Annotated in this window: 71 protein-coding genes, 7 tRNA genes, 6 rRNA genes and 1 riboswitch (1 of these 85 cut by a window edge); of the genes, 60 read left to right on the forward strand and 24 right to left on the reverse strand. The window is 55.0% G+C overall.

Annotated features, from left to right (window positions below; genetic code table 11):
- The 5 genes from ubiB to tatD form a co-directional block, all read left to right on the forward strand.
- Positions 1-107, forward strand: the 3' end of a protein-coding gene (gene ubiB / locus QRD42_RS06010) for a ubiquinone biosynthesis regulatory protein kinase UbiB (protein ID WP_321988408.1). The gene continues 1,540 nt to the left of window position 1, outside the view; 107 of the gene's 1,647 nt are visible here — the last part of the coding sequence; the start codon falls outside the window, past its left edge; it ends in the stop codon at positions 105-107.
- A gap of 70 nt (positions 108-177) precedes the next feature.
- Positions 178-429 carry a Sec-independent protein translocase subunit TatA gene (gene tatA, locus QRD42_RS06015; RefSeq protein WP_072571500.1) on the forward strand — a complete coding sequence of 84 codons (252 nt, stop codon included), beginning with the start codon at positions 178-180 and terminating at the stop codon, positions 427-429.
- 3 nt (positions 430-432) lie between these two features.
- On the forward strand, positions 433-972 hold the full coding sequence (gene tatB / locus QRD42_RS06020; protein ID WP_072571501.1) for a Sec-independent protein translocase protein TatB: 540 nt from the start codon (positions 433-435) through the stop codon (positions 970-972).
- Positions 973-974: 2 nt separating this feature from the next.
- The gene (tatC, locus tag QRD42_RS06025; protein ID WP_321988409.1) at positions 975-1,748 is read left to right on the forward strand and encodes a Sec-independent protein translocase subunit TatC; all 774 of its coding nucleotides are present in this window, start codon (positions 975-977) and stop codon (positions 1,746-1,748) included.
- 42 nt (positions 1,749-1,790) lie between these two features.
- Positions 1,791-2,573 (forward strand): 3'-5' ssDNA/RNA exonuclease TatD, encoded by a 783-nt coding sequence (gene tatD / locus QRD42_RS06030; protein WP_321988737.1) that lies wholly within the window; start codon positions 1,791-1,793, stop codon positions 2,571-2,573.
- Here tatD and rfaH read toward each other — a convergent pair.
- Positions 2,570-3,067, reverse strand: coding sequence for a transcription/translation regulatory transformer protein RfaH (gene rfaH / locus QRD42_RS06035; protein ID WP_072571516.1), 498 nt, complete (start codon positions 3,065-3,067; stop codon positions 2,570-2,572). The genes tatD and rfaH overlap by 4 nt on opposite strands.
- Before the next feature lie 171 nt (positions 3,068-3,238).
- Here rfaH and ubiD point away from each other — a divergent pair, with 171 nt between their 5' ends.
- Positions 3,239-4,738: a 4-hydroxy-3-polyprenylbenzoate decarboxylase gene (ubiD, locus tag QRD42_RS06040; RefSeq protein WP_199775949.1), complete on the forward strand. Its 1,500-nt coding sequence runs from the start codon at positions 3,239-3,241 to the stop codon at positions 4,736-4,738.
- On the forward strand, positions 4,735-5,436 hold the full coding sequence (gene fre, locus QRD42_RS06045; RefSeq protein ID WP_072571505.1) for an NAD(P)H-flavin reductase: 702 nt from the start codon (positions 4,735-4,737) through the stop codon (positions 5,434-5,436). The genes ubiD and fre overlap by 4 nt, the downstream gene beginning before the upstream one ends.
- Before the next feature lie 119 nt (positions 5,437-5,555).
- Here fre and fadA read toward each other — a convergent pair whose 3' ends face one another.
- On the reverse strand, positions 5,556-6,719 hold the full coding sequence (gene fadA, locus QRD42_RS06050; RefSeq protein ID WP_072571506.1) for an acetyl-CoA C-acyltransferase FadA: 1,164 nt from the start codon (positions 6,717-6,719) through the stop codon (positions 5,556-5,558).
- Between the two features lie 9 nt (positions 6,720-6,728).
- A complete protein-coding gene (gene fadB / locus QRD42_RS06055; RefSeq protein ID WP_321988410.1) occupies positions 6,729-8,918 on the reverse strand; it encodes a fatty acid oxidation complex subunit alpha FadB in 2,190 nt (729 codons plus the stop codon).
- A gap of 189 nt (positions 8,919-9,107) precedes the next feature.
- On the opposite strand from fadB, the gene pepQ reads away from it, so the two are divergent.
- The 10 genes from pepQ to birA all read left to right on the forward strand — a co-directional run bounded on the left by pepQ (position 9,108) and on the right by birA (position 20,635).
- On the forward strand, positions 9,108-10,439 hold the full coding sequence (gene pepQ / locus QRD42_RS06060) for a Xaa-Pro dipeptidase (RefSeq protein WP_321988411.1): 1,332 nt from the start codon (positions 9,108-9,110) through the stop codon (positions 10,437-10,439).
- Positions 10,439-11,053, forward strand: coding sequence for an IMPACT family protein (locus tag QRD42_RS06065; RefSeq protein ID WP_321988413.1), 615 nt, complete (start codon positions 10,439-10,441; stop codon positions 11,051-11,053). Before pepQ ends, QRD42_RS06065 begins: the two co-directional genes overlap by 1 nt.
- 39 nt (positions 11,054-11,092) lie before the next feature.
- Positions 11,093-12,544, forward strand: a complete 1,452-nt coding sequence (gene trkH, locus QRD42_RS06070; RefSeq protein ID WP_072571510.1) for a Trk system potassium transporter TrkH — start codon at positions 11,093-11,095, stop codon at positions 12,542-12,544.
- A gap of 10 nt (positions 12,545-12,554) precedes the next feature.
- A complete protein-coding gene (gene hemG / locus QRD42_RS06075; RefSeq protein ID WP_321988414.1) occupies positions 12,555-13,106 on the forward strand; it encodes a menaquinone-dependent protoporphyrinogen IX dehydrogenase in 552 nt (183 codons plus the stop codon).
- A 374-nt stretch (positions 13,107-13,480) separates the two neighbouring features.
- A 16S ribosomal RNA gene (locus tag QRD42_RS06080) occupies positions 13,481-15,020 on the forward strand.
- Positions 15,021-15,105: 85 nt separating this feature from the next.
- Positions 15,106-15,180, forward strand: a tRNA-Glu gene (locus QRD42_RS06085).
- Between the two features lie 209 nt (positions 15,181-15,389).
- Positions 15,390-18,295 (forward strand): 23S ribosomal RNA (locus QRD42_RS06090).
- A 92-nt stretch (positions 18,296-18,387) separates the two neighbouring features.
- A 5S ribosomal RNA gene (gene rrf / locus QRD42_RS06095) occupies positions 18,388-18,503 on the forward strand.
- Together the 16S, 23S and 5S rRNA genes with 1 tRNA gene alongside form the textbook arrangement of a ribosomal RNA operon.
- A 144-nt stretch (positions 18,504-18,647) precedes the next feature.
- On the forward strand, positions 18,648-19,676 hold the full coding sequence (gene murB / locus QRD42_RS06100; RefSeq protein WP_321988415.1) for a UDP-N-acetylmuramate dehydrogenase: 1,029 nt from the start codon (positions 18,648-18,650) through the stop codon (positions 19,674-19,676).
- Positions 19,673-20,635 (forward strand): bifunctional biotin--[acetyl-CoA-carboxylase] ligase/biotin operon repressor BirA, encoded by a 963-nt coding sequence (gene birA / locus QRD42_RS06105; protein ID WP_072571616.1) that lies wholly within the window; start codon positions 19,673-19,675, stop codon positions 20,633-20,635. The genes murB and birA overlap by 4 nt, the downstream gene beginning before the upstream one ends.
- Before the next feature lie 31 nt (positions 20,636-20,666).
- Here birA and coaA read toward each other — a convergent pair whose 3' ends face one another.
- Positions 20,667-21,617, reverse strand: a complete 951-nt coding sequence (gene coaA, locus QRD42_RS06110) for a type I pantothenate kinase (protein ID WP_099458838.1) — start codon at positions 21,615-21,617, stop codon at positions 20,667-20,669.
- A gap of 480 nt (positions 21,618-22,097) precedes the next feature.
- Here coaA and QRD42_RS06115 point away from each other — a divergent pair.
- The 13 genes from QRD42_RS06115 to rpoC all read left to right on the forward strand — a co-directional run bounded on the left by QRD42_RS06115 (position 22,098) and on the right by rpoC (position 36,144).
- A tRNA-Thr gene (locus QRD42_RS06115) sits at positions 22,098-22,173 on the forward strand.
- Between the two features lie 8 nt (positions 22,174-22,181).
- A tRNA-Tyr gene (locus QRD42_RS06120) sits at positions 22,182-22,266 on the forward strand.
- Positions 22,267-22,381: 115 nt separating this feature from the next.
- A tRNA-Gly gene (locus tag QRD42_RS06125) sits at positions 22,382-22,456 on the forward strand.
- 5 nt (positions 22,457-22,461) lie between these two features.
- Positions 22,462-22,537, forward strand: a tRNA-Thr gene (locus tag QRD42_RS06130).
- Between the two features lie 116 nt (positions 22,538-22,653).
- Positions 22,654-23,838 carry an elongation factor Tu gene (gene tuf, locus QRD42_RS06135; protein ID WP_105310573.1) on the forward strand — a complete coding sequence of 395 codons (1,185 nt, stop codon included), beginning with the start codon at positions 22,654-22,656 and terminating at the stop codon, positions 23,836-23,838.
- A gap of 229 nt (positions 23,839-24,067) precedes the next feature.
- A complete protein-coding gene (gene secE / locus QRD42_RS06140; RefSeq protein WP_072571613.1) occupies positions 24,068-24,451 on the forward strand; it encodes a preprotein translocase subunit SecE in 384 nt (127 codons plus the stop codon).
- 1 nt (position 24,452) lies between these two features.
- Positions 24,453-24,998, forward strand: coding sequence for a transcription termination/antitermination protein NusG (gene nusG, locus QRD42_RS06145; RefSeq protein WP_002438628.1), 546 nt, complete (start codon positions 24,453-24,455; stop codon positions 24,996-24,998).
- A gap of 157 nt (positions 24,999-25,155) precedes the next feature.
- Positions 25,156-25,584, forward strand: a complete 429-nt coding sequence (gene rplK / locus QRD42_RS06150; protein WP_031522773.1) for a 50S ribosomal protein L11 — start codon at positions 25,156-25,158, stop codon at positions 25,582-25,584.
- Positions 25,585-25,587: 3 nt separating this feature from the next.
- Positions 25,588-26,292 carry a 50S ribosomal protein L1 gene (gene rplA / locus QRD42_RS06155; RefSeq protein WP_072571612.1) on the forward strand — a complete coding sequence of 235 codons (705 nt, stop codon included), beginning with the start codon at positions 25,588-25,590 and terminating at the stop codon, positions 26,290-26,292.
- A gap of 271 nt (positions 26,293-26,563) precedes the next feature.
- Positions 26,564-27,061 (forward strand): 50S ribosomal protein L10, encoded by a 498-nt coding sequence (gene rplJ, locus QRD42_RS06160; protein ID WP_002438625.1) that lies wholly within the window; start codon positions 26,564-26,566, stop codon positions 27,059-27,061.
- 66 nt (positions 27,062-27,127) lie between these two features.
- Complete coding sequence (rplL, locus tag QRD42_RS06165) at positions 27,128-27,493, forward strand: 50S ribosomal protein L7/L12 (protein WP_072571611.1); 366 nt, start codon at positions 27,128-27,130, stop codon at positions 27,491-27,493.
- A gap of 322 nt (positions 27,494-27,815) precedes the next feature.
- Positions 27,816-31,844, forward strand: coding sequence for a DNA-directed RNA polymerase subunit beta (gene rpoB, locus QRD42_RS06170; protein ID WP_072571610.1), 4,029 nt, complete (start codon positions 27,816-27,818; stop codon positions 31,842-31,844).
- Positions 31,845-31,920: 76 nt separating this feature from the next.
- Positions 31,921-36,144, forward strand: coding sequence for a DNA-directed RNA polymerase subunit beta' (gene rpoC / locus QRD42_RS06175; RefSeq protein WP_072571609.1), 4,224 nt, complete (start codon positions 31,921-31,923; stop codon positions 36,142-36,144).
- A gap of 64 nt (positions 36,145-36,208) precedes the next feature.
- Here the strand turns inward: rpoC and QRD42_RS06180 are convergent, their stop codons facing one another.
- The 9 genes from QRD42_RS06180 to QRD42_RS06220 form a co-directional block, all read right to left on the reverse strand.
- Positions 36,209-36,526 (reverse strand): PTS lactose/cellobiose transporter subunit IIA, encoded by a 318-nt coding sequence (locus QRD42_RS06180; protein ID WP_072571608.1) that lies wholly within the window; start codon positions 36,524-36,526, stop codon positions 36,209-36,211.
- 4 nt (positions 36,527-36,530) lie between these two features.
- Positions 36,531-36,836: a PTS sugar transporter subunit IIB gene (locus tag QRD42_RS06185; RefSeq protein ID WP_072571607.1), complete on the reverse strand. Its 306-nt coding sequence runs from the start codon at positions 36,834-36,836 to the stop codon at positions 36,531-36,533.
- A gap of 117 nt (positions 36,837-36,953) precedes the next feature.
- Complete coding sequence (gene thiH / locus QRD42_RS06190; RefSeq protein ID WP_321988416.1) at positions 36,954-38,078, reverse strand: 2-iminoacetate synthase ThiH; 1,125 nt, start codon at positions 38,076-38,078, stop codon at positions 36,954-36,956.
- Positions 38,075-38,845 carry a thiazole synthase gene (gene thiG, locus QRD42_RS06195; protein ID WP_321988417.1) on the reverse strand — a complete coding sequence of 257 codons (771 nt, stop codon included), beginning with the start codon at positions 38,843-38,845 and terminating at the stop codon, positions 38,075-38,077. Before thiG ends, thiH begins: the two co-directional genes overlap by 4 nt.
- Before the next feature lies 1 nt (position 38,846).
- Positions 38,847-39,047: a sulfur carrier protein ThiS gene (gene thiS / locus QRD42_RS06200; protein WP_072571604.1), complete on the reverse strand. Its 201-nt coding sequence runs from the start codon at positions 39,045-39,047 to the stop codon at positions 38,847-38,849.
- Complete coding sequence (thiF, locus tag QRD42_RS06205) at positions 39,031-39,786, reverse strand: thiazole biosynthesis adenylyltransferase ThiF (RefSeq protein WP_321988418.1); 756 nt, start codon at positions 39,784-39,786, stop codon at positions 39,031-39,033. Before thiF ends, thiS begins: the two co-directional genes overlap by 17 nt.
- Positions 39,779-40,414 (reverse strand): thiamine phosphate synthase, encoded by a 636-nt coding sequence (gene thiE / locus QRD42_RS06210; protein WP_321988419.1) that lies wholly within the window; start codon positions 40,412-40,414, stop codon positions 39,779-39,781. The genes thiF and thiE overlap by 8 nt, the downstream gene beginning before the upstream one ends.
- Entirely contained in the window at positions 40,414-42,204 is a 1,791-nt protein-coding gene (gene thiC, locus QRD42_RS06215; RefSeq protein WP_321988420.1) for a phosphomethylpyrimidine synthase ThiC, read from the reverse strand. Before thiC ends, thiE begins: the two co-directional genes overlap by 1 nt.
- Before the next feature lie 82 nt (positions 42,205-42,286).
- Positions 42,287-42,396, reverse strand: a riboswitch (TPP riboswitch).
- A gap of 53 nt (positions 42,397-42,449) precedes the next feature.
- Entirely contained in the window at positions 42,450-42,971 is a 522-nt protein-coding gene (locus tag QRD42_RS06220) for an Rsd/AlgQ family anti-sigma factor (protein WP_072571600.1), read from the reverse strand.
- 98 nt (positions 42,972-43,069) lie between these two features.
- Between QRD42_RS06220 and nudC the strand changes: the two genes are divergently transcribed.
- The 6 genes from nudC (at position 43,070) to QRD42_RS06250 (ending at position 47,426) form a co-directional block, all read left to right on the forward strand.
- Complete coding sequence (nudC, locus tag QRD42_RS06225) at positions 43,070-43,843, forward strand: NAD(+) diphosphatase (RefSeq protein WP_321988421.1); 774 nt, start codon at positions 43,070-43,072, stop codon at positions 43,841-43,843.
- A gap of 40 nt (positions 43,844-43,883) precedes the next feature.
- Positions 43,884-44,948 carry a uroporphyrinogen decarboxylase gene (gene hemE / locus QRD42_RS06230; protein ID WP_321988422.1) on the forward strand — a complete coding sequence of 355 codons (1,065 nt, stop codon included), beginning with the start codon at positions 43,884-43,886 and terminating at the stop codon, positions 44,946-44,948.
- A gap of 9 nt (positions 44,949-44,957) precedes the next feature.
- Complete coding sequence (gene nfi / locus QRD42_RS06235) at positions 44,958-45,629, forward strand: deoxyribonuclease V (RefSeq protein ID WP_318364901.1); 672 nt, start codon at positions 44,958-44,960, stop codon at positions 45,627-45,629.
- Between the two features lie 42 nt (positions 45,630-45,671).
- Entirely contained in the window at positions 45,672-46,262 is a 591-nt protein-coding gene (locus tag QRD42_RS06240; RefSeq protein WP_072571596.1) for a YjaG family protein, read from the forward strand.
- Between the two features lie 186 nt (positions 46,263-46,448).
- Complete coding sequence (gene hupA / locus QRD42_RS06245; protein WP_002445246.1) at positions 46,449-46,721, forward strand: nucleoid-associated protein HU-alpha; 273 nt, start codon at positions 46,449-46,451, stop codon at positions 46,719-46,721.
- Between the two features lie 6 nt (positions 46,722-46,727).
- Complete coding sequence (locus tag QRD42_RS06250) at positions 46,728-47,426, forward strand: DUF1481 domain-containing protein (RefSeq protein ID WP_072571595.1); 699 nt, start codon at positions 46,728-46,730, stop codon at positions 47,424-47,426.
- Between the two features lie 72 nt (positions 47,427-47,498).
- Here the strand turns inward: QRD42_RS06250 and purD are convergent, their stop codons facing one another.
- Both purD and purH read right to left on the reverse strand, forming a co-directional pair.
- A complete protein-coding gene (purD, locus tag QRD42_RS06255; RefSeq protein ID WP_321988424.1) occupies positions 47,499-48,788 on the reverse strand; it encodes a phosphoribosylamine--glycine ligase in 1,290 nt (429 codons plus the stop codon).
- 14 nt (positions 48,789-48,802) lie between these two features.
- The gene (purH, locus tag QRD42_RS06260; protein ID WP_321988425.1) at positions 48,803-50,392 is read right to left on the reverse strand and encodes a bifunctional phosphoribosylaminoimidazolecarboxamide formyltransferase/IMP cyclohydrolase; all 1,590 of its coding nucleotides are present in this window, start codon (positions 50,390-50,392) and stop codon (positions 48,803-48,805) included.
- 576 nt (positions 50,393-50,968) lie between these two features.
- Between purH and QRD42_RS06265 the strand changes: the two genes are divergently transcribed.
- The 10 genes from QRD42_RS06265 to aceK all read left to right on the forward strand — a co-directional run bounded on the left by QRD42_RS06265 (position 50,969) and on the right by aceK (position 62,790).
- Positions 50,969-52,508, forward strand: a 16S ribosomal RNA gene (locus QRD42_RS06265).
- 71 nt (positions 52,509-52,579) lie between these two features.
- Positions 52,580-52,656 (forward strand) — tRNA-Ile (locus tag QRD42_RS06270).
- Positions 52,657-52,728: 72 nt separating this feature from the next.
- A tRNA-Ala gene (locus tag QRD42_RS06275) sits at positions 52,729-52,804 on the forward strand.
- A gap of 198 nt (positions 52,805-53,002) precedes the next feature.
- A 23S ribosomal RNA gene (locus QRD42_RS06280) occupies positions 53,003-55,909 on the forward strand.
- 93 nt (positions 55,910-56,002) lie between these two features.
- A 5S ribosomal RNA gene (gene rrf, locus QRD42_RS06285) occupies positions 56,003-56,118 on the forward strand.
- Between the two features lie 126 nt (positions 56,119-56,244).
- Positions 56,245-56,700, forward strand: a complete 456-nt coding sequence (locus QRD42_RS06290) for a DUF4385 domain-containing protein (protein ID WP_072570154.1) — start codon at positions 56,245-56,247, stop codon at positions 56,698-56,700.
- Between the two features lie 138 nt (positions 56,701-56,838).
- The gene (metA, locus tag QRD42_RS06295) at positions 56,839-57,768 is read left to right on the forward strand and encodes a homoserine O-acetyltransferase MetA (RefSeq protein WP_318364181.1); all 930 of its coding nucleotides are present in this window, start codon (positions 56,839-56,841) and stop codon (positions 57,766-57,768) included.
- Positions 57,769-58,011: 243 nt separating this feature from the next.
- Positions 58,012-59,613: a malate synthase A gene (gene aceB / locus QRD42_RS06300; RefSeq protein ID WP_321988426.1), complete on the forward strand. Its 1,602-nt coding sequence runs from the start codon at positions 58,012-58,014 to the stop codon at positions 59,611-59,613.
- 30 nt (positions 59,614-59,643) lie between these two features.
- Positions 59,644-60,948, forward strand: a complete 1,305-nt coding sequence (gene aceA, locus QRD42_RS06305; RefSeq protein WP_321988427.1) for an isocitrate lyase — start codon at positions 59,644-59,646, stop codon at positions 60,946-60,948.
- A 111-nt stretch (positions 60,949-61,059) separates the two neighbouring features.
- Positions 61,060-62,790, forward strand: coding sequence for a bifunctional isocitrate dehydrogenase kinase/phosphatase (gene aceK, locus QRD42_RS06310; protein ID WP_321988428.1), 1,731 nt, complete (start codon positions 61,060-61,062; stop codon positions 62,788-62,790).
- A gap of 84 nt (positions 62,791-62,874) precedes the next feature.
- Here aceK and iclR read toward each other — a convergent pair whose 3' ends face one another.
- Complete coding sequence (iclR, locus tag QRD42_RS06315) at positions 62,875-63,702, reverse strand: glyoxylate bypass operon transcriptional repressor IclR (RefSeq protein WP_318372952.1); 828 nt, start codon at positions 63,700-63,702, stop codon at positions 62,875-62,877.
- 193 nt (positions 63,703-63,895) lie between these two features.
- Between iclR and metH the strand changes: the two genes are divergently transcribed.
- Both metH and QRD42_RS06325 read left to right on the forward strand, forming a co-directional pair.
- Positions 63,896-67,579, forward strand: a complete 3,684-nt coding sequence (metH, locus tag QRD42_RS06320; protein WP_321988429.1) for a methionine synthase — start codon at positions 63,896-63,898, stop codon at positions 67,577-67,579.
- Between the two features lie 157 nt (positions 67,580-67,736).
- A complete protein-coding gene (locus QRD42_RS06325) occupies positions 67,737-69,368 on the forward strand; it encodes a Na/Pi cotransporter family protein (protein ID WP_072570161.1) in 1,632 nt (543 codons plus the stop codon).
- 35 nt (positions 69,369-69,403) lie between these two features.
- Here the strand turns inward: QRD42_RS06325 and QRD42_RS06330 are convergent, their stop codons facing one another.
- Together QRD42_RS06330 and QRD42_RS06335 are read right to left on the reverse strand one after the other, a co-directional pair.
- Positions 69,404-69,709, reverse strand: a complete 306-nt coding sequence (locus QRD42_RS06330) for a type II toxin-antitoxin system YafQ family toxin (RefSeq protein ID WP_318377081.1) — start codon at positions 69,707-69,709, stop codon at positions 69,404-69,406.
- Positions 69,690-69,968: a type II toxin-antitoxin system RelB/DinJ family antitoxin gene (locus QRD42_RS06335; protein ID WP_072570163.1), complete on the reverse strand. Its 279-nt coding sequence runs from the start codon at positions 69,966-69,968 to the stop codon at positions 69,690-69,692. Before QRD42_RS06335 ends, QRD42_RS06330 begins: the two co-directional genes overlap by 20 nt.
- Before the next feature lie 150 nt (positions 69,969-70,118).
- Between QRD42_RS06335 and rluF the strand changes: the two genes are divergently transcribed.
- Positions 70,119-70,988, forward strand: a complete 870-nt coding sequence (gene rluF / locus QRD42_RS06340) for a 23S rRNA pseudouridine(2604) synthase RluF (RefSeq protein ID WP_321988431.1) — start codon at positions 70,119-70,121, stop codon at positions 70,986-70,988.
- A gap of 3 nt (positions 70,989-70,991) precedes the next feature.
- Here the strand turns inward: rluF and QRD42_RS06345 are convergent, their stop codons facing one another.
- A complete protein-coding gene (locus QRD42_RS06345; RefSeq protein WP_072570165.1) occupies positions 70,992-71,264 on the reverse strand; it encodes a DUF3811 domain-containing protein in 273 nt (90 codons plus the stop codon).
- A gap of 129 nt (positions 71,265-71,393) precedes the next feature.
- A complete protein-coding gene (gene lysC / locus QRD42_RS06350) occupies positions 71,394-72,755 on the reverse strand; it encodes a lysine-sensitive aspartokinase 3 (protein WP_072570166.1) in 1,362 nt (453 codons plus the stop codon).
- Positions 72,756-73,051: 296 nt separating this feature from the next.
- Here lysC and pgi point away from each other — a divergent pair, with 296 nt between their 5' ends.
- The 8 genes from pgi (at position 73,052) to QRD42_RS06390 (ending at position 82,350) form a co-directional block, all read left to right on the forward strand.
- A complete protein-coding gene (gene pgi, locus QRD42_RS06355) occupies positions 73,052-74,701 on the forward strand; it encodes a glucose-6-phosphate isomerase (RefSeq protein WP_321988432.1) in 1,650 nt (549 codons plus the stop codon).
- A gap of 412 nt (positions 74,702-75,113) precedes the next feature.
- On the forward strand, positions 75,114-75,356 hold the full coding sequence (yjbE, locus tag QRD42_RS06360) for an exopolysaccharide production protein YjbE (protein WP_072570168.1): 243 nt from the start codon (positions 75,114-75,116) through the stop codon (positions 75,354-75,356).
- Positions 75,357-75,417: 61 nt separating this feature from the next.
- A complete protein-coding gene (locus QRD42_RS06365; RefSeq protein ID WP_072570169.1) occupies positions 75,418-76,059 on the forward strand; it encodes a YjbF family lipoprotein in 642 nt (213 codons plus the stop codon).
- Positions 76,056-76,790: a capsule biosynthesis GfcC D2 domain-containing protein gene (locus QRD42_RS06370; protein WP_318372943.1), complete on the forward strand. Its 735-nt coding sequence runs from the start codon at positions 76,056-76,058 to the stop codon at positions 76,788-76,790. The genes QRD42_RS06365 and QRD42_RS06370 overlap by 4 nt, the downstream gene beginning before the upstream one ends.
- Positions 76,790-78,886 (forward strand): YjbH domain-containing protein, encoded by a 2,097-nt coding sequence (locus QRD42_RS06375; RefSeq protein WP_321988434.1) that lies wholly within the window; start codon positions 76,790-76,792, stop codon positions 78,884-78,886. The genes QRD42_RS06370 and QRD42_RS06375 overlap by 1 nt, the downstream gene beginning before the upstream one ends.
- A gap of 203 nt (positions 78,887-79,089) precedes the next feature.
- Complete coding sequence (locus QRD42_RS06380; protein ID WP_321988435.1) at positions 79,090-80,664, forward strand: PTS transporter subunit EIIC; 1,575 nt, start codon at positions 79,090-79,092, stop codon at positions 80,662-80,664.
- 10 nt (positions 80,665-80,674) lie between these two features.
- A complete protein-coding gene (locus QRD42_RS06385; RefSeq protein WP_072570172.1) occupies positions 80,675-81,427 on the forward strand; it encodes a glucosamine-6-phosphate deaminase in 753 nt (250 codons plus the stop codon).
- A complete protein-coding gene (locus QRD42_RS06390) occupies positions 81,412-82,350 on the forward strand; it encodes an isoaspartyl peptidase/L-asparaginase (RefSeq protein ID WP_072570173.1) in 939 nt (312 codons plus the stop codon). Before QRD42_RS06385 ends, QRD42_RS06390 begins: the two co-directional genes overlap by 16 nt.
- On the opposite strand, the gene QRD42_RS06395 is transcribed toward QRD42_RS06390, so the two are convergent.
- Positions 82,347-83,363 carry a LacI family DNA-binding transcriptional regulator gene (locus QRD42_RS06395; RefSeq protein ID WP_321988436.1) on the reverse strand — a complete coding sequence of 339 codons (1,017 nt, stop codon included), beginning with the start codon at positions 83,361-83,363 and terminating at the stop codon, positions 82,347-82,349. The two genes, QRD42_RS06390 and QRD42_RS06395, sit on opposite strands and share 4 nt — an antisense overlap.
- Positions 83,364-83,534: 171 nt before the next feature.
- Between QRD42_RS06395 and psiE the strand changes: the two genes are divergently transcribed.
- Positions 83,535-83,945, forward strand: coding sequence for a phosphate-starvation-inducible protein PsiE (psiE, locus tag QRD42_RS06400; RefSeq protein WP_072570175.1), 411 nt, complete (start codon positions 83,535-83,537; stop codon positions 83,943-83,945).
- Between the two features lie 85 nt (positions 83,946-84,030).
- On the opposite strand, the gene malG is transcribed toward psiE, so the two are convergent.
- From malG to malE, 3 genes are all read right to left on the reverse strand, one after another.
- Complete coding sequence (malG, locus tag QRD42_RS06405) at positions 84,031-84,921, reverse strand: maltose ABC transporter permease MalG (RefSeq protein ID WP_318364167.1); 891 nt, start codon at positions 84,919-84,921, stop codon at positions 84,031-84,033.
- Positions 84,922-84,935: 14 nt separating this feature from the next.
- Positions 84,936-86,480 carry a maltose ABC transporter permease MalF gene (malF, locus tag QRD42_RS06410; RefSeq protein WP_321988439.1) on the reverse strand — a complete coding sequence of 515 codons (1,545 nt, stop codon included), beginning with the start codon at positions 86,478-86,480 and terminating at the stop codon, positions 84,936-84,938.
- Between the two features lie 112 nt (positions 86,481-86,592).
- On the reverse strand, positions 86,593-87,783 hold the full coding sequence (gene malE / locus QRD42_RS06415; RefSeq protein WP_072570178.1) for a maltose/maltodextrin ABC transporter substrate-binding protein MalE: 1,191 nt from the start codon (positions 87,781-87,783) through the stop codon (positions 86,593-86,595).
- A gap of 375 nt (positions 87,784-88,158) precedes the next feature.
- Between malE and malK the strand changes: the two genes are divergently transcribed.
- Both malK and QRD42_RS06425 read left to right on the forward strand, forming a co-directional pair.
- Positions 88,159-89,268 carry a maltose/maltodextrin ABC transporter ATP-binding protein MalK gene (gene malK / locus QRD42_RS06420; RefSeq protein ID WP_072570180.1) on the forward strand — a complete coding sequence of 370 codons (1,110 nt, stop codon included), beginning with the start codon at positions 88,159-88,161 and terminating at the stop codon, positions 89,266-89,268.
- A 149-nt stretch (positions 89,269-89,417) separates the two neighbouring features.
- On the forward strand, positions 89,418-89,985 hold a 568-nt coding region (locus QRD42_RS06425), incomplete at its 3' end, for a carbohydrate porin (RefSeq protein WP_321988440.1).

The following is an 89,985-nucleotide window of genomic DNA, read 5'->3' on the forward strand; positions in this document are numbered from 1 at the left end:
CATTATTGCTGATTAACCGCCCTGAGTGGCAGTCGGCCCCGGCCTGGCTGATGGCGGGCGGGCTGGTCATCTGGCTGATTGGCTGGCGTAAGACGCGCGCAATTTGATCGTTCACAACGGGCCGCTTAACGTATACTGTGGCCCGGTTTATTCATCATTTATCACTGGGGATAAGGTATGGGTGGTATCAGTATTTGGCAGTTACTTATCATCGCCGTCATCGTTGTGCTGCTGTTCGGCACTAAAAAACTCGGTTCGATTGGTTCAGATTTAGGCGCATCGATCAAAGGCTTCAAAAAAGCCATGAGCGATGATGACAAACATGCAAAACCGGCAGAAGACGCGGATTTTACGGCGAAATCCATTGCTGAAAAGCCGGATGATGTGAAGAAAGAAGACGCGAAGCGTCACGATAAAGAGCAGGTGTAATTCGTGTTCGATATTGGCTTTGGTGAATTAGTTCTGGTTTTCGTTATCGGCCTCATTGTTCTGGGGCCGCAACGTCTGCCAGTGGCGGTTAAAACGGTGGCAGGCTGGGTACGCGCGCTGCGCTCCCTTGCCTCTACCGTACAAAATGAACTTGCCCAGGAGCTTAAGCTTCAGGAATTTCAGGACAGCCTGAAGAAAGTTGAAAAAGCCAGTCTGGATAATCTGACGCCGGAACTGAAAGCCTCCATGGATGAACTGCGTGAAGCGGCGGAATCGATGAAGCGCTCCTACAGCGCTAACGATCCGGAGAAAGAGAGCGATGTCGCGCATACCATCCATAATCCGCTGGTAAAAGATAACGAAGCGCAGCATGAAGGCATTACGCCAGCCACGGCAGAAAATCAGGCCAGCGCGCCGGAACAGAAGCCGTCGACGGAGCCTGAAGACAACGCTGTCCGGCCGAACGATGCCGCTGTCGTGAAAAGTCCCGTACAGGCAGCGCCTGCTTCCGATTCAACCCCTTCGACGAGTGGTAAATCTTAAACATGGCTGTAGAAGATACCCAACCGCTGATCTCGCATCTGATTGAACTGCGTAAGCGTCTGCTGAACAGCATTATCGCCGTGCTGCTGATTTTTCTGGCGCTGGTCTATTTTGCCAATGACATTTATCAACTGGTGTCGGCCCCGCTGATCAAGCAGATGCCGGAAGGCGCCACCATGATCGCCACCGATGTGGCATCGCCGTTCTTCACGCCGATCAAGCTGACCTTTATGGTGTCGCTGATCCTCTCTGCGCCGGTTATTCTCTACCAGGTGTGGGCATTTGTGGCGCCGGCGCTGTACCGGCATGAACGCCGTCTGGTGATCCCGCTGCTGGTTTCCAGTTCGCTGCTGTTTTACATCGGGATGGCGTTCGCCTATTTCGTGGTCTTCCCGCTGGCGTTTGGCTTCCTGACGCATACCGCGCCCGTTGGCGTGCAGGTTTCAACAGATATTGCCAGCTACCTTGATTTCGTCATGGCGTTGTTTATGGCCTTTGGCGTGTCCTTTGAAGTGCCGGTGGCTATTGTGCTTATCTGCTGGATGGGCGTGACCACGCCGGAAGAACTGCGCAAGAAACGCCCTTATGTATTAGTGGGGGCGTTTGTGGTCGGGATGCTACTGACGCCGCCGGATGTTTTCTCGCAGACGCTGCTGGCGATCCCGATGTATTGCCTGTTTGAAATCGGCGTATTCTTCTCGCGGTTCTACGTCGGCAAGCGGCGTTTCCGCAGCGACGAAAGCGAAGAAGACGACAGCGAAAGTACAAAAGAGTAATCAATGACCGCCCGCAAGGGCGGTTTTCATATGGAGGACGGCATGTTTGATATTGGGGTCAATCTGACCAGTTCGCAGTTTGCTAAAGACAGCGACGAGGTTGTGGCGCGGGCTTTCGCCGCGGGCGTCAACGGCATGCTGCTGACCGGGACGAATCTGCATGAAAGCGAGCAGGCACAGCAACTGGCACAGCGTCATGCGCATTGCTGGTCCACGGCGGGTGTACATCCTCACGACAGCAGCCAGTGGGAGGCAAACACCGCAGAGGCGATTTTCGCGCTGGCCCGTCAGCCGGAAGTGGTGGCGATTGGCGAATGCGGGCTGGATTTTAACCGCAATTTCTCACCGGCAGCCGATCAGGAAGCGGCTTTTTCCGCACAGCTGGCGATTGCCGCAGAGCTGTCGATGCCGGTGTTTTTACACTGTCGCGATGCCCATGAACGTTTTCTGGCGCTGCTGACGCCGTGGCTGGATAAGCTGCCGGGCGCGGTGCTGCACTGTTTTACCGGATCGCAGGCCGAGGCGGAGGCGTGTCTGGCGAAAGGGTTATATCTGGGTATCACTGGCTGGGTATGTGATGAGCGTCGTGGCGCGGAGCTGTGCGCCGTGGTGCCGCGCATCCCGGCTGACCGGCTGCTGGTGGAAACGGACGCGCCTTACCTGCTGCCGCGCGATCTCAAACCCAAACCCGCCTCGCGACGCAATGAGCCTGCGTATCTGGGACATATAGTTGAGCGCATTGCGGCCCTGCGCGGTGAAACGGCAGAGGCGGTGAGCAACGCCACGGATGCGAACGTAAAGCAGCTGTTTGGCGTGACGTTTTAAGCCGGATCGGCTTTGCGGAACTCAGTGTTCTTCACGCTTTGCAGCACTTGCTTGTTGAGGAAGTTGAGCAGCAGCATGGAGCGTGCTTCGCCATCCGGCTCGGTAAAGATGGCCTGCAGGCCGGTAAAAGCGCCTTCGGTGATCACCACATTGTCACCCGCGTATGGCGTATCGGGATCGGTGATCCCTTCCGGCTGACAGGTGGAGAGTTGTTCAATGACCGTGGGCGGCACCGTCGCCGGGCTGGCGCCAAAACGCACAAAATGGCTGACGCCGCGCGTGGCGCTGATGGTCGTGGTATGAATGATTTCCGGATCAAACTGGACGAACAGATAATTAGGGAAAAGCGGTTCATTGACGCGGGTACGTTTACCGCGCACCATTTTTTCCAGCTCGATCATCGGCGTCAGACAGTTGACGGCCTGGCGTTCAAGGTGTTCCTGAGCGCGCTGAAGCTGTCCCCGTTTGCAATACAATAAATACCAGGCTTGCATCATCATCCTTCCCTTGTGTTCGGGCGCAAGGATACCACAATCGCGTTGTTGATTATATCGGGTGCGGGCGACGCGTTTGCAGTGAGTTTTACGCTTATTTAACAAAATTACAGCATCACGCGGGCGTTCGCCGTATAATAATCCGCTTACAGAGAGGCCATGATTAACTGCATGAAATACCACGACCTACGCGACTTTATGGCGCTGCTCGAACAGCAGGGCGAACTCAAACGCATCACGTTTCCGGTTGACCCCCATCTGGAGATTACCGAGATAGCCGACCGCACCCTGCGTGCCGGTGGCCCGGCGCTGTTATTCGAAAATCCCAAAGGTTACTCCATGCCCGTGCTGTGCAATTTATTTGGCACACCGCGCCGCGTGGCGTTAGGTATGGGGCAGGAAGATGTCACGGCGCTGCGTGAAGTTGGCAAGCTGCTGGCCTTTTTAAAGGAGCCGGAGCCGCCGAAAGGGTTTCGCGATCTGTTCGATAAGCTGCCGCAGTTTAAGCAGGTGCTCAACATGCCGACGAAACGTCTGCGTGGCGCGCCCTGCCAGCAAAAAGTGGTGCAGGGCGATGCCGTCGATCTGACGAAAATCCCTATCATGCAGTGCTGGCCGGATGACGCCGCGCCGCTGATCACCTGGGGGCTGACGGTCACCCGTGGTCCGCACAAAGAGCGGCAGAACCTCGGCATCTATCGCCAGCAGTTAATCGGCAAGAATAAACTCATCATGCGCTGGCTGTCGCATCGCGGCGGCGCGCTGGATTACCAGGAGTGGTGCAACGCCCGTCCCGGCGAGCGCTTCCCGGTGGCAGTGGCGTTGGGCGCTGACCCGGCGACGATTTTGGGTGCCGTAACCCCGGTGCCGGACACGCTGTCTGAATATGCCTTTGCGGGTCTGCTGCGCGGGACGAAAACGGAAGTGGTGAAGTGTATTTCCAGCGATCTGGAAGTGCCCGCCAGCGCGGAAATCGTCCTTGAAGGCTATATTGAAGCGGGCGAAATGGCGCCGGAAGGGCCGTATGGCGACCATACGGGCTATTATAACGAAGTGGATAATTTCCCGGTCTTCACGGTGACGCACATTACGCAGCGTGACGATGCGATTTATCATTCCACTTATACCGGCCGTCCGCCGGATGAACCGGCGGTGCTGGGCGTGGCGCTGAACGAAGTGTTCGTACCGATCCTGCAAAAGCAGTTCCCGGAGATCGTCGATTTTTATCTGCCGCCGGAAGGCTGTTCCTATCGCCTGGCGGTAGTAACGATTAAAAAGCAGTATGCCGGACATGCCAAGCGCGTGATGATGGGCGTGTGGTCATTCCTGCGCCAGTTTATGTACACCAAGTTTGTGATCGTGTGCGATGACGACGTCAATGCCCGCGACTGGAACGATGTGATTTGGGCGATCACCACCCGTATGGACCCGGCCAGGGATACGGTGCTGGTAGAGAACACGCCGATAGATTATCTGGACTTTGCCTCACCGGTTTCCGGTCTTGGTTCAAAAATGGGCCTGGATGCCACCAACAAATGGCCCGGCGAAACCCAGCGTGAATGGGGACGACCGATTGTTAAGGATCCTGCGGTGACGGCGCGTGTCGACGCCATCTGGGATGAACTGGCCATCTTTAATGACGAGAACAGACCCGACAGAGGGAGCGCATGACAACCTTAAGCTGTAAAGTGACCTCGGTAGATGCTATTACCGATACGGTATATCGCGTCCGTTTAGTGCCGGAAGCAGACTTTTCCTTCCGCGCGGGACAGTATCTGATGGTCGTGATGGACGAGCGCGACAAACGCCCCTTTTCGATGGCCTCCACGCCTGATGAGCGTGAGTTTATTGAACTGCACATCGGCGCATCTGAACTCAACCTCTATGCCATGGCGGTAATGGATCGGATCCTCAAAGAAAATGAGATCCTGATTGATATGCCTCACGGCGACGCCTGGCTGCGCGATGACGAAGAGCGCCCGCTGATTTTGATCGCCGGCGGCACCGGCTTCTCCTACGTGCGTTCCATTCTGCTGACGTCGCTTTCGCGCAACGCCAACCGCGATATCACCCTGTACTGGGGCGGGCGCGAAGAGAAGCACCTTTACGATCTGGCCGAGCTGGAAGCGTTATCGGTGAATCACCCGAATCTGCGTATTGAGGCGGTGGTTGAGCAGCCGGAAGAGAACTGGCGCGGGCGCAGCGGCACGGTGTTAACGGCGGTGTTGCAGGATCACGGTACGCTGGCGGGACACGATATTTATATCGCCGGACGCTTCGAGATGGCGAAAATCGCCCGCGACCTGTTCTGTAACGAACGCGGCGCGCGTGAAGACCGTCTGTTTGGCGATGCGTTCGCGTTTATTTGATTTTTTTCCCTCACTCCGACCCTCTCCCCAGGGAGAGGGTGAAAGTAACGGGAAATTACCAATAAAAAACCCGCCCCTGACAGGCGGGAAAAACGGCAACTAAAACGTTTTTACTTTACTCAGACTCGCTCAAATACCGTCGCGATGCCCTGACCTAAACCGATACACATGGTGGCCAGGCCAAACTGCGCGTCTTTGCGTTCCATCAGATTCAGCAGCGTAGTGCTGATTCGCGCCCCAGAACAGCCCAGCGGATGCCCCAGCGCGATCGCGCCGCCGTTGAGGTTGATCTTCTCGTCGATCTGCTCCATCAGCCCCAGATCTTTAATGCACGGCAGGATCTGTGCGGCAAAGGCTTCGTTCATTTCAAACAGATCGATATCGCTGGCAGTCAGCCCGGCTTTTTTCAGCGCCAGTTTTGAGGCCGGAACCGGGCCGTAACCCATAATCGACGGATCGCAGCCAACCACCGCCATGGAACGAATACGGGCGCGGGGTTTCAGACCCAGCTCGCGGGCGCGGCTTTCGCTCATCAGCAGCATGGCGGCAGCGCCGTCGGACAGGGCGGAAGAGGTGCCCGCCGTAACCGTACCGTTCGCCGGATCAAAAGCCGGTCGGAGAGTGGAAAGCGCCTCCACCGTGGTTTCCGGGCGGATCACTTCGTCGTAATTAAACTGTTTCAGCACGCCGTCCGCATCGTGGCCGCCGGTCGGGATGATTTCATTTTTAAATGCGCCGGACTGCGTGGCCGCCCAGGCACGGGCGTGAGAGCGGGCGGCAAACTGATCCTGCATTTCACGGCTGATGCCATGCATACGGGCCAGCATTTCAGCGGTTAAGCCCATCATGCCCGCTGCTTTCGCCACGTTACGGCTGAGGCCTGGGTGGAAATCGACGCCGTGATTCATCGGCACATGGCCCATGTGTTCCACGCCGCCAATCAGACAGGCCTGCGCATCGCCGGTCATGATCATACGCGCAGCGTCGTGCAGCGCCTGCATTGACGAACCGCACAGGCGGTTGACGGTGTTCGCCGGTACCGAATGCGGGATCTCCGCCAGCAGCGCGGCGTTACGGGCGATGTTAAAACCCTGCTCCAGCGTCTGCTGAACGCAGCCCCAGTAAATATCGTCAAGCGCGGCGGCTTCCAGCTGCGCATTACGCGACAGCAGGCTGCGCATCAAATGGGCGGAGAGATCTTCCGCCCGCACATGGCGGAATGCGCCCCCTTTTGAACGGCCCATCGGGGTACGGATCGCATCAACAATGACTACCTGTTCCATCGTCACTCCTTAAGCCGTCTGTGTTTCAATCACCGGGCGAGCAGGCTCAGCCAGGGGATAATAGGGTTCGTTATGGCGCGCTTTTTCATGCAGTCCTTCCGGCACCTGATAGAGCGGGCCGAGATGCTGATACTGCTGGGCCATATCGAGATATTTTGCGCTACCCTGGGTGTCCAGCCAGCGGAATGCGCCGCCATGGAACGGCGGGAAGCCAAGGCCGTACACCAGCGCCATATCCGCTTCGGCGGGGCTGGCGATAATGCCTTCTTCCAGACAACGCACCACTTCGTTAACCATCGGTATCATCATGCGGGCGATAATTTCTTCATCGGAGAAATCACGCTTCGGCTGACTGACGCCTGCCAGCAGTTCATCCACTGCGCTGTCTTCTTCTTTCTTCGGCTTGCCTTTGCTGTCTTCTTTATAACGCCAGAAGCCCTGACCGTTTTTCTGCCCGAAACGACCGGCGTCAAACAGCGCTTCGATAGCATCACGGTAATCTTTCTGCATACGCTGCGGGAAGCCTTCTGCCATCACTGCCTGGGCGTGGTGGGCGGTATCAATACCTACGACATCCAGCAGGTACGCCGGGCCCATCGGCCAGCCGAACTGTTTTTCCATCACTTTGTCGATTTTGCGGAAGTCCGCGCCGTCGCGCAGTAACTGGCTGAAACCGGCAAAGTAGGGGAACAGCACGCGGTTGACGAAAAAGCCCGGGCAGTCGTTAACCACAATCGGGGTTTTGCCCATTTTGCTCGCCCATGCCACCACTTTGGCGATGGTGCTGTCGGCGGTTTTCTCGCCGCGAATGATCTCCACCAGCGGCATACGGTGCACCGGGTTAAAGAAGTGCATCCCGCAGAAGTTTTCCGGGCGTTGCAGCACGCTGGCCAGTTCGCTAATCGGAATGGTGGAAGTGTTGGACGCCAGTACCGTATCCGGACGCACGCGGCTTTCCGTTTCGGTGAGCACCGCTTTTTTCACCTTCGGGTTTTCCACCACCGCTTCGACAACCACATCAACGCGCTCAAAGCCGGCGTAATCCAGCGTCGGGTGGATAGTCCCGATCACCCCGGCCAGCTTCAGGCCGTCAATTTTTCCGCGCTCAAGCTGTTTATTCAGCAGCTTCGCGGCTTCGTTCATGCCGAGGGTGAGGGATTTGTCGTTGATATCTTTCATGATCACCGGCACGCCTTTCCAGGCGGACTGGTAAGCGATGCCGCCGCCCATGATGCCTGCGCCCAGTACAGCGGCCTGTTGCGGGGCGTCCGTGTCTTTGGTGAGTTTTTTGGCCTGGCCTTTGACGTACTGGTCGTTAAGGAAGATGCCGACCAGCGCGCGGGCTTCGTTAGTGTGGGCCAGCGGTACGAAGCTCTGGTTTTCCAGCTTCAGCGCTTCTTCGCGGCCATATTTCGCCGCGGCCTCGATGGTTTTTACTGCCGTGAGGGGGGCCGGATAATGTTTTCCGGCGGTCTGCATCACCATGGCTTTGGCGATGGAGAAACTCATGGCGGCTTCAATTTTGCTTAATTTAAGCGGTTCGAGCTTCGGCTGGCGTTTGGCTTTCCAGTCCAGATCGCCATTAATGGCCTGACGCAGGATCGCCACCGCGCCGTCGCGGAGTTTTTCCGGCTTCACGATGCCATCCACCAGGCCAATTTTCAGTGCCTGTGCGGCATCCACGTCTTTACCGGCGGCAATAATTTCCAGCGCGCTGTCTGCGCCCAGCAGGCGCGGCATACGCACTGAACCGCCAAAGCCCGGCATGATGCCCAGTTTGGTTTCGGGCAGGCCAATGCGCAGCTCCGGGGTGGCGAGACGGTAATCGGTCGCCAGCACGCATTCACAGCCGCCGCCGAGGGCGTAACCGTTCACGGCCGAAATGGTCGGCACCGGCAAATCTTCCAGACGGTTAAATACGCTGTTGGCGAAATGCAGCCACTGGCTGAGCTGTTCCTGCGGCACCTGGAACAGGGAAAGGAATTCGGTGATGTCGGCACCGACAATAAAGGCCGCTTTGTCTGAACGCAGCAGCAGCCCTTTTAAATCCGCTTGTTTTTCCACCACGCCGAGCGCCTCGCCGAGGCTGGCTACGGTTGCCGTGTCGAGCTTGTTGACTGAGCCTGGCGCGCTGAACACCAGTTCGGCAATGCCGTCTTCCAGCCAGTCGAGGTACAGGGTATCGCCTTTGTAGAGCATGTCAGTCTCCTGAATCCAGCATCATTACTGGTCTTACCAGATGAGACGGAGTGTGGTTTTTATGTTAATAAATTGCAAATGACTCTTTAAAAAGTTGCAGCACCGATCACGCTTAGCGGAAATCACGCAGCCTTTCGCTCCTGTGCTAAGATGCGAACAATTCAGGCTAAAACTAGCGAAGGGAATATCATGGAATCACTGGCCGCACTCTATAAAAATCATATTGTTACGTTACAGGAACGCACCCGCGATGTTCTGGCCCGCTTTAAGCTGGATGCGCTGCTCATCCACTCCGGCGAGCTGATGAATGTCTTCCTTGACGACCATGCTTATCCGTTTAAGGTCAACCCGCAGTTCAAGGCGTGGGTGCCGGTTACGCAGGTGCCTAACTGCTGGCTGCTGATGGATGGGGTGAACAAACCGAAACTGTGGTTCTATCTGCCGGTGGATTACTGGCACAACGTGGAACCGCTGCCGGTGTCATTCTGGACCGAAGAAATCGACATTATCGCGCTGCCGAAAGCCGACGATATCGGCAGCCAGCTGCCTGCGGCGCGCGGCAATATCGCCTATATCGGGCCGGTCACGGAACGTGCTGCCGCGCTTGAGATCAAAGCGGAACATATCAACCCGAAAGGGGTGATCGACTACCTGCATTATTATCGCGCTTATAAAACCGACTATGAGCTGGCCTGTATGCGTGAAGCGCAGAAGACCGCCGTGATGGGCCATCGCGCCGCCCATGAAGCCTTCCAGTCCGGGATGAGTGAGTTCGATATTAACCTCGCCTATCTGACCGCCACCGGGCATCGTGATATCGATGTGCCCTATGGCAATATTGTGGCGCTGAATGAACACGCGTCTGTGCTGCACTATACGAAGCTGGATCACCGTGCGCCGTCTGAAATGCGCAGTTTCCTGTTGGATGCTGGCGCAGAATACAACGGTTATGCCGCGGATCTTACCCGTACCTGGGCTGCGAACAGCGATACCGATTTTGCCCAGCTCATCAAAGACGTTAATGAAGAACAGCTGGCGCTGATCGGCACCATGAAAGCGGGCGTCAATTATGTGGAGTACCACATCCAGTTCCATCAGCGCATCGCGAAACTGCTGCGCCGTCATCAGATCGTCACCGATATGAGCGAAGAGGCGATGGTGGAAAACGATCTGACCGGGCCGTTTATGCCGCACGGTATTGGTCACCCGCTGGGACTTCAGGTGCACGATGTCGCCGGATTTATGCAGGATGACACGGGTACGCACATGGCTGCGCCGTCAAAATATCCTTATCTGCGCTGCACGCGTGTGATGCAGCCGCGCATGGTGGTGACCATTGAGCCAGGGATTTACTTTATTGAGTCTCTGCTGGCGCCGTGGCGTGAAGGGGCGTTCAGCAAGCACTTCAACTGGCAGAAGATTGACGCGCTTAAACCGTTCGGCGGCATCCGCATTGAAGACAACGTGGTGATCCATGAAAACGGCGTGGAAAACATGACGCGGGATCTGAAGCTGGCGTAATGGAAAGCTGGCCGATACCGGCAGAGCCGGTTACCGTTACGGAAGAGATCAAAAAGAGCCGCTTTATCACGCTGCTGGCGCATACCGATGGCGTGGAGGCGGCAAAAGCTTTTGTTGAGTCGGTACGGGCGGCCCACCCGGATGCGCGGCACCATTGTGTCGCCTGGGTGGCTGGCGCGCCGGACGATTCGCAGCAACTGGGTTTCTCGGATGACGGTGAACCGTCGGGCACGGCCGGCAAACCGATGCTGGCGCAGCTGATGGGCAGCGGCGTCGGCGAAATCACCGCCGTGGTGGTGCGCTACTATGGCGGTGTTTTATTAGGGACGGGCGGGCTGGTAAAAGCCTATGGCGGCGGAGTGCAGCGTGCGCTGAATCAGCTCACCACCATCCGCAAAATGCCATTAACCGCATATACTTTGAGCTGTGATTACGCCCAGCTGGCGGGTATTGAGTCGCTGCTTTTACAGTTCGAAGGAAAGATCGTCGACAGTCAGTATCAGGATCTGGTGCACCTGCGGGTAGCGCTTCCGCACAGCAGACTGGATGAATTTTCGGCAAAGCTGGCGGATTTTAGCCGTGGTTCATTGCAATTACTGGCGATTGAAGAATAATCCCCACCTCATTTCTTACTACCTAAGGACGCGGCAGAGATGCATTTCCGTGCCATAACCCGAATTGTTGGACTGCTGGTCATTTTATTTTCCGGGACCATGATCCTGCCCGGACTGGTCGCTCTCCTTTACCGTGACGGTGCGGGGCGCGCATTTACACAAACCTTTTTTGTGGCGCTGGCGATTGGTTCGCTGCTGTGGTGGCCCAACCGCCGCCAGAAGGGCGAACTGAAATCCCGGGAAGGCTTTCTGATCGTCGTGCTGTTCTGGACGGTGCTGGGCAGCGTGGGGGCATTGCCCTTTATTTTCTCTGAACGCCCAAACCTGACGGTCACCGATGCGTTTTTTGAATCTTTCTCCGGTTTAACCACCACCGGGGCGACGACGCTGGTGGGGCTGGACACGCTACCGCATGCCATCCTGTTCTACCGGCAGATGCTGCAATGGTTCGGCGGTATGGGGATCATCGTGCTGGCGGTGGCCATTCTGCCTATCCTCGGGGTCGGGGGGATGCAGCTCTATCGCGCGGAAATGCCCGGCCCGCTGAAAGATAACAAAATGCGCCCGCGTATTGCCGAAACGGCGAAAACCCTGTGGCTTATCTATGTCCTGCTGACGGTGGCCTGTGCGCTGGCGTTATGGTTTGCCGGGATGCCCGCTTTTGATGCTATCAGCCATAGTTTCGCCACCATCGCCATTGGCGGTTTCTCCACCCATGACGCCAGCGTGGGTTACTTCGACAGTCCGACCATTAACACCATTATCGCTATTTTCCTGCTGATCTCCGGCTGTAACTATGGCCTGCACTTCTCTTTATTAAGCGGTCGCAACCTGAAAGTGTACTCGCGCGATCCGGAATTCAGGATGTTTATCGGCGTGCAACTGACGCTGGTGTTCATCTGTACGCTGGTGCTGTGGTTCCACGATGTGTACGACTCGGCGGTCACCACCCTTAACCAGGCTTTTTTCCAGGTGGTGTCGATGGCGACGACCGCCGGATTTACTACCGACAGCATCGCGCGCTGGCCGCTGTTCCTGCCGGTACTGTTACTCTGTTCGGCTTTTATTGGCGGCTGCGCCGGGTCAACGGGGGGCGGGCTGAAAGTGATCCGTATCCTGTTACTGTTTAAGCAGGGCAACCGTGAACTGAAGCGTCTGGTCCACCCGAATGCGGTTTACAGCATCAAGCTGGGGAACCGTGCGTTACCGGAACGTATTCTGGAAGCGGTATGGGGGTTCTTCTCCGCGTATGCGCTGGTGTTTATCGTCAGTATGCTGGCCATCATTGCTACCGGCGTGGACGATTTCTCCGCATTTGCCTCCGTGGTGGCAACGCTGAATAACCTCGGCCCGGGGCTGGGCGTGGTGGCTGATAACTTTGCCAGTATGAATCCCATCGCCAAGTGGGTGCTCATCGCCAACATGCTGTTTGGTCGTCTTGAAGTCTTTACGTTGTTGGTGCTCTTCACCCCAACGTTCTGGCGTGAATAAGGAAGCTTTTGTGAAAACGTTAATATTGTTCTCCACCCGGGACGGGCAAACGCGTGAAATTGCCTCTTTTATAGCATCCCAGCTTAATGAGCTTGGCGTGCATGCGGATGTGGTGAATCTGAATCGCGCCGATGCGATCAACTGGGCTGAATATCATCGTGTCGTGATTGGGGCATCAATTCGCTACGGACATTTTCATCCGGCAGTGGACCGCTTCGTTAAAAAGCACCTGCAGGAGCTGAACGCGCGACCGGGTGCTTTCTTCTCGGTGAACCTGGTGGCGCGTAAGCCGGAGAAGCGTACGCCGCAGACCAACAGCTATACCCGCAAGTTCCTGCTTAACTCGCCATGGCAGCCAGACCAGTGTGCCGTGTTTGCGGGGGCGCTTCGTTATCCGCGTTATGGCTGGCTTGATCGCGTCATGATCCGTCTGATTATGAAAATGACGGGCGGTGAAACGGATACCAGTAAAGAAGTGGTGTATACCGACTGGGATAATGTCGCCGCTTTCGCCCGTGATATCGCTCATTTAACCCAAAAATCGCCGTTAAATCAGGCGTAACGCCTGGAAATTGAGCGGTTAAAAAGTTTTTTGCATTTTAGACTTGTCAGCCCGGAATAACTCCCTATAATGCGCCACCACTGACACGGAACAACGGCTTACAGGCCACCGGGTCAGAAGGTCTTCCTCCGGGAATGGCCGGCAGAGAAAAGCAAAATAATCGCTTGACTCTGAATGAGGAAAACGTATTATACGGGACCTCGCGACAGAGCGCCAAAGCGCGTCGCAACTGCTCTTTAACAATTTATCAGACAATCTGTGTGGGCACTCAAGGACATGGATTCTTAAACGTCGAAAGACGCTAAATGAATACCAAGTCTCTGGAGTGAACATACGTAATTCATTACGAAGTTTAATTCACGAGCATCAAACTTAAATTGAAGAGTTTGATCATGGCTCAGATTGAACGCTGGCGGCAGGCCTAACACATGCAAGTCGAGCGGTAGCACAGAGAGCTTGCTCTCGGGTGACGAGCGGCGGACGGGTGAGTAATGTCTGGGAAACTGCCTGATGGAGGGGGATAACTACTGGAAACGGTAGCTAATACCGCATAATGTCGCAAGACCAAAGAGGGGGACCTTCGGGCCTCTTGCCATCAGATGTGCCCAGATGGGATTAGCTAGTAGGTGGGGTAACGGCTCACCTAGGCGACGATCCCTAGCTGGTCTGAGAGGATGACCAGCCACACTGGAACTGAGACACGGTCCAGACTCCTACGGGAGGCAGCAGTGGGGAATATTGCACAATGGGCGCAAGCCTGATGCAGCCATGCCGCGTGTATGAAGAAGGCCTTCGGGTTGTAAAGTACTTTCAGCGGGGAGGAAGGTGTTGTGGTTAATAACCACAGCAATTGACGTTACCCGCAGAAGAAGCACCGGCTAACTCCGTGCCAGCAGCCGCGGTAATACGGAGGGTGCAAGCGTTAATCGGAATTACTGGGCGTAAAGCGCACGCAGGCGGTCTGTCAAGTCGGATGTGAAATCCCCGGGCTCAACCTGGGAACTGCATCCGAAACTGGCAGGCTTGAGTCTTGTAGAGGGGGGTAGAATTCCAGGTGTAGCGGTGAAATGCGTAGAGATCTGGAGGAATACCGGTGGCGAAGGCGGCCCCCTGGACAAAGACTGACGCTCAGGTGCGAAAGCGTGGGGAGCAAACAGGATTAGATACCCTGGTAGTCCACGCTGTAAACGATGTCGACTTGGAGGTTGTGCCCTTGAGGCGTGGCTTCCGGAGCTAACGCGTTAAGTCGACCGCCTGGGGAGTACGGCCGCAAGGTTAAAACTCAAATGAATTGACGGGGGCCCGCACAAGCGGTGGAGCATGTGGTTTAATTCGATGCAACGCGAAGAACCTTACCTACTCTTGACATCCAGAGAACTTAGCAGAGATGCTTTGGTGCCTTCGGGAACTCTGAGACAGGTGCTGCATGGCTGTCGTCAGCTCGTGTTGTGAAATGTTGGGTTAAGTCCCGCAACGAGCGCAACCCTTATCCTTTGTTGCCAGCGGTCCGGCCGGGAACTCAAAGGAGACTGCCAGTGATAAACTGGAGGAAGGTGGGGATGACGTCAAGTCATCATGGCCCTTACGAGTAGGGCTACACACGTGCTACAATGGCATATACAAAGAGAAGCGACCTCGCGAGAGCAAGCGGACCTCATAAAGTATGTCGTAGTCCGGATCGGAGTCTGCAACTCGACTCCGTGAAGTCGGAATCGCTAGTAATCGTGGATCAGAATGCCACGGTGAATACGTTCCCGGGCCTTGTACACACCGCCCGTCACACCATGGGAGTGGGTTGCAAAAGAAGTAGGTAGCTTAACCTTCGGGAGGGCGCTTACCACTTTGTGATTCATGACTGGGGTGAAGTCGTAACAAGGTAACCGTAGGGGAACCTGCGGTTGGATCACCTCCTTACCTGAAAGAACCTGCCTTGCAGTGCTCACACAGATTGTCTGATGAAAGTAATGAGCAAGACGGCTGCGAAGTCGTGACACCTCGTGTCCCCTTCGTCTAGCGGTTAGGACTCCGCCCTTTCACGGCGGCAACAGGGGTTCGAATCCCCTAGGGGACGCCACTTGCTGGGTGTGAGTGAAAGGCACAACCAATCAGTATCTCAAAACAGACTTCAGAGTCTCGTTTGAGATATTTGCTCTTTAAAAATCTGGATCAAGCTGAAAATTGAAACGACACGCTGTTTCTTTTCTCCGTAATAAGAAAAGAAAAATGGCGTGTTCGAGTCTCTCAAATTTTTGCAATCAGAAGTGAAACATCTTCGGGTTGTGAGGTTAAGCGACTAAGCGTACACGGTGGATGCCCTGGCAGTCAGAGGCGATGAAGGGCGTGCTAATCTGCGATAAGCGCCGGTAAGGTGATATGAACCGTTATAACCGGCGATACCCGAATGGGGAAACCCAGTGCAATCCGTTGCACTATCATGTCATGAATACATAGTGGCATGAGGCGAACCGGGGGAACTGAAACATCTAAGTACCCCGAGGAAAAGAAATCAACCGAGATTCCCCCAGTAGCGGCGAGCGAACGGGGAGGAGCCCAGAACCTGAATCAGCATGTGTGTTAGTGGAAGCGTCTGGAAAGTCGCAGGGTACAGGGTGATACTCCCGTACACAAAAATGCATATGTTGTGAGTTCGAAGAGTAGGGCGGGACACGTGGTATCCTGTCTGAATATGGGGGGACCATCCTCCAAGGCTAAATACTCCTGACTGACCGATAGTGAACCAGTACCGTGAGGGAAAGGCGAAAAGAACCCCGGCGAGGGGAGTGAAACAGAACCTGAAACCGTGTACGTACAAGCAGTGGGAGCCTCTTTATGGGGTGACTGCGTACCTTTTGTATAATGGGTCAGCGACTTATATTCTGTAGCAAGGTTAACCGTATAGGGGAGCCGAAGGGAAACCGAGTCTTAACTGGGCGTTAAGTTGCAGGGTATAGACCCGAAACCCGGTGATCTAGCCATGGGCAGGTTGAAGGTTGGGTAACACTAACTGGAGGACCGAACCGACTAATGTTGAAAAATTAGCGGATGACTTGTGGCTGGGGGTGAAAGGCCAATCAAACCGGGAGATAGCTGGTTCTCCCCGAAAGCTATTTAGGTAGCGCCTCGTGAATTCATCTTCGGGGGTAGAGCACTGTTTCGGCTAGGGGGTCATCCCGACTTACCAACCCGATGCAAACTGCGAATACCGAAGAATGTTATCACGGGAGACACACGGCGGGTGCTAACGTCCGTCGTGAAGAGGGAAACAACCCAGACCGCCAGCTAAGGTCCCAAAGTCATGGTTAAGTGGGAAACGATGTGGGAAGGCACAGACAGCCAGGATGTTGGCTTAGAAGCAGCCATCATTTAAAGAAAGCGTAATAGCTCACTGGTCGAGTCGGCCTGCGCGGAAGATGTAACGGGGCTAAACCATGCACCGAAGCTGCGGCAGCGACACTATGTGTTGTTGGGTAGGGGAGCGTTCTGTAAGCCGTTGAAGGTGGACTGTGAGGTCTGCTGGAGGTATCAGAAGTGCGAATGCTGACATAAGTAACGATAAAGCGGGTGAAAAACCCGCTCGCCGGAAGACCAAGGGTTCCTGTCCAACGTTAATCGGGGCAGGGTGAGTCGACCCCTAAGGCGAGGCCGAAAGGCGTAGTCGATGGGAAACAGGTTAATATTCCTGTACTCGGTGTTACTGCGAAGGGGGGACGGAGAAGGCTATGTTGGCCGGGCGACGGTTGTCCCGGTTTAAGCGTGTAGGTGTGTGTTCCAGGTAAATCCGGTTCACTCTAACACTGAGGCGTGATGACGAGGCACTACGGTGCTGAAGTGACAAATGCCCTGCTTCCAGGAAAAGCCTCTAAGCATCAGGTAACACAGAATCGTACCCCAAACCGACACAGGTGGTCAGGTAGAGAATACCAAGGCGCTTGAGAGAACTCGGGTGAAGGAACTAGGCAAAATGGTGCCGTAACTTCGGGAGAAGGCACGCTGGTGCGTAGGTGAAGTGACTTGCTCACGGAGCTGAAACCAGTCGAAGATACCAGCTGGCTGCAACTGTTTATTAAAAACACAGCACTGTGCAAACACGAAAGTGGACGTATACGGTGTGACGCCTGCCCGGTGCCGGAAGGTTAATTGATGGGGTTAGCGGCAACGCGAAGCTCTTGATCGAAGCCCCGGTAAACGGCGGCCGTAACTATAACGGTCCTAAGGTAGCGAAATTCCTTGTCGGGTAAGTTCCGACCTGCACGAATGGCGTAATGATGGCCAGGCTGTCTCCACCCGAGACTCAGTGAAATTGAAATCGCTGTGAAGATGCAGTGTACCCGCGGCAAGACGGAAAGACCCCGTGAACCTTTACTATAGCTTGACACTGAACACTGGTCCTTGATGTGTAGGATAGGTGGGAGGCTTTGAAGCGTGGACGCCAGTCTGCGTGGAGCCATCCTTGAAATACCACCCTTTAATGGCTGGTGTTCTAACGTGGGCCCGTAATCCGGGTTGCGGACAGTGTCTGGTGGGTAGTTTGACTGGGGCGGTCTCCTCCTAAAGCGTAACGGAGGAGCACGAAGGTTAGCTAATCCTGGTCGGACATCAGGAGGTTAGTGCAATGGCATAAGCTAGCTTGACTGCGAGCGTGACGGCGCGAGCAGGTGCGAAAGCAGGTCATAGTGATCCGGTGGTTCTGAATGGAAGGGCCATCGCTCAACGGATAAAAGGTACTCCGGGGATAACAGGCTGATACCGCCCAAGAGTTCATATCGACGGCGGTGTTTGGCACCTCGATGTCGGCTCATCACATCCTGGGGCTGAAGTAGGTCCCAAGGGTATGGCTGTTCGCCATTTAAAGTGGTACGCGAGCTGGGTTTAGAACGTCGTGAGACAGTTCGGTCCCTATCTGCCGTGGGCGCTGGAGAATTGAGGGGGGCTGCTCCTAGTACGAGAGGACCGGAGTGGACGCATCACTGGTGTTCGGGTTGTCATGCCAATGGCATTGCCCGGTAGCTAAATGCGGAAGAGATAAGTGCTGAAAGCATCTAAGCACGAAACTTGCCCCGAGATGAGTTCTCCCTGACTCCTTGAGAGTCCTGAAGGAACGTTGAAGACGACGACGTTGATAGGCCGGGTGTGTAAGCGCAGCGATGCGTTGAGCTAACCGGTACTAATGAACCGTGAGGCTTAACCTTACAACGCCGAAGATGTTTTGGCGGATTTGAGAGATTTTCAGCTGATACAGATTASTGTTTAATGCCTTAAGGCRTTAGACAGACAGAATTTGCCTGGCGGCACTAGCGCGGCGGTCCCACCTGACCCCATGCCGAACTCAGAAGTGAAACGCCGTAGCGCCGATGGTAGTGTGGGGTCTCCCCATGCGAGAGTAGGGAACTGCCAGGCATCAAAYAAAGCAGAAGGCCATCCTCACGGATGGCCTTTTTGCGTTTGGCGATCTCCCTGACGGCACCCTCCACACGACTAACCACAAGCGATCCCGCCATATATACGGTAAACTAGCCGTGTTTTTGTCTCTGGATAGCGTCTATGAATCACTCCCTTAAGCCCTGGAATACATTTGGTATAGCGCATCAGGCCGCGCGCATTGTTCGTGCAGAGAATGAGCAACAGTTACTCTCTGCCTGGCAGGAAGCGGTAAAAAATCAGCGTCCGGTTCTGCTACTGGGAGAAGGTAGTAATGTTCTTTTCCTGGAAGACTTTGCCGGCACCGTCATTGTGAACCGCATTATGGGCATCGAGGCGGTGGAACGATCAGATGCATGGCATCTGCACGTCGGGGCAGGGGAAAACTGGCATAAGTTTGTCCAGTACACGCTGGATAACGGTATGCCCGGGCTTGAAAACCTTGCGCTGATCCCCGGCTGTGTCGGTTCATCTCCTATTCAGAACATTGGCGCATACGGAATTGAACTCCAGCGGGTTTGTGAGTATGTCGACTGTCTTGAGCTCGAATCTGGTAAAAGGCTGCGTCTGAGCGCTGAAGAGTGTCAATTCGGCTATCGCGACAGCGCTTTCAAACACCAGTATCAGGATCGTTATGCCATCGTTGCCGTTGGTTTCCGCCTGTCAAAAACATGGCAGCCTGTACTGACCTATGGCGATTTAACGCGCCTTGATCCGCACAGGGTCACGCCTCTGGATGTATTTAATGCGGTGTGCCACATGCGCATGACAAAGCTTCCGGATCCAAAAGTGAATGGTAACGCAGGCAGTTTTTTCAAGAACCCGGTTATCACCGCTGAGCAAGCCCAGGCATTGCTGGCGCAGTTTCCTGCCGCCCCGCACTATCCTCAGGCTGATGGCAGCGTGAAGCTGGCCGCTGGCTGGCTTATCGATCAGTGTGATTTAAAAGGAACGACGCTGGGCGGCGCGGCTGTGCACCGTCAGCAAGCTCTGGTGCTGATTAATACTGGCGACGCCACCAGTGACGATGTGGTAAAGCTCGCCCACCATGTTCGCCAGCAGGTTGGTAATAAATTTAGTGTCTGGCTGGAGCCGGAAGTGCGATTTATCGGCCAGACGGGTGAAGTAAATGCAGTGGAGATTATCGCGTGAAGGACAATACCATTCCATTAACTCTGATCTCCATTCTGGCAGATGGCGAATTTCATTCTGGCGAACAGCTGGGTGAACATCTTGGCATGAGCAGGGCGGCGATTAATAAGCATGTCCAGACTTTGCGTGACTGGGGCGTGGATGTCTTTACCGTGCCTGGTAAAGGTTACAGTCTGCCAGAGCCAATCCAGTTGCTGGATGACGCATTTATCAGCGGGCAGTTTAATGAGGGGAATATTGCTGTTCTGCCGGTAATAGACTCAACGAACCAGTATCTGATGGATCGCATGGATCAATTACATTCTGGTGATGCCTGTGTGGCGGAATATCAGCAGGCCGGACGCGGCAGACGCGGACGGAAGTGGTTTTCACCTTTCGGCGCCAATCTGTATCTTTCCATGTACTGGCGTCTGGAACAGGGCCCGGCTGCCGCTATGGGGCTGAGTCTGGTTATCGGTATTGTCATGGCAGAGGTTTTACAGGCGCTGGGTGCTGAAGAGGTGCGTGTAAAATGGCCCAACGATTTATACCTTCAGGACAGAAAGCTCGCAGGCATTCTGGTGGAACTGACCGGAAAAACGGGGGATGCCGCGCAGATAGTTATCGGGGCGGGTATTAATCTCGCCATGCGCAACGTTGAAGCTGACATTGTGAATCAGGGGTGGATCAACCTCCAGGAGGCCGGGATCGCCGTGGATCGCAACCAGCTGGCAGTACGCCTCATTAGCGAACTACGTGCCGCATTACACCTGTTTGAACAGGAAGGTTTAAGCCCGTACCTGATGCGCTGGAAAAAGCTGGATAACTTTATTAACCGGCCGGTGAAGTTAATTATCGGCGATAAAGAGATTTACGGTATTTCCCGTGGTATCGATGCTCAGGGGGCATTATTACTTGAGCAGGATGGTATTACCAAGCCATGGGTCGGCGGCGAAATATCATTAAGAAGTGCCGGATAAAAAAAGGAGAGCATAATGCTCTCCTTTTTGTTTATTTGCGTAAACGGACCTGCTCTACGGCGTGATTGGCGCTCTTGGTCATAATCAGACTGGCGCGCTCACGGGTGGGTAGTATGTTTTCTTTTAAATTCAATCCGTTAATCTCTTTCCACAGGGAGGTGGCAATATTCACCGCTTCTTCCGTCGATAGTTTGGCATAGTTATGGAAATAAGAATCCGGGTTACTGAAAGCCCCCTCTCGGAATTTCAGGAAGCGGTTGATATACCAGGTCTGTAATAAATCTTCCGGCGCATCAACATAAATAGAGAAGTCGACGAAGTCAGATACAAATACATGATGTGGATCGTGCGGATAATCCATACCGCTTTGCAGCACATTCAAACCTTCGAGAATAAGAATATCCGGCTGGGTTACCGTCTTATCCCCGTCCGGGATCACGTCATAGATGAGGTGTGAATATACGGGGGCGGTGACGTTGGGTACGCCTGATTTGAGATCCGAGACAAATTTCACCAGCCGGTGCATATCATAAGAAAGAGGGAAGCCTTTCTTCTTCATCAACCCGCGTTCTTTCAACACTTCATTAGGGTGGAGGAAGCCATCGGTGGTAATCAGCTCAACGCGGCGATGTTCAGGCCAGCGGCTTAACAACGCCTGAAGCACACGTGCAGTGGTGCTTTTACCCACGGCTACGCTGCCGGCAATACTAATGATGTAGGGTATGCGTTCCCCGTTAGTGCCCAGAAACTGCTCCAGTACGGCCTGACGACGCAGATTCGAACTGATGTAGAAATTGAGTAAACGTGACAACGGCAGATAAATCTCTGCAACTTCTTCCAGAGAAAGGTCTTCGTTGATGCCTTTTAACCGCGCGATTTCACCTTCTGTCAGGGTCATCGGCACTGAATCACGAAGGGCAGCCCACTGGCTGCGGTTAAACTCAAGGTAAGGCGTCATTAACGATTGCTCTTTTTTACTCATAAGCATATGTCTGCCTGCCATGCTCATTTCCCGCTCAATCACTGCTGTTCAGTGAGACACCGAATATTCAGACCGCGACAATGGCACGCTGCATGTAAGTTAAATTTGGACAATACGCAGGAGGGTAACACCAGATGAAAAGGAATAATAAGAAAAAATCACCTCGACGGGCGGATTCAAAGGCGAGCATAACGAAAGCAGGAATCAGGTGAGACCGCGCTATAAAAGAGAAGCACAACCTTCGCACAGGTAAAAAGATAGCGCGCGGCGCACATAGCCTTCTTCAGGCTGGCGAGGATGATCGGTTTATGCGCGGCTTTTTCACCTCACCTGCCCCTAACTTGCTGAATAATTGTTCTGCTCTGCATGAAATTACAGCATTTTTCCATGCTGGCGCACAAAATGTGAGCGATAGAACGTTTTCTGCGATTTTTTTGTTGCATGCAGGCGCAGGTCTACCTAGAATGCGCGCTACTTGATGCCGACTTAGCTCAGTAGGTAGAGCAACTGACTTGTAATCAGTAGGTCACCAGTTCGATTCCGGTAGTCGGCACCATCAAGTCCGGTGGGGTTCCCGAGCGGCCAAAGGGAGCAGACTGTAAATCTGCCGTCACAGACTTCGAAGGTTCGAATCCTTCCCCCACCACCACTTTCTGGCAGCGTAAAAACTGTCTGGGCTGGTTGAAAGACTAACCGGCTCAAGCGAAAAAGAGACATGTCTCTTTTTTTGTCACAGAAAGAACTGGGTAGCCGAGTTTCAGGATGCGGGCATCGTATAATGGCTATTACCTCAGCCTTCCAAGCTGATGATGCGGGTTCGATTCCCGCTGCCCGCTCCAGACGTGCTGATATGGCTCAGTTGGTAGAGCGCACCCTTGGTAAGGGTGAGGTCCCCAGTTCGACTCTGGGTATCAGCACCACTTCACTTCTCCTTCCCGTTTCTCTCTGTGTAAGCTTAAATATTCAACATTTCAGGCATATCGCCTGGTTGATGTGGTGATATCACCGATTTATCCGTGTCTTAGAGGGACAATCGATGTCTAAAGAAAAGTTTGAACGTACAAAACCGCACGTTAACGTCGGTACTATCGGCCACGTTGACCATGGCAAAACTACACTGACCGCTGCAATCACTACCGTTCTGGCTAAAACCTACGGTGGTTCTGCTCGTGCATTCGACCAGATCGATAACGCGCCGGAAGAAAAAGCTCGTGGTATCACCATCAACACTTCCCACGTTGAATACGACACCCCGACTCGCCACTACGCACACGTAGACTGCCCGGGCCACGCCGACTATGTTAAAAACATGATCACCGGTGCTGCTCAGATGGATGGCGCAATCCTGGTTGTTGCTGCGACTGACGGCCCGATGCCGCAGACCCGTGAGCACATCCTGCTGGGTCGCCAGGTAGGCGTTCCGTTCATCATCGTGTTCCTGAACAAATGCGACATGGTTGATGACGAAGAGCTGCTGGAACTGGTAGAGATGGAAGTTCGTGAACTGCTGTCTCAGTACGATTTCCCGGGCGACGACACCCCGATCGTACGTGGTTCTGCACTGAAAGCGCTGGAAGGCGAAGCACAGTGGGAAGAGAAAATCATCGAACTGGCTGGCTACCTGGATTCTTACATCCCGGAACCAGAGCGTGCGATTGACAAGCCGTTCCTGCTGCCTATCGAAGACGTATTCTCCATCTCCGGCCGTGGTACTGTAGTAACCGGTCGTGTAGAGCGCGGTATCGTTAAAGTGGGCGAAGAAGTTGAAATCGTTGGTATCAAAGATACTGCGAAATCAACCTGTACTGGCGTTGAAATGTTCCGCAAACTGCTGGACGAAGGCCGTGCTGGTGAGAACGTTGGTGTTCTGCTGCGTGGTATCAAACGTGAAGAAATCGAACGTGGTCAGGTACTGGCTAAGCCGGGTTCCATCAAGCCGCACACCAAATTCGAATCTGAAGTTTACATTCTGTCCAAAGATGAAGGCGGCCGTCATACTCCGTTCTTCAAAGGCTACCGTCCGCAGTTCTACTTCCGTACAACTGACGTGACTGGCACCATCGAACTGCCGGAAGGCGTTGAGATGGTAATGCCGGGCGACAACATCAAAATGGTTGTTACCCTGATCCACCCGATCGCGATGGACGACGGTCTGCGTTTCGCAATCCGTGAAGGCGGCCGTACCGTTGGCGCAGGCGTTGTTGCTAAAGTTCTTGGCTAATCGCTGATAACATTTGACGCAATGCGCATTAAAAGGGCATCATTTGATGCCCTTTTTGTACGCTTTCGAACCAGAACCTGGCTCATCAGTGATTTTTTACGTCATAATCATTGCTGAGACAGGCTCTGTAGAGGGCGTTAAGTCCGAAGCGCAATAGAGCATTTCGGTTTGGTTGCCTCGCTATGGCGGGGCAAAAATGTTTGTCTGAATTCTTGTGACAGGTTGGTTTATGAGTGCGAATACCGAAGCTCAAGGGAGCGGGCGCGGCCTGGAAGCGATGAAGTGGGTTGTTGTTGCTGCGCTGCTGATCGTGGCTATCGTTGGCAACTACCTTTATCGTGACATGATGCTGCCGTTACGCGCGCTGGCAGTCGTTATTTTAATTGCTGCAGCGGGTGGTGTCGCGCTGTTGACGACGAAGGGTAAAGCGACCGTTGCTTTTGCCCGTGAAGCGAGAACCGAAGTCCGTAAAGTGATTTGGCCAACTCGCCAGGAAACATTGCACACCACGCTGATTGTGGCAGCAGTTACTGCTGTTATGTCACTGATCCTGTGGGGACTGGATGGTATTCTGGTTCGCCTGGTATCCTTTATCACTGGCCTGAGGTTCTGAGATGTCTGAAGCCCCTAAAAAGCGCTGGTACGTCGTTCAGGCGTTTTCCGGTTTTGAAGGCCGCGTAGCTACGTCGCTGCGTGAGCATATCAAATTACACAATATGGAAGAGCTGTTTGGCGAAGTCATGGTGCCGACCGAAGAAGTGGTCGAAATCCGTGGTGGCCAGCGTCGTAAGAGCGAGCGCAAATTCTTCCCGGGTTACGTTCTGGTTCAAATGGTCATGAACGATGCGAGCTGGCACCTGGTGCGCAGCGTACCGCGCGTGATGGGCTTTATCGGTGGGACGTCCGATCGTCCGGCGCCGATCAGCGACAAAGAAGTCGATGCCATCATGAATCGTCTGCAGCAAGTTGGCGACAAGCCACGTCCGAAAACGCTATTCGAGCCGGGTGAAATGGTTCGCGTTAGCGACGGTCCGTTTGCAGACTTTAACGGTGTGGTTGAAGAAGTGGACTACGAGAAGTCCCGTCTCAAGGTATCTGTTTCCATCTTTGGCCGTGCAACGCCGGTAGAACTGGATTTTGCACAGGTAGAGAAGGCCTAACCTGCCGACCAAAAAAGCGGCGATTAAATCGTTGCACAGGGCGCGAAATTGACATACAATTTCGCGCCTTTTGTTTTTATGGGTCATGTACCCGTAAGACACAGTATTAATCACGGGGAGCCTTTTTAAGGCGCTATACCCACACGAGGAAATTGCAATGGCTAAGAAAGTCCAGGCCTACGTCAAGCTGCAGGTTGCAGCTGGCATGGCAAACCCGAGTCCGCCAGTAGGTCCGGCTCTGGGTCAACAGGGTGTTAACATCATGGAATTCTGTAAAGCGTTTAACGCGAAAACTGATTCCATGGAGAAAGGTCTGCCGATCCCGGTTGTTATTACCGTTTACGCTGACCGTTCTTTCACTTTCGTTACCAAAACGCCTCCGGCAGCAGTTCTGCTGAAGAAAGCGGCTGGTATCAAGTCTGGTTCCGGCAAGCCGAACAAAGACAAAGTGGGCAAGATCTCCCGCGCTCAGCTGCAGGAAATCGCGCAGACTAAAGCCGCGGACATGACTGGTGCAGACGTTGAAGCGATGACTCGCTCCATCGAAGGTACCGCGCGTTCCATGGGCCTGGTAGTGGAGGATTAAGAAATGGCTAAACTGACCAAGCGCATGCGCGTGATCCGTGAGAAAGTTGATGCGACCAAACAGTACGACATCAACGAAGCCATCGCTCTGCTGAAAGAGCTGGCCACCGCTAAATTCAACGAAAGCGTTGACGTTGCTGTTAACCTCGGCATCGATGCTCGTAAATCTGACCAGAACGTACGTGGTGCAACTGTACTGCCGCACGGTACTGGCCGTTCAGTTCGCGTAGCTGTATTTACCCAGGGCCCGAACGCTGAAGCAGCTAAAGCTGCTGGCGCTGAGCTGGTAGGTATGGAAGATCTGGCAGAACAGATCAAGAAAGGCGAAATGAACTTTGACGTTGTTATTGCTTCCCCGGATGCAATGCGCGTTGTTGGCCAGCTGGGCCAGGTTCTGGGTCCGCGTGGCCTGATGCCAAACCCGAAAGTTGGTACTGTAACCCCGAACGTTGCTGAAGCGGTTAAGAACGCTAAAGCAGGTCAGGTTCGTTACCGTAACGACAAAAACGGCATCATCCACACCACCATCGGTAAAGTGGACTTTGACGCTGACAAACTGAAAGAAAACCTGGAATCTCTGCTGGTTGCGCTGAAAAAAGCAAAACCGACTCAGGCGAAAGGCGTGTACATCAAGAAAGTTAGCATCTCCACCACCATGGGTGCAGGTGTTGCAGTTGACCAGTCTGGTCTGACTGCGGTGGCGAACTAATATTCGCCTTTACGTGGGCGGTGGATTTGTCTACAATCTTCGCCCACGAAAAGATTTTCGGTTGGAGCCTGGCCTAATCCAGGCCTCCGTCCAAGACCGCAGGTGTTTCGTAAGAAACTTAATTCCCTGCGTAGACGGTGACAGAACCTGAAGACATTTTATAAGTATCTTTGGCTTGTTTCTGCTCACCGTATTAAGACGCTCTTTTCTTTGAGAAGAGTGAAGTGAGTTCCAGGGCATAAGCCCTGGCAAACATCCAGGAGCAAAGCTAATGGCTTTAAATCTTCAAGACAAACAAGCGATTGTTGCTGAAGTCAGCGAAGTAGCCAAAGGCGCGCTGTCTGCGGTTGTTGCGGATTCCCGTGGCGTTACCGTAGATAAAATGACCGAACTGCGTAAAGCAGGTCGCGAAGCCGGCGTATACATGCGTGTTGTTCGTAACACCCTGCTGCGCCGTGTTGTTGAAGGTACTCAGTTCGAGTGCCTGAAAGACGCGTTCGTTGGTCCGACCCTGATTGCATATTCTATGGAACACCCGGGCGCTGCTGCTCGTCTGTTCAAAGAATTCGCGAAAGCGAATGCAAAATTTGAGGTCAAAGCCGCTGCCTTTGAAGGTGAGTTGATTCCGGCGTCGCAGATCGATCGCCTGGCAACTCTGCCGACTTACGAAGAAGCAATTGCACGCCTGATGGCAACCATGAAAGAAGCTTCGGCTGGCAAACTGGTTCGTACTCTGGCTGCTGTACGCGATGCCAAAGAAGCTGCTTAATCGCAGTTATCTTTGTAAAGCATTTGCTTACGTATAAACTTATTCTGATATTCAGGAACAATTTAAATGTCTATCACTAAAGATCAAATCATTGAAGCAGTATCCGCTATGTCCGTAATGGACGTTGTAGAACTGATCTCTGCAATGGAAGAAAAATTCGGTGTTTCTGCTGCTGCCGCTGTAGCTGTTGCTGCTGGCCCGGCTGAAGCTGCTGAAGAGAAAACTGAATTCGACGTTATTCTGAAAGCTGTTGGCGCTAACAAAGTTGCTGTGATCAAAGCAGTACGTGGCGCAACTGGCCTGGGTCTGAAAGAAGCTAAAGACCTGGTAGAATCTGCTCCGGCCTCTCTGAAAGAAGGCGTGAGCAAAGATGACGCTGAAGCTCTGAAAAAATCTCTGGAAGAAGCTGGCGCTGAAGTTGAAGTTAAATAAGCCAACCCTTCCGGTTGCAGCCTGAGAAATCAGGCTGATGGCTGGTGACTTTTTGGTCACCAGCCTTTTTGCGCTGTAGGGTGTCGGTAGTGTTTCACACTGTTTAACTACTGGCTTCCCCTCACAATGCTTGTTTCTATCGACGACTTAATATATTGCGACAAGGCTCGCGCTTTGTGTAAATCGCAACGAAATGGTTTAAGCGTGATAGCAACAAGCATTGCGGAAAGTGCCCCACTTTCCGGTCAACAAAATAGTGTTGCACAAACTGTCCCTTTCGTCGGGCAGATGGGTCGACTTGTCAGCGAGCTGAGGAACCCTAATGGTTTACTCCTATACCGAGAAAAAACGTATTCGTAAGGATTTTGGAAAACGTCCGCAAGTACTGGACATTCCATATCTCCTTTCTATCCAGCTTGACTCGTTCCAGAAGTTTATCGAGCAAGATCCTGAAGGGCAGTACGGTCTGGAAGCAGCATTCCGTTCCGTGTTCCCGATCACGAGCTACAGCGGCAACTCGGAACTGCAATACGTCAGTTACCGTCTTGGCGAGCCTGTCTTTGATGTAAAAGAATGCCAGATCCGTGGCGTGACCTACTCGGCACCGCTGCGTGTGAAACTGCGTCTGGTGATCTACGAGCGCGAAGCGCCGGAAGGCACCGTTAAAGACATCAAAGAGCAAGAAGTTTACATGGGCGAAATTCCGCTCATGACCGACAACGGTACCTTTGTTATTAACGGTACTGAGCGCGTTATCGTGTCTCAGCTTCACCGTAGTCCTGGCGTATTCTTTGACAGCGACAAAGGTAAAACTCACTCTTCAGGTAAAGTGCTGTATAACGCGCGTATCATTCCTTACCGCGGTTCATGGCTGGACTTCGAGTTCGATCCGAAAGACAACCTGTTCGTACGTATTGACCGTCGCCGCAAACTGCCAGCGACTATCATCCTGCGTGCACTGAATTACACCACTGAGCAGATCCTTGACCTGTTCTTTGAAAAAGTCGTCTTTGAAATTCGTGATAACAAGCTGCAGATGGAACTGGTGCCGGAACGCCTTCGTGGTGAAACCGCCTCCTTCGACATCGAAGCTAACGGCAAAGTGTATGTGGAAAAAGCGCGTCGTATTACCGCGCGTCACATTCGCCAGCTGGAAAAAGACGATATCAAACTGATTGAAGTCCCGGTTGAGTACATTGCAGGCAAAGTTGCCGCTAAAGACTACGTTGATGAGTCTACTGGCGAGCTGATTTGCGCAGCAAACATGGAACTCTCTCTGGATCTGTTGGCGAAGCTGAGCCAGGCCGGTCATAAGCGTATCGAAACGCTGTTTACCAACGACCTGGATCACGGCGCTTACATTTCTGAGACTATCCGTGTCGACCCAACCAACGATCGTCTGAGCGCGCTGGTTGAAATCTACCGCATGATGCGCCCAGGTGAACCACCGACGCGCGAAGCGGCTGAAAGCCTGTTCGAGAACCTATTCTTCTCCGAAGACCGCTATGACCTGTCAGCGGTTGGTCGTATGAAGTTCAACCGTTCTCTGCTGCGCGACGAAATCGAAGGTTCCGGTATCCTGAGCAAAGACGACATCATTGAAGTGATGAAGAAGCTCATCGGTATCCGTAACGGTAAAGGCGAAGTGGACGATATCGACCACCTCGGCAACCGTCGTATCCGTTCCGTTGGCGAGATGGCGGAAAACCAGTTCCGCGTTGGCCTGGTACGTGTAGAGCGTGCGGTGAAAGAGCGTTTGTCTCTGGGCGATCTGGATACCCTGATGCCTCAGGATATGATCAACGCCAAGCCGATTTCCGCAGCAGTGAAAGAGTTCTTCGGTTCCAGCCAGCTGTCTCAGTTTATGGACCAGAACAACCCGCTGTCTGAGATCACGCACAAGCGTCGTATCTCCGCACTCGGCCCGGGCGGTCTGACCCGTGAGCGCGCAGGCTTTGAAGTTCGAGACGTACACCCGACTCACTACGGTCGCGTATGTCCAATCGAAACGCCTGAAGGTCCGAACATCGGTCTGATCAACTCCCTGTCCGTTTATGCACAGACTAACGAATACGGCTTCCTTGAGACTCCGTATCGTAAAGTGACTGACGGCGTGGTGACTGACGAGATCCATTACCTTTCTGCTATCGAAGAAGGTAACTACGTTATCGCTCAGGCGAACACCAACCTGGATGAAGAAGGTCGCTTTGTTGACGATCTCGTTACCTGCCGTAGCAAAGGCGAATCCAGCTTGTTCAGCAACGACCAGGTTGACTACATGGACGTTTCCACCCAGCAGGTGGTTTCCGTCGGTGCGTCCCTGATCCCGTTCCTGGAACACGATGACGCCAACCGTGCATTGATGGGTGCGAACATGCAACGTCAGGCCGTTCCGACTCTGCGCGCTGATAAGCCGCTGGTTGGTACTGGTATGGAACGTGCTGTTGCCGTTGACTCCGGTGTTACTGCTGTTGCTAAGCGTGGCGGTACCGTTCAGTACGTGGATGCTTCCCGTATCGTTATCAAAGTTAACGAAGACGAGATGTACCCGGGCGAAGCAGGTATCGACATTTATAACCTGACCAAATACACCCGTTCTAACCAGAACACCTGCATCAACCAGATGCCTTGCGTATCTCTGGGTGAGCCAATTGAGCGCGGCGACGTGCTGGCAGACGGTCCGTCCACCGACCTCGGTGAACTGGCGCTCGGTCAGAACATGCGCGTAGCCTTCATGCCGTGGAATGGTTACAACTTCGAAGACTCCATCCTCGTCTCCGAGCGTGTGGTTCAGGAAGATCGTTTCACCACCATCCATATTCAGGAACTGGCGTGTGTGTCCCGTGACACCAAGCTGGGGCCGGAAGAGATCACCGCCGACATCCCGAACGTGGGTGAAGCAGCGCTCTCCAAACTGGATGAATCCGGTATCGTTTACATCGGTGCAGAAGTGACCGGCGGCGACATTCTGGTGGGCAAGGTGACGCCGAAAGGTGAAACCCAGCTGACGCCGGAAGAAAAACTGCTGCGTGCGATCTTCGGTGAGAAAGCGTCTGACGTTAAAGACTCTTCTCTGCGCGTGCCGAACGGCGTTTCCGGTACCGTTATCGACGTTCAGGTCTTTACCCGCGATGGCGTGGAAAAAGACAAACGTGCGCTGGAAATCGAAGAGATGCAGCTGAAGCAGGCGAAAAAAGACCTGTCTGAAGAACTGCAGATCCTCGAAGCTGGCCTGTTCAGCCGTATCCATGCCGTGCTGGTTTCCGGTGGTGTTGAAGCTGAGAAGCTCGACAAACTGCCGCGCGACCGCTGGCTGGAACTCGGTCTGACCGACGAAAGCAAACAAAATCAGCTGGAACAGCTGGCTGAGCAGTATGACGAACTGAAGCACGAGTTCGAGAAAAAACTCGAAGCGAAACGTCGCAAAATCACTCAGGGCGATGACCTGGCACCGGGCGTGCTGAAAATCGTTAAAGTGTATCTGGCCGTTAAACGTCAGATCCAGCCGGGTGACAAAATGGCGGGTCGTCACGGTAACAAGGGTGTTATCTCTAAGATCAACCCGATCGAAGATATGCCTTACGATGAAAACGGCACGCCGGTAGACATCGTACTGAACCCGCTGGGCGTACCGTCTCGTATGAACATCGGTCAGATCCTGGAAACGCACCTGGGTATGGCTGCTAAAGGTATCGGCGATAAGATCAACGCCATGCTGAAACAGCAGCAGGAAGTCGCGAAACTGCGCGAATTCATCCAGCGTGCTTACGATCTGGGCTCCGACGTTCGTCAGAAAGTTGACCTGAACACCTTCACTGATGAAGAAGTTCTGCGTCTGGCTGAGAACCTGCGTAAAGGTATGCCGATCGCAACGCCGGTATTCGACGGTGCGAAAGAGTCTGAAATCAAGGAACTGTTACAGCTGGGTGGCCTGCCGACTTCCGGTCAGATTACCCTGTTCGACGGCCGTACTGGTGAGCAATTCGAGCGCCAGGTTACCGTCGGCTATATGTACATGCTGAAACTGAACCACCTGGTTGATGACAAAATGCATGCGCGTTCTACCGGTTCTTACAGCCTGGTTACTCAGCAGCCGCTGGGTGGTAAGGCGCAGTTCGGTGGTCAGCGCTTCGGGGAGATGGAAGTGTGGGCGCTGGAAGCATATGGCGCGGCATACACCCTGCAGGAAATGCTCACCGTTAAGTCTGATGACGTTAATGGTCGTACCAAGATGTATAAAAACATCGTGGACGGCAACCATCAGATGGAACCGGGCATGCCGGAATCCTTCAACGTACTGTTGAAAGAGATCCGTTCGCTGGGTATCAACATCGAACTGGAAGACGAGTAACTCTCGCTCAAACAGGTCACTGGTGCCGGGGTCACTCCCGGCGCCAGATTGTGCTAACTCCGACGGGAGCAAATCCGTGAAAGATTTATTAAAGTTTCTGAAAGCGCAGACTAAAACCGAAGAGTTTGATGCGATCAAAATTGCGCTGGCCTCGCCAGACATGATCCGTTCATGGTCTTTCGGTGAAGTTAAGAAGCCGGAAACCATCAACTACCGTACGTTCAAACCTGAGCGTGACGGCCTTTTCTGTGCGCGTATTTTCGGGCCAGTAAAAGACTATGAGTGCCTGTGCGGTAAGTACAAGCGCCTGAAACACCGTGGTGTGATCTGTGAGAAGTGCGGCGTTGAAGTGACCCAGACCAAAGTGCGCCGTGAGCGCATGGGCCACATCGAACTGGCCTCTCCGACTGCGCATATCTGGTTCCTGAAATCTCTGCCGTCCCGTATCGGCCTGCTGCTGGATATGCCGCTGCGCGATATCGAACGTGTTCTGTACTTCGAATCCTATGTGGTTATCGAAGGCGGTATGACCAATCTGGAACGTAACCAGATCCTGACCGAAGAACAGTATCTGGACGCGCTGGAAGAGTTCGGTGACGAATTCGACGCGAAAATGGGTGCGGAAGCGATCCAGGCCCTGCTGAAAAGCATGGATCTGGAGAAAGAGTGCGAGCAGCTGCGTGAAGAGCTGAACGAAACTAACTCCGAAACCAAGCGTAAAAAGCTGACCAAGCGTATCAAGCTGCTGGAAGCGTTCGTCATGTCTGGCAACAAGCCAGAGTGGATGATCCTGACCGTTCTGCCGGTTCTGCCGCCAGATCTGCGTCCGCTGGTACCGCTGGATGGTGGTCGTTTCGCAACGTCGGATCTGAACGATCTGTATCGTCGCGTTATCAACCGTAACAACCGTCTGAAACGTCTGCTGGATCTGGCTGCGCCGGACATCATTGTACGTAACGAAAAACGTATGCTGCAGGAAGCAGTAGATGCCCTGCTGGATAACGGTCGTCGCGGTCGTGCGATCACCGGTTCTAACAAGCGTCCTCTGAAATCTTTGGCCGATATGATCAAAGGTAAACAGGGTCGTTTCCGTCAGAACCTGCTCGGTAAGCGTGTTGACTACTCCGGTCGTTCTGTTATCACCGTAGGTCCATACCTGCGTCTGCATCAGTGCGGTCTGCCGAAGAAAATGGCGCTGGAGCTGTTCAAACCGTTCATCTACGGCAAGCTGGAACTGCGTGGTCTTGCTACCACCATCAAAGCTGCCAAGAAAATGGTTGAGCGCGAAGAAGCTGTCGTTTGGGATATCCTGGACGAAGTTATCCGCGAACACCCGGTACTGCTGAACCGTGCACCAACACTGCACCGTTTGGGTATCCAGGCATTTGAACCGGTACTGATCGAAGGTAAAGCAATCCAGCTGCACCCGCTGGTTTGTGCGGCTTATAACGCCGACTTCGATGGTGACCAGATGGCAGTACACGTTCCGCTGACGCTTGAAGCTCAGCTGGAAGCGCGTGCGCTGATGATGTCTACCAACAACATTCTGTCTCCGGCGAACGGCGAACCAATCATCGTTCCGTCTCAGGACGTTGTACTGGGTCTGTACTACATGACCCGTGACTGTGTTAACGCCAAAGGCGAAGGCATGGTGCTGACTGGCCCGAAAGAAGCTGAGCGTATTTATCGCGCTGGCCTGGCCTCTCTGCATGCGCGTGTAAAAGTGCGTATCACCGAATATGAAAAAGATGCACAGGGCGAATTCGTTGCGAAAACCAGCCTGATTGATACGACCATTGGTCGTGCGATCCTGTGGATGATCGTACCGAAAGGTCTGCCTTTCTCCATCGTCAACCAGGCGCTGGGCAAGAAAGCGATCTCCAAAATGCTGAACACCTGTTACCGCATTCTGGGCCTGAAACCGACCGTTATCTTTGCTGACCAGACGATGTACACCGGCTTTGCTTATGCAGCGCGTTCAGGTGCATCCGTTGGTATCGACGATATGGTGATCCCTGAGAAGAAAACTGAAATCATCAGCGAAGCGGAAGCGGAAGTTGCTGAAATTCAGGAACAGTTCCAGTCTGGTCTGGTAACTGCGGGCGAACGCTATAACAAAGTTATCGATATCTGGGCTGCGGCGAACGATCGTGTATCTAAAGCGATGATGGACAACCTGCAAACCGAAACCGTTATTAACCGTGACGGCGTCGAAGAGCAGCAGGTTTCCTTCAACAGCATTTACATGATGGCCGACTCCGGTGCGCGTGGTTCTGCGGCACAGATTCGTCAGCTGGCAGGTATGCGTGGTCTGATGGCGAAGCCGGATGGCTCCATCATCGAAACGCCGATCACCGCGAACTTCCGTGAAGGTCTGAACGTACTCCAGTACTTCATCTCCACGCACGGTGCGCGTAAAGGTCTGGCGGATACCGCACTGAAAACGGCGAACTCCGGTTATCTGACGCGTCGTCTGGTTGACGTTGCGCAGGATCTGGTGGTTACCGAAGACGATTGTGGCACCCTCGAAGGTATCACCATGACCCCGGTTATCGAGGGTGGTGATGTTAAAGAGCCGCTGCGCGATCGCGTTCTGGGTCGTGTGACCGCTGAAGACGTACTGAAACCAGGTACCGCGGACATTCTGGTTCCACGCAACACGCTGCTGCATGAGCAATGGTGTGACCTGCTGGAAGCGAACTCCGTAGACAGCGTGAAAGTGCGTTCCGTTGTATCCTGTGACACCGACTTTGGTGTATGTGCACACTGCTATGGTCGTGACCTGGCGCGTGGCCACATCATCAACAAAGGTGAAGCAATCGGCGTTATCGCGGCACAGTCCATCGGTGAGCCGGGTACACAGCTGACGATGCGTACGTTCCACATCGGTGGTGCGGCATCTCGTGCGGCTGCTGAATCCAGCATCCAGGTGAAAAACAAAGGTAGCATCCGTCTCAGCAACGCGAAATCGGTTGTGAACTCCAGCGGTAAACTGGTTGTGACCTCCCGTAACACCGAGCTGAAACTGATCGACGAATTCGGTCGTACCAAAGAAAGCTATAAAGTGCCTTACGGTGCGGTCATGGCGAAGGGTGATGGCGAGCAGGTTGCAGGCGGCGAAACCGTAGCAAACTGGGATCCGCACACCATGCCGGTTATCACCGAAGTAGCGGGTTATATCCGCTTCACCGATATGATCGACGGCCAGACGATTACTCGTCAGACCGACGAACTGACCGGTCTGTCTTCGCTGGTGGTTCTGGATTCTGCAGAACGTACCGCGGGCGGTAAAGATCTGCGTCCGGCGCTGAAAATCGTTGATGCCAACGGTAACGATGTTCTGATCCCTGGTACCGATATGCCAGCTCAGTACTTCCTGCCAGGTAAAGCGATTGTGCAGCTGGAAGACGGCGTACAGATCAGCGGTGGTGACACCCTGGCGCGTATTCCGATGGAATCCGGCGGTACTAAAGACATCACCGGTGGTCTGCCGCGTGTTGCTGACCTGTTCGAAGCACGTCGTCCGAAAGAGCCGGCAATCCTGGCTGAAATCAGCGGCATCATTTCCTTCGGTAAAGAAACCAAAGGGAAACGTCGTCTGGTTATCACCCCGGTTGATGGCAGCGAGCCGTACGAAGAGATGATCCCGAAATGGCGTCAGCTCAACGTGTTTGAAGGTGAACGTGTAGAACGTGGTGATGTGGTTTCGGATGGTCCGGAAGCGCCGCACGACATTCTGCGTCTTCGTGGTGTTCACGCCGTTACGCGTTATATCACCAACGAAGTACAGGACGTTTACCGTCTGCAGGGCGTTAAGATCAACGATAAGCACATCGAAGTTATCGTGCGTCAGATGCTGCGTAAAGCCACCATCGAGAACGCAGGAAGCTCTGACTTCCTCGAAGGTGAGCAGGCTGAATACTCTCGCGTCAAGATCGCTAACCGCGAACTGGAAGCGAACGGCAAAATCGCAGCGACCTATGCTCGCGATCTGCTGGGTATCACCAAAGCGTCTCTGGCAACCGAGTCCTTCATCTCCGCGGCATCGTTCCAGGAGACCACTCGTGTGCTTACCGAAGCAGCCGTTGCGGGCAAACGCGACGAACTGCGCGGTCTGAAAGAGAACGTTATCGTGGGTCGTCTGATCCCGGCTGGTACCGGTTACGCGTACCATCAGGATCGTATGCGCCGTCGTGCTGCGGGTGAACTCCCGGCTGCACCGCAGGTGACTGCTGAAGACGCGTCTGCCAGCCTGGCAGAACTGCTGAACGCAGGCCTGGGCGGTTCTGACAACGAGTAATCGTTAACAGCCCGATAATAAAAAACCCGCTTCGGCGGGTTTTTTTTTGCTCTTAAAACAGGAATTAATTCAACGGCGGTAAACGGCGGTACAGTTCAATCATATCGCCGGCCAGATCCTGAATCACCATGGCGTTCATCAGATGATCCTGCGAATGCACGGTGATCAGATTCACCGGCAATTTGCCTTCACCTTCATCAAGACCTATCAGCTGCGTCTGGATTTTATGGGCATGCTTAACGTATTCCCGCGACTCCGTCATAGCGGCCTCAGCGCCTGCGAAATCCCCCTGACGCGCCAGCTGTAGCGCCGTTAACGCTTCGCTGCGTGCTGCGCCCGCGTTAACCAGCAATTCCATGATGATAGTTTCCAAATCTTCCATGCGATCACTCCAGCAGCTTAAGGGCTTTTTCCAGTACGACATCACCTTTCATCATGCCGTAATCCATCATATCGATAACGGCGACCTTTTTGCCCAGCGGCTCAGCCTGCGCCTGAAGCTTGGCCAGTTCATATTTCACCTGGGGTCCCAGCAGGACAATATCGGCGGTTGCGATATTGTCCTTAAACTCCGCCACCGGAACGGCTTTGATGGTCACCTCGACGCCTTTTTTCTGCGCCGCATCTTTCATACGTTGAACCAACATGCTGGTGGACATACCGGCAGCACAGCATAAAACGATGTTTTTCATAGTTAGCCTCGATGTAGATGGGATAACTGATAATTATCCCACCCCCGGGGATCAACAACCGCTTTGCAGTGATTGTGTGTCGGGCATCACAAAGAAACCCGCTTAAGGTGAAACCGGTTACAAATTGCGCCCCAGCCAGCTGTCCCAGTCTTTCCATACGGGCTGTAAACCACGACGCATCAGCGCGCTTGCCACCTCTTGCGGGCGACGCCCGTCATGGGGCGCGAACTGCTCCAGTTCCGGATGATCATCCGCATAGCCGCCGGGCTGCGTTTTCGAAAAAGCGCTCACGTTGTTTATCGCCAGCGGGATCACATTGTCGCGGAACCACGGCGATTCCCGCGTTGACAGCGACAGTTCCACCTCCGGTGCGAACAGGCGAAACGCGCACAGGGCTTGCACCAGCTGACGCTCATCCATAATGGAGGCGGGTTCGATACCGCCGGTGCAGGGGCGCAGACGCGGGAAAGAGATGGAGTAGCGGCTCTGCCAGTACTGTTTTTGCAGCCACAGCAGATGCTCCGCCACCATAAAGCAGTCCACCCGCCAGTCATCCGACAAACCGATCAATGCGCCAAGCCCGATTTTATCGATACCCGCGCGGCCCAGCCGGTCCGGGGTCTCCAGCCGCCAGAAGAAGTCCTGCTTTTTGCCTTTCAGATGGTGCCTGGCGTAAACCCCTTCATGATAAGTCTCCTGATACACCATCACACCGTCGAGGCCGAGCGCTTTCAGCTCCGCATACTCCGCCTGCGACAGCGGCTGCACTTCCATATGCAGCGAGGCGAACTGGCGGCGAATCGCCGGGATCTGCTGGCGGAAATAGTCCATACCGGTTTTCTTTTCATGCTCGCCGGTCACCAGCAAAATGTGTTCAAAGCCCATCTGACGGATGGCGGCGCACTCGCGGGCGATCTCATCGTCGTCGAGTGTCTTGCGCTTAATGCGGTTGCTCATCGAAAAACCGCAGTAGGTGCAGTCGTTGGCRCATAGGTTCGACAGGTACAGCGGTACGTAGAAACTGACCGTGTTGCCAAAACGCTGACGGGTCAGTTGCTGCGAACGTTGCGCCAGCGGCTCCAGAAACGCGCTGGCAGCCGGAGAGAGCAGCGCCATCATATCCTCGCGGGTGAGCTGCGTGGCGCTGAGCGCCCGTTCGACGTCCCGGGCGGTTTTACTGTGAATACGCAGGCGGATGTCATCCCAGTCCAGCTGCCGCCAGCGGTCAGTGAAGGTATTCATGGCTGCGCCTCCAGAAAACCGGTCAGCGGGCTGGTGGCCTGTGCGAAGGAGTGCCGGGCGCCCGGCACCGCTTCACGCGCCAGCACGCCGGCTTCAACGGCGAGGCGGAATGCATGAGCCATCTTCACCGGATCGTCAGCCACGGCAATGGCGGTATTCACCAGTACTGCATCCGCGCCCATTTCCAGCGCCTGTGCCGCATGGCTGGGGGCGCCTATCCCGGCATCCACCACCACGGGCACGCCTGCCTGGGCGATGATGATTTCCAGCATCGCGCGGGTTTCCAGCCCCTGATTGGAGCCGATAGGCGCGCCCAGCGGCATTACCGCCGCGCAGCCCGCTTCCTCCAGCCGTTTGCATAACACCGGATCGGCGCTGCAATAGGGCAGCACGATAAAGCCCTGCTTTACCAGAATCTCCGCGGCTTTCAGGGTTTCAATGGGATCGGGCAGCAGCCAGCGCGGATCCGGGTGGATCTCCAGCTTCAGCCAGTGTGTACCGAGCGCTTCCCTTGCCAGCTGTGCGGCAAACACGGCTTCTTCGGCATTTTTTGCGCCGGACGTGTTTGGCAGCAGCGTCACGCCGGCTTCCAGCAGCGGTGCCAGCAGATCATCACTGCGCTGGCGCAAATCGACGCGCTTCATTGCCAGGGTGACCAGCTGGCTACCGGAGGCACGGATCGCGTTCATCATCAGCGCGGGTGAGGCGAATTTCCCCGTCCCGGTAAAAAGGTGCGAAACAAAGGTTTTATCAGCAATGCGTAACATATCAGCCTCCGGCGATGACCTGAAAAAGCAGGATCCGATCGCCATCCTGCAACAATTGTTGATCCCAGCGATCCCGGGGAAGGATGTGCTGATTGAGCGCCAGCGCCATGCCAGGCGTAAGCTGATTAAGCTGCGTCAGCAGGGCGCTGACGGTCAGCGCGTCGGCGCACTGCATCGGCTCATCATTAAACAGAATGCGCATGCAGACCTCCGCACGCCGGGCAGTTTGCCGCCCGCTGAAGGGTGATGGTGCGCCAGTGATGGCTGCGGGCATCGAACAGCCGCAGTTCACCTTGCGCAGGCGTTATGCCGGTTAACAGCTTGATGGTTTCCAGCGCCTGTAGGCTGCCCATCACGCCCACCACCGGGCCGATGACGCCAGCCGTGCGGCAGTTGCGCTCAGGCTCTGCGTCATCCGGCCACAGGCAGCGATAGCAGCCCTGCGTCCACGGCGGCGTCAGCACCATCAACTGCCCGCCAAAGCCCACGGCGCTGGCGCTGATGAGCGGCGTATTGCTCGCCACGCAGGCGGCATTGATTGCCTGGCGGGTGGCCATGTTATCGCTGCAATCCAGCACCACATCGGCACGGGCCACTTCCTGATGCAGCGCATCGCCCGCTAAACGCTGATTCAGGGCGATCAGTTCAGTGTCCGGATTGAGCTGCTGTAAGCGCTGCGCCGCAGCCTGTGATTTTGGGCGATTAATATCCTCTGTGGTGAAGAGGATCTGCCGTTGCAGATTACTGAGGTGCACCGCGTCGTCATCGGCGAGCGCCAGCGTTCCCACGCCTGCCGCCGCCAGATACAGCGCCGCCGGAGAGCCGAGCCCGCCAAGCCCGACAATCAGCACCCGGCTGGCAAGCAATTTTTGCTGCCCGTCAATGGCGATGTCTTCCAGCAGGATCTGGCGGCTGTAGCGCATGAAATCATTGTCATTCATCGCCCACCCCCGCCAGATCCAGCAACTGCCGGGTTGCCGCCTGCCAGTCATCGGCAGCGGTGATGGCGCTGACCACCGCGATGCTGCCCACGCCGGTCGCCAGCACCGCAGGCGCGCGTTCAGTGCTGATACCGCCGATGGCGACCGTCGGATAATCTTTCAGCCGGGCGATATGCTGCGCCAGTTGCGCCAGCCCCTGCGGGGCAGAAGGCATCTGTTTGGTTTGCGTCGGGAAGACATGGCCGAGGGCGATATAGGACGGTTTTGCCGCCAGCGCGACGTCGATTTCCATATCGTCGTGGGTCGATACGCCAAGTCGTAAACCTGCCGCGCGGATCGCTGTCAAATCGGTGTCCTGTAAATCCTCCTGCCCGAGGTGCACGCCGTAAGCGCCATGTTTGATCGCCAGCCGCCAGTAATCGTTAATGAACAGCCGCGCCTGATAGCGGCGGCCAAGGGCGATAGCGGCGATAACATCGGCTTCCACCTCATCGTCGCGCTTATCTTTGATGCGCAGTTGCAGCGTCCGCACCCCGGCGCCGAGCAGACGCTTGATCCAGACCACGCTGTCGACCACCGGATAAAGCCCGAGCCGGAAGGGCACCGGCGGAAAATCAGGCTGGTACATTACACCTCCTCCTGCCGGAGATAGATTTCGCCGCCCCGAGCGCGGAAGTCGTTGGATTTATCCGCCATGCCGGCATCAACCGCCTGCTGTGCCGCGAAGTCGCGCACTTCCTGGCTGATTTTCATCGAGCAGAATTTCGGGCCGCACATCGAGCAGAAGTGCGCCACTTTGCCGGACTCCTGCGGCAGCGTCTCATCGTGGTAAGCGCGGGCGGTAAAGGGATCGAGCGCCAGGTTAAACTGATCTTCCCAGCGGAATTCAAAGCGCGCTTTTGACATGGCGTTATCGCGGATCTGCGCCCCAGGATGGCCTTTGGCTAAATCGGCGGCGTGAGCGGCGATCTTATAGGTGATTAATCCCTGCTTGACGTCCTCTTTGTTCGGCAGGCCGAGGTGCTCTTTTGGCGTTACGTAACAGAGCATCGCGCAGCCAAACCAGCCGATCATCGCCGCACCAATGCCGGAGGTGAAATGGTCGTAGCCCGGCGCAATATCGGTGGTCAGCGGGCCGAGGGTGTAGAAGGGCGCTTCGTGACAGTGCTCCAGCTGTTCGGTCATATTGCGGCGGATCATATGCATCGGCACATGGCCCGGGCCTTCAATCATCACCTGAACGTCATACTCCCAGGCGATTTTCGTCAGCTCGCCCAGCGTATGCAGCTCGGCAAACTGCGCTTCGTCGTTAGCATCCTGAATGGAGCCGGGACGCAGACCGTCCCCCAGCGACAGGGAGACGTCATAGGCCGCGCAGATTTCGCAGATGTCGCGGAAACGTTCGTAAAGGAAATTTTCCTGATGATGGGACAGGCACCATTTCGCCATGATCGAGCCGCCACGGGAGACGATACCCGTCAGACGTTTTGCCGTCATCGGCACATAACGCAGCAGCACACCGGCGTGAATAGTGAAGTAATCGACGCCCTGTTCCGCCTGCTCCAGCAGCGTCTCGCGGAATACTTCCCAGCTTAAGTTTTCCGCAATGCCGTTGACCTTCTCCAGCGCCTGGTAAACCGGCACCGTGCCGATGGGGACCGGGCTGTTGCGCAGGATCCATTCGCGGGTTTCATGGATATTACGGCCGGTGGAGAGATCCATCACGGTATCAGCCCCCCAGCGGGTGGCCCACACCAGCTTTTCCACTTCCTCTTCGATGGAGGAGCTGACCGCCGAATTGCCAATATTGGCGTTTACTTTCACCAGGAAATTACGCCCAATGATCATCGGCTCGGATTCCGGATGGTTAATATTGGCGGGAATAATGGCGCGCCCGGCGGCCACTTCATCGCGTACAAATTCAGGGGTGATGTTTTCCGGCAGACGCGCGCCAAAGCCTTCGCCAGTATGCTGCTGGCGCAGGACATCAGCACGAATGCGCTCGCGGCCCATGTTTTCACGGATGGCGATAAATTCCATCTCCGGCGTGACAATCCCCTGGCGGGCATAGTGCAACTGGGTCACGCACTGGCCTGCCGTCGCGCCACGCGCCGCAATCCACGGGCTTCGCAGCCTGGCCAGCCCCTGCCGGACGTTAATAGTAATGGAGGGATCGCCGTACGGACCGGAGGTGTCATACACCGGGATCGCTTCGTTTTCTTCAAAACGTGGCGCGTCTTTAGTGCCGCCGACTGGCGTCGGGCTGAGCTGAATTTCACGCATGGGCACGCGAATGTCCGGCTGCGAACCCTGAATATAGATGCGTCGGGAGCCGGGGAAGACAGTACCTTCCAGAGTATCGATAAAGCGCTGGGCGTGTTCGCGTTGCTGGCGACGTGTTGGTTTAGTGGCAGACATAGCTCATTCCATAAAAGTAAGGACGTGGCTTGTCAGAATGACGGATGAAGCAAGAGGGCGATCGCCGGATGCAGCGATGCCATGCAGATGAACTCTTGTTCCCTTCGCAGGTACTAACCTGATCAGGTTCCGCGGATCCCGAATTAACGGTCTCAGCCGGTACTGTCGTACGCGGCACTCCGACAAGAAATAATTTCCCGTTATACGGGAAAGCTAAAATAAATTACGTGTTACTGCCGCAGAACTCAAGCAGGACGAGCCATATCTCTCTCGTTATTGGTTACTGCCTCGTCGTTGGCGCTTTCAGAAAGGTTGAAGTCGAACGCCAGAACGATCAATTGATCTTCAAGGGTAAAGCGTTGCGCCAGCGCTTCGCCAATGCCGGACAGCGCATGCTGGAATTCAATGCAGTTGCTGTCATCAATGGCATTTTCCAGGCTGGAATCATAATAATTCATGATCTGCTGTGTGTTCGCTTCCAGCAGAGGATAGATCTGCGTGGCGGCGAAAAGTGGGCTGGTCCCTTCCATTTCGCTGATAATGCGTTCATAAATACTAAAATGACCAGCGGAAAGATAATCGACCAGGCTATGGCAAAAATCATCCAGCGCTTTTTCATCGAGTTCTGTAAAGGATTCTCTGCCAGGTTTAATGCCGACCAGATCGTAATAAGCAACAAGCAGATGCTTACGGACATGTAACCAATGGTCGACAAGTTTATTACTTCCTCCCACTCGCTCTGTCAGGCTTTGTAGCTGGTTTAGCATGATCAACTCCGTAATATTAAGATTAAAAAATACTTACCCAAAATTTGTAAAAATGATGTTACCAACATGCCAGTGTCGCTAAGGTAGTGCAACAGATTATGGAACGTGTCATTGAATTAACCGATCAGGGCTGGTGGATTGTCAGCCATGAACAAAAATTATGGCTGCCCGCTGGAGAATTACCACATGGCGAGGCAGGAAATTTTGATCTTGTGGGTCAGCGCGGTTTAACCATCGGCGAATGGCAGGGCGAGCCGGTGTGGCTGGTGCGTCAGAATCGTCGTCAGGATATGTCATCCGTGCGGCAATTAATGGATCAGGACGTCGGGCTGTTCCAGCTCGCCGGGCGCGGCGTGCAACTGGCGGAGTTTTACCGCTCGCACCAGTTCTGCGGTTACTGCGGGCACACCATGCACACCAGTAAAAGCGAATGGGCGATGCTGTGCGGCAACTGTCGTGAACGTTATTACCCGCAAATCGCGCCGTGCATCATTGTCGCCATCCGCCGGGAAGACAAGATCCTGCTGGCCCAGCACACGCGCCACCGTAACGGCATCTATACCGTTTTGGCCGGGTTTGTGGAAGTGGGCGAGACGCTGGAGCAGGCGGTGGCCCGCGAAGTCATGGAAGAGAGCGCCATCCGCGTGAAAAATCTGCGCTACGTTACCTCGCAACCCTGGCCGTTCCCGCAATCGCTGATGACCGCCTTTATGGCCGAGTATGACAGCGGTGAAATCAACATCGACCCTAACGAACTGCTGGACGCGGGCTGGTATCGCTATGATGCGCTGCCGCTGTTACCGCCGCCAGGCACTGTCGCGCGCCGTTTGATCGAGGACACCGTGGCTTTGTGTCGGGCAGAGTATGGGTGACATGTTACAATGACGGTCTGACGCATTGAGGAACTGCAAAATGACCGAACTGAAAAACGATCGTTACCTGCGCGCGCTCCAGCGCCTGCCGGTGGATGTCACCCCGGTATGGATGATGAGACAGGCTGGCCGCTACTTGCCGGAGTACAAAGCCACCCGCGCGCAAGCCGGTGACTTTATGTCGCTGTGTAAAAACGCGGAGCTGGCGTGCGAAGTCACCCTGCAACCGCTGCGCCGTTTCCCGCTTGATGCGGCGATCCTTTTTTCGGACATTCTGACCATCCCCGATGCGATGGGTCTGGGCCTCTACTTTGAAGCCGGCGAAGGCCCGCGTTTTACCTCGCCCATCACCTGTAAAGCCGACGTCGAAAAACTGCCGGTGCCGGATCCGGAAGATGAACTGGGTTACGTGATGAACGCGGTGCGCACCATCCGCCGCGAACTGAAAGGCGAAGTGCCGCTGATTGGCTTCTCCGGCAGCCCGTGGACGCTGGCGACCTACATGGTGGAAGGCGGCAGCAGCAAAGCCTTTACGCTGATCAAAAAAATGATGTACGCCGAGCCGCTGACCTTGCATGCGCTGCTCGATAAGCTGGCGAAAAGCGTCACGCTCTATCTCAACGCGCAGATCCGCGCGGGCGCTCAGTCAGTGATGATTTTCGATACCTGGGGCGGCGTGCTGACCGGGCGCGATTATCAGCAATTCTCTCTCTATTACATGCATAAAATTGTCGATGGCCTGCTGCGTGAAAACGAAGGTCGCCGCGTGCCGGTAACGCTCTTTACCAAAGGCGGCGGTCAGTGGCTGGAAGCGATGGCGGAAACCGGCTGCGATGCGCTGGGTCTCGACTGGACTATCGATATTGCCGATGCGCGTCGTCGCGTCGGTCATAAAGTCGCGTTGCAGGGCAACATGGACCCGTCCATGCTTTATGCACAGCCTGCACGCATTGAAGAGGAAGTGGCGACTATCCTGGCTGGCTTTGGTCAGGGGGAAGGCCACGTGTTTAACCTCGGTCACGGTATCCATCAGGATGTTCCTCCGGAGCATGCAGGTGCTTTTGTGGAGGCGGTACACCGTCTTTCACAGTCCTATCATCAATAAGGAGCAGGTATGGATCTGGCGTCATTACGCGCACAACAACTGGAACTGGCTTCCTCGGTATGCCGGGAAGATCGTTTTATTACCGATCCGCCGAGACTGATCGGCGGGGCAGATGTGGGATTTGAGCAGGGCGGAGAAGTAACACGCGCGGCGATGGTACTGCTGACGTATCCGGAACTTGAACTGGTTGAATATCAGATCGCGCGTATCGCCACTACCATGCCCTATATTCCTGGTTTCCTCTCGTTTCGTGAATATCCTGCGCTGCTGGCGGCGTGGGATATGCTGTCGCAAAAACCCGATCTGCTGTTCGTCGACGGGCATGGCATTTCGCATCCACGTCGTCTGGGCGTGGCCAGTCATTTTGGTCTGCTGGTGGATGTGCCGACCATCGGCGTGGCGAAAAAACGCCTGTGCGGTAAGTTTGAGCCGCTGTCTGACGAGCCAGGCGCGCTGGCGCCGCTGCGTGATAAGGGTGAGGATCTGGCGTGGGTATGGCGCAGCAAAGCGCGCTGTAACCCGCTGTTTATCGCCACCGGCCATCGGGTCAGTCAGGACAGTGCGCTTGCATGGGTGCAGCGCTGTACCAAAGGCTACCGTTTACCGGAGCCGACGCGCTGGGCGGATGCCGTTGCCTCGCGTCGTCCGGCCTTTGTGCGCTGGCAGGAAATTCACCCCTGATTCAGGTACACTGCGGCTAATTTCCGATATTGAGAATTCATCATGTTACAAAACCCGATTCACCTGCGGCTGGAGAAGCTGGAAAGCTGGCAGCACGTCACTTTCATGGCCTGCCTTTGCGAGCGCATGTACCCGAACTACGCCATGTTCTGCCAGCAAACCGGCTTTGGCGATGCACAGCTCTATCGCCGTATGGTCGATCTCGTCTGGGAAACGCTGACCGTTAAAGACGCGAAGATCAATTTCGACAGCCAGCTGGAAAAGCTGGAGGAAGCGATCCCGTCGGCGGATGATTACGATATGTATGGCGTTTACCCGGCCATCGATGCCTGTGTGGCATTGAGTGAAATGCTGCATTCGCTGTTAAGCGGCGATACGCTGGAGCACGCTATTGAAGTCAGCAAGACCTCCATCACCACGGTAGCGATGCTGGAAATGACCCAGGCAGGTCGGGAAATGACCGATGAAGAGCTAAAACTTAATCCGGCTGTCGAGCAGGAATGGGACATTCAGTGGGAGATTTTCCGCCTGCTGGCTGACTGCGAAGAGCGCGACCTTGAGCTGATCAAAGGTCTGCGCGCGGACCTGCGCGAGGCGGGGGAAAGCAATATCGGTATAAATTTGCAGCAATGAGACAAGAAAACGTGATTTAACGCCTGATTTGTCATACTGCAAGGCTTCCCATTAGCCCCCCGTCTGGTCTACATTTGGGGGGCGAAAAAAAGTGGCTATCGGTGCGTGTATGCAGGAGGGCGCTTTTTTGGCATTTCCGTCGCACTCGATGCTTAGCAAGCGATAAACACATTGTAAGGATAACTTATGAACAAGACTCAACTGATTGATGTAATTGCGGACAAGGCTGATCTGTCTAAAGTGCAGGCGAAAGCTGCTCTGGAATCCACCCTGGCTGCTATTACTGAGTCTCTGAAAGAAGGCGATGCTGTACAACTGGTTGGTTTCGGTACCTTCAAAGTGAACCACCGCGCTGAGCGTACTGGCCGCAACCCGCAGACCGGTAAAGAAATCAAAATCGCCGCAGCTAACGTGCCGGCATTTGTTTCTGGTAAAGCACTGAAAGACGCCGTTAAGTAAGACCGCGTGGCAGCGAACAGTTTTAACGAGGGGGCGTTTTCGCCCCTTTTGTCATTCTGGTGCCGTCCGCTGGCGCTGGCTGGCGCATTATTGCTGACAGCCTGTAGCCATGACTCGTCACCGCCGCCCTTTACCGCCAGCGGTTACGCAGGCGATCAGGGTGCCGTACGCCTGTGGCGTAAAGATGTCGATGACGACGTCCATATTCTCTCTGCCTTCAGCCCGTGGCGAAGCGGAGATACCTCAACCAGCGAATACCGCTGGCAGGGCGATACCCTTGCCCTTATCGAACTTACTATCTACGGCAAACAGCCGGAACATATTCGCGTGCGTTTTGATGACCACGGCGAACTCAGTTTTATGCAGCGGGAAGTGAACGGTCAGAAGCAACAGCTTTCCAGCGACCAGATCGCGCTGTACCGCTATCGTGCCGATCAGATCCGCCAGACCAGCGATGCGCTGCGCCAGGGGCAGGTGATACTGCGTCAGGGGCGCTGGCATGCCGACCACAGCGTCAGTACCTGCGAAGGGCAGACAGTTAAACCGGAATTCGATGAGCAGGCGTTAAGCCATATAGAACGGCGTCAGCGCCATTCTTCGGCGGAAGTGAGCGTCGCATGGCTGGAAGCGCCGGAAGGCGCACAGCTGCTGCTGGTGGCGAATGAGGATTACTGTACCTGGCAGCCGCAGGAAAAGAATTTCTGAGTAAGCCCTCTCCTGAACGAGAGGGCGATCTGTTCCCTCTCCCTGCGGGAGAGGATTAGGGCGAGGAGGAAATTACTCCCCCTGCTCGCGGGCAATCGCGCGATAACCAATATCCCGGCGGCTGAAGCTGCCGTCCCAGTGAATATCCGCCATCAACGTATAAGCGTTTTTCTGCGCTTCCGCCACCGTATGTCCCAGCGCCGTGGCGCACAGCACGCGTCCGCCGTTAGTCAGCACACGGTCATCGTCCGCAAGCGTCGTGCCCGCATGGAACACCTTACCGCCCACTTCTTCCAGCGGCAGGCCATGGATCACATCACCGGTACGATAATCACCCGGATAACCGCCTGCGGCGATCACCACGCCCAGCGATGCGCGTTCGTCCCACTCCGAGGTTTTCTCATCCAGTTTGCCTTCACAGGCCGCCAGGCACAGTTCGACTAAATCGGACTTCATGCGCAGCATGATCGGTTGGGTTTCCGGATCGCCAAAGCGGCAGTTAAACTCGATTACTTTCGGGTTGCCCTGCTTGTCGATCATCAGACCAGCGTACAGGAAGCCGGTGTAAGTATTGCCTTCCGCCGCCATACCGCGCACCGTTGGCCAGATCACGCGATCCATGGTGCGCTGGTGAATTTCATCAGTCACTACCGGGGCCGGTGAGTAAGCACCCATACCGCCGGTATTCGGCCCGGTATCGGCATCGCCAACGCGCTTGTGATCCTGGCTGGTGGCCATCGGTAACACGTGTTCGCCATCCACCATCACGATAAAGCTGGCTTCTTCGCCATCCAGAAACTCTTCAATCACGATACGATGCCCCGCGTCGCCAAAGGCGTTGCCAGCCAGCATATCCTGAACCGCCGCTTCCGCTTCCTCCAGCGTCATGGCGACAATTACCCCTTTACCTGCCGCCAGACCGTCCGCTTTGATGACAATCGGCGCGCCTTTCTCGCGCAGATACGCCAGCGCAGGCTCAACCTCGGTAAAGTTCTGGTATTCCGCCGTCGGAATATTGTGACGGGCGAGGAAGTCTTTAGTGAAGGCTTTGGAGCCTTCCAGCTGGGCGGCCCCCTGCGTCGGACCAAAGATGGTCAGGCCGGCCGCGCGGAAGGCATCGACCACGCCCAGCACCAGCGGGGCTTCCGGGCCAACGATGGTCAGGTCAATATGTTCACTTTGGGCAAAATTCAACAGCGCCGGAATATCGGTCGCGCCAATCGCCACGTTTTGCAGCATCGGCTCCAGCGCCGTACCGGCGTTACCCGGTGCGACAAAAACGGTTTCTACTAAGGGTGACTGGGCGGCTTTCCACGCCAGCGCGTGTTCGCGTCCGCCGTTACCAATAACTAATACTTTCATTATCTGCTCCGGGATTAATGGCGGAAGTGGCGCATGTCAGTAAAGATCATGGCGATACCGTGCTCGTCGGCCGCCGCGATAACTTCATCATCACGAATGGAACCGCCAGGCTGGATCACGCAGCTTACGCCTACGGCCGCAGCGGCATCAATACCATCGCGGAACGGGAAGAAGGCGTCGGAAGCCATTGCGGAGCCTTTCACTTCCAGTCCTTCATCACCTGCTTTAATACCGGCGATTTTCGCGGAGTACACGCGGCTCATTTGACCTGCGCCAATGCCGATGGTCATATTCTCTCTGGCATAGACAATGGCGTTAGATTTAACGAATTTGGCGACTTTCCAGCAGAACAGCGCGTCACGCAGTTCCTGCTCGCTCGGCTGGCGTTTGCTGACCACGCGCAACTCTGCTTCGCTCACCATGCCCAGATCGCGATCCTGTACCAGCAGACCGCCATTCACACGTTTGAAATCCAGACCTGCGACGCGGGCAGACCATTCGCCGCAAACCAGCACGCGCACGTTCTGTTTGGCGGCGGTAATTTTCATCGCTTCTTCAGTGGCTGACGGGGCGATGATCACTTCAACAAACTGGCGGGAAATAATGGCCTGCGCCGTTTCCGCATCCAGCTCGCGGTTAAAGGCGATGATGCCGCCGAACGCGGAGGTCGGGTCGGTTTTATACGCACGATCGTAAGCGTCGAGGATCGAATCGCTGACCGCCACGCCGCACGGGTTAGCATGTTTAACGATCACACAGGCTGGCTCGCTGAACTCTTTCACACATTCCAGCGCAGCATCGGTATCGGCGATGTTGTTATAAGAGAGTGCCTTGCCCTGTACCTGAGTGGCAGTGGCAACCGAGGCTTCTTTAATTTCTTCTTCTATATAGAAGGCGGCCTGCTGGTGGCTGTTCTCACCGTAGCGCATATCCTGCTTCTTAATGAAGTTCAGATTCAGGGTGCGCGGGAAGCGGCCGGAAGGATCTTTGCTGTCGCCGTGATAAGCCGGGACCAGGCTGCCGAAGTAGTTGGCGATCATGCTGTCGTAAGCGGCAGTGTGTTCGAAGGCTTTAATGGCGAGATCGAAACGGGTAGCGAGTGTCAGGGAGCCGTCGTTGGCATCCATCTCATTAATAATGGCGTGGTAGTCGCTGCTCTTAACCACGATGGCCACATCTTTATGGTTCTTGGCAGCGGAGCGCACCATGGTCGGGCCGCCAATATCAATGTTCTCTACCGCATCTTCCAGCGTGCAGCCGTCGCGTGCGACGGTGGCGGCGAACGGGTACAGGTTAACAACGACCATATCGATTGGAGAGATGTCGTGCTGCGCCATGATTTCATCATCTTGTCCGCGACGACCCAGAATACCGCCGTGCACTTTCGGGTGCAGCGTCTTGACGCGTCCATCCATCATTTCCGGGAAGCCGGTGTAGTCGGATACTTCGGTGACCGGCAGGCCTTTCTCTGCCAGCAGGCGTGCGGTACCGCCGGTGGATAGCAGCTCCACGCCACGCGAGGAGAGGGCCTGTGCAAATTCGATGATACCCGCTTTGTCAGAAACACTGAGCAGAGCGCGGCGGACTGGACGACGTTGTTGCATGGTATTAAATCCCCAGGATTTGGACATTACAGAGAGCGTTAGCTGAATTTTCGGTTTTCTTTCTTCCCAAAATTCAGCTAACGCCCCAGACGGGGCATCCTTGTTTTAGCGCGGGCATTGTAACGAAAACGTTTGCGCAACGCTCGCGAATTTTTAGCGTTTCACCGCTTTGTGGATAACTCTGTGCGTAAATGGGTATAAGGCGGGGTTTTGCTGTGGAATGCAGCAGTCAGTCATTTTTCTGTCATTTAGGTATTGCGGTGCCTTCAGAACTCCCTATAATGCGCCTCCATCGACACGGCGGATGTGAATCACTTCACACAAACAGCCGGTTCGGTTGAAGAGAAAAAATCCTGAAATTGAGGGTTGACTCTGAAAGAGGAAAGCGTAATATACGCCACCTCGCGACAGAGCGCTAAAGCGCGTCGCAACTGCTCTTTAACAATTTATCAGACAATCTGTGTGGGCACTCAAGGACATGGATTCTTAAACGTCGAAAGACGCTAAATGAATACCAAGTCTCTGGAGTGAACATACGTAATTCATTACGAAGTTTAATTCACGAGCATCAAACTTAAATTGAAGAGTTTGATCATGGCTCAGATTGAACGCTGGCGGCAGGCCTAACACATGCAAGTCGAGCGGTAGCACAGAGAGCTTGCTCTCGGGTGACGAGCGGCGGACGGGTGAGTAATGTCTGGGAAACTGCCTGATGGAGGGGGATAACTACTGGAAACGGTAGCTAATACCGCATAATGTCGCAAGACCAAAGAGGGGGACCTTCGGGCCTCTTGCCATCAGATGTGCCCAGATGGGATTAGCTAGTAGGTGGGGTAACGGCTCACCTAGGCGACGATCCCTAGCTGGTCTGAGAGGATGACCAGCCACACTGGAACTGAGACACGGTCCAGACTCCTACGGGAGGCAGCAGTGGGGAATATTGCACAATGGGCGCAAGCCTGATGCAGCCATGCCGCGTGTATGAAGAAGGCCTTCGGGTTGTAAAGTACTTTCAGCGGGGAGGAAGGTGTTGAGGTTAATAACCTCAGCAATTGACGTTACCCGCAGAAGAAGCACCGGCTAACTCCGTGCCAGCAGCCGCGGTAATACGGAGGGTGCAAGCGTTAATCGGAATTACTGGGCGTAAAGCGCACGCAGGCGGTCTGTCAAGTCGGATGTGAAATCCCCGGGCTCAACCTGGGAACTGCATCCGAAACTGGCAGGCTTGAGTCTTGTAGAGGGGGGTAGAATTCCAGGTGTAGCGGTGAAATGCGTAGAGATCTGGAGGAATACCGGTGGCGAAGGCGGCCCCCTGGACAAAGACTGACGCTCAGGTGCGAAAGCGTGGGGAGCAAACAGGATTAGATACCCTGGTAGTCCACGCTGTAAACGATGTCGACTTGGAGGTTGTGCCCTTGAGGCGTGGCTTCCGGAGCTAACGCGTTAAGTCGACCGCCTGGGGAGTACGGCCGCAAGGTTAAAACTCAAATGAATTGACGGGGGCCCGCACAAGCGGTGGAGCATGTGGTTTAATTCGATGCAACGCGAAGAACCTTACCTACTCTTGACATCCACGGAATTTGGCAGAGATGCCTTAGTGCCTTCGGGAACCGTGAGACAGGTGCTGCATGGCTGTCGTCAGCTCGTGTTGTGAAATGTTGGGTTAAGTCCCGCAACGAGCGCAACCCTTATCCTTTGTTGCCAGCGGTCCGGCCGGGAACTCAAAGGAGACTGCCAGTGATAAACTGGAGGAAGGTGGGGATGACGTCAAGTCATCATGGCCCTTACGAGTAGGGCTACACACGTGCTACAATGGCATATACAAAGAGAAGCGACCTCGCGAGAGCAAGCGGACCTCATAAAGTATGTCGTAGTCCGGATCGGAGTCTGCAACTCGACTCCGTGAAGTCGGAATCGCTAGTAATCGTGGATCAGAATGCCACGGTGAATACGTTCCCGGGCCTTGTACACACCGCCCGTCACACCATGGGAGTGGGTTGCAAAAGAAGTAGGTAGCTTAACCTTCGGGAGGGCGCTTACCACTTTGTGATTCATGACTGGGGTGAAGTCGTAACAAGGTAACCGTAGGGGAACCTGCGGTTGGATCACCTCCTTACCTGAAAGAACCTGCCTTGCAGTGTCCACACAGATTGTCTGATAGAAAATAAAGCAGTAAGAAATCTCTGCAGGCTTGTAGCTCAGGTGGTTAGAGCGCACCCCTGATAAGGGTGAGGTCGGTGGTTCAAGTCCACTCAGGCCTACCAAATTCCTCCTGATACTGCGTTGCAAAACGCCCTGTCTCAGAAAGAATACCGGTAACGAGATTTGCATACGATGGGGTTATAGCTCAGCTGGGAGAGCGCCTGCCTTGCACGCAGGAGGTCTGCGGTTCGATCCCGCATAGCTCCACCATCCTTTACTGCTGAAAACAAGAAAACTTCAGAGTGTACCTGAAAAGGTGCGCTGCGAAGTTTTGCTCTTTAAAAATCTGGATCAAGCTGAAAATTGAAACGACACGCTGTTTCTTTTCTCCGTAACAAGAAAAGAAAAACGGTGTGTTCGAGTCTCTCAAATTTTTGCAATCAGAAGTGAAACATCTTCGGGTTGTGAGGTTAAGCGACTAAGCGTACACGGTGGATGCCCTGGCAGTCAGAGGCGATGAAGGGCGTGCTAATCTGCGATAAGCGCCGGTAAGGTGATATGAACCGTTATAACCGGCGATACCCGAATGGGGAAACCCAGTGCAATCCGTTGCACTATCATGTCATGAATACATAGTGGCATGAGGCGAACCGGGGGAACTGAAACATCTAAGTACCCCGAGGAAAAGAAATCAACCGAGATTCCCCCAGTAGCGGCGAGCGAACGGGGAGGAGCCCAGAACCTGAATCAGCATGTGTGTTAGTGGAAGCGTCTGGAAAGTCGCAGGGTACAGGGTGATACTCCCGTACACAAAAATGCATATGCTGTGAGTTCGAAGAGTAGGGCGGGACACGTGGTATCCTGTCTGAATATGGGGGGACCATCCTCCAAGGCTAAATACTCCTGACTGACCGATAGTGAACCAGTACCGTGAGGGAAAGGCGAAAAGAACCCCGGCGAGGGGAGTGAAACAGAACCTGAAACCGTGTACGTACAAGCAGTGGGAGCCTCTTTTATGGGGTGACTGCGTACCTTTTGTATAATGGGTCAGCGACTTATATTCTGTAGCAAGGTTAACCGTATAGGGGAGCCGAAGGGAAACCGAGTCTTAACTGGGCGTTAAGTTGCAGGGTATAGACCCGAAACCCGGTGATCTAGCCATGGGCAGGTTGAAGGTTGGGTAACACTAACTGGAGGACCGAACCGACTAATGTTGAAAAATTAGCGGATGACTTGTGGCTGGGGGTGAAAGGCCAATCAAACCGGGAGATAGCTGGTTCTCCCCGAAAGCTATTTAGGTAGCGCCTCGTGAATTCATCTTCGGGGGTAGAGCACTGTTTCGGCTAGGGGGTCATCCCGACTTACCAACCCGATGCAAACTGCGAATACCGAAGAATGTTATCACGGGAGACACACGGCGGGTGCTAACGTCCGTCGTGAAGAGGGAAACAACCCAGACCGCCAGCTAAGGTCCCAAAGTCATGGTTAAGTGGGAAACGATGTGGGAAGGCACAGACAGCCAGGATGTTGGCTTAGAAGCAGCCATCATTTAAAGAAAGCGTAATAGCTCACTGGTCGAGTCGGCCTGCGCGGAAGATGTAACGGGGCTAAACCATGCACCGAAGCTGCGGCAGCGACACTATGTGTTGTTGGGTAGGGGAGCGTTCTGTAAGCCGTTGAAGGTGGACTGTGAGGTCTGCTGGAGGTATCAGAAGTGCGAATGCTGACATAAGTAACGATAAAGCGGGTGAAAAACCCGCTCGCCGGAAGACCAAGGGTTCCTGTCCAACGTTAATCGGGGCAGGGTGAGTCGACCCCTAAGGCGAGGCCGAAAGGCGTAGTCGATGGGAAACAGGTTAATATTCCTGTACTCGGTGTTACTGCGAAGGGGGGACGGAGAAGGCTATGTTGGCCGGGCGACGGTTGTCCCGGTTTAAGCGTGTAGGTGTGTGTTCCAGGTAAATCCGGTTCACTTTAACACTGAGGCGTGACGACGAGGCACTACGGTGCTGAAGTGACAAATGCCCTGCTTCCAGGAAAAGCCTCTAAGCATCAGGTAACACAGAATCGTACCCCAAACCGACACAGGTGGTCAGGTAGAGAATACCAAGGCGCTTGAGAGAACTCGGGTGAAGGAACTAGGCAAAATGGTGCCGTAACTTCGGGAGAAGGCACGCTGGTGCGTAGGTGAAGCGACTTGCTCGCGGAGCTGAAACCAGTCGAAGATACCAGCTGGCTGCAACTGTTTATTAAAAACACAGCACTGTGCAAACACGAAAGTGGACGTATACGGTGTGACGCCTGCCCGGTGCCGGAAGGTTAATTGATGGGGTTAGCGGCAACGCGAAGCTCTTGATCGAAGCCCCGGTAAACGGCGGCCGTAACTATAACGGTCCTAAGGTAGCGAAATTCCTTGTCGGGTAAGTTCCGACCTGCACGAATGGCGTAATGATGGCCAGGCTGTCTCCACCCGAGACTCAGTGAAATTGAAATCGCTGTGAAGATGCAGTGTACCCGCGGCAAGACGGAAAGACCCCGTGAACCTTTACTATAGCTTGACACTGAACACTGGTCCTTGATGTGTAGGATAGGTGGGAGGCTTTGAAGCGTGGACGCCAGTCTGCGTGGAGCCATCCTTGAAATACCACCCTTTAATGGCTGGTGTTCTAACGTGGACCCGTAATCCGGGTTGCGGACAGTGTCTGGTGGGTAGTTTGACTGGGGCGGTCTCCTCCTAAAGCGTAACGGAGGAGCACGAAGGTTAGCTAATCCTGGTCGGACATCAGGAGGTTAGTGCAATGGCATAAGCTAGCTTGACTGCGAGCGTGACGGCGCGAGCAGGTGCGAAAGCAGGTCATAGTGATCCGGTGGTTCTGAATGGAAGGGCCATCGCTCAACGGATAAAAGGTACTCCGGGGATAACAGGCTGATACCGCCCAAGAGTTCATATCGACGGCGGTGTTTGGCACCTCGATGTCGGCTCATCACATCCTGGGGCTGAAGTAGGTCCCAAGGGTATGGCTGTTCGCCATTTAAAGTGGTACGCGAGCTGGGTTTAGAACGTCGTGAGACAGTTCGGTCCCTATCTGCCGTGGGCGCTGGAGAATTGAGGGGGGCTGCTCCTAGTACGAGAGGACCGGAGTGGACGCATCACTGGTGTTCGGGTTGTCATGCCAATGGCATTGCCCGGTAGCTAAATGCGGAAGAGATAAGTGCTGAAAGCATCTAAGCACGAAACTTGCCCCGAGATGAGTTCTCCCTGACTCCTTGAGAGTCCTGAAGGAACGTTGAAGACGACGACGTTGATAGGCCGGGTGTGTAAGCGCAGCGATGCGTTGAGCTAACCGGTACTAATGAACCGTGAGGCTTAACCTTACAACGCCGAAGATGTTTTGGCGTGATTTGAGAGATTTTCAGCTGATACAGATTAGTGTTTAATGCCTTAAGGCGTTAGACAGACAGAATTTGCCTGGCGGCACTAGCGCGGCGGTCCCACCTGACCCCATGCCGAACTCAGAAGTGAAACGCCGTAGCGCCGATGGTAGTGTGGGGTCTCCCCATGCGAGAGTAGGGAACTGCCAGGCATCAAATAAAGCAGAAGGCCATTCTCACGGATGGCCTTTTTGCGTTTTTATCCTTCCTGATCCTGCCCACGCATTTCATCAATTTCGTCTAAAATAGTCCTGTGCCATTCATCCGGAGGACGTTTTTTGCCTAACCCGCCTTTCAACTACCAACAGGATTTCAACAGCATCGATTTCCGCGCGCATCCGGAACTGTACCAGGTTGGCCGCGGCGAGCAGGGCGTATTGCTTGTCGAGCCCTATAAAAGTGAGATCCTCCCACTCTGGCGCTTTAAAACCCCTGAAATAGCCGCGTTGTCTGCGCAGCAAATCATGGAAAAGTTCGAGGAATACCGACAGCAGGACGATTTTGTCGGCATGGATATGGCCCGCAAATTTATTCAGATGGGCTATACCCGCGCCAGACGCTACGCTAATCACCCCGGCGGAAGAAAATACGATGAAGACAAAAACGTTCTGCCGCGCCAGAACGACCCCATAAAAGCCGAAGCCGCGACCATCTTCAAAAAATACTGGGATAACTTGCGCGCTGACGAAGACTATCTGCGCCGCAAAAAAGCCCATCAGCAAAAATACGGCTGATCACCAGACGCTTATTCCAAACGCTACCTGAAAATTTCTCAACTGGCATATGCAGGCTCGACATTTCTGCCATTCCTGGTTATTGTCAGCTGTCTGGATGTCTAAACGTTTATACGTATGCTTTGAGGATTTAAGGTTATGCCGATTCGGGTACAGGACGAGCTGCCAGCCGTCAATTTCTTACGTGATGAAAACGTCTTCGTCATGACGACATCCCGTGCAACAGGTCAGGAGATCCGCCCGCTGAAGGTGCTGATCCTCAATCTGATGCCAAAGAAAATCGAAACGGAAAACCAGTTCCTGCGATTGCTGTCGAACTCCCCGCTACAGGTGGATATTCAGCTGCTGCGCATTGATGCCCGCGAATCCCGCAACACGCCTGCGGAGCATCTGAACAACTTTTACTGTAACTTCGAGGATATCTGTAATGATAACTTCGATGGCCTGATCGTCACCGGCGCGCCGCTGGGCCTGGTGGAGTTTAATGACGTTGCCTACTGGCCGCAGATCAAACAGGTGCTGGAATGGGCCAAAGATCATGTCACTTCAACGCTATTTGTCTGTTGGGCAGTGCAGGCGGCGCTCAATATCCTCTATGGCATTCCCAAGCAGACCCGCAAAGACAAACTCTCTGGCGTGTATGAACACCATATCACCCAACCCCATGCCTTGCTCACCCGTGGCTTTGATGATGTCTTTCTGGCGCCGCACTCCCGCTTTGCCGACTTCCCGGCGGCGCTGATCCGTGACTATACCGATCTGGAGATCTTCGCTGAAACCGCCGATGGCGATGCCTATCTGTTCGGCAGTAAAGACAAACGTATTGCTTTCGTTACCGGACATCCTGAATACGATGCTGATACGCTTGCCGGCGAGTATTTCCGCGACGTGGAAGCCGGGCTGAACCCCGACGTGCCGTACAACTATTTTCCGGGCAACGATCCGCAGCATGTGCCGCGCGCCAGCTGGCGCAGCCACGGTAATTTGCTGTTCACCAACTGGCTCAACTACTACGTTTACCAGATCACGCCGTTCGATCTACGCCATATGAACCCCACGCTGGATTAAGCGTTTCAGCTCCTCTTAAAGCACCTGCGGGTGCTTTTTTTATTTCTGAAAAACACTTCCCGGCACGATCGAATTTTAATCTGTTTGTTATCAACTGGTTAATGCATTATAAATTAAAAAATGGAAATTGTTTTTGATTTTGTATTTTCATTGAGTAATCTTAAACCTGCTGAACGAAAACTGCACAGTCTGAATTTCATCAGCGATGAGGATCATTCTGGATCAACAACGAGGAGCCATGGCATGACACAACAGGCAACTACGACCGAAGAACTGGCCTTCAGTCAACCGTATAGCGAGCAGGAGCAGCAGATCCTGACGTCCGAAGCGGTGGAGTTTCTCAGTGAACTGGTGGCGCGCTTTACGCCCAAACGCAACGCCCTGCTGGCTGCAAGGCTGCAACAGCAACTGAAAATAGATAACGGTACGCTGCCCGATTTTATTTCGGAAACTGCTTCCATTCGTGAAAGCGACTGGAAGATCCGTGGCATCCCGGCGGATTTACGTAACAGACGCGTTGAGATCACCGGGCCGGTCGAGCGCAAAATGGTGATTAACGCCCTCAACGCCAATGTGAATGTCTTCATGGCGGACTTTGAGGACTCGCTGGCACCCAACTGGCAAAAAGTGATCGAAGGCCAGATCAACCTGCGTGACGCGGTTAACGGCACCATCAGTTACACCAATGAAAGCGGGAAAATCTATCAGCTGAAACCCGATCCTGCGGTGCTGTTTTGCCGTGTGCGCGGTCTACACCTGCCGGAAAAACACGTTACCTGGCGCGGTGAGCCGATCCCCGGCAGCCTGTTCGACTTCGCGCTCTACTTCTTCCACAACCATAAAAATCTGCTCGCCAAAGGCAGCGGCCCCTATTTCTACCTACCGAAAACCCAGGCCTGGCAGGAAGCCGCATGGTGGAGCGAGGTATTCAGCTATGCCGAAGATCGCTTCAACTTGTCGCGCGGCACCATTAAAGCCACGCTGCTGATTGAAACCCTGCCGGCGGTTTTCCAGATGGACGAGATCCTGCACGCGCTGCGCGATCATATCGTCGGCCTGAACTGTGGCCGCTGGGATTACATCTTCAGCTATATCAAAACGCTGAAGAACTATCCGGATCGTGTGCTGCCGGATCGTCAGCAGGTGACGATGGATAAGCCATTCCTTAATGCCTACTCGCGTCTGCTGATTAAAACCTGTCACCGTCGCGGCGCCTTTGCGATGGGCGGCATGGCCGCGTTCATTCCGAGTAAAGATCGTGAACGCAATGAGTGGGTGCTGAACAAAGTCAAAGCCGACAAAGAGCTGGAAGCTAAAAACGGTCACGACGGCACCTGGATCGCGCATCCCGGTCTGGCTGATACGGTGATGGACATCTTCAACCATGCGCTGGGCGATAACCCCAACCAACTGCACGTCACCCGCGACGAAGATGCGCCTGTTACCGCCGACGAACTGCTGGCCCCCTGTGACGGCGAGCGTACCGAAGAGGGCATGCGCGCCAATATCCGCGTGGCGGTGCAGTACATCGAAGCCTGGATCTCCGGCAATGGCTGCGTGCCGATTTATGGCCTGATGGAAGACGCTGCAACGGCAGAAATCTCGCGCACCTCAATCTGGCAGTGGATCCATCACGAAAAATCGCTCAGTGACGGCACGCCCGTCACCAAAGCGCTGTTCCGCCGCATGCTGGCGGAAGAGATGCAGGTGATCCAGGAAGAACTGGGTGAACACCGGTTCAGCAGCGGGCGCTTCAGCGATGCCGCGCGCCTGATGGAGCAAATCACCACCTCCGACGAGCTGATCGACTTCCTGACCCTGCCGGGCTACCGCCTGCTGGCGTGATCCCCACATAATAAAAATGGAGCATCTGCGATGAAAACCCGTACCCAACAAATCGAACAACTACAACAAGAATGGACTAACCCGCGCTGGGAGGGCATCCGTCGCCCGTACAGCGCCGATGAAGTGGTGAAGCTGCGCGGCTCGGTGAATCCGGAATGCACGCTCGCTCAGCTGGGCGCCGCCAGAATGTGGCGGCTCCTGCACGGCGAGTCGAAAAAAGGCTATATCAACAGTCTCGGCGCGCTGACCGGCGGTCAGGCACTGCAACAGGCGAAGGCCGGGATCGAAGCGATTTATCTCTCCGGCTGGCAGGTGGCGGCTGATGCTAACCTCGCGTCCAGCATGTATCCGGATCAATCCCTCTATCCGGCGAACTCCGTACCGGCGGTGGTGGATCGGATCAACAATACCTTCCGCCGCGCGGATCAGATCCAGTGGGCGGCAGGCATCGAACCGGGGGATCCGCGCTATGTGGATTACTTCCTGCCGATCGTTGCAGATGCCGAAGCCGGTTTCGGCGGCGTGCTTAACGCCTTTGAACTGATGAAGTTGATGATCGCCGCGGGCGCGGCGGCCGTGCATTTTGAAGATCAGCTCGCCTCGGTGAAAAAATGCGGCCATATGGGCGGCAAAGTGCTGGTGCCGACGCAGGAAGCCATTCAGAAACTGGTGGCGGCGCGTCTGGCGGCTGACGTGATGGGCGTGCCGACGCTGCTCATCGCCCGTACCGATGCTGACGCCGCCGATCTCATCACCTCCGACTGTGATGAATATGACCGTGAATTTATTACCGGCGAACGCACCAGCGAAGGCTTTTACCGCACACGGGCAGGTATTGAACAGGCGATCAGCCGCGGCCTTGCTTACGCTCCTTATGCCGATCTGGTGTGGTGCGAAACCTCGACGCCGGATCTGGAGCAGGCGAAGCGTTTTGCCGACGCCATTCACGCCCGCTTTCCCGGCAAACTGCTGGCCTATAACTGCTCGCCGTCGTTCAACTGGCAAAAAAATCTCGACGACACCACCATCGCCAGCTTCCAGCAGCAGCTGGCGGAGATGGGCTACAAATACCAGTTCATCACCCTCGCCGGCATCCACAGCATGTGGTTCAACATGTTCGACCTGGCTCATGCTTACGCGCAGGGCGAGGGTATGAAGCATTACGTTGAAAAGGTCCAGCAGCCGGAGTTCGCCGCTGCGAAAGAGGGTTACACCTTTGTGTCCCATCAGCAGGAAGTGGGTACCGGTTACTTCGATAAGGTGACAACCATTATTCAGGGCGGCACCTCCTCCGTTACCGCGCTGACCGGTTCGACGGAAGAACAGCAGTTCTGACGTCCTGTAGCCCGGTGGCGTGAGGCTTACCGGGCCTGCGGATCCTGTCGTTATGCAGGCCGGACAAGCGAAGCGCCATCCGGCAATCCCAATTTCGGACGAGGGCAAAAGATGTCCCGTGACCTGGAACTGTTAATCGCCCAGACCATTCTCCAGGGTTTTGACGCGCAGTATGGGCGCTTCCTGGAGGTTACCTCCGGCGCGCAGCAGCGCTTTGAGCAGGCGGACTGGCACGCCGTGCAACAGGCGATGAAAAGCCGTATCCATCTTTACGATCATCACGTCGGGCTGGTGGTCGAGCAGTTACGCTGCATCACCGATAACCAGACGCTCAGCGCCGGATTTCTGCTGCGCGTTAAAGAGCAGTACACCGCCTTGCTGCCTGACTACCCGCGTTTCGAAATTGCCGAAAGCTTCTTTAATTCTGTCTACTGCCGCCTGTTCAGTCACCGTCAGCTGACGCCCGAACGGCTGTTTGTGTTCAGCTCACAGCCCGCGCAGCGCCTGCACGTTACGCCGCGGCCGCTTGCAAAAGACTTCACGCCGTATTACGGCTGGCACGCGCTGCTCCATAACGTGCTGGAAGATCTACCTCTGCGGCTGCCGTGGCAGAACCAGGCGCGTGATGTGGGTTATATCGTGGCGCATCTGCTGGAAAATTTCGGTGAAGCGCGGTTACGTCAGGCGCGTTTGCAGATCGCCAACGAACTGTTTTATCGCAACAAGGCCGCGTGGCTGGTGGCAAAGCTGATCCTGCCTGACGCCACCGTGCCCTTTTTACTGCCGATCCACCGCTCCGATGACCACCGGCTGTTCGTCGATACCTGCCTGACCACCAGCGCCGAAGCCAGTATCGTCTTTGGCTTTGCCCGCTCGTACTTTATGGTTTACGCCCCCTTTCCCGGCGCGCTGGTGGAATGGCTACGGGAGATCCTGCCCGGTAAAACCACCGCTGAGCTGTACATGGCCATCGGCTGCCAGAAGCACGGTAAAACCGAAAGCTACCGGGAATATCTGCACTATATCGCTGACAGCGACGAGCAGTTTGTTGAAGCGCCCGGCATTCGCGGCATGGTGATGCTCGTGTTCACCCTGCCGGGATTCGACCGGGTGTTTAAGGTCATTAAAGATCGCTTCGCGCCGCAAAAGGAGATGGACGCCGCCCATGTGCGCGCCTGCTACCAGCTGGTCAAGGAGCACGATCGCGTCGGACGCATGGCCGACACCCAGGAGTTTGAAAATTTTGTGCTGGAGAAGCGGCGGATCGCTCCGGCGCTGATGACGCTGCTGATGGAGGAAGCGCCGGGTAAAATTACCGACCTGGGGGATAATATCGCCATCAGCCATCTCTATATTGAACGGCGCATGGTGCCGCTGAATATCTGGCTGGAGCAGGTGGAAGGCCAGGCGTTGCACGACGCCATCGAAGAGTACGGTAACGCCATCCGCCAGCTGGCCGCCGCCAATATTTTCCCCGGCGATATGCTGTTTAAAAACTTCGGCGTGACGCGCCACGGGCGGGTGGTGTTCTATGACTACGATGAAATTTGCTATATGACGGAGGTGAATTTCCGCGACATCCCGCCCGCCCGTTATCCGGAAGATGAGATGAGCGCCGAGCCATGGTACAGCGTGGCGCCGGGGGACGTATTCCCGGAGGAGTTCCGCCACTGGCTGTGCGCCGATCCGCGCTGCCGGGCGCTGTTTGAAGAGCTGCACGCCGATCTCTTTCGCGCGGAGTACTGGCGCGGGTTACAGGAACGCATTCGGCAGGGCTATATAGAAGACGTTTACGCCTACCGCCGTCGCCAGCGTTTCAGCCAGCGTTACGGGGCGGGGTGACAGGCCGGGTATTATGCAATTGTGGTATTTGTAGGCCGGGTAAGGCGTAGCCGCCACCCGGCATCTCTTGGTTGCAACACTACATTACCGTGTGCCGCCGTACGCCAGCGTCACTTCTTTCGCCGCTTTGATCACCAGCGCGCCCAGCTCCGTCACGCGGTCATCGGTAATGCGCGAAATCGGCCCGGAAATGGAGATCGCCGCAAAAGGCTCGCGATGCTCATCAAAAATACAGGCCGCCACACAGCGCAGGCCCAGCGCATGCTCTTCATCATCCAGGGAGTAACCGCGCTTGCGCGTCTGGGCCAGATCTTCTTTCAGATGTAGCGGCGACACCAGAGTCGCATGAGTATATGCATGCAGCCCCTGACGGTGCAGCAGGCCGGTGACCTGTTCCTCRGAAAGCTGCGCCAGAAAGGCTTTTCCCGCGCCGGACGCATGCATCGGCAGCTTACCGCCGATCGGCGCTGACATCCGCATTAACTGTGTGCACTGCACCTGATCGATAATAATCGCCTGATGATCGCTCTGGTCGAGCACCGCCAGATTCACCGTCTCGCCGGAGTCCTCCATCAGCTTGCGCAGAATGGGATGCACAATCGCCAGCAGATTACGGCTTTGCAAAAAACTGCTGCCGATAACGAACGCGTGTGCGCCTACAGCCCAGTGCCCCAGCTCACCCACCTGACGCACAAAGCCCAGCTGCTGCATGGTGGTCAGCAGGCGGTGCGTCGTGGAGTTCGGCAGGCCAGCCTGCTGCGCCAGCTCGGTCAGCGCCACGCTGCCGTGGGATTCAGCGATCCACTCCAGCAACTTCAGGCCGCGCGTCAGCGACTGCACCTGGCCAGTGGCCTGTTGTGCAGCAGCGGGGGCGGGTTTTCTTCCGCGTTTGGCGGGAACAGTGGCAACCATGGCTGACTCCTTTTCTGTATCGTGGAAATCATTTTCGTTTTATTTGATTATATTGCAACCATCCTCTTACTGATCGGAGGAGTGGTTATGAACATGTCTCATGTTCAGCGCTGTTCTCTTTTCCGCCACAGGGGATTGTGCCAGTATGGTCTGCTGGCCTTTCTGGCCTGGTTGAGCGTCGTCAGGAGCACTCGTGAGCAGCAAAGTTGAGCAACTGCATCAGCAGTTAAAAAAACGCATTCTGGTTCTGGACGGGGGCATGGGCACCATGATCCAGGGCTATCGTCTGAGTGAGCAGGATTTCCGCGGCGAACGTTTCGCCGACTGGCCCTGCGATCTGAAAGGTAACAATGACCTGCTGGTGCTGAGCAAACCGGAGGTGATCACCGCCATCCACAACGCCTACTTTGAGGCGGGCGCGGACATCATTGAAACCAACACCTTTAACTCCACGACAATCGCCATGGCGGATTACCAGATGGAATCCCTGTCGGCGGAGATCAACCGCGAGGCGGCGAAACTGGCCCGCGCCTGTGCCGATGAATGGACAGCCCGCACGCCGGACAGGCCCCGCTATGTGGCGGGCGTGCTCGGCCCGACCAACCGCACGGCGTCTATTTCGCCGAACGTCAACGATCCGGCGTTCCGTAACATCACTTTCGATCAGCTTGTCGAGGCCTACCGGGAATCGACCCGTGCGCTGGTGGAGGGCGGCAGCGACCTGATCCTCATCGAAACCGTGTTCGACACCCTGAACGCCAAAGCGGCGATTTTCGCGGTGAAAGCCGAGTTTGACGCGCTGGGCATTGAGCTGCCGATCATGATTTCCGGCACCATTACCGACGCCTCCGGGCGCACACTGTCGGGGCAGACCACCGAAGCCTTCTATAACTCGCTGCGCCATGCCGATGCGCTCACCTTCGGCCTCAACTGTGCGCTTGGCCCGGATGAACTTCGCCAGTACGTGCAGGAGCTGTCGCGCATTGCGGAATGCTACGTCACCGCTCACCCTAACGCCGGGCTACCGAATGCCTTCGGCGAATACGATCTCGATGCCGACACCATGGCCGCGCAGATCCGTGAATGGGCCGAAGCGGGCTTTCTGAATATCGTCGGCGGCTGCTGCGGCACCACCCCGGAACACATTGCCGCCATGGATCGCGCGGTGGCGGGATTAGCGCCGCGCGCTATACCGGAATTGCCGGTAGCCTGTCGTCTGGCCGGGCTGGAGCCGCTGAACATCGGCGCAGACAGCCTGTTTGTGAACGTCGGCGAGCGTACCAACGTCACCGGCTCTGCCAAATTCAAGCGCCTGATCAAAGAAGAAAAATATAACGAAGCGCTGGAAGTTGCCCTGCAACAGGTGGAGAGCGGCGCGCAAATTATCGACATCAATATGGATGAGGGGATGCTCGACGCCGAAGCGGCGATGGTGCGTTTCCTCAACCTGATCGCCGGCGAGCCGGACATCGCCCGCGTGCCGATCATGATCGACTCTTCCAAATGGGAGGTGATCGAAAAAGGCCTGAAATGCATTCAGGGCAAAGGCATCGTTAACTCCATCTCCATGAAAGAGGGCGTCGAGGCCTTTATTCATCATGCGAAACTGGTGCGGCGCTACGGCGCGGCGATGGTGGTGATGGCGTTCGATGAAGTGGGCCAGGCCGACACCCGCGCGCGTAAAATCGAAATCTGCCGCCGGGCCTACAAAATTCTTACCGAAGAGGTGGGTTTCCCGCCGGAAGACATCATTTTTGACCCGAATATCTTCGCCGTCGCCACCGGCATCGAAGAGCACAACAACTACGCGCAGGACTTTATCGGCGCCTGCGAAGACATTAAACGCGAACTGCCGCACGCGATGATTTCCGGCGGCGTGTCGAACGTCTCCTTCTCCTTCCGTGGCAACGATCCGGTGCGTGAAGCCATTCACGCCGTATTCCTCTATTACGCCATCCGCAACGGCATGGACATGGGCATCGTTAACGCCGGACAGCTGGCGATTTATGACGATTTGCCCGCTGAACTGCGCGACGCGGTGGAAGACGTGGTGCTTAACCGCCGCGACGACGGTACCGAGCGCCTGCTCGACCTGGCGGAAAAATACCGCGGCAGCAAAGCCGACGACGGCGCGAACGCGCAGCAGGCCGAGTGGCGCAGCTGGGACGTGCGTAAACGTCTCGAATACTCGCTGGTCAAGGGCATCACGGAGTTTATCGAGGCGGATACCGAAGAAGCCCGCCAGCAGGCCGAACGCCCCATCCAGGTAATTGAAGGTCCGCTGATGGACGGCATGAACGTGGTTGGCGATCTGTTTGGCGAAGGGAAAATGTTTCTGCCGCAGGTGGTGAAATCCGCCCGCGTGATGAAACAGGCGGTGGCATATCTGGAGCCGTACATCGAAGCCAGCAAAGAGAAAGGCAAAACCAACGGCAAAATGGTGATCGCCACCGTGAAGGGCGACGTACACGACATCGGCAAAAATATCGTCGGCGTGGTGTTGCAGTGTAATAACTACGAAATTATCGATCTGGGCGTGATGGTGCCAGCCGAGAAGATCCTCAAAACCGCCCGTGAAGTGAATGCTGATCTGATTGGCCTGTCCGGCCTTATCACGCCGTCGCTGGACGAAATGGTCAACGTGGCGAAAGAGATGGAGCGCCAGGGCTTTACCATTCCGCTGCTGATTGGCGGCGCAACCACCTCCAAAGCGCACACCGCGGTGAAGATCGAGCAGAACTACAGCGGGCCGACGGTCTACGTGCAAAACGCCTCGCGCACCGTGGGCGTGGTGTCTGCGCTGCTGTCCGACGAGCAGCACGATGATTTTGTCGCCCGTACCCGCAAAGAGTACGAAACCGTACGTATTCAGCATGGGCGTAAAAAACCGCGTACCCCACCGGTGACGTTACAGGCGGCGCGGGAAAACGATCTGGCTTTCGACTGGGAGAGCTATACCCCGCCAGTAGTGCATCGTCCCGGCGTACAGGAAGTCAGCGCCAGCATTGAGACACTGCGTAACTACATCGACTGGACGCCGTTCTTTATGACCTGGTCGCTGGCCGGAAAATACCCGCGCATTCTCGAAGATGAGGTGGTGGGGGAAGAGGCGCAGCGCCTGTTTAAAGACGCCAACGACCTGCTGGATAAACTGAGCGCCGAAAAATCGCTCAATCCGCGCGGCGTGGTCGGGCTGTTCCCGGCGAACCGGGTGGGCGATGACGTGGAAATTTACCGCGACGAGTCCCGCACGCAGGTGCTGACCGTGGCGCACCATCTGCGTCAGCAGACCGAAAAGATCGGCTTCGCGAATTACTGCCTCGCTGATTTTGTCGCCCCGAAAAGCAGCGGCAAAGCGGATTATATCGGCGCCTTCGCGGTGACCGGTGGCCTCGAGGAAGACGCGCTGGCCGAGGCCTACGACGCGCAGCACGATGATTACAACAAAATCATGGTCAAGGCCGTCGCCGACCGTCTGGCGGAAGCCTTTGCAGAATACCTGCACGAGCGGGTGCGCAAAGTGTACTGGGGCTACGCGCCGAATGAGAACCTCAGCAACGAGGAGCTGATCCGCGAGAACTACCAGGGGATCCGCCCGGCACCGGGGTATCCGGCCTGTCCGGAGCACACCGAAAAAGGCACCATCTGGCAACTGCTGGACGTGGAAACCCACACCGGCATGAAGCTGACGGAATCCTTCGCCATGTGGCCGGGCGCGTCGGTATCGGGCTGGTACTTCAGCCATCCTGACAGCAAATACTTTGCGGTTGCGCAGATCCAGCGCGACCAGGTGGAAGACTACGCCCTGCGCAAAGGGATGACGGTAACGGAAGTGGAGCGCTGGCTGGCCCCGCATCTGGGCTACGACGCGGACTAACCCTGTCATATTTGGTTAATAATAAACAAGGCACCTTCCGGGTGCCTTGGCACTTTATTACATTTAAGACCTTATACTTACCTGAGTGAACTCACCTTTCCCCACGGGAGAAGAGGAGGAGAAAGGAAACCAACAATACTCAGGAGGCAACCATTCCGTGTTAACGCTGTTACACCTGTTATCCGCTGTCGCCCTGCTGGTCTGGGGAACCCATATCGTGCGCACCGGCGTCATGCGCGTGTTCGGCGCGCGGCTGCGTACCGTACTCAGCCGCAGCGTGGAAAAGAAACCGCTCGCCTTCTGCGCGGGGATTGGCGTCACCGCGCTGGTACAGAGCAGTAACGCCACTACCCTGCTGGTGACATCCTTCGTCGCCCAGGATCTGGTCGCGCTGGCTCCGGCGCTGGTGATCGTGCTTGGCGCGGATGTCGGTACGGCGCTGATGGCGCGCGTGCTGACCTTTGATCTTTCATGGCTGTCGCCGCTGCTGATATTTATCGGCGTGATTTTCTTCCTTGGCCGCAAACAGACGCGCGCCGGACAGATGGGGCGCGTGGGTATTGGCCTCGGGCTTATTCTGCTGGCGCTGGAGCTGATCGTACAGGCAGTGACGCCCATCACCCAGGCCAACGGTGTAAAAGTCATTTTCGCCTCGCTGACGGGCGATCTGATGCTGGATGCGCTGATAGGCGCAATGTTTGCAGTGATCACCTATTCCAGTCTGGCGGCGGTGCTGCTGACCGCCACGCTGACGGCGGCGGGGGTGATCGCTTTCCCGGTCGCGCTCTGTCTGGTCATTGGCGCAAACCTCGGCTCCGGCCTGCTTGCGGTACTCAATAACAGCGCTGCTAATGCCGCCGCCCGCCGGGTGGCGATGGGCAGCCTGCTGTTTAAGCTGGTGGGCAGCCTGGCGATCCTGCCGTTTGTGCATCTGCTGGCTGATGCCATGGACCGGCTGCCGCTGCCGGAGTCCGAGCTGGTGATCTATTTCCACGTTTTCTACAACCTGATCCGCTGCCTGGTGATGGTGCCTTTTGTCGGGCCGATGGCGAATTTCTGTAAGCGTATTATTCGTGATGAGCCGGAGCTGGATGCGCGCTTAAAACCGAAGCATCTGGATACCAGTGCGCTGGACACCCCCGCGCTGGCGCTGTCCAATGCCGCGCGCGAAACGCTGCGCATGGGCGACGCCATGGAGCAGATGCTGGTGGATTTTAAAAAGGTGATGCACGGCGAGCCGCGTCAGGAAAAAGAGCTGCGTAAAACGGCGGATGACATCAACGTGCTCTACACCGCCATCAAACTCTATCTTGCGCGTATGCCGAAGGATGAACTGGCGGAAGAGGAGTCCCGCCGCTGGGCGGAAATTATTGAAATGTCCCTTAACCTCGAACAGGCGTCAGACATTGTCGAGCGGATGGGTAGCGAAATCGCCGATAAATCCCTCTCCGCACGGCGGGCGTTTTCGCTGGAAGGCTTAAACGAACTGGACGCGCTGCTGGAGCAGTTGCTCAGCAACCTGCAACTGGCGATGTCGGTATTCTTTTCCGGCGATGTGCCCAGCGCCCGCCGCCTGCGCCGCCGCAAACACCGTTTCCGCATCCTCAATCGGCGCTACTCTCATGCGCACGTTGATCGGCTGCATCAGCAAAACGTGCAGAGTATTGAAACCAGTTCGCTGCATCTGGGGCTGCTGGGGGACATGAAACGTCTGAACTCGCTGTTCTGCGCGGTGGCCTACAGCGTGATGGAACAACCGGATGAAGACGACGAGCGCGACGAGTATTAATATTTTCTCTGTGCCGGATAGCCATGCTGTCCGGCTCAGCCAAAGAGTTCACTGTGCGTACCGAGATCGATAAAGGTGACCAGGTTTTGGGTGTCATCAAGCCGGTAAACCAGCAGGAAATCACCCCCGATATGTAACTCTCTGGCGCCTGCCCATTCCGCCCCGTTCAGTTCATGATCCAGATATTCAGCAGGCAATGTGGTCTGACAGAAAATGAGTGACATAACGTCCGCAACAGCATGCATATTACGTCGGCCAGCTTTGTTGTAACGTGCCCAGGACTTTGCAAAAGTGCGGGTATATTCCACCCGGCGAGGGAGTTTACTTCTCTTGTGATTCATCGTCGTTCAGTCCCTTGAGCATATCGTCCATCGACGTAAAGCGATGACTTGCTTTCGTTTCGATCTCCGTTGCTTCCTGCAACGCGATTTTCATTCTGGCAGAAGGGCGCTTAACCTCAAACGGGATGCCCTGATGGCTGACCACCTGTTCAAGGAAAAGGCGAACGGCGCTGCTTACCGTAAGTCCACAGTCGCGTAATACCTGACTCGCTTCATTTTTCAGCTCCTCAGAAATACGCATTTTAATGCTGGTTTGCATAAATCTATTCTCCACAAAGTTGTGGGTACATTGTAGGGGCGCAGCGCTTATTTTTCAAGCATTGCTCTGCTAACGAGAAACCTGTGACCTCACAAAGCCATTTTTTCTGACGCGGCAGGTAAGGTATATTCCGCTTTTACAGGAGAATTTATGCTGCCAGACTCATCAACCCGATTAAACAAATACATTAGCGAAAGCGGGATCTGCTCGCGTCGCGAGGCTGACCGTTACATCGAGCAGGGAAACGTCTTTATTAACGGCAAACGCGCCGCTATTGGCGACCAGGTCTCTCCCGGCGATGTGGTAAAAGTTAACGGTCAGTTGATTGAGCCGCGGGAAGCGGAAGATTTGGTGTTTATCGCGCTAAATAAACCCGTGGGGATCGTCAGCACCACGGAAGACAGCGAAAAAGACAATATTGTGGATTTCGTGAACCACAGTAAGCGCGTTTTCCCCATCGGGCGTCTGGATAAAGACTCGCAGGGGCTGATTTTCCTCACCAACCACGGCGATCTGGTGAATAAAATCCTGCGCGCCGGTAACGATCACGAAAAAGAGTATCTGGTGACGGTCAACAAACTGGTTACCGATGAGTTTATTCGCGGCATGGGCGCGGGCGTGCCGATCCTCGGTACGGTGACGAAGAAGTGCAAAGTCAAAAAGGAAGCGCCCTTTACCTTCCGCATTACGCTGGTGCAGGGGCTGAACCGTCAGATCCGCCGCATGTGCGAACATTTCGGTTATGAAGTGACGAAGCTGGAGCGCACGCGCATCATGAACGTCAGTCTCAGCGGATTACCGCAGGGGGAGTGGCGCGATCTGATGGACGATGAGCTGATTGGCCTGTTTAAGCTGATTGAAAATTCCAGTTCGGAAGCAAAGCCGAAGGGAAAAGCCAAACCGAAGGCCCAGTCCGCGAAAGCGCCTGCGGCGAAAGCCGCGAAGCCCGACGACAAAAGCCGGGCGAAACCTGCCGGCAAACGCTTCGTGCAGCCGGGCCGTAAGAAAAAAGGCCGCTAAACCCTAACGCTTGCCGCGCGTGGAGGTATTGGCAGACCAGGAATAGGTCGCCTCCGCGTCCGGTTTATAGGCTTTTTGCTTCTTCGCCTGTCGCGCCTTTTTCGCTGCCGCTTCACGCTCCGCCATCAGTTTATCGATGTACTCTTTTTTCACATGATTGGTTTCAGAATTGGTGAGCAGACGCCCGTGTGATATGCGTGCGCGGTCGAGCAGTGTTTTCAGCTCGCGCTGTTCACTTTCCGTCATATCTTGTTGTGTCAGTCTTGCAATAGCCATGGTGACGATCTCCTGGGGAAAGTGCCACGAGTGTACGTGATGAACGCGATCCATGCAGTAACCTTCGTCGCACAAAAAAATGCCGGGTAAAAACCCGGCAGCAAGGCGTGATAAACGATAGCGGCACTCTTACTCAAATAAATTGTGATGCAGTTTCTGCACGACCTGCTCAGCCTCGCCGCCCGGCACCAGGAAGCACAGGTTATGGCTGGATGCGCCATAGCAAATCATGCGGATATTGAACGGCTCCAGCACGCCAAACACCTCTTTGCCCACGCCGCAGGCTTTCGACAGATCGTTGCCGATCAGCGCTACCAGCGCGAGATTTTCTTCCACTTCCACGCGGCACAGGGCAGACAGCTCCATCAGCAGCGATTGCGTCAGCAGCGTATCGCCGGTGGAGGTGGAGCCGGTAGTGTCCAGCGTCAGCGCCACGCTGACTTCGGAGGTGGTGATCAAGTCCACGGAAATATTGTGACGGGCGAGGATGCCGAACACCTCCGCCAGAAAACCGCGGGAGTGCAGCATGTTCAGGCTGTGCAGAGTGACCAGCGTCTGCTTACGACGCAGCGCCAGCGCACGGAACAGCGGCGGGTTTTGCGTTTCGTTGCACACCAATGTGCCGCCTGCCTGTGGATCTTTGCTTGAGCCGACAAACACCGGAATATCGCTGCGCACGGCGGGCAGTAAGGTTGCCGGGTGCAGCACTTTCGCGCCGAACGTCGCCATCTCGGCGGCTTCTTCAAAGGCGATTTCGTCGATGCGTTTTGCCGACGGCACCACGCGCGGATCGGTGGTGTAAATCCCTGGTACGTCAGTCCAGATGTCGACGCGGGTGGCGTGCAGCGCTTCTGCCAGCAGTGCCGCCGTGTAATCGCTGCCGCCGCGACCAAGCGTGGTGGTACGGCCTTTGGATTCGCTGCCGATAAAGCCCTGGGTGATCACCAGGCCTTCTTCCAGACGCGGCGCAAGCTGTTGTTTCGCCAGCTCGGCCAGCGCGGCGACGTCCGGCTCGGCACGACCAAAGCGGTCACTGGTGCGCATGATTTTACGCACGTCAAACCAGCGGGCGTCGACGTTGCGCTCACGCAGGATCTCAACGAACAGCAGGGTGGACATTAATTCGCCATGGCTGACCAGTTCATCGGTCAGCGCGGTAGAGGTGGCCAGCGACGCCGCTTCCGCCAGCGTGGTGATGTTTTCCAGCAGGCGGTCGATTTCCTCACGGATGACGTTCGGATTGCGCATACGCTCCAGAATGTCGAACTGGATTTTGCGAATGGCGTCCAGCTTCACGAAGCGCTCAGTGGCTTCAAGCCCCTCTGCCAGCGCCACCAGCAGGTTGGTGACGCCCGCTGACGCTGAGAGCACCACCAGGCGCACGCTGTCGTCAGAGAGCACCACATCGGCGCTGCGGTTCATGGCATCAAAATCGGCAACGCTGGTGCCGCCGAATTTGGCGACGATGAGCGGGGATACAGCTTCTGTCATAACGACCTCGTGTCAGGGAGAGAAAAAGCGACCATGGCACAAGGGCATATCGAAAACCGGTGCTGGCGCAAATACCGTATTTATAAATAAAAGGTGCGGCGGGCAGTGTCAACGCCGGGATTATGCGGATTATTCATGTTATCCAGCCGCCCAGGAAATTAACTTATAACGGCTATACTTTGCGCGGGCCTTCCTCTTAACGCGACGATCCCCATTACACAAAAACCATCACAATTTTTGTGCGCAGGCGCTACAATCGACCGCAGTTAACATTCTCAAATCAGAAGAGTATTGCCATGAAAAACATTAACCCGAAGCAAACTTCTGCCTGGCAGGCACTGCAAAAACACTATGAGGCGATGAAAGATGTGACCATCGCCGAGCTCTTCGCGCAGGACAGCGATCGTTTCGCGAAGTTCTCCGCCACCTTTAACGATCAGATGCTGGTGGATTTCTCCAAAAACCGCATCACTGAAGAAACGCTCTCCCTGTTGCAGGATCTGGCCAAAGAAACCGATCTGGCTGGCGCCATCAAATCTATGTTCTCCGGTGAGAAGATCAACCGCACGGAAGATCGCGCGGTGCTGCACGTCGCGCTGCGTAACCGCAGCAATACACCTATCCTCGTTGACGGCAAAGATGTGATGCCGGAAGTGAACGCGGTGCTGGAAAAAATGAAAGCCTTCTCGGAAGCGATCATTTCCGGTAGCTGGAAAGGCTATACCGGCAAGCCGATCACCGACGTGGTGAACATCGGTATCGGCGGCTCCGACCTCGGTCCGTTCATGGTGACCGAAGCGCTGCGCCCGTACAAAAACCACCTCAACATGCACTTTGTTTCTAACGTTGATGGTACCCACATCGCGGAAGTGCTGAAGAAAGTGAACCCGGAAAGCACGCTGTTCCTCGTGGCGTCCAAAACCTTCACCACCCAGGAAACCATGACCAACGCCCTGAGCGCGCGCGAATGGTTCCTGAAAACCGCCGGCGATCAGCAGCACGTTGCGAAACACTTCGCCGCGCTCTCCACCAATGCGAAAGCAGTAGGCGAGTTTGGTATTGATACCGCCAATATGTTTGAATTCTGGGACTGGGTGGGCGGCCGTTACTCCCTGTGGTCAGCGATTGGTCTGTCGATCATCCTGTCCGTTGGCTTTGACAACTTTGTGGAACTGCTGTCCGGCGCGCACGCGATGGATAAGCACTTCTCCACCACCGCGCCGGAGCAAAACCTGCCGGTCCTGCTGGCGCTGATCGGCATCTGGTACAACAACTTCTTCGGCGCTGAAACCGAAGCGATCCTGCCGTACGACCAGTACATGCACCGTTTTGCCGCGTACTTCCAGCAGGGCAACATGGAATCCAACGGTAAGTACGTTGACCGTAACGGCAACCCGGTGGATTACCAGACTGGCCCGATCATCTGGGGTGAGCCGGGCACCAACGGCCAGCACGCGTTCTATCAGCTGATCCACCAGGGAACCAAAATGGTGCCGTGCGATTTCATCGCCCCGGCAATCACCCATAACCCGCTGTCCGATCACCATCCGAAGCTGCTGTCTAACTTCTTCGCTCAGACCGAAGCGCTGGCGTTTGGTAAATCCCGTGAGGTGGTTGAGCAGGAATATGCCGACCAGGGTAAAGATCCGAAAACGCTGGAGCACGTGGTGCCGTTTAAAGTGTTCGAAGGCAACCGCCCGACCAACTCCATTCTGCTGCGTGAAATCACGCCGGCAAGCCTGGGCGCGCTGATTGCGCTCTATGAGCACAAAATCTTCACCCAGGGCGCGATCCTTAACATCTTCACCTTTGACCAGTGGGGCGTAGAGCTTGGTAAGCAGCTGGCGAACCGCATCCTGCCGGAGCTGGGCGATGAAAAAGAAATCAGCAGCCACGACAGCTCAACCAATGGCCTGATCAACCGCTACAAGTCCTGGCGTAAATAAGGCATTGCAGGCCCGTGCCGGTGTAGCGTCGCCGGGCTATTTAAAAATATCGATCTATACTAAAAGCCGATATTAGTATCGGCTTTTCTTATCGGATAATTCCCGTTGTCTGTGCCTTGCCGCAAATTCCTGTATTGAGTTTAATCTGAAAATCCAGAATGACCTGTTATTACCTGAGGGTTATTTTAGGATAATACGCAGCTTAAATCATCAGCACCTCTATTTTATCCTTTTGATTTTAAATAGATTAAAATTAAGTGAAGCGGTTTGACCGCAGGCCATTGTCCAATTATCTTAAAACCCTGTGGCTATTTCCCTGCTACGTAATTCGCCTGCCTTAGTTGTGTATACTCGATCGCGCCTGAGTCTCTCTCGGGTAAAAAATCCATTCATTCAATGAAGGGAAATTGATATGCGTAAAGTCCTGTATGGCATTTTTGCCATTTCAGCGCTGGCGGCGACGTCTGCGTTTGCGGCACCGGTGCAAGTCGGTGAAGCTGCAGGGTCGGCTGCAACGTCGGTATCGGCGGGCAGCTCGTCTGCGACAAGCGTCAGCACCGTGAGTTCTGCGGTGGGTGTCGCACTCGCAGCGACCGGCGGTGGTGATGGATCCAATACCGGAACCACCACTACAACGACCACAAGTACCCAGTAATCGGGGGTACATTAACCATAACCACACTTCGGTGTGGTTATTTTGACCCTGGAGAATTGTTGTGAAGCGAGCCGGAATTGTTCTGCTTTGTCTGTTGCTTCAGGCGTGCTCCGGCACGACCAAAGGACTGGGAAGCGCGCTGTGGGATAGCATGTTCGGCACCCCTGGCGTCCATCTCACGGATGAAGACATCGCGGACATGCCCTACGCGAGCCAGTACATGCAGCTCAACGGCGGACCGCAGTTATTTGTGGTGCTGGCGTTCTCAGAAAACGGCCAGCTGAAATGGGTGACGCAGGATCAGGCCACTATCGTGACTCAGCATGGGCGCATCGTTAAGACCCTGATCGGCCAGGATAACCTTATCGAGGTGAACAATCTCGCCGCCGATCCGCTGACCAAACCCAATCAGGTGCGGGACGGCGCAAGCTGGACGCGGACGATGGGCTGGACGGAACACGGCCAGGTGCGTTACGCCACCGCGCAATCGACGTTCCGCTGGGCGGGCACCGACACCCTCGCGCTTGGCAGCGATGTCACCGACGTCCGCGTGCTGGAAGAAGAAGTGACCACCGATCAAAAAACATGGACCAACCGTTTCTGGATAGACAGTGAAGGGCAAATCAGGCAGTCAACCCAGTATCTGGGCGCTGATTATTTCCCCATCAACACTATGTTGATTAAGGCTGCAAAAGAAAAATGAAGGCACTTATCACATCGTTACTTTTAACCCTGATGCCTCCGCTGGCCTTTGCTGCGGGCACTATCAAGGTTTATTCCCCGGACAGCACACAGCCGAAAACATTAACCGATGCCCCTTTTTTGATTGATTTAGTCGGGCAGCCCCGGCTGGCAAACAGCTGGTGGCCGGGCGCGGTGATCAGCGAAGGCAAAGCCACGGTGATTGCCGAACAGCGTCATCAGGCGCTGCTGGCGCGTCTTGGCGCGCTGGCGAGTGAAGAAGAGGGCGACGATGCCGCCGCCATTAACAGCGTGCGCCGTCAGTTGCAGGCGGTGAAAGTGACCGGACGTCAGCTGGTGCCGCTCGATCCGGATCGGGTGCGCGTCGAACCTACGGCCAACCGTCCGCTGGAAGGTGAGTACACACTGTGGGTGGGGCCGCAGCCTGCTACAGTGACGGTCGCGGGGCTTATCAGCAGCCCCGGTAAGAAGCCCTTTCAGCCCGGGCGCGATGTGGCGGGCTATCTCGATGACATGAGCCTGCTCAGCGGCGCGGAACGAAGCTATGCGTGGGTGATTTATCCCGACGGGCGTACCGAGAATGTGCCTGTGGCGTACTGGAACCGGCGGCATGTCGAGCCGATGCCGGGCAGCGTGATCCTGGTCGGCTTTGCCGACTCGATCTGGAGCAGCCAGTACGAAGAAATTAACGCCGATATTCTTTACTCCCTCACGCATCGGATCCCGGATTAATGAAAAAAATCTATCTCTATAGTCTGCTGGCGCTGGGGGTGAACGCGGCGTGCCATGCAGAAACCTATCCGGCCCCCATTGGCCCGTCGCAGTCCGATTTTGGCGGCGTTGGCCTGTTACAGACGCCCACGGCGCGCATGGCGCGTGAAGGCGAGATCAGCCTCAACTATCGCGATAACGATCAGTACCGCTACTATTCCGGCTCGGTGCAGCTTTTCCCGTGGCTGGAAACCACTCTGCGCTATACCGACGTGCGTACCCGTCAGTACAGCAGCGTGGATGCGTTTTCCGGCGACCAGACTTACAAAGATAAAGCCTTCGATTTAAAACTGCGCCTGTGGGAAGAGGGTTACTGGCTGCCGCAGGTGGCGGTGGGCGCGCGCGATATCGGCGGTACCGGCCTGTTTGACGCCGAATACATCGTGGCGAACAAAGCCTGGGGACCCTTTGATTTCTCGCTCGGCCTCGGCTGGGGTTATCTTGGCACTTCGGGCAACATCAAAAACCCGCTCTGTACCTACAGCAATAAATATTGCGTACGCGATAACAGCTACAATCAGGCCGGCTCGGTGGATGCCAGCCAGATGTTCCACGGGCCGACTTCGCTGTTCGGCGGCGTAGAGTACCAGACGCCGTGGCAACCGCTGCGCCTGAAGCTGGAATATGAAGGTAACAACTACGAGCAGGACTTCGCGGGCAAACTGCCGCAACGCAGCAACTTCAACGTCGGGGCGATTTATCGCGTCACCGACTGGGCCGACGTCAACGTGAGCTATGAGCGCGGCAACACCTTCATGTTTGGCGTCACGCTGCGTAATAACTTTAACGATTTGCGCCCGAGCTATAACGATAACGCCCGTCCGCAATACCAGCCGCAGCCGCAGGACGCCATCCTGCAACATTCTGTGGTGGCGAATCAGCTGACGCTGCTGAAATATAACGCTGGCCTTGCGGATCCGCAGATTCAGGTGAAAGACGATACCCTGTACGTTACCGGCGAGCAGGTGAAATACCGCGACTCGCAGGAAGGGATCGAGCGCGCCAACCGCATCATCATGAACGATTTGCCGGACGGCATTCGCACCATCCGTGTGACGGAAAATCGTCTGAACATGCCGCAGGTGACCACTGAAACCGACGTCGCCAGCCTGCAACGCCATTTACAGGGCGAGCCGCTGGGACATGAAACCGAACTGGTGCAAAAACGCGTCGAACCGGTGGTGCCGGACTCCACCGAGCAGGGCTGGTATATCGAAAAATCCCGTTTCGATTTTCATATCGATCCGGTGCTGAACCAGTCCGTAGGCGGCCCGGAAAGCTTCTACATGTACCAGCTGGGCGTGATGGCGACTGCCGATCTATGGCTGACCGACCACCTGCTGACCACCGGCAGTCTGTTCGGCAACATCGCCAACAACTACGACAAATTTAACTACACCAACCCGCCGAAGGATTCGCTGTTGCCGCGCGTGCGTACCCATGTGCGTGATTATGTTGAAAACGACTACTACGTTAACAACATGCAGGCCAACTACTTCCAGTATCTCGGCAACGGCTTCTACGGCCAGGTGTACGGCGGTTATCTGGAAACCATGTACGGTGGCGCAGGCGCCGAAGTGCTGTGGCGTCCGGTGGACAGCAACTGGGCGTTCGGCATTGATGCCAACTACGTGAAACAGCGTGACTGGCGCGGTCCGAAAGAGATGATGAAGTTCACCGATTACAGTGTGAAAACCGGCCATCTCACCGCCTACTGGACGCCGCCGTTCGCGCAGGATGTGCTGATCAAGGCCAGCGTCGGGCAGTATCTGGCAGGGGACAAGGGCGGCACCCTGGAAGTATCGAAACACTTCGACAGCGGCGTGGTGGTGGGCACCTATGCCACCATCACCAACGTGTCACCTGAAGAGTACGGCGAAGGCGACTTCACCAAAGGCGTCTATGTCTCGATACCGCTGGATCTGTTCTCGACCGGCCCGACCCGCAGCCGCGCTGGCATCGGCTGGACGCCACTGACGCGTGACGGTGGTCAGATGCTGGGCCGTAAATTCCAGCTGTATGATATGACCAGCGATCGCTCCATTAACTTCCGCTGATTCCCCCCTTAAATTGTCCCTCTCCCGACCGGGAGAGGGCATTTCTCTGTAACTTTAAAAGAAATCCTGCTTTTGTGATTTACGTGATTATGTTCACAATGATTAAACGTTTAATCATTTAGCATAAGTGGCGTTCATAGAGTTAAGTGATAAACATGATGTCATTCATTGTTAACGTATCCACAGGGTTGGTGGGCTTTTCTATGAAAAAACAAACCATTCATTTCTTTCAGATATTATCCCGCGCTTTTATTACTCCCGTTGCGCTTCTGTCTTTTGCTTCATTGTTGCTGGGCGTCGCCTCGTTGTTTCTCTGGCATGAAAAACTACGTGAATTGCTTCCGTTTTTAAATTCTGCCGTATTTCAGTATGTCGCTAATCTGCTTAATACTGTGGGCGCGGTAATAATGGATAATTTGCCCTTATTATTTGCAGTTACGCTGGCCTTTACGCTTGCGAAAGCAGAGAAAGAATATGCGGCGCTGGGCGCGCTATGTGGTTATATGGCTTTGCTGATGGGTATGCATGTGCTGATTACAGTCAATCCTGCGGTCAACGAGATGTTCACGAAAAGCGCGCTGACGACCACGCTGGGTATTGAAACAGTCAACACGGGCGTGGTAGGCGGTATTATTACCGGGCTGCTCTCCGCAATAATTCATAATCGTGTTCATCAGATAAAATTCCCGGTGGCGCTGGCTTTTTTCGGCGGCGTCAGGTTCGTCCCCCTCGCCAATATTATGTTTTTCGTGGCCTTTGGTCAGTGCTTTCCTTTTTTATGGTTGATGCTTTCCAAAGTGATAAACCATGCGGCAATGGGCATCTCCAGCGCGGGTGTTTTTGCGCCCTTTATCTATGGTCTGGGAGAGCGATTACTCCTGCCCACAGGACTGCATCAAATCTGGAATACGGTCATCAGGGATACGATGGTTTCCGGTATCGCTATTTTTCCTGACGGGCACACGGTGGAAGGCGCAAGAGCGATTTTTGCGGAATACCTGAAAACCAACACCCTACCGGTCAATATGACACTGGCGGACATCGTTAAATTCCTGCGCGGTGGGCAGATCCCGATAACCATGTTCACCCTGCCGATGATGGCGCTGGCCATGTACCAGACGGCGAGGCCAGAGCAGCGTAACAAGATCAAGCCGTTACTGGTGACCGGCGCTTTTACCTCCATTATCGCCGGTGTGACTGAACCTCTGGAATTCACCTTTCTTTTCGTTTCACCGGTCTGGTATCTGATCTATTCCGTCATTAACGGCTTAAGCTGGATGTTCTGTTATCTCTTCCAGAGTAATTTAGGCGGCACCGAAGCCAATATTATTGGGCTGGTACTCTATGGCTTCCTGCGCCCGGAATCGACATTCTGGATAAACATGTTGATTGGCATCGTCTTTAGTCTTGCAGGTTATACGCTGTTCCGCTTCTGGATCGTGCATTTTGATTTAAAAACGCCGGGCCGGGGCAGCGACTATGAACAGACGATCGATATTCTGGGGATCAATCAGCAACAGGATGACATATCAAACGATCCGCTAAAACTAAAAGCGTTAGCGATAATCCGGGGCTTAGGCGGAAACAAGAATATTATCAGCGTCGATTGTTGCTATAGCCGCCTGAGGGTAAGCATTCATGATATTTCGCTGGTCGATGAACACATTATTCAGGCAACGGGCGCATTAGGTTATGTGCCGGTTGATGACGGAAACGTGCAAATTGTTTACGGCACCACCGTCGATACTATTCGTAACGCAGTCAGGAAATTACTTTAAAGGAGCAATCATGCAAATCCATCTGGTAAAAGATTATAACGCGATGTCGGCTTGTGCGTTTGACATTATTGCCAATACTCTTCGCCAAAAATCCAGCCCGGTGATCTCGCTGACCACCGGCGCGACACCTGCCGGACTTTTTAAATTGCTGGTGAAGGCGATTAATGCTGGCGACATTGATATTTCAAATACCGTTTTCCTGAATATTGATGAGTATGTCGGTAACCAGCGTGATGTGTATACCGTTCATACCTTTATGTTTGAACGTCTGTATAACCAGTTGACGCAAAAGCCCAAATACTTCGACATGTTTAATGCAGGTACCCTTAATAAGGACTATGAAATTCTGCGTTATAAACACATTCTCGACACCTATCCGCGGGATATTCAGTTAATGGGGCTGGGCACCAACGGGCACATTGGCGCCTGCGAGCCGGGCACGCCCTTCGATGCCAGCGCGTTCTGCGCTGAACATAAGGCATCGACGGTTGAAAGCACCATGAAGCTCTACAACATTACGCGCGAACAAGCGCCGACTCACATGTTCACGCTGGGCTTCAGGGAAATTATGGCTGCCGACAGGCCGTTGTTGATCGTCAGCGGTACCAGCAAAGCCGACGCCGTTCGCCGTCTGCTTGAGGAGCCGATCAATGAGTCCTGCCCGGCATCCTTTCTGCGTAATCATCCCAACTTCACTCTCATCCTTGATGAAGAGGCCGCCTCACAACTGCGTAAGGAAACGCTGGAATGGGCAACACGTTAATTGCGACCTGGCGCATGGCGCTGGAAGGGCTGGCTGAAGCGGCAGAGATAAGTGATGTGAAGAACGCTGTTCTGCATGCGGTCCGTAAGGTTGAAGACAATCCCAGGCTGCATTCCGTCGGCTACGGTGGTTTACCGGCAGAAAACGGTGAGGTCGAGCTGGATGCAGCCTTTATGGATGGCGATACGCTAAGCTATGGCGCGGTGGCGGCGGTACGCGATCTTAAAAATCCCATTATGGCCGCGCATTATCTTAGCGGCCTGCAACGCAATAACGTGCTCTGCGGGACGGGGGCTTTCCATGTCGCGGTCGGGCAGGGAATGGAGACGCGGGATAACACTTATTCGCTGGCGCAGCAGAAATGGCGCGCCGCGCTACAGGCTTCGCCCGGCCCGCTACCGCTGGAAGCCTACGATGGTCACGATACGGTGTGCATTCTGGGACGCGCGCCTGGCGGGTCGGTTTGCGCTGGCGTGTCGACCTCGGGATTATTTATGAAAAAACCGGGGCGCATGGGGGATTCACCGATTATTGGCTCCGGGTGCTACGCCGATAGCGCAACGGGCGCGGCGGCGGCAACCGGCGTCGGCGAGGATATTATGAAAGGCTGCCTTTCATGGGAAATCGTCCGGCTGATGGAGCAGTACTCCCCGCAGGAAGCCTGTGACAGAGCGCTCAACCAGCATACCGCAAAGCTGCTTGCCCGCCGTGGCGCCTGCGGCAGCATGTCCGTAATTGCGCTTAACCGCGAAGGCGAGTGGGGGGCGGCTACTAATAAAGATGAATTTTCTTTTGTCGTTGCCGAACCAGGGCGCGCCGCCGAAGTCTGGCTGGCGCATCACCATCGTCATTCCCCTGAACGTGCTTCCGCAGAGTGGCTGAACGGGTGGCTAGTAAATTTGCATGCGGGCTGCGGAGGTTAAGCCGAATCCCTGATAATTAATGCCGGATGGAATGCTTCGCCCTGCAGTGGTTGTTTATCGTCATCCATATGACAAAGTAACAGCCTGGCGGCGTTCCATCCCATCTGCGTCGCTGAAGTGTCGATACAGGTAATAGACGGCGAGAAAAATTCGGTGTCACTGACGTTTTCGAGGCAAATAATGGCGATATCACGATTGATATAGCTGTCTTTTCCGATGCCCCGTCCACGCATTTTTATCGCGGAAATCACTTCCTGCGTGGTGGCCGCATCATAGCAAATCATCGCGGTGACCCAGGGAGAACGGGAAAATAGTGCCGCCATTCTGTCTGCTAATGCGCCAGCGTTGCTGTCCGCAATAATCAGCGAAGTATCTTCCTCAAGATTATGTTCTTTTAACGCCGCAAAGTACCCGGCCAGTTTCTCTGCGCGATCTAGCGATTTGGGATGTCCGCCGATAAAGGCGATATGCATATGCCCGACATTAATCAAATAGCGGGTGGCGATATTTCCGGCATAGTGGGCGTTAAGCCCTATCTGTTGAGGTTGTTCCGCGACCCCCGAGGAGGCGATAAACAGACAGGGAATATTACGGGCATTCAGACGGGCAAGGGTACGCTCATTATTGTCGCGTTCACTGACGATCAAAAAGCCGTTAACGTTATAGTTCAGCGCGATATTAATGCGGTTTTCCAGTTCGGCCTGGGTTTCGAAGATCATGATGAAAGAGACTTTTTTGTGTTCATCAATACAGCTGGTGATCCCTTTCAGGGCATCCACATTAAAGGCCTGGCCCAGACCGTGAACCAGTACGGCAATAAGCCCCGTTTTACCGCTTTTAAGCGTGGCGGCATTGTTATTTCTGACGTAACCCAGTTCATCAATAGCCTTGTTGATCCGCTCCGTCGTCCATCTTGAGATACGGCCTTTCCCTGAGAGCGCCATCGATACGGTCGCCGCAGAAACCTCTGCCAGCTTCGCGACATCGGAGATCGTCGGTTTTTTCCCTGCCATCCTGTGTATTTCCTCTCAACCGCAAGGGGATCTATTTTACGTTATTGGACTGACTTTCTCGCCATGATGATCCGCCGCCGCGCTTTCCCTTAGAAAGCATAAGTAAAGAATGTAGATCCAGATCACATTTCTGCGCTATACAGTAAGCTCGTCACTGTAATGAGGTGCTGTATGACATCGCTAAGTCGTCCCCGCGTTGAGTTCATCTCCACCATTTTGCAGACTGTGCTCAGTTTAGGTCTGCTCAGCCTTGGCCTGATCCTGGTGGTCTTTCTTGGCAAAGAGACGCTGCATCTGGCAGATGTGCTTTTTGCGCCGGAGCGCACCAGCAAATATGAGCTGGTAGAAGGGCTGGTGGTTTATTTTCTCTACTTCGAATTTATCGCGCTGATCGTGAAATACTTTCAGTCCGGTTATCACTTTCCGCTGCGCTATTTTATCTATATCGGCATTACCGCCATCGTGCGGCTGATCATCGTCGATCATAAATCGCCGATGGACGTGCTGATCTACTCCGCGGCGATCCTGCTGCTGGTCCTGACGTTATGGCTCTGTAACTCGAAACGGCTCAAGCGCGAATAAAAAAAGGCGGCCTGCGGGCCGCCTGACAATCAAAAGTAACGCAACAATACAAGTTGAGGATAACAGTGGCATATCACGATGAAACTCAGCCTTTCACCCCGCCCGCCGTCAGGCCATTCACCAGCCAGCGTTGTGCCAGCAGGAACACCACGGTGATGGGGATTGCAGAAAGTACAGCCGCAGCGGCAAAGTCGCCCCACAGATAGTTTTGCGGATTGAGATACTGCTGCATACCGACCGCCAGCGTGTAGCTGTTAACATCACGCAGCAACAGCGAGGCGACCGGAACTTCGGTAATAGCGGCGATAAACGACAGAATAAACACCACCGCCAGAATAGGCACAGAGAGCGGCAACAACACCAGACGGAACGCCTGCCATGGCGTTGCGCCATCCAGCGACGCCGCTTCTTCCAGCGAACCATCAATGGTTTCAAAATAGCCTTTAATCGTCCACACATGCAGCGCGATGCCGCCCAGATAGGCGAAGATCACCCCGCCGTGGGTGTTCAGCCCGATAAACGGAATGTACTGCCCGAGGCGGTCGAAGAGGGCATAAAGCGCCACCAGCGACAGCACAGCCGGGAACATCTGGAAAATCAGCATACTTTTCAGCAGCGTGGCTTTGCCCGGAAAACGCATACGGGCAAAAGCGTAGGCGCAGGTGGTGGACAGCGCCACAATGCCGATGGCGGTGATGGCCGCGATTTTGATCGAGTTCCACAGCCATAACAGCACCGGGAACGGCGGCGGCGTTACGCGACCATCGGCGTGCTCAATGCTGAAGCCGAGCGCCAGTTTCCAGTGCTCCCAGGAAATCTGATCCGGGATCAGGCTGCCGGTGGCGAAGTTGCCCGGACGCAGCGAAATCGCGATGACCATCAGCAGCGGGAACATGATCGCGGCGATAAAAATCAGCAGCCCGAGGTGCGTGATCAGAAGGCGCAGCTTTTGTGATTTGGGTTGTACCATAGCCATTTACAGTGCCCTCCTTAGTCAAATTTCATGCGTGTGGCTTTCAGGTTGATGATGGCAAGCGCCCCCACCAGCAGGAAAATCAGCGTGGCGATAGCCGCCGCCAGGCCAAAGTCCTGTCCGCCGCCGCCTTCAAAGGCGATGCGATAGGTATAGCTGACCAGCAAATCGGTATAGCCCGCAGGCGTGGTGGTGCCGAGCCGGTCCGGCCCGCCGTTGGTTAACAGCTGGATCAGCACGAAGTTGTTAAAGTTAAAGGCAAAGCTGGCGATCATCAGCGGCGTTAGCGGCTTGATCAGCAGCGGGAAGGTGATCTTAAAGAAGTTCTGCAACGGGCTTGCACCGTCCATCGCCGAAGCCTCATAAAGATCGTCCGGGATCGCTTTCAGCAGGCCCATGCAGAGGATCATCATATACGGGTAGCCGAGCCAGGTGTTGACGATCACGATCATCGCCCGCGCGGTTGTCGGATCGCTGAACCAGGCCGGACGGATGCCAAACAGCCCGCTCAGCATCATATTGATCTCCCCGAAGCTCTGGTTGAACAGGCCTTTGAAGATCAGGATCGAGATGAACGACGGTACGGCGTAGGGCAGGATCAGCAGCACGCGATACAGCGCTTTGCCTTTGAGGGATTCCCACTGCACCAGGCAGGCCAGTACCATGCCGACCGCTACGGTCAGTACCACCGTCAGGAGTGAGAAAATCACCGTCCAGACGAAAATGGCGAAGAAGGGTTGCTGAATGCCTTCGTCGGTAAAGACGCGCATAAAGTTCTTCCAGCCGATGGTCACGGTATAGCCGGGGCTGAGTTTTTCGTCGCCCCAGTTGCCGTCAGCGTTAACGGCCTGGAAATAACCGATGTCATTGTTCGGGCGATACACCACGCCGCTCTGATTATTGGTCAGCGCGCCGTCATCGCCGCGTGTATACAGCGGGCGGGTGCCGGAGAACTGGCGCAGTGAACTCATGATGACTTTGCTGTCGTCGGGCAGCACAGCGGTCAGCTGGTTCAGCGCCTGACGATTCTGGGTGATCACGCGCAGATTGCCGCGTTCGCCTTCCGGCAGGGCGGGGGCTTCTTTAAGCTTCAGTGTCTGCTCGCCGCCGAACCTGAAGGCGTCCGAGACATAATTTTTGCCGCTTTCACCGTCGGTGAGCGCCAGGATCCAGTCACTACCCGCCGGGTAAAGTCCAAAATTAAATGACTTTCCGGCCTGATAAACACGATCCATCAGCACCTCTTGCGCCCGCTCCTGGGTGAGCTGGTTGGTGCTGCTGTAGTTGGTGAAGGCGATGGCGATGGTACAGACCAGCGGGAACAATACGAACAGCCCCATACCCGCCACGCCAGGATAGACATAGCGCCAGGCGTAGGTTTTGCGATTCGCGAAAATATACAGGCCAGCAGAGCTTAAAATCAGCGTCATGATGGCAAACAGGTACTCCCCCTGGGCGTACATTAAAACCACAAGATAGGCCACCAGCAGGCCGAGCAGGGCGATGGTTGCCCATTTTACGGTCTCGCTTTGCCACCAATGACTCTTTCTAACGACATCCATGGGGATTCATCCTCTACCACTGTGAAAACCTGTAGGCCGGATAAGACGCGTGGCGTCGCCATCCGGCAACTGCGACTGATGGCGCTGCGCTTATCAGGCCTACATTTATTACTTACTTAGTTACACGGGCCTGTGCATCTTTCAGCGCGGCGTCAACGGTCTGGCGACCGCTGGCAGCGTTGATCACTGCGGTGCGTACGGCATACCAGAAGGCCGACATCTGCGGCACGTTCGGCATGATTTCACCGGTCTGCGCGTTTGCCATGGTGGCGGCAATGCGCGGATCCTTCGCTAACTGATCCTGATAGGATTTCAGGGCCACCGCGCCTAACGGCTTGTCTTTGTTCACTTCCGCCAGGCCATCGTCCGTCAGCAGGTAGTTTTCCAGGAACTCTTTCGCCAGTTCTTTGTTCGGGCTGGCGGCGTTAATGCCTGCGCTCAGTACGCCAACGAACGGCTTAGAGGCTTTGCCTTTGAAGGTCGGCAGCATGGTCACGCCGTAGTTCACTTTGCTCTTGTCGATGTTTGCCCATGCCCACGGCCCGTTGATGGTCATCGCGGTATCGCCTTTGTTAAAGGCGGCTTCGGCGATGGAGTAATCGGTATCCGCGTTCATGTGTTTGTTTTTGATCAGATCCACCAGGAAGGTCAGACCCGCTTTCGCGCCCGCGCTGTCGACGCCGACATCTTTCACGTCATACTTGCCGTTTTCATACTTGTACGCATACCCACCGTCGGCGGCGATCAGCGGCCAGGTGAAGTACGGCTCCTGCAGGTTGAACATCAGCGCGCTCTTACCTTTCGCCTTCAGCTCTTTATCCAGCGCCGGGATCTCTTCCCAGGTTTTTGGCGGATTCGGGACGAGATCTTTGTTGTAAATCAGGGAGAGGGCTTCAACAGAAATCGGGTAGGCGATGATCTTGCCGTTGTAACGCACCGCATCCCAGGTGAACGGGAAGAGTTTGTCCTGGAAAGCTTTGTCCGGGGAAATTTCCGCCAGCAGGCCAGACTGCGCGTAGCCGCCAAAGCGGTCGTGCGCCCAGAAAATAATGTCCGGGCCATCACCGGTGGCCGCCACCTGTGGGTATTTCTCTTCCAGTTTATCCGGGTGTTCAACGGTCACTTTGATGCCAGTGTCTTTCTCGAATTTTTTACCCACTTCGGCCAGGCCGTTATAGCCTTTATCGCCGTTGATCCAGATAACCAGCTTACCTTCTTCAATTTTGGCGAGAGCCGGTGCGGTCAGCATCATCGTCGCGATCGCGGATAATGCCAGAATGCCTGCGCCAGTTTTGATTTTCATAAATCCCGTCCTTTTTGGTGATGTGCTCTCACGATGTCGAACACAGGTACACAGAGGTGGCTTAACGGGTCTTAGTCTCCTGGTTTGGCAAGCGCTTCTCATCCTCCTGCGTCCTACGCCCCACCCCTCCTTTGTGTGATCTGCTTTGCATAAAACCCAGTTATGCGGGGCAGCGCACACAAAAACGCCGCCATTTTTGCAATCGCCATCACGAATTTCGCTGCTGCACGGAACTTGTGGGGGCAGAGCCGGTCGCCTCATCCTCCCGTCTCCTCCCCCATAAAAAAGCGAAGGGTGGAGGATCCACCCGCGCAATCAATCCCGCATAGTCCCCGCATCTTGAAGGTTTCAGCGTAGTAACAAAGGGAGAAGGGCATGGCGAGCGTGCACTTGCGCAAGGTAACGAAAGCCTGGGGCGACGTAGTCGTTTCGAAAGACATCAACCTCGACATTAATGAAGGCGAGTTTGTGGTGTTTGTCGGGCCGTCGGGCTGCGGTAAATCGACACTGCTGCGCATGATTGCCGGGCTGGAAACGATCACCAGCGGGGATTTACTGATTGGCGATACCCGCATGAATGACATCCCGCCCGCCGAGCGCGGCGTCGGCATGGTGTTCCAGTCGTATGCGCTCTACCCGCACCTGTCGGTGGCGGAGAACATGTCCTTTGGTCTGAAGCTGGCGGGCGCCAAAAAAGAGATGATTAACCAGCGGGTTACCCAGGTAGCGGAAGTGCTGCAACTGGGGCATCTGCTGGATCGTAAGCCGAAGGCGCTCTCCGGCGGTCAGCGTCAGCGTGTCGCCATTGGTCGTACGCTGGTGGCCGAGCCGCGCGTCTTCCTGCTGGATGAACCGCTGTCCAACCTCGACGCCGCGCTGCGCGTGCAGATGCGTATCGAGATCTCCCGTCTGCACAAGCGGCTGGGACGCACGATGATTTACGTGACCCACGATCAGGTCGAAGCGATGACGCTGGCCGACAAAATCGTGGTGCTGGACGCCGGGCGCGTGGCGCAGGTCGGCAAACCGCTGGAGCTGTATCACTACCCGGCAGACCGCTTTGTGGCGGGCTTTATCGGTTCACCGAAGATGAACTTCCTGCCGGTGAAAGTGACCGCAACGGCGATCGACCAGGTGCAGGTTGAACTGCCGAACCGTCAGCAAGTGTGGCTGCCAGTGGAAAGCAGCGATGTGCAGGTCGGCGCCAATATGTCCCTTGGCATTCGTCCGGAACACCTGCTGCCCAGCGATATCGCCGATGTCACGCTGGAAGGCACGGTGCAGGTTGTTGAGCAACTGGGCCACGAAACGCAAATTCATATTCAGATCCCCGCCATCCGTCAAAACCTGGTTTACCGCCAGGCTGACGTGGTGTTGGTAGAAGAGGGTGCCACATTCGCTATCGGCTTGCCGCCGGAGCGTTGCCATCTGTTCCGTGAGGATGGCACCGCTTGTCGTCGGCTGCACAAAGAGCCAGGCGTTTAAGCATTCCCATAACTTACACAAAATCATTCAGGGTGCATCGAGGCGGCAAGAGAATGAATCCCCGGGAGCGTACATAAGTACGTGACTGGGGTGAATGAACGTAGCCAACAAAGAGGCAACCTGAATGATGAAGTGTAAAAAGAAAAGCAATGCTCTCAGGAGATAGAACGATGATTACTCTGCGCAAACTTCCACTGGCTATCGCCGTTACAGCAGGCATTCTGTCTGCTCACGCCGGCGCGGTCGACTTCAAAGGTTATGCCCGTTCTGGTATCGGCTGGACCGGTAGCGGCGGCCCGCAACAGTGTTTCCAGGCAACGGGCGCACAGTCCAAATACCGTCTCGGTAATGAATGTGACACTTACGCCGAAATCAAACTAGGCCAGGAAGTGTGGAAAGAGGGCGATAAGAGCTTCTATTTCGACTCCAACATTGCCTATAACTCTTCACAGGTCAATGACTGGGAAAACGATAACACCCCGGCGATCCGCGAATTTAACGTCGTGGGTAAAAACCTGATCGACKCCYTGCCAGGCGCGAATATCTGGGCAGGTAAGCGTTTCTATCAGCGTCATGACGTGCATATGACCGACTTCTACTACTGGGATATCTCCGGTCCGGGCGCAGGTCTGGAAAACATCGACGTCGGCATCGGTAAACTTTCTTTCGCGGCCACCCGTTCTACGGAATCCGGCGGTTCATCCGCAGCGGCTGAAC

Source organism: Enterobacter sp. PGRG2 (assembly GCF_030291195.1).
Lineage (GTDB): Bacteria > Pseudomonadota > Gammaproteobacteria > Enterobacterales > Enterobacteriaceae > Enterobacter_D.

Coding starts and splice junctions, on each gene's coding strand:
- tatA (WP_072571500.1), top strand. CDS start 178: ATGGGTGGTATCAGTATTTGGCAGTTACTTATCATCGCCGTCATCGTT.
- tatC (WP_321988409.1), top strand. CDS start 975: ATGGCTGTAGAAGATACCCAACCGCTGATCTCGCATCTGATTGAACTG.
- tatD (WP_321988737.1), top strand. CDS start 1,791: ATGTTTGATATTGGGGTCAATCTGACCAGTTCGCAGTTTGCTAAAGAC.
- rfaH (WP_072571516.1), bottom strand. CDS start 3,067: ATGCAAGCCTGGTATTTATTGTATTGCAAACGGGGACAGCTTCAGCGC.
- ubiD (WP_199775949.1), top strand. CDS start 3,239: ATGAAATACCACGACCTACGCGACTTTATGGCGCTGCTCGAACAGCAG.
- fre (WP_072571505.1), top strand. CDS start 4,735: ATGACAACCTTAAGCTGTAAAGTGACCTCGGTAGATGCTATTACCGAT.
- fadA (WP_072571506.1), bottom strand. CDS start 6,719: ATGGAACAGGTAGTCATTGTTGATGCGATCCGTACCCCGATGGGCCGT.
- fadB (WP_321988410.1), bottom strand. CDS start 8,918: ATGCTCTACAAAGGCGATACCCTGTACCTCGACTGGCTGGAAGACGGC.
- pepQ (WP_321988411.1), top strand. CDS start 9,108: ATGGAATCACTGGCCGCACTCTATAAAAATCATATTGTTACGTTACAG.
- QRD42_RS06065 (WP_321988413.1), top strand. CDS start 10,439: ATGGAAAGCTGGCCGATACCGGCAGAGCCGGTTACCGTTACGGAAGAG.
- trkH (WP_072571510.1), top strand. CDS start 11,093: ATGCATTTCCGTGCCATAACCCGAATTGTTGGACTGCTGGTCATTTTA.
- murB (WP_321988415.1), top strand. CDS start 18,648: ATGAATCACTCCCTTAAGCCCTGGAATACATTTGGTATAGCGCATCAG.
- coaA (WP_099458838.1), bottom strand. CDS start 21,617: ATGAGTAAAAAAGAGCAATCGTTAATGACGCCTTACCTTGAGTTTAAC.
- tuf (WP_105310573.1), top strand. CDS start 22,654: ATGTCTAAAGAAAAGTTTGAACGTACAAAACCGCACGTTAACGTCGGT.
- secE (WP_072571613.1), top strand. CDS start 24,068: ATGAGTGCGAATACCGAAGCTCAAGGGAGCGGGCGCGGCCTGGAAGCG.
- nusG (WP_002438628.1), top strand. CDS start 24,453: ATGTCTGAAGCCCCTAAAAAGCGCTGGTACGTCGTTCAGGCGTTTTCC.
- rplK (WP_031522773.1), top strand. CDS start 25,156: ATGGCTAAGAAAGTCCAGGCCTACGTCAAGCTGCAGGTTGCAGCTGGC.
- rplA (WP_072571612.1), top strand. CDS start 25,588: ATGGCTAAACTGACCAAGCGCATGCGCGTGATCCGTGAGAAAGTTGAT.
- rplJ (WP_002438625.1), top strand. CDS start 26,564: ATGGCTTTAAATCTTCAAGACAAACAAGCGATTGTTGCTGAAGTCAGC.
- rplL (WP_072571611.1), top strand. CDS start 27,128: ATGTCTATCACTAAAGATCAAATCATTGAAGCAGTATCCGCTATGTCC.
- rpoB (WP_072571610.1), top strand. CDS start 27,816: ATGGTTTACTCCTATACCGAGAAAAAACGTATTCGTAAGGATTTTGGA.
- QRD42_RS06180 (WP_072571608.1), bottom strand. CDS start 36,526: ATGGAAGATTTGGAAACTATCATCATGGAATTGCTGGTTAACGCGGGC.
- QRD42_RS06185 (WP_072571607.1), bottom strand. CDS start 36,836: ATGAAAAACATCGTTTTATGCTGTGCTGCCGGTATGTCCACCAGCATG.
- thiG (WP_321988417.1), bottom strand. CDS start 38,845: ATGTTACGCATTGCTGATAAAACCTTTGTTTCGCACCTTTTTACCGGG.
- thiS (WP_072571604.1), bottom strand. CDS start 39,047: ATGCGCATTCTGTTTAATGATGAGCCGATGCAGTGCGCCGACGCGCTG.
- thiF (WP_321988418.1), bottom strand. CDS start 39,786: ATGAATGACAATGATTTCATGCGCTACAGCCGCCAGATCCTGCTGGAA.
- thiE (WP_321988419.1), bottom strand. CDS start 40,414: ATGTACCAGCCTGATTTTCCGCCGGTGCCCTTCCGGCTCGGGCTTTAT.
- thiC (WP_321988420.1), bottom strand. CDS start 42,204: ATGTCTGCCACTAAACCAACACGTCGCCAGCAACGCGAACACGCCCAG.
- QRD42_RS06220 (WP_072571600.1), bottom strand. CDS start 42,971: ATGCTAAACCAGCTACAAAGCCTGACAGAGCGAGTGGGAGGAAGTAAT.
- nudC (WP_321988421.1), top strand. CDS start 43,070: ATGGAACGTGTCATTGAATTAACCGATCAGGGCTGGTGGATTGTCAGC.
- hemE (WP_321988422.1), top strand. CDS start 43,884: ATGACCGAACTGAAAAACGATCGTTACCTGCGCGCGCTCCAGCGCCTG.
- nfi (WP_318364901.1), top strand. CDS start 44,958: ATGGATCTGGCGTCATTACGCGCACAACAACTGGAACTGGCTTCCTCG.
- QRD42_RS06240 (WP_072571596.1), top strand. CDS start 45,672: ATGTTACAAAACCCGATTCACCTGCGGCTGGAGAAGCTGGAAAGCTGG.
- hupA (WP_002445246.1), top strand. CDS start 46,449: ATGAACAAGACTCAACTGATTGATGTAATTGCGGACAAGGCTGATCTG.
- purD (WP_321988424.1), bottom strand. CDS start 48,788: ATGAAAGTATTAGTTATTGGTAACGGCGGACGCGAACACGCGCTGGCG.
- purH (WP_321988425.1), bottom strand. CDS start 50,392: ATGCAACAACGTCGTCCAGTCCGCCGCGCTCTGCTCAGTGTTTCTGAC.
- metA (WP_318364181.1), top strand. CDS start 56,839: ATGCCGATTCGGGTACAGGACGAGCTGCCAGCCGTCAATTTCTTACGT.
- aceB (WP_321988426.1), top strand. CDS start 58,012: ATGACACAACAGGCAACTACGACCGAAGAACTGGCCTTCAGTCAACCG.
- aceA (WP_321988427.1), top strand. CDS start 59,644: ATGAAAACCCGTACCCAACAAATCGAACAACTACAACAAGAATGGACT.
- aceK (WP_321988428.1), top strand. CDS start 61,060: ATGTCCCGTGACCTGGAACTGTTAATCGCCCAGACCATTCTCCAGGGT.
- QRD42_RS06330 (WP_318377081.1), bottom strand. CDS start 69,709: ATGAATCACAAGAGAAGTAAACTCCCTCGCCGGGTGGAATATACCCGC.
- QRD42_RS06335 (WP_072570163.1), bottom strand. CDS start 69,968: ATGCAAACCAGCATTAAAATGCGTATTTCTGAGGAGCTGAAAAATGAA.
- rluF (WP_321988431.1), top strand. CDS start 70,119: ATGCTGCCAGACTCATCAACCCGATTAAACAAATACATTAGCGAAAGC.
- QRD42_RS06345 (WP_072570165.1), bottom strand. CDS start 71,264: ATGGCTATTGCAAGACTGACACAACAAGATATGACGGAAAGTGAACAG.
- lysC (WP_072570166.1), bottom strand. CDS start 72,755: ATGACAGAAGCTGTATCCCCGCTCATCGTCGCCAAATTCGGCGGCACC.
- pgi (WP_321988432.1), top strand. CDS start 73,052: ATGAAAAACATTAACCCGAAGCAAACTTCTGCCTGGCAGGCACTGCAA.
- yjbE (WP_072570168.1), top strand. CDS start 75,114: ATGCGTAAAGTCCTGTATGGCATTTTTGCCATTTCAGCGCTGGCGGCG.
- QRD42_RS06370 (WP_318372943.1), top strand. CDS start 76,056: ATGAAGGCACTTATCACATCGTTACTTTTAACCCTGATGCCTCCGCTG.
- QRD42_RS06375 (WP_321988434.1), top strand. CDS start 76,790: ATGAAAAAAATCTATCTCTATAGTCTGCTGGCGCTGGGGGTGAACGCG.
- QRD42_RS06380 (WP_321988435.1), top strand. CDS start 79,090: ATGAAAAAACAAACCATTCATTTCTTTCAGATATTATCCCGCGCTTTT.
- QRD42_RS06385 (WP_072570172.1), top strand. CDS start 80,675: ATGCAAATCCATCTGGTAAAAGATTATAACGCGATGTCGGCTTGTGCG.
- QRD42_RS06390 (WP_072570173.1), top strand. CDS start 81,412: ATGGGCAACACGTTAATTGCGACCTGGCGCATGGCGCTGGAAGGGCTG.
- QRD42_RS06395 (WP_321988436.1), bottom strand. CDS start 83,363: ATGGCAGGGAAAAAACCGACGATCTCCGATGTCGCGAAGCTGGCAGAG.
- psiE (WP_072570175.1), top strand. CDS start 83,535: ATGACATCGCTAAGTCGTCCCCGCGTTGAGTTCATCTCCACCATTTTG.
- malG (WP_318364167.1), bottom strand. CDS start 84,921: ATGGCTATGGTACAACCCAAATCACAAAAGCTGCGCCTTCTGATCACG.
- malF (WP_321988439.1), bottom strand. CDS start 86,480: ATGGATGTCGTTAGAAAGAGTCATTGGTGGCAAAGCGAGACCGTAAAA.
- malE (WP_072570178.1), bottom strand. CDS start 87,783: ATGAAAATCAAAACTGGCGCAGGCATTCTGGCATTATCCGCGATCGCG.
- malK (WP_072570180.1), top strand. CDS start 88,159: ATGGCGAGCGTGCACTTGCGCAAGGTAACGAAAGCCTGGGGCGACGTA.